Origin of the sequence: Superficieibacter sp., from assembly GCF_032071645.1 — a bacterium.
GTDB lineage: Bacteria > Pseudomonadota > Gammaproteobacteria > Enterobacterales > Enterobacteriaceae > Superficieibacter.
The window spans coordinates 113,017-225,902 of record NZ_DAMAPU010000001.1; the positions used below are offsets into that span (position 1 = coordinate 113,017).

Consider the following 112,886-nt stretch of genomic DNA (forward strand, 5'->3'; position numbering starts at 1 on the left):
ATTTCGTTGAATTGCCGGCCAGCGTTGCGGCGAAGGTACTGATGCTCAATGCCTTCGTAGACTCCGGGATTACTCAGGTTGAACTCGCCACACGCATGGCAGTGAAAAAGCAGGAAGTGACCCGGCTTTTTGATCTGAAGCATTCGACCAAAATCGATACTGTTCAGAAAGCTCTGGCTGCGCTGGGCCATCAACTCGAAGTGACTATCTGATAGCCCAAGATAAATAACACAGGCTCGCTTCGGCGGGCTTGTGTTATTGGCTCCTGATCACAATTTCTAAAAAGTACCAGCTGATTCATTGATCGAACAGCGTTTGTGAACCTTACTCAGTATGTGGTGAATACCCCTCTGCTGGGTGGTCCAGTCTGTGTCATCAGGCGACCACCCACGCAATCCATCACCACCAGCGATAATACTGAATGAATATTGCTCCCTGTAGCCTGCTTCTCTGAGCAGGCTTTTTTTTATCCTTTTTCCCCATAACCACTTCCCTGAAGCGGAGGTGAGAGACATGTCCCATATGAGCAAACTCGTAACCGGTGTCGCGCTCGGCACTTCCGGCGGCACCATCCTGAACGGTGTTCTGACAAAACTAAGTCCTGATGAATGGAGTGCCGTCGGCGTGCTGGCTGGTATCGCGGGTATTGTCGTCACCGGACTTATTAACTGGTACTTCAAACGAAAGGTTGCCAATGCCCAGGTAAGGGCGCTGGAGAAATACGGCCCGACGATAAAAGTTGGAGATGAATGATATGCCGATGACCAGCAGTCTGCGTAAAAAACTCATCGCTGCTGCGGGCGGCGGCGCGATGCTCATCGCCACGGCTTTTCTTGGCGGCCACGACGGGGTTGAAGGGCGGAAGTACGAAGCCTATAAAGATGTGGCTGGCGTCTGGACGGTCTGCGACGGGCACACCGGGCGCGATATCGTCCGGCACAAAACCTATACCGACCGGGAATGTGATGCCCTGCTGTGGAAAGACCTGCAGCCGGCAAAGCGCACCGTTGACCAGTTGGTGAAGGTGCCGGTGGGCGAGTATCAGCGCGCGGCGCTCTACAGCTTCGTCTTTAACGTCGGCTCTGATGCGTTCTCTAAATCCACTCTGCTGCGGAAACTCAATAAGGGCGACCATGCCGGTGCGTGCGAAGAGATGCGCCGCTGGGTTTACGCTGGTGGCATGAAGTGGAAGGGGCTGCAGAACCGGCGCGAGATGGAGCGTTCCATGTGCCTGGCGGAAGGTAAAAATGACCTTTAAAGCAAAGCTTATCGGTGCGCTGGTTATCGCTGGCCTGCTGGTGGCCCTCGGCTGGGCGGTTAATCATTACCGCGATAATGCCATCGCCTATAAAGAGCAGCGCGATAAAGCCAAAGGCGACCTGCAGCTGGCAAACGACACCATTAATGATATGAAGGTGCGCCAGCGCGACGTCGCCGCACTCGATGCGAAATACTACGGAGAACTGACAGATGCCAAAGCGACTATTACCCAGCTTGAACGTGATGTTGCTGCTGGTCGTAAGCGGCTGCAACTCAACGCCACCTGCAGAGCGAACGGAGCGCCCGGTACCACCAGCATGGATGATGGCACCGGCCCAAGACTTACTGACGCCGCTGAACGGGATTATTTCACCCTCAGAGAGCGAATTGAAACCGTCACAAAGCAGCTGACTGGGTTACAGCAGTATGTTCGCCAACAATGTATGAGGTGATCCCATGAAGCACTAAAGCGGTGAGACCGTCCATGCAAGCCGCAGTCATGATGCGGCCCCGAGTCTCCGATTAGAGAGCCAGATGCAAGTCCAAACTGCAACATACCGCTGGTGAGGGTTAATGAAGAAATGGGTGTGCCGGTAAAGCAGCGCGAAAGCCAGACGCGCACCGGTTTTGAGCGGCGATTGAGCGACAGCGACTTAAGGGCATGAGCGCGGCCACTGCGACATGGTTAACCACGTTGGGAAGCGTCGTAACGTCGGTACTACTTATGAGTCATACCAGCTGAATTTACTCAACCGATAATTGTGCCGCTTCCACTAGTCCAATGAAGTATTGCTAAGCCGTTCTTTAGACTAGATCGTTGCTGGCCGTAATTGAGAAATGTAACAATGACTTTGCTAGTGTCGGTGAAGTTGAACTCCAACATCGGCTTTCACCTAAAAACTAAGCCTATAGCTCTCTGTGCAATTCTGCTCATGTCAATAGATTTATTTCTTAAAAGGGAGTAATTTATCTGACATGGGGTCGAGTGTAAGAGAGCTGAAATGGAATCTAGAGGGAATTATCGTGTAAGGCCAATTTCAGAAATTGGAAGTGGAACATTTGGACGTGTAGAGAAAATTGAACTCTACAATTCTGATGATCTTTTTTGTGGTCATTACGCTCGCAAAATTCTCTCAGTCAACAAAGACATAGTAGGATCTATCTTCAGTCCCGATGACTGGAGAAGAAGATTTGAGCGAGAAGTAACCTACCAATCTCGGTGCCAGCACTCAAATGTTGTACCCGTCTTAATACATAACCTCTATGCTGAGAATCCGTGGTTTGTAATGCCTTTAGCTGATACGGACCTCATGAATGAGATTGAGGGGAACATATTAGGCGATGATGAGAAACTGGCTGCTATTAGAATGATGCTGCTTGGTATCGAATTTATTCATAGTCGCGGATATCTTCATCGAGACCTCAAACCTGAAAACATTCTTAAATTTTCTGATGGACAATACAAAGTGTCTGATTTTGGTTTAGTAAGGCACGATGACCCTAGCGCAGCATCAGCAGTATTAACTAATATAGCTGTTACTATGGGTACTGATGGTTATAAAGCTCCAGAAGTGAATAGAGGTCTGTATAGCCCTAAAACTGACATCTATGCTGCAGGTGCTATAGTGAATATCTTAAATTTAAGCCATGTTGATGGCATTGATGCCATCATTGGCAAGGCTACAGCTTACAAACCTAATGCAAGATATGATTCAGTCAGCGCAATGTGTGCCGATCTCAACACCATAATTGAAGGGAGGCAGGCATGATCAATCTTCTGAATTGCGGGTTTTTCTCATGCCCTAAGGATTACGAGCGGGGCAATCAGGACTCATATGTACTACCAACTCAAATAGGTGACGGATTTGTTTTTGCTGTCGCTGATGGCGTTGGTTCATACGAGGGCGCTAAAGAGATAGCAGATACGGCCACCTCTGCGCTTAGATCTACCATTAACGAAAGCATTACGGACATACAAAAAACATTTCTTGATCTGAAAGAAAAGGTTGACGCTGTTGTAGATACTAGGACTGATTGGATCAATGCAGCAACTACGCTTTCCTACTGTTACATCGACCATAAAGCTTTGTACGTTGGACATATCGGTGATACTCGAGTCTATGTGAAAAAAGGCACTAAGCTTCAGTTGATAACCAAAGATCATACGCAACACCAAGAGCTTTTTGATGATGGTATTTACACCAAGAAAGAGTTGCGTGATCTGCCCGGTAAAAACACTCTTACAGCAGCGATATCTAGAAATATTGCTTTACGCTATCAAAGCGTTGAGTTGCCCTTATCAGAGCTGATTGATGAAAAAAGACTCATCACTATCTACATCATGTCCGATGGAGCACATCATTTCTGGGAAAAGAGACCAAGACTTTCGTTTGAGACTATATCGAAAGCACCAAAGTTTGCTGCTAGTTTGTTAAGGAGGATAGAACGGTCCGGTCCTATAGATGATTACACTCTGATTGCTGTATCCTTCCAAGTATGACAATAGCAACAAATAAGCCGCCCTGATGAAGTGAACCCCTAATCGTTGGAGGTCCAACTTTCGGGGTTCACTTCATCAGGGCGGTTTTTTATTGCCTCGCTCATGCGGGGCTTTTTTATGCGCATCGCACGCGCATCAACGAGAAACTTTCAGCAGCGAGCCTGGGCAATCCGTTAACTTTCGGCTCGAATACGCTTACCGTTTACGTGCCAAGCACCATGCACACCGCTTCCGGCAGACCTGACGCAGCCGATGATAGTACCGCTGCCACCAGCTCAATGACGTAATACCAGGTTTTTTGTGGAGTAAGCCAATTTTGTTTATTATTGAGAGGGTAATAATATTTTTAAAGGTATAAGAGAAATTGAAGGGGAACGAAAACTGAATTCTATCCCCTAGTTGAATAATCGTTTAGTTATCCCCATGCGGGGATAAAACTATTGCGATTGTTAGAGCGCTAATGGAGCGTGAGACAATATTTCGCTTACTTCCTCCGCTCCCAATTCCCATTCCCGGTTCACAGCATTAGCTTTCTTACAAGCCTCAATAAGTGCGTTGTAGTGATGCTCTGTCTGGGAGTGCGTATTGTTGATAGGGGATTTTTGTTCAGGGAAACGCTCAATTTTTTGGAAGGCTTCGATTATGCTTATGTAGGTATACTCATTGTTCCCATCGAATCCAGGCAGTTGGATGTAACCATCATGAATCCTCAGTCGGTGCGTCTTCTTTAATTCTTGCTGCTCAGTTGAGCCGAGAAGACGGTAAGATTTAGATAATCCTCTGTATGCATTCAGCAATTCAACTACAAAATCGCGCTGTGCTTTCGATGAGCCTTCCGAGAAATATCCTGCATATTTTGCGTCAAGAACCCAGTCTTGCCCGGAGGTGAGCGCATACTTGACGATTTCAGGATCAAAGTCGGTATCGATACCGAGATGCATGGCAATATCACAAAGTAATACAGTACTGATTTTATCTTTAGTATCCATGATTTACCTCTCTGAGTGAGTTTTATTCTTACTCGCATTTTACCGCTGAGTCCACAGGGCTTCTTCACAAAAAACAAATAGTTTGGCATTGGAGAGATTATGCAGGTCACTATTGATGGTGTCCCGTATGCACCTGCTAGCGAGTCATCCGCCCGAATTGGTATAGCGATAACGACGCATAATCGTGCTGACGTACTAAGTCGGACGCTGGACCAACATCTGCGGCATTTACCCGTCGGTGCGCTGGTGGTGGTGATCGATGATGGCTCAGCCCCGGCTGCTACTGTTACCGATGGCGTAAAACTGATAAGGCACGACACATCACTGGGCATCGTTGCATCGAAGAACGCCAGCCTTACCGCGCTGATTGATGCCGGGTGCGAGCATCTCTTCCTGTGGGATGATGATGCCTGGCCGATCGCCGATAACTGGCATCTGCCCTATATCGAATCACCTGAGCCGCATCTCTCTTATCAGTTTCTCGATTTGGCCGGGCCGCGCAAGCTGAACGATCTGGCGGTGCTCTACCGTGACGATCAGCATGTGGCCTATACCGGGCAGCGTGGCGTGATGCTCTATTACCACCGCAGCGCCATTGAGACCGTAGGGGGCTTTGATCCGGTTTACGGTCGCGGCATGTACGAGCATTCTGATCTGGCGCTGCGCATCCACAATGCCGGGCTTACAACGTGGGCTTATGCTGATGTTACTGGCTCGGAAAAGGTGATTCACTCGATGGATGAGCACGAAGAGGTCACGCGCTCTGTTTCCCGTCCTGATCGCGAAACGCTGGTGGCACGCAACGTGAAAATCCACAACGAGCGCCGGGATGCCGGTTATACCGGTTATGTCGAATACCGCCCGCGTCGCAACGTGGTGATCACCACCCAGTTAACCAGCCAGTCTGATCCGCAGCGTGGCGTGAAGATGCGGCCTGACCCAGACCTTCTGCGCGCCTGGGCAACGTCAATCAGTGGTGCTGATGCGGTTGTGCTTGCTGACGAACTGACTGAAGCGCCACCCGGCGCACAGCTGGTGAGTGTTCCTGCTGTTGCGATGAATGTTTACTTCCGGCGCTGGCTGCACATCTACCAGTATCTGCGCGATCACCCTGAATACCAGTTCGCCTGGTGTACCGATGGTACTGACGTTGAGATGCTGCACGCGCCGTGGGACGAGATGAAAGCCGGTCAGGTTTACGTCGGATCCGAGCCTAAGACTTACGCTGACGCATGGGCCCGGCAGAACCATCCCGAGAAACCTTATCAGGACTTTCTTGATGAGCATCGTCACGACGTAATGCTTAATGCCGGGCTGCTGGGCGGCACGCGTGAGGATGTGATGGCGTTCGCTCATGCCATCGTACGTCTGTATTACCGCATCGAGAGTAACCGCTTCTGGCAGACAGAGCGTGCTGGCGCAGCGGTAGGCGATATGCTTGCGTTTGGGATCGTGGCTAAATCATTTGCTGACAGCCTTGTTACCGGTCCTCAGGTTCACACTGTCTTTAAAACTGATGGTATCGGTAAGGAGGTTGCGTGGTTTCGCCACAAGTGAAGTTTATAGTGGTCGGCCATCACTCACGGCACAAGCAGGCACTATTTCTGGCTGAAACTCTCGGTGCTGTCCTGCTAATTGATAGCGGGGACCACGGCGCAAACTGGAATCATCGTCGCGCGCTTGGCTGGGCCGCCTGCCAATCCAGCCGTGTAGTGGTGCTGGAAGACGACGCACAACCGGTGAGTGGTTTTGTCGAGCTTGTTGCTGACTGGCTGGCCCGCTTTCCTGATGACATGCTGAGCTTTTATCTCGGTACCGGACGCCCACCCCAGTATCAGATGCAGATAGCGGAGCAACTGATTAAGGCTGACCGGATACGCTGCGACTACATCACACTGCCTCGCCTGATACACGGCGTCTGCTACAGCGTACCGCCGCAGCATATCGGCAGGGTGTTTGCACGATGGGACAGCAACAAGTCCGCAGACTTTGCTGTGGGTGATGCGTATGGCGGTTCAATTATATACCCCTGCTGGTCGCTGGTGGACCATGCCGATGGTGAACCGGTCGAGCATCATCCTGACGCGGCACCACGTACTGAGCGCCGTCGGGCCTGGAGGCTGTTATGAAAGCAGAGCCACGCATCTATGGCAGTAAATGGGATAAGGAGCGCATAGCCTTTCTGCGCCTTCATCCGCTCTGCGTCATGTGCCAGGAGCAGGGCAGGGTGACGGCCGCAACAGTGGTTGATCACATCACCCCTCACCGGCTGAAAGAAGCACTGAACGACGGAGACTCTGCCACGATCGCAAAGGCCCAGAAGCTTTTCTGGAGCCGCAGAAACTGGCAGGGGCTCTGTAAGCAGCACCATGACTCAACCAAACAGCGGATGGAGAAACGCGGCATCATTATTGGATGTAATGAAAACGGCATCCCCCTCGATCCGGCATCACACTGGCTCAAATGATAATTAATATCACCTGATTAGTATCATTATGAAACTATTTGAAAGAAAATGATATCTATTCTCATCATCAGGGGAGGGCGGGTCGAAACTTCAGAACCCTGAGCCCGCATGACCGCCGCCTGTCCTTTTTACGCACAACCGCGAAATGAAAAGTTTTTTTCCGGGAGGTTCCGATGGCAGGACGACGCCCGAAACCGACCCACCTCAAAGTGGTTACCGGCAATCCGGGCAAACGAAAACTCAACGATAAAGAACCCGCCCCCGTCAGAGAAATACCCAGTCCGCCCGCTCATCTCACTGACTGGGGGAAAGTGGCGTGGGGAAAACTGACCGTGCTGCTTGATGGCATGGGTGTTCTTACCGTTGCAGACACGCTGGCGCTTGAGCGCCTTTGCGATATTTACGCCGACATTCTGCAGTTACGTCTGACCATCGCTGATGAGGGGCGGACCTACACCGTTCAGACCGACGGCGGTTTTTTGATTAAAGCCAATCCGGCAGTAGCCATGCTGGCCGATGCGGATCGCCGTTTTAAAAGTTACCTGGTTGAATTCGGCCTTACCCCTGCCGCCAGGACGAAGGTGAAAGTTGATGGTGGAGAAAAAGAAGAAGACCCGCTCAACCAGTTCTTCGGTTGACCCGGCCACGCAGTACGCGATGGACGTCACGTCCGGAAAAGAAATTGCCGGTCCGGATATTCGTAATGCCTGTAAGCGTCATCTGGCCGATCTGAAATCCTGCCACGCGCGCGGGCTGCAATGGGACACAGAGGCTGCGCAGCGGGCGATCGATTTTTTTGCAAAAGTCCTGAAGCTCAACGGCGGGGACTATGAAGGGAAACCTTTTAACCTGCTGCCGTGGCAATGTTTTATCGTTGGCTCGATATTTGGCTGGAAAAACAGTGAAAGCTACCGCCGGTTCCGGATGGTTTATGTGGAATCAGGAAAAGGTTCAGGCAAGTCCCCGCTGGCGGGCGGCGTCGGACTTTACTGTCTTGTAGCCGATAAAGAGCCCCGCGCCGAAGTGTATGCAGCGGCGACGAAGAAAGACCAGGCAATGATCCTTTTCCGTGATGCGGTGGCAATGGTTGACCAGTCTCCGGCGCTGGCGCAGCGGATCAATAAATCCGGTGGTGCTGGTAAGGAGTGGAATCTGGCTTTCTTGCAGGCAGGTTCCTTTTTTCGCCCCATAAGTTCAGACGACGGCCAGTCGGGACCACGCCCGCACTGTGCGCTGATTGACGAGATTCACGAGCATAAAAATAACCAGGTCGTTGAAATGATGCGAGCCGGGACCAAGGGGCGGCGTCAGGCACTGATTTTCATGATCACCAACAGCGGACATGATAAAACCAGTGTCTGCTATGACTACCACGAATATGGTCGCAAGGTTGCAGAAGGGTCAGTTGAGGATGACAGCTTCTTTTCCTTTATCTGCTCGCTTGATGAGGGTGAAGATCCCCTCAAAGATGAATCCTGCTGGAAGAAAGCCAACCCGTCGCTGGGACACACCTTTACGGAGCGCTATCTGCGTGAGCAGGTCACCCAGGCACGCGGTATGCCGGCGAAAGAGAGCATCGTCAGGCGGCTTAATTTTTGTCAGTGGGTGGATGCTGATAATCCCTGGATGAGCAGCGATGTCTGGATGGGCTGTGAAGAGGATTTCGATCCTGCCGAACTGCAGGGGGAAGAGTGTTATGGCGGCCTCGATCTTTCCGGCAGTCGCGACCTGACCGCGCTGGCGCTTTTCTTTCCGAAGCAGCGGAAACTGCTGGTGGAATTCTGGACGCCAAAAGACACCCTTGCCGATCGCGCCAAAACAGACCGTGTTCCCTATGATGCCTGGGAGCGAAATGGTTTTATTCATACCACCCCGGGCAAGGCAGTGAAATACGGTTTCGTTGCGGAGCGCATCGCTGACCTTTCCCAGCAGTTTTTTATAAAGGCCATCGCGTTTGACCAGTACCGGATTAAATATCTGGAGCCGGAACTGGAACAGGCCGCCGTTGCGGTTCCGCTTATCCCGCACGGACAGGGATATTACAAGGCACAGGAGTCAGGGCTGTGGATGCCGCATTCAATCGAGCTGTTTGAAGGCATGCTCGACGAGTCATCTGTTGCGATTAAAACCAACCCCTGCCTGCGCTGGAATGCCGCTTCAGCGGTGACAGAGGCAGATCAGAAAGAAAACCGTATCTTCGCCAAAAAGAAAAGCACCGGCCGTATAGACGGCGTGGTGTCGTCAGCCATGGCTATCGGTGCCGCCGAAGGTTATGAAGATGACAGCGGCGATATCGATGACTTCTTCAGTAATCCCATCATAGTGTGAGTCACCATGAATAAAGAGAAAAAGCCGGGCCGGATGAAAAGTGCGCTTCGCCGGTGGCTTGGCATACCTGTTTCCCTGACCGACAGTGAATTCTGGTCGGCGTACGCCGGGGGTGAAACCGCCTCCGGGAAATCCGTCACCGTGGACAAAGCACTCCAGCTGTCAGCGGTCTGGTCCTGTGTGCGGCTGCTTTCCGAAACCATTGCCACACTGCCGGTCGGCTTTTATGAAAAAACCGATGACGGGCGGGAAGCGGCCAGTTCTCACCCTCTCTATGAACTGCTGCATAACCAGCCCAATGCCGATATGACTGCCGTGGAGTTCTGGGAAGTGATTATGGCCAGCCTGCTGCTCTGGGGGAATGCTTACGCAGAGATTGACCGCACCGGCAAGCGGATCACCGCGCTGGTGCCGCTGCGACCGGAACGAATGAAAGTTGAACTCAATAACAGCGGCGCGCCTGTTTATACCTACCGGGACTGGCCTGGCGGAAAAATACGGAACATTAACGAGCGGGATGTGATGCATATCCGCGCCTTCAGCACGAACGGCATCATGGGTCTTTCGCCGGTGAGCTACGCCCGGCAGACGCTGGGGCTGGCGATGGCGACCGACGAGGCCAGTGCGAAGGTATTCAAAAACGGCATGCGGCCCAGCGGGGTGCTGTCGATGGAGCAGATCCTGAAGAAAGATCAGCGCGCCGAGGTCCGTGACAGCCTCGCAGAGCAGTTCGGCGGCTCGATGAATACCGGGAAAATGATGGTGCTCGAGGCTGGCATGAAATTTCAGCCTGTGACCATGAACCCCGAAGATGCGCAGATGCTCCAGACCCGGGCCTTTAATATCGAGGAGATATGCCGGTGGTTCAGGGTGTGGCCGGGACTGATTGGTCACAATGCGCAGGGACAGACCATGTGGGGCAGTGGGGTGGAGCAGATGTTGATCGGTTTTCTGACATTTTCCCTGCGCCCCTGGCTGACCCGCATTGAACAGGCCATTCGCAGAAACCTGCTGGCACCCGGCGAGCGGAACCGCTATTTCGCTGAGTTCTCTATTGAAGGACTTCTTCGGGCAGACAGCGCGGCGCGGGCGGCTTTCTATTCGACAATGACACAGAATGGCATTATGACGCGCAATGAAGCCAGGAAGAAAGAGAATCTGGCTCCCCACTCCGGGGGCGATCAACTTACGGTGCAGTCCAACCTGATGCCGCTTAACCAGCTCGGTGCCGGCGCGGAGAGTGAGTCTGCAAAAAACGCGTTACGGGAATGGCTGGGAATTAAATCAGAGGAGACGCCGGAATGTACCGGAAAAACACAGCAATGAAAGTAAAAGCTTTCGATTTCGACATAAAGGCCGTCAGTGATGATGGCCTTTTTTCCGGATACGGATCCGTATTCGATGTGGTGGACAGCTACAACGAGGTGGTGGCACCCGGCGCATTTCTTGAAAGTATCGAAGAAACGCGGAGCAAGGGCCGCACTTTTCCGGTGCTGTGGCAACACCGGACCGGTGAGCCGATCGGTAACTGGGACATCAGCGCCTTAAAAGAAGACGATCATGGCCTGTTTGGTGAGGGAGCACTCTGGCTTGATGACGCCGCTTACGCTAAAACCGCCTGGCGGGGAATGAAGACCCGTGCCATTACCGGCCTCTCTATCGGCTATTACGTCCGCGAGTCTAATTACGACGAGAAGACCCGCATCAGAACCCTGACGAAACTCGATCTTGTCGAAATCTCGATCGTTACCGTGCCTGCGAATGATGATGCCCGGGTGGATATTATCAAGTCGAAGTTATCGCACGGCGATCTTCCTTCATTACCTGAGTTTGAGAAGTTCCTGCGCGAGGCAGGTTTCTCGAAAACACAGTCTGCGGCGATCGCCTGCCGTGGTCTGACACATCTGCGTGGCCGGAGCGAGTCCGGGGACGAAGACGGCGAAACCAAATCGGCTATTGCGGCAATGAGCCAGCAACTTAGCCAGTTCTCTCTCCCCAAAATCCAGTAAGGAATCAATATGTACCAGAAAAAATCCGCCGACGATCAGCCCCAGAGCATCAGTGAAGTCTCGGCCAAGCTCTCCGAGGTCATGAATCAGGTCAAAACCTTCGGCGAAGACGTTCAGAAGAAAATGCAGTCAGGTGAAAATGTCACGCTTGAACTTAAACAAATGACGGATCAAAGCCTGACCGAAATGAACGAGCTCAAGGAGCGTCTGACCGAGCTGGAGCAGAAAGGTGCACGCCGGCCGGGTGAAGAACCGGCGCAGCGAAAATCGCTGGGTAGCCTGGTTATTGAAAGCGAAGCGTATAAAGGGATGGACAGCTCCGCACGCAAGAGCATTCGCGTCCGGCTTGAGCGCAAGGACATTATGAACGTTCCTGCCACCACTGGTACCGGGGCCAGCGCGACAAACAGTCTGGTTATTGCGGATCGCATTCAGGGCATTGTTGCGCCGCCTGAGCGCACCATGACCATCCGCGATCTGCTCATCCCGGGCAATACTGCATCGAACGGCGTTGAATTCGTTCAGGAAACGGGTTTTACCAACAATGCCGCGACGGTGCCGGAAGGCGGGCTGAAACCTAAATCCGATATTCAGTTTGAACTGAAAAACGCACCGGTGCGCACTATCGCCCATCACTTCAAGGCTTCGCGCCAGATCCTCGACGATGCGCCGGGGCTGGCCAGCTATATTGACGGTCGCGCCCAGTATGGACTGCGCTTTAAGGAAGAGCAGCAGTTGCTTAACGGTGACGGCACAGGGGCGAATATCCTGGGTATTCTTCCGCAGGCGGCAGAGTTTGCGCCCGCCATCAGCGTGGCAGGTGCCACTCCCATTGATCGCCTGCGCCTGGCAGTTCTTCAGGCGGTGCTGGCGGAATATCCGTCCTCGGGCTTTGTGCTTAATCCAATCGACTGGGCGGGCATTGAGCTGACCAAAGACAGCGAGGGCCGCTATATCATCGCGCAACCGGTTAACGGTGGTGTGCCGCGCATCTGGGGGCTTCCGGTTGTCGAAACCCAGGCGATGGCGCAGAACAACTTCCTTACCGGCGCGTTTAACATGGCGGCGCAAATCTTTGACCGCACTGAAATTGAAGTACTCCTGTCAACGGAGAACGAAGACGATTTCATCCGCAACATGGTGACTATTCTTGCAGAAGAACGGCTGGCGATGGCGGTTTACCGCCCTGAAGCGTTTGTCACCGGCGCTGTTATGGCTGCTGGTTCCTGAGACAGGGGGCCGCTACGGCGGCCCTTTTTTAGATAAGGAGTGAGCCATGAGAACGAGTAAAAAAACCGATGTCGGCAGGGCTGCTGACGATCAGGATCACCTGAATGAAAAAGCAGTTAAGCCAGGCTTTGTTTCCGTCCAGCCTTTACGCCGTTTTATGGACGGTACCACTTTTCGCTCACCCACGGATGATGCGTTTACAGTAACGCGGCAACGTGCGGCAGAGCTTGCGGCAAACGGTCTGGTGGTCATAGTGACTGACGTTACGGAAAACAAAATGAATCCTCAGCCGGACTCAAAGGGGTAAATGTTATGACTGTTGTCCGGATTGAAACCGCGCTGGAGCATCTCAGACTGGATGAGGATACAGACAAAGCTATGGTCGAAATCTATCTTTGTGCAGCTGAAGATGCAGCGATGCAGTTTCTCAACCGACAGTTTTATGCGGACGAAACAGCGCTGGCCAGTGCAGTGTTGTCCGGAAAAGCGGGTGAAAAGCCAATGATCATCATGCCGTCTGTTGAGAGTGCCGTGCTTCTTATTCTGGGCTGGCTGTATGAAAACCGCGGTGATGATCCTGGCGGCGACTTTCCCAAATCTGCGCGCTGGCTGCTGAATCCCTGGCGTGTTGATATGGGTATCTGAAAGGAGACGGGTATGAAAATTGGCCCAATGCGACACCGTGTCACAGTCAGTAATTTTTCCACGACGAGATCGCCTTCAGGTCAGCCTGTAGAAAACTGGACTGACGGTGCGACCGTATGGGCAGATGTTAAGGGGATCAGCGGGCGCGAAATCATGACCTCCGGTGCAGAACATGCTGAAGCCACTGTCCGCGTCTGGATCCGTTATTGCCGGGATATCAGTGCCTCATCACGTCTTAAGGTTCGTACCGGACCTTTTAAGGGGGCGGTGCTGATGGTGACCGGCCCTCCGCTGCCCGACAGCAAAGGAGCGCGGCTTGAAATACTCTGCAAACTTGGGAGCGAAAAGTGATTGATGTTAACCTCGACTTCTCCGGGCTGGAGGATATTGCCCGCGACCTCGAAACCCTGAGCCGGGCCGAAAATAACAAGGTGCTTCGCGATGCCACGCGCGCGGGTGCTGACGTGCTGAAAACTGAAGTCATTAACCGGGCTCCGGTCCGCACCGGGAAAACTAAAAAGAATGTGGTGGTGGTCACGCAGCGATCGCGTCGGCGGGGTGAAATTTCGTCCGGCGTTCATATTCGTGGCGTTAACCCCCGGACCGGCAACAGCGATAACACCATGAAAGCCAGCAATCCGCGTAATGCGTTCTACTGGCGCTTCGTTGAACTGGGTACGGTGAACATGCCTGCGCATCCGTTTGTGCGACCGGCGTTTGATACCCGGCAGGAAGAGGCCGCCGAAGCCGCTATTGCCAGGATGAACAGCGCCATTGATAAGGTGCTGAGCAAATGACAGAAGCCGATCTTTACCCGTTGTTATCGCACCTGGCTGACGGGCAGGTTTATCCCTATGTCGCACCGTTAAGCGACGATGGCCAGCCGTCCATTTCACCGCCGTGGGTGATCTTCTCCCTGGTCTCTGATGTTTCGACTGATGTGCTGTGCGGTCAGGCGGAATCCCGCGCATCAGTGCAGATTGATGTTTACTCACTGACCATTGAGGAAGCCAGATCCATTCGTGATCAGGCGCTGGAGGCGGCTAAGCCCCTGACTCCGACTGAAATAACGAATATCCCCGGCTATGAACCTGATTTCCGCCTTTACCGTGCCACGCTCGAATTTCAGGTTACGTCCTGAAACATTAATCAACCCTGAACGACCCGCTCCGGCGGGTTTTTGCTTTTATGGAGACAGCTATGTCCTCTTTGTATGAAAAATCGCAAAACACCAAAATCCTGATCACTGAGGTTCCCGCAACCAAAGACACGCTGAAAACCGCCAAATTCCTCGATCTGAGCTGCACGCTGAAAGAGGTGCAGTTTACCGGCGGTCAGAAACAGGATATCGACACCACCACTTTTTGTTCGGAAGAGCAGGAAAATACCAACGGCCTGCCGGCACCGTCTGAAATTTCCATGTCGGGAAACTTCTACCGCAACCCGGCGCAGGATGCACTGCGGACAGCCTATGACAATGACACGACCTATGGCTTTCAGGTCATCTTCCCGTCCGGCAAAGGGTATAAGTTCCTGGCAGACGTGCGCCAGCATACCTGGTCGTCCGGTACCAATGGCGTGGTGGCCGCCACGTTCTCCCTGCGCCTGAAAGGCAAACCCGAAAACATTGAGTCCGGCTCGTAAGGAAAAAAAATGACTTCGCTTAAAGAACTGGCCCTGGCTAAAAACTCGGGCTTTCGCTTTAAAGAAACCACCGTGCCTGAGTGGGATAACGCTAAAGTCGTGCTGCGTGAGCCCTCCGGTGAAGGCTGGTTACGCTGGCAGGAGATCGTCAGAGCAGACAGTGACGACGAGGGTATTTCAGTGTCGGAACGGGCGCACCGTAACCTGCGCGCGGATGTAGTACTGTTTATTGATGTCCTCTGCGATACGGACAAGCAACCGGTATTCGGACCAGAAGATGTAGAGCAGGTGCGGGAGATTTACGGCCCAATCCATGCGCGCCTGCTCAAGCAAGGCCTTGATCTCATCAGCACTGCGGACGATGCGCGGGAAAAGTCGCAACCCCCGGCGTAAAATTCCTGATGTCGCTGGCGCTCCGGCTGGGGCGCACCCTGTCAGAACTGCGTCAGAGTATGACTGCCAGCGAGCTGATGATGTGGATTGAGTTCGACCGAAACAATCCAATTGGTGATGTTCGAGGCGACATCCAGGCGGCGCAGATAACATCTGCTGTTTACGGTTCACAGGGGGTTAAAACCACGCTGAATGATGTTCTGCTGCAATGGACTGGGGATGAAAACGCAGAGGCGGAAGATCCTTTTGCCAGCCTTGAGGCTGCGTTAGACGCAGCAACACAGTGACTTTTTTTTAACAAGGTATTAGGATTCCTCCCATAAAATTTAATGGGGGCTTTATGGAAATACTACTTATCTCGATTGTCATTGGCATCATCCCGGCTCTGATCGCTCATAGCAAGGGACGCTCCTTCTTTGCGTGGTGGATCTATGGTGCATTGCTTTTCATCATTGCTTTCGTTCATTCATTAGTAATACGCAAAGATGTTAAAGCTGAAGAAAAGGACATGATCGCCTTCGATGGAATGAAAAAATGCCCTTTTTGCGCAGAAATGATTAAATCTGAAGCAATAAAATGTAAGCATTGTGGGAGTGATTTGACAGGGAATAATCCGAATTTGGATTTAAAAAAGTCTGATGAAGATTATTTAAAAGAGGCCAGGCGAAAGGCTGGAATAAATGAATGATAAAGAAAACCGCTTCGGCGGTTTTTTTGTTTCTGGAGCTTGTTATGGCTACGCTGCGCGAACTAATAATCAAAATCTCTGCCAACTCTCAATCTTTTCAGTCAGAAATTTCTCGTGCTTCTCGTATGGGGCAGGACTATCACCGCACTATGCAGAATGGTGGAAGACAAGCGGCGTCAGCGCAGCGTGAAACCCAGCGGGCTTTAGCTTCTGTTACGTCACAATTAAATACTACTCGCACCGCTGCATTAAATCTAACCGGCGCATTTGCTGGTGCATTTGCCACTGCAAATCTTATTCGACTGGCGGATTCATACAATTCTCTCTCAGCGAGGGTAAAACTCGCAACAACTGATGCGAGTGATTTTTCCGCCGCGCAAAAGGGTTTAATGGATATTAGCCAGCGCACCGGCTCAGCTTTTGCTGATAACGCTGCACTTTTTAGCCGTGCTTCAACATCATTACGCGAATGGGGGTTTGGGACACAGGATATCCTTAAACTCACTGATGCCCTGGCTAACGGGCTTCAGGTTTCGGGCGCGTCCGCCGAAGAGACATCTTCTCTTATTGTACAGCTTTCGCAGGCATTAGGCCGTGGCGTGCTGCGTGGACAAGACTTTAACTCAGTGGCGCAGTCTGGGCAGCGAATTATGAAGGCTCTGGCTGATGGTATGGGTGTTGCTCAGAAAGACCTTAAGGGCATGGCTGACGCGGGGCAGTTAACCACGGATAAAATTGTACCTGCGCTAATCAGTCAGCTCGGCAAACTAAAGTCTGAGTTTGACTCGATGCCAAACAGCGTCAGCGCAGCATCCACACGTATTCAGAATGCATTCATGGAATGGGTAGGTGGTGCCAATAAAGCGAGTGGCGCGACGGCAACAATTTCTGGTGTGATGGATGACGTTTCAAAAAATATTGACAGCGTTGCCACTGCCGCAGGTGTTTTGGTTTCAATTGGTCTAGCAAGATATTTAGGTGGTATGGCTTCTGGGGCAATTTCAGCCAGTACAGGTCTCATTGGAGCAGCCAAAAGGGAAATTGCACTCGCAGACGCTCAGGTTAGAGGTACCCAGATCTCCACAGCCAGAGCAAGGGCGGCAGTATACAGAGCTCAACAAGCTTTAGTTGCAGCCAGAGGAACAGATGCTCAGGCGGCCGCAGAGAAAAGACTGAGTGCAGCTCAACAATCATTAACAAGAAATATTGCAGCGAGAAGCTCAGCTCAAACCGCTTTAAATAATGTGACGTCGATTGGTTCTCGCATGATGGGTGGCGCGCTGAGTTTAGTTGGGGGATTTCCTGGTCTAATTCTCCTGGGTGCCGGGGCTTGGTATACATGGTATAAAAATCAAGAGCAGGTCAGAAAGTCAGCGCTCGACTATGCCAATACGCTGGATGATATACGCGAAAAAACTAAATCGATGAGCCTCACTGAGGCATCAGATAATGAATCTCAAACGCGTAAGGCTCTGGATGAACAAAATCGACTGGTAGATGAACAAGCAAAAAAAGTCAGGGGGTTAAAGGAAGAAATTTCCGGATATCAATATATGTTGGCTAATCCTGGGCCAACAGTGGGTGGGTATATGATTAACCATCTCAAAAGCCTTGATGATGCAACTCTCGACCTGTCAAATGCAACTCAAGCTTTAGCCGTAGAGCAGGAACGCCTATGGCAAATGCAGGCTAAATCCCAATCGATTCAAGATGTTCTTGAAGGTATTGAGCATCAGCGAGTGGCATTAATCCGCCAACAGGCGGCTGAACAAAATGCTGCTTACCAATCTCTTTTATTAATGAACGGGGAACATACTGAATTTAATCGCCTACTTGGGTTAGGTAATAATTTATTAATGGCCCGACAGGGTTTAGTTAATACGCCAATGCGCCTCCCTCAGGTTGACCTCGATCAAAAGCAAAGCGATGCCCTTGAAAAAAGCCGTCGCGATTTAGCTTTATCTAAATTAAAAGGCGAGGAAAAAGAAAGGGCAAGGCTTGGATATACTGCTGATGATCTTGGTCTTAAAAATGAACCTCAGTTCCAGACATGGCGACAAGAGCTCATCGACAATGGTCTCACTGAATGGAGAAATATCGAGGCCAATAAGCCCAAGAAGAAAGGGCCGAAATCTGATGCTGAAAAAGCGGTTGATACCTATGACCGACTGATTAAGCAGCAAAAAGAGCAGATCGCGCTCGAAGGGCAAAATACCGAACTGGCGAAAGTGAAATATCAGGTCAGTCAGGGAGAGCTGGCAACCTTAAGCCAGGCACAGAAAGCTGATCTGATGCGCAATGCCGCGCTTATCGATCAGGTTAAATTACGCGAGCAGCTCCGCAACTACGAAGCGCAACTGGCCGACAGTAACGCCAGCGCGCGCGCCGCGAATGAGGCCCAGCTTACCGGCTACGGGCAGGGAACCCGGTTCCGTGAACGTATGCAGGAGCAGTTCAATATCCGTAAGGAATTTGAGCAGAAGAATACCGATTTGCTCCGGCAGCGGCAGGCAGGCGACATTGAAGAAGAGACGTATCAGCAGGAACTGGCGCTCAATAAACGCTACCTGGATGAACGCCTGCGCGACCAGCAGGGCTTTTACAGCGCCTCAGACGCGCAGCGTGACGACTGGTTCAGCGGACTGAGCGAAGGTTATGCCAACTGGGCAGATGAAGCGACGAACTATTCCGCTCTGGCGGCCGATGGCATGAGGCAGGCGATGGATGGTGCCGTTTCCAGCGTGACCGATATGCTCAACGGCAACGTGTCAAGCTGGAAGGACTGGGGCGTCAGCGTGCTGAAGATTGTCCAGAACGTGCTGGTGAATATGGCGATGGCAAATACCGCCAGCTCCATCGGCTCATTGTTCAGCTTCGGCGCATCCTCTGCGGCAGGCAGCGGCGGGACCGCCATTCAGAGCGCAGCGGCTAATTTCAGATTTAACGCGAAAGGCGATGTGTATGACTCCCCGTCGCTCAGCGCCTACACCAACGGGGTGTACAGCACGCCGCAGTATTTTGCCTTTGCCAAAGGTGCCGGGGTGTTCGGCGAAGCCGGGCCGGAGGCGATTATGCCGCTTACGCGCGCGGCGGATGGCTCGCTGGGTGTGCGGGCGACGGGCGGGGTACAGACCGAACGCAGCGCGCCCTTCGTCATCATCGGCGATATTCATATTAACTCACAGTCACAGCAGCCGGTCAGCCAGGGCGCGGCCAGTGCTGCCGGTCGTCAGCTGACCGATGCCATCGTGCGCACGGTGAATGAAGAGGTCAGCCGACCGGGTACGCCGCTGTGGCGGGCCATTAAAGGAGTGTAAGCGTGGCGACAGAAACATTTGAATGGTGTCCGCGCATCACGTCGCAGGTCGATATCACCCTGCGCACGCGAAAGGCGCAGTTCGGGGATGCCTACGCGCAGGTGGCCGGGGACGGCATTAATCCTAAGCTGCCGCAGTGGAGCGTGAGCTTTACCGGTGATGAAGACTATATCCTTGCGATAAAGGCATTCATCGAGCGGCACGGCGGGTGGAAATCTTTCCGCTGGAAACCGCCGCTCGAGCCGGAAGGGCTGTACCGCGCAGAAACCCTCCAGCTTTCGTCCCACGGCAATAATATCCACACCCTCAGCAGTACCTTCATACAGGCATATCACCCATGAGTATTTCATCTGACGTCCAGAAACTTGAACCAGGCAGCCGTATCCGGCTTATTGAAGTGGACGGCTCCGCCTTCGGCGCGGGCATCCTGCGCTTTCATAACGAGAACATCCCGCACACGGAAGCTGAACTGGCGGCATCAGGCGGCGATGAGTCAAAGCTGGAGCCGAAGTCCGTCTGGTGGCAGGGCGAGGAATACGGGGCCTGGCCGTTTGAGCTGGAGGGACTCTCCGTCAGCAGCGACGGGCAAAGCGCCCGGCCAAAGCTGACCGTTGCCAACATTAAAGGCACGATCGGCGCTCTGTGCCGCCGTTTTCAGGGTATGGCGCGGGCGAAGATGATTATTCACGACACCTTTGTGCATTATCTCGATGCGCGTAATTTCCCTGAAGGTAACGCGGATGCAAATCCGCTGGAAGAGCGTAAGCAGGTGTTTTATGTGGATCGCAAATCCGGCGGTGATGATGAAACCGTGGAGTTCGAACTTTCCAGCCCCGCCGACCTGCGCGGCCAGCAAATCCCGACGCGCCAGATCCAGCCGCTCTGCACCTGGTGTATGCGGGGGTGGTACAAAACCGGGAACGGCTGCGCCTACGCCGGGCAAAATGGCTGGTTCGATAAGGACGGTAACAAGGTTGACGATCCGTCACAGGATGTCTGCTCCGGCCTGCTGTCCACGGGCTGCAAACCGCGCTTTGGCGAGAATGAACCGCTGGACTTCGGCGGCTTCCCCGGCGCTTCCCTGCTCAGGAGCTGATGATGAAAGATAAAACGATCTGCGCCATCCTGGCGCACGCTGAGGCGATTTTCCCTGATGAATGCTGCGGGCTGGTCATTCAGAAGGGCCGGGTCGAGAAGTACATTCCCTGTGAAAACCGCGCCACATCGCCTGATGAACAGTTTGAGATTGCCCCGGAGGATTACGCCGGTGCTGAGGATCAGGGTACCGTTGTGGCGGTGGTGCACAGCCACCCCGGCGACGGCGCAACCACCCAGCCGAGCGAGCTGGATATGCTGATGTGCGATGCCACGGAAATACCCTGGGTCATTGTTTCCTGGCCGGAAGGCGATATCAGAACGGTCATGCCGCGCGGCGATCGCGCGCTGACGGGCCGTCAGTTCGTGCTGGGTCACGCCGACTGCTGGTCGCTGCTGATGGACTATTTCCGCACCGAGCACGGCATCACCCTGCCTAACTACAGTGTGGAGCGCCACTGGTGGGAGCAGGGCGAAAATCTCTATATGGATAACTGGCATGACTGCGGCTTTCGCGAGTTCGACGGCCCGCCGCAGCCCGGCGATGTGGTCATTATGCAGATCCAGTCACCTGTACCCAATCATGCCGGTGTACTGCTGGAGGGAAACATGCTGCTGCACCACATGTACGGCCAGCTGAGTCAGCGGGTGCCGTACGGCGGCTATTACCTCGATCGCACCATCAAGACCGTGCGACATAAGGAGCTGATGTAATGAACAAGACCGTGATTAAACTCAGCGGCTCAATGGCGCAGCGCTTTGGCCGCACGCATTACCGCGTACTCGATACCTCGAAAGAAGTTTTTCGCGCGCTGTCGGCCACCCTGGACGGTTTTGATGCCTGGCTGCGGGAGGCGCGGGCGAAAGGTCTGGACTTTGTCATCTTCCGCGATCGCCGGAACATCGGACAGGACGAGTTTGAAATGGTCAGTGCCGGGAGTGAACTGCGGATCATTCCGGTGATACGTGGTAGCAAGCGGGCCGGTATATTCCAGACCATACTCGGTGCAGTGATGGTGGTTGGCGGGATTGTGGCTTCTCCGTTTACGGGAGGATCTTCACTTTCAATCGCCTGGGCAGGTGGCGCGATGATGGTGGGAGGCGTTATTCAGATGCTTTCTCCACAACCCGCTGGTCTGCGTATGCGGCAGGATCCCGATAATAAACCGTCCTATGCGTTTGGTGGCCCGGTAAACACCACGGCGGCCGGGAATCCGGTTCCGCTTCTCTACGGTCAGCGCGATATCGGCGGTGCGATTATTTCAGCGGGCATTTACGCCGAGGATCAACAGTGAAATAATATGGAGTAAACAAAATGAAAAATATCTACAAACTTGTAATTAAAAACATAATCCCAACTGAAGGTAATTATGATGTGACTGTGGCTGTCGCTTACTCTGAATTTCCGGTTATCCCGTTATTTCAAATTAGTGTTGACGTGCCCCGAAAAAATGAAGCGCCTTTAGAGTATTATGAAGAAATTGCGCTTATGAAAGCATCCAGATTAATCAGTGATGTTAATGACAGCCTTATCAAAGCGGCCTGATGGCCGCCTATATTTATGATTTAGAGTGAAGCCTTTCTTTAGCTTTTCGGAAAAAAGTTTCAATCGGCTTTTTACCGGACCATGTTTTTAGTCGCTCATCTATTTTTTTATCAATATCCTGTTTTTGCTCATCAGAAAGGTTTTCACAAATTAAAGAAAGTAAAACCTCCAGTGATCCTACACGGGTCTGTAGTATTTCGAGGTCAGATTTTGATTCTTTTTCCATTACAACTCCTTGAACGAGGTTATCAGCTATTCCTCTTTTTTTACCGTTAATGTTAGTGAACCGTCACCGACAAGCTGAAACCTCACCATAACCAGGACTATGTTTTTATAACATCCTGATATTCGATCAGTTGTTCACTCAAGGCCGCCTCTATGGCGGCTTTTTTTATGGATGCGATATGGCAAATATTATCAAAGGCCGGAAGAGTGGCAGTAAGCAGGGGCATACGCCGGTTGAATCCCCGGACAGCATTCAGTCCATCGCCCGCGCAAAAATGCTTATCGCCCTGGGCGAAGGGGAATATGCGGGCGGGCTTGACGGCACAAAAATCTTTCTCGGTGACGGTACCTCCTACACGCCGCTGCTGAATGCCGACGGGTCAGAAAATTTTCCCGGTGTGGTGTGGGAGTTTCGTTCCGGCACGCAGGACCAGACCTATATCCAGGGTTTTCCGGGCATTGAAAACGAGCTGCAGGTCTCCCAGGTACTGAAGCAGAATGTGCCTTATGTGCGCGCCATCTCCAACACGCAGCTGTCCGCTGTGCGCGTTCGTGTCGGCTGGGAAACCCTGCTCTGGCAGAAAGACAACGGCGATAAGGTTGGTACCCGCGTTGAATACGCCATCGATCTGTCTGTTGATGGCGGCGCGTACCAGACTGTGCTGAATGGTATTGTGGACGACAAGTCCACGACGCTTTACGAGCGCAGCCACCGCATTAACCTGCCCAAAGCCACGACCGGCTGGCAGCTGCGAGTCCGCCGCGTCACGCCTGATGCCTCGTCCGTGAACATCGTGGACACGATGAAGGTTCAGGCCATCACCGAAATCATCGATGCAAAACTGCGTTACCCGCATACCGCGCTGCTGTATATCGAGTTTGATGCAAAACAGTTTCCGAACGGTATTCCGCAGGTGGTGTGCTGCCCTAAAGGCCGCATTATTCGCGTGCCGGACACCTACGATCCGGAAACACGCGGTTATACCGGCACCTGGACCGGGGCATTTAAGTGGGCATGGACCGATAACCCGGCATGGGTTTTTTACGATCTCATCCTCAACGAGCGCTTTGGGCTCGGCCAGCGCATCACCGCCGATCAGGTTGACCGCTGGGAGCTGTATCGCATCGCCCAGTATTGCGACCAGCTGGTGCCGGATGGCAAGGGCGGCACAGGCACGGAGCCGCGCTTCCGCTGCAACGTTTATATTCAGGATCGTGCTGAAGCCTGGACGGTTTTGCGCGACCTTGCCGGTATTTTCCGGGGGATGACCTACTGGGGAGACAACCGCCTGTATGTGCTGGCGGACATGCCGCGCGACATCTGGCACGTCTATAACCATGCCAGCGTGGTCGACGGTAAGTTTACCTTCTCCGATCCGAGTGAAACCACCCGCTATACCTCGGCCATGGTCAACTGGTCCGATCCGAAAAATCATTACAAAGACACGCCGGAAGTGGTGTACGACAACGATCTGGCGATGCGATATGACTTTCGCCAGATGGAAATGACGGCGATTGGCTGTGACCGCCAGTCCGAGGCGAACCGTCGCGGGCGCTGGGTGCTGCTGACGAATGGGGCCGGGGAAGTTGTGTCCTTTGCCACGGGGCTGGACGTGCCGCCGGTGGAGGAAGTTATCGGCATCGCGGCCAATGAACTGGCCGGGCGGATCATCGGCGGGCGCGTCAGCGCAGTAAACGGGAGGAATATTACCCTCGATCGCATCGCTGACATCAAACCAGGCGATCGGCTGTTCGTGAACCTGCCGTCCGGTCCGGCGCAGGCGCGCACGGTTCAGGCGGTGAACGGTAAAACCGTGACCGTGACTACCGGCTGGAGCGAGACGCCGGAAGCGGAAACCAACTGGGCGGTTGAGGCCGACGATCTGTATATTGCCCTGTTTCGCGTGACGGGCGTCAGCGATAAAAATGACGGCACCTATGCCATCACCGGTACCACTTACAATCCTGACACGTATCCCGCCGTCGATCACGGCACCCGTCTGGATGAGCGCCCGATCAGTGTCATTCCGCCGGGCGTGCAGGGTCCGCCGGTAAATGTGACAGTAGACAGCTATTCCAGCGTCAGCCAGGGCATTGCCATTACCACTCTGCGTGCTGCGTGGGAAGCAGTAACCGGGGCGGTGGCCTATGAAGCTGAATGGCGTAAGGATTCAGGAAACTGGGTCAACGTGCCACGAACGTCTTCGCTGGGCTTTGAGGTGCCAGCCATTTATTCAGGCCGCTATCTGGTCCGGGTGCGGGCAGTGAATGCCAGCGATGTGTCGTCAGTGTGGGCCGTCAGCCCGGAAACCATCCTGACGGGTAAAACCGGGGCACCGCCGAAACCGGAAGGGCTGCGCACTCAGGGGATCGTCTTTGGTGTCGTGCTGAACTGGGATTTTCCTGCCGGTACCGGGGATACACTCAAAACCGAGATCCAGTACAGTGCGGCGGCCACCGGCACAAATCCGCTGCTGCTGGCCGATGTGCCGTACCCGCAGAAAACCTACCAGCAGCTCGGCCTGAAATTTGGCGTGACATTCTGGTACCGTGCGCGGCTGGTGGACAAAACCGGCAACCAGAGTGCGTGGACCGACTGGGTCAGCGGCATGCCGGCTGATAATGTTGCTGACTACATCGACAACATGGACGAGGCGATCCGCGACACCGACACGTACAAAGAGCTGGACAAGTCGATCCAGGACAACCAGACCGCGATCGCGAAAGAAGTTACCGACCGTGCTGCTGCCATTACCAAAGAAGCCAGCGATCGTGCTGCTGCTATTTCGAAGGAAACTACGGCCCGCACGCAGGCACTGACCAAAGAATCCAGCGACCGTACCGCAGCGATCGCGGCGGAGGCAACCACCCGCGCGCAGCAGGATCAGAAGGTGGCCGCTGACGCAGCCAACGCACTGCTTAACGAGCAGCTGACACGCGAAGCGGCAATTTCTGAAACCAACCTGATTATTCAGAACAAAACGGACTCGCTGGCGCAGTCGATCGCGCAGGTCGCGGCGGGCAGCGGCACGCAGTTCGATTCCCTGAAAATCTGGCATTTCAACTCTTCGGGCGTTGAGGGCTGGACAGGCAACGGCACGCCGACGGTGGTTGATAACTGCCTGCGCCCGGCTAACCATGCCAGTAACCCTTATGTTGTTTCTCCGGCATCGCTGGCAGTAGATGCGGCGTCTTATCGCTTCGTTAAAATGCGTATAAGAAAGGCAGGCAAACCCGCCTGGCGTGGTCAGCTGCGCTGGCGCGATACGGCGGCCTTTAACGACACGAATATGGTGACGCTGCCTGAGCCTGTTTTTGATGCCAGCGGCGTGGCGACTATCGATTTCAGCGATATCAAATGGAATATCCTGGCGAACGTGGCACAGATCCGCCTGGATATTGGCGCAACACAGACCGCCAGCGATTATTTCCTGATTGACTGGATAGCGGTCGGTCGCCCGGCACCGGGTGCCAGCACCGCAGCGCTCGAGGATGAAGCGACAGCGCGTATTGCGGCAGACTCTGCCGAAGCCACGGCACGCAGCACGCTGGCGGCGCAAATCCGCGGCGGTACCGACGGCACCGATCCGTCGAAACTGACCAGCGGGCTGATTTATAACGAGCGCCAGGTGCGCATCTCTTCGGAGAAGGCCATCGCTGAAGACGTTGAAGCGCTGGAGACGAACTTCAATAACAACAAAGCGGCAGTGCAGCAGTCTCTGTCCACCCTGACTGATGCCCAGACGTCACAGGGTAAAGCCATTACCAACATCAGCGCATCGCTGAAATATGCCAATATTGATGCGGCCAACATGTTGACGAACGGCTCGTTTGAAACGGATTTTGATTTCTGGGAAAAACGCGATTATCCGCAGGCGCAGAGCATTATCAACGGCGGGGCATACAGTGGTGATAAGGTGCTTCGTTTCACTGCCTACGCTAACGCTTCCCGCATCACGCAGAAAAATATCCTGCTGCTGAAGGGCCGGACCTACCGCCTGGCGGCGGTCTGCAAATTCTCTGCGGATGCCGTGGCCGGGGCCGGCGATAACATCAAGCTGGCGTTTCGTAACAGCGCATCCGACGCACTGATCCGCAGCGTGTCTTTCCTCGCAGCCGGTGAGTCCGCCCCGACGACATGGACGGAGAAAAGCCTGGAATATACCGTCGGCAATGTCGATCTGGTAGTGGCCGTGGCGGTGACGTCATTCCTGACAGCAGGGACGATGGATATTGATTTTATTCGGGTCATGGATATCACCGACGCGAAGGCTATCGAGACCAAAGCTGATGCCGGAGCACTGTCGACACTGGACGGTAAAGTTGATGCGATTGACGGTAAGGTTACTGCGCAGGGCACCGCGCTGACGCAGGTTCAGGCCAGTATCGGTCGGCGCACTGTTTTCCGGGCTGTGTCGGTCGGCAGCGGTGGGACAGGAGGTATCACGGCGGCGGGTGTATTCCGCGAGGACGGCACAAAAGCGGCCACGCCGTCCCGATCTTACATGTTGGTTGTGTTCTCAACCAATGCAGACGGCTCAACGGGTTTAACGCGATCCAATTACGATTTGTACGGTAATGCGGCAGCGGCATCGGCAGCGTTCAACGACGCAGTAGCCGCACTGCCTAACGGGACGTATGTCGCTGTGACAACCTACGACGAGCCAAACGGCAGCAAATCGCGGATCTACGATGCGATTGAAAGCCTGGGCGGCAGTCGGGAGGCGATGGATACGATGGTCTCCCGCAGCGCGTACATCCTGCTGGGCTGTAAAGGCATCGGGAAGGGCAACGGGCAGGAGCTGGTCAGCCCGGTTGGCGGCTCCGCTGATGCACGGGTATCCGCGGCGATTGAGTTCATCAACGGGACGATGGTTGGTCTGGGTGCCGGCGCATCAGCTATTGCCAATGCTAACGCCTCGGCCACGAGTGCGCTCGATGCTAAGGTGACGCAGAATGGGAAGGATATCACCGCGCAGGCCGACGCCATCACGCTGATTAAAACGGATGTGGGAGGGAAGGCCAGCCAGCAGGCATTAAGTCAGCTTAGCCAGCGTGTTACAGATACAGAGGGTGACATTGAAAGCCAGCAGATGGCGATTACCGGGCTGAATAACAACCTTAAAAATAAAGCTGATGCGACCGCATTCAGCGAGCTGGCGACAACGGTTAAAGGCCAGGGCGAGCGGATCGACACCATTGACCTGAAAACGACCCGTATAGACCTGACGGCTCTGGATCAGAATACCTATTATCCGGTAACTATGGTTCTGCCATCGGGAGGCATCGTTAAAGGGCCGTCGCGTATCCGTGTTGCGCGTCCGCTGGATAAGACGTATGGCATTAAGCAGCCTGACGGCACCTATAAGAACCCCGACTGGGCCATTCACGCCAGCGGATTTAACGTGTCGCTGGAATGGACCGCCATCGGCAGCGGCTGGGGTGCGAATGATGTCGAGCGAAATATCTACGAGTACCAGTTCAGACCAAACTGGATCACCGATGGTGTAGCGCCGGTGGTGAACGTTGGTCAGATGACCAACTCCTCTACCGAATACATTTATCTGCGCGGCGGGTCGCAGTATGACGTGTCAACGCCGTTCAGCGTGACGCCGGTGCTACGTACCGGGGCATACACGCTGTCCAGCCAGACCATAAGCCCGATAGCAGTTGGTTCGGCGGCTGTTGTGGTTCCGTCCACGATCCGCCAGGATACCATCGCGAACGCCACAGCAACGACGGCGCTGAAATCAACCCTGAAAGACGCTGCAGCTGACACGGAAAATATGATCGCCAACGGCAGCGGTGAAGGGGGTCTTGAATTCTGGGAAGGCTCACCGCAGCCTGCCGTCGTGCCAACCGCCCCGTATCTGGGCACGAAGTGCTTCGAGTACTCCGGCACGGCAAACATGCTCATGTTTCAGCGCGGTCTTACCATGCTGAAAGGCCGGGCGTACCGCGTTTCGCTGATGGTGAAATTCTCATCTGATGCCAGCGTCGATGCGACTAACGGGTGGGGTAATACCAAAGCGTCAATTCGCCAGAGTGAATCGAATGCATACATCGCGGAAGTCAACTTCAAAGGGTCTGGCTCAGCGCTGGTGACGGCGTGGACGGAGTTTTCTTTCGATTACACGCCGACCGCTGATTTACTGGTGCGTCTGGCTATCTCCTCACTGCTGAAAGCCGGGAAGATGTGGATCGATAACATCCGGGTTGAGGACGTTACTGACGCAAAAGCGAACGCGACCACGGCAAGCGCTGTCACCCGGCTTGAGACGGCTGTTAAACAGACGGGTGACACGCTGACGTTACAGGCCCAGAGTATTCAGGGACTGACCAGCAGCCTGGGCAACAAAGCGGATGCCAGCGTTCTTGCGCAGACCAACGCGACGGTGACGCAGCAGGGCAAAGATATTAAAGCCAATACTGAGTCCGTCAGTTCTCTGAAAACGCGAGTGGAGGGCGCGGAATCGGGGCTGCAACAGACGTTTGAATCCGTCGCCCAGGCCGGACTCGCGCAGTTCAGAGGATTTTACGAGCAGCGTGCTGAAATTGTCAGTAATGATACGAAAATCAGCGCCTCAATTGACGAAGTGAATGTCACTATCGCTAACGAGACGGGCGCGCTGGCGCAGCAGATGACGACGTTGCAGGCCAGTGTCGGGGAGAATGTTGCCGCTATCCAGGTGACGTCCTCCGTGCTGGCGGATGTGTCCAACAAACTCTCGGCGCAGTGGGGCGTGAAAGTCCAGGTTGATGCGCAGGGGCGTTCGTATGCCGCCGGTATCCAGCTCGGCATTGACGGCGCAGGTGGCACGTCCTCTTTCCTCATTGATGCGGATCAGTTTGGGATTTATAACCCGAATGCCGCAGGCGGGCGCGTGCTGGCGTTTGCCGTCAGCGGCGCAACCGCCTATCTGCGCACGGCGATGATCCAGGATGCGGCCATCGACAGCGCCAAGATAAAGGCGGGTGCCATCGGACGCCTGCAAATTGCCGACACCATTTCGTCTGACAATTTCAGCTCCGGCATCAGTGGTCTGCAAATTGATTTTCGCAACGGCAACATCCAGCTTAACGGCAACATTCCGGGGCAGGGACGTCTTACGCTGGAGAACAACCGTATTGTCTTTTACGACAGCCAGGGCAGGCCCGTGGCAGTTTTTGGGGGACCCCTGTAATGGCAGGCTTTCAGACGTTCATTAACGGGACATCGTTTGATGTCCTGAATGCAATGTCCTTCAACTATGTCATCGATGTGATAGATACCTCCGGTGCAGGCAGCCGGAGTTATTCCTCACAGAGCATGGATTACAGTGCGTTCATCCTGAATAACTTCTCCGCCACCACCTATGAGCCGCGAAATTACAGCGTGAGCGTTTCCGGGAATACGGTCTCCTGGAGCGTGCCGAACGCGGTGAAAATCGTGGTTTTCGCGGTACCGAAACAGGGGGCCGATACCGGCTACGGAGGATTCGCGTATTACGACTATCCCGGTGGTCAGCGTACCGTGAAACTGGCCCCGGACTTTGTGCCTTTTAACCTGGTTCAGGTTATCGATATCGGCGCGGGGCAGGGCGACCTTGTAACAGTGGTCCCGCTCGAAAAGGGTATGGTGGTCTTTCACCGGGCGCTGAACATGAGCATTAATCAGTACGACCAGATTGTCTGGGAGCAGGTGTCAGGTAACGGGCGGCATGTTCTCCGGGTGACGAATAACCCCTACGGCGGACGCCTCTACGTTTTCTCAGACATGCTGCTGAATATTCCTGCCGGGGGGTTTTACATGTACCGCGACGGGCGGATGGTATGGCACAGCAACTGCCTGCCGCTGAACGTCCGGCAGATGCCCGGCGGCGATATCGACAGCGACCGCCCGCTGGCGGTGGTATCGAACGTCAGCGCCAGTCTTTTTCTCCGGCAGGACCCGCAGTTCCCTACCGGGTATGAGAACAGACAGTGCGCGGCAGCGGGTTACGTTAACGGCCGCTGGCGCGCCACCATCGCCGCCACCTTCTCCAGCCGTTTCATCAGTGACCCGCGCGAGGGCGAGAGCATCCGCCCCTGGGCGGTCGGGGGCTATCCCGGCTACATCGAAACGACGCTATACGACGACTATTACCGGGCTGCGCTCGGACAATAAATTAGGGAAATACAATGGCAAACATTTCAGACGACCTGGCTGCAGCGCTGACGAAAATACTCAGTCAGGCCCAGCTAGATATCCAGAACCAGGACAAACTTTTCAACGGTAACGGCGACGTAACCATCACCCGCGCCGACGGCTCGACGTTTAATGCAGCGACGTGGGCCAAAATGATGGCGGCCACCACAGGAACGCTTAAGCAAAACGGAAGCCTGGGCACACTGGACCTGGACTCAGTGAACGGCAGTCAGGAGGGATTCTGGTATCAGGTCGCATCGGCTAACGCCACCGCTGCCAGACACTACCCTGAAACCCAGTATGGCGCTGGCGCGTTAATTGTTATCTCTGACAGAGCGAACCATGCGAATTCATGCTCGCAAATGTACTTCATGTATTCAGGTAATAACATTTATGTCAGAAACGGGGCGACGGCATCCAGTGGCACCGTAACATGGTCTGCATGGCAGAAGCTGGCATACACCAGTGACCCGGAGTTTACCGGGAAAGTGGTGATGCCTAGTGCAATGCACCTGAAAAAAGACAAGGTTATTCTGAAGGCCGGTGATGACAATACTTGCATCTTTACTATCGGGGGATCTACTGACATTTGCTTATTTAATGGCGACGGCATTTACAATAACGGGCGGAATGATGCGGTGCGCGGATATGCCTCACGACGTGGCACAGGTAACAGCAGCACGCTCACTGGTAACCTGTGGGCGCTGGGGTGGGCAACGCAGACAGGGATGACACTTTACGTTGACGGATCAACCATCGGGAGTATCCAGACCGCCTCGAATTCTGACAGGGAGATGAAAAAAAATATTAAATACCTTGCACGGAAAGAACGCGAGGCGGCCCTTGCCGAAGTCATGAAGTGGATGATTGCCACCTTCCGGTATAAAGCCAGGGGCGACGGTCTGATCCCTGAGTCCGGCGATAAACTGGGGTGGATAGCAAACGACCTGATTGAGGTCAGTCCTGAGTGTGTTGAGGGTGAAGGACTGAAAGAAGGGGAGGAACTGGATCCGCTGAAAGCCTACAGCCTGGATACCGTTGCGATGATGGCAAAAATGACGCTGGCGATGCAGGCACAGCAGGAGATAATCAATGACCTGCAAACCACAGTTAATCAGCTGAAAGAAAAGCTGATTTCGGAATAATTCCCCCAAGCTCCTGTATGAAGTTTTATTATTAATTAATGGTCATACTACTGAAACTTGCTACTTTTGGCACAAAAAAACCGGCGCGGTGGCCGGGTTGGATTGCTAATTTGGCTTTTTGGCATCAGATGCGTCAATCAACTCTTCAATAGTTATTTTTGGTTTAAATCGTTCTAAAGTTGACAAAAATTGATCTTTTGCGCCGTCTGGTGTTACTCGTAACAACATCGTAAGCTCACCGAGGTGTCGTGTTAAATCGTTGTATCCAGCGTTCCCAGTAAGCCACTGGTGCATTTTTCCTCCTCGCTTCTTTTTTAGATCTTGTAATTGCGCTCTAACTCCTGGAGCTAGTCTGTCATATACAATATCTCTAATGACATGAGCAAAGACTGGCGGATAAGCTCCTGGTTTTTCAGGCATGGAGTAACCCCAAACCCTGCACAACTCCTCAAAAAAATCTAGTTGAAAAGTTTTAAGCCAAGGACGCATTTCCTTGGAGACGAATTTTTCAAGAATCGCTGCAAGAGCATCACGCTTTCTGTCTCTCTGATACCCTGTTACTTCATCTATTAAAGCAATTATCCCAACGCGAGCAAAACCTCGCATTAGAATTTCTGCCTGTGCCGCAATATGCTGCTGCTGGGCTTGAAGCCGATTCTCTTTTCTTGCAGCCAATATGGCGTCACAAATATCCGCAAGAATTGTTGCTGGATAGGCATATCCAATAATGCTATTTGAAGGATATTTAAAGCGAATTGGACTGTCGAGTCTTTCGCTTAACTCGCTGTTAATATAGGGCTTTATTCGATCTCCACCCATCAAATTGACAAGTCGCGCCGACGCCTTGTCTGGGTGGAAACCCAATCCAATACCAATAGCAGAGGTAGTGATTACTCGCGTTTTATCTTCATCGTCGAGAACATAACATTCAAGGCTTACACCATTGATAACCAGAGGTGTATCAACGGAACCATAGGAAATCTCAGGAAGGCTACTCAATTCTTTTTTTGCAGCAGCGGCTTTAGCGGATGCCGCCTTGCGCTCCTCTGGAGTTCTTTTTGCTGCTAAAGCCTTGCCACCACGCGCCTTTCCGACAACTTCTTTCTTTTCATTCTCATGCATGATCTAACTCTCGTGTTGTGAAATTGCCAGCATTAAATCATATGCACGTTATAACGTGCAATATTTATTTTGTGCATAAAAAAGGCCGCATCTTTGCGACCTCTACCAACACTTTGCAAAATATTCTTACGCTACATCTCTACCCGAACCACGTACAGGCAATAACTTGTTTAATCAAAAGATTAGCTATGATGTGATACGTTCATTATTAATAGCCGTCGCAATACTGATCTCTTCTGTTTAAAAACACTGCATTTATACACAGTGATGGAAAAGAGGATAGCGGGACTCAAAGGCAGGTATGATTAGAATTAGTAGGTTGAAGACGTAAGCGATACTAATCTAAGCTATCCTCATACGATAATTTACTTAGGGATTTTGTTATGTCATTGACTAGACAACTTAAATGGTGCGGGGCTGTCACGCTTATTGTTACGCTATTGGGTGGGTGTATTCCTTATTCCAGGGAAAGGCCTGGCTATGTCGATCTTTGCGAAAGCGAACATACATTCAGCGTTGATAGCCCTGGTGGGAAGCAAGAAATCTTTCTTGAAACCTATCTCTACGATCATGCGATCCCGGGTAGATATATGCCTGAAAAGCGTGGACACTTTACTATTCCCCATGTTCAAGGACCCGAAGCGGAACCAGAGTTCTATGTTCAATTAATTGCCTATAACAAAGGTCGCCAGCGACTTTCGCACCCAGGAAGCAAGGGGCTGCCACCTCTTCCTGTCATACTTGATACTCGCCAGGCTTATATCGATCTGGGTGATGGGAAACACCGTAGCGCCCGGCCAGAAGTTTTTCTTGGAACCCGATCATTCCCTTATGATTTTCCAGAGGATAATATGGAGTTTGCCAGACCTTCACCTTATGACATCAATAGTGATGAGGTGCACCGCAATGTACCCAGAATTACTAATAATGACGACTATGGTTCAGCGTATGTTGTTTTTAAAATTTATAACAAATACGCAAACACACGTTGGTTAATTCACCTCGGCGAGCTAGAGATAGCAGGGCAAAAAGTCAATATACCCCCGCTTAAACTTTGCTATCAACCAACATTGAAGTGGATCGGTATTGAACCGCTAATGCGCCCATAAACAACAATAACATACGCATACTGGCATATCGCAGGCAAGATTTTATAACTTACCGGCTGAGTAGCCTGCGACAGACTGAAGGCTTTGGTTGGTACGCTAAACAAATAAGTAAGGGGAACGCTGTATTTCGCCGGGCAGGGCATCCAGCAGACCAGGAAGATTAAGCGGGAAATGCTGTCACCGTGTTATACGACGCGATGTTCAGACTTACCTTTCGTACGAGCTAAATGATCAATTCTACATGAGAACATTATATATCCGATAAATCAACATGGCCCTGCGCAAGCAGGGCTTTTGTCTGCAGCGAGGAGCGGACGTTACGCATCCCTGCTAACATTAGCGTTGAGCAGTCGGAATTGAACTTAGCGATTCATTGTGAATTCCTGACCGCCTTTGCAGCCAGTCTGATTCAGCGTAACTTTTGAATTACTGATCCTAATTAATCTGTCCATTGTTGCCATAGTGGTGAAAAACATGAAATTTGAAACCGGATTCATGGCCATGAATCACGAACTTGTTCCCCACACAATAATCGTATGAGGTCTTAATGCTGATAGCGCAGGTTTCAGACATTCACGCCTCACCCGAAAATGATCTTCTGTTTCGGTTCGACAAGATATTAAAGTGGCTTACGCATCTGCAACCGGATGTACTGGTAATTACCGGTGATCTAACGGATGGGCATTGGCAGGAAGGTTATAAACAGATAGCCGACCGCCTGAATCAGCAAAATTACCCTTCGTTGATCCTGCCAGGTAACTCAGACGACCGCAGTATGATGCGTTCTGTTTGGGATAAGAACAGATGGGCGCACGATGCCCAACGAGAGGCTCTGCACTTTGTCCATGACACAGTAGGCATTCGCCTGATTGGGCTGGATTCGACGATTGATTATAAGGATTACGGCAGTGTGGCTGACCATCTAGAATGGTTGAATAATCAACTTAACGACGCAGGCAGCCCTCAGTCATTGCTGTTTCTGCACCATCACGTATTTGCATCTGGCATACCAACGCTAGACGAAACGATGTGCAGAGGTCTACCTGAGATGGAAGATTTGATTAGACGCGCCCCGGCCAGACTACTAGCCATTTCTACAGGCCATGTCCACAGACCAATAGCTGGTACGTTTGCGGGCATACCTGCTTACATTTGTGGATCCGTCTGCCCGGCTAATCCTGTCTGGTTTGGAACAGTAAACGTTCCTCCTGCGAATGACCCGCCAGCGTTGATGATTCACCGCTACGTTAGTAACTCTCTTACCAGTCATCACGTTTGCATTTAATTAGTATTCAGAAAACGCATAGACCTTGTAGAAAACGACCTGCTCTCCAGTGATTAACAAATAATGTTGCGAGAGAGCAATGTCCGCTCTTGGCACTCAGCGGACATTATTGTATCGATATTTTCGGCACATGGTTAATAAATCGTTAAAACGAAAGCTGCGTAAGGCGATATGAGATATGGAGAATTTTAAGTTGTGGGGCAGTTATGCTTTCGCTGGAACACCGAAAAAACGGTTTCCCGCAGCCAACGGTGTTCCGGACTGTCATGTTGGCGGGGATGCCAGATGGCCGAGATTTTAATGATCGGTGTGACTACCGGCAGTTCAAAATGCGTCAGTCCTGACTGTTCTGTATCGATGAGTGAACAGCCTAATGAAGATAATGTTACCAGGCCGATAAGATCCGAATGACGTACGATATTTATGGCATTGGCAAAACCGGGAACAACCATACTTATCTGACGTTTTAAACCCTGCCGTGCCAGTGCTGTATCCACGGGGCCATATAAATTGTTTTTGCGGGAAACCACCACATGCTGATAACTGGCGTAGCGCTCTGCCGTTATGCCAGGCTCCTGTAACAATGGATGGTTATTGCCGCAAATACCAACGAAACGATCGTGAAATAACATTCTGGTCTTCATTTCAGGGGCACGGGTACCGAGTACACCAAGCTCCAGATCAATAATTCCATCACGCAAGGGCTGTGCATCTTTATCATATTTTCCTACAAAACTTAGTCGCACCCGGGGTGCGTGTTTTTGTAGTTCAGCAGCCAGTGCGTTAGCAACCAGGTCAATGAATCGCTCATTAACCCGAAGCGTAAAGGTTCGTTCAAGTGTGGCAAGGTTTAACAGTTTTTGAGCCGGTTGCAGGAGTGCATATGCGTTACGGGTGGTTTCATTGACGCGTTCAGTCAGTTCTAATGCATAAGGTGTTAACGCTAAATGGCGGCCTGCCTGTACCAGCAACGGGTCGTTAGTAACATTACGCAGGCGTGTCAGACTGCGGCTCATAGCCGACACGCTCAGCCCCAGACGATGTGCTGCACGCGTAACACTACGCTCGGCCAGCAAAGCATCCAGTGCCTTAAGTAGATTCAAATCAATATCGTGCATATTTAGAAACTAATCCTGATTGCATACCATGCAATCTATTATTGCATCTAACGCTTCTGGTGCAATTCCTTCATAACCTTTAAGCTCAGAATTCATATATGTCATCCTGAGAGGAAAATATGACTGAATCAAATTTGCATCCTACAGCACCGCACCTATTGCTGATTGGAGCATCACGGGGTATCGGCCTGGCGATGGCCGAAGAGTTTCTCAGACGTCAATGGCTGGTTACCGCTACCGTCCGGGGTACGGGACAGACAGCGCTGCATGACTTGTCTGGTTTGTATCCGCAAAAACTGACTATTGAGCAACTGGACATAACACAAACGACTCAGCTTAATGCTTTACATAAGCGGCTAAAGGGCCGGCGTTTTGATGTCCTGTTCATCAATGCCGGCACCTCCAACCATAATCAGGATGAAACAATTGCTGAGGTCAGTACCGAAGAATTTACCCACCTGATGATTACTAATGCATTGTCGCCAATGCGTGCGACAGAGGCTCTGGAAGACCTAGTACATGCAGATGGTCTTATTGGCATAATGTCTTCCGGTCAGGGAAGCATTGGCAATAATACCAAAGGCGGTAAAGAAGTTTACCGAGGTACCAAAGCTGCGCTAAACCAGTACATGCGCAGCTATGCTGTTCGTGAGGCTCAAATACACCCATCACGCTCTTTATTGCTTCTTGCGCCTGGCTGGATTCGTACTGAGCTGGGAGGAAGCGACGCCGCTTTCAGTCTGGAAGAGACCATTCCTGATATCGTCAGTACCATTGAGGGCAGATGCAGTAAATCAGGACTTGAATATCTGGATCGCTTTGGAGGGGTAATACCATGGTAGATTGCAGCAATGATTTTCCTGTTATTGGAGTTGAAGAGCATTTTTTGACAGAGGAAGTACTACAGGCCTGGCATGCTGCGGGTTTATCCGCTTCAGATCCCAGCCTGGCACACAACACAGGCATAGTAGGTGAACGTCTGCTTGATCTCGCTCAGGGGCGTATTGCATTAATGGATGAGTCAGGAGTAGACGTGCAGGTTCTTTCTTTAACCACTCCGGCTTTACATGAGCTGGGCGCAGCGGGGATGGAAATTGCCAGGCGCTGTAACGATGCAATAGCGGAAGCCATCGTCCGTCATCCAGGTCGTTTTCAGGGATTTGCCACTCTGCCTGTGTCTGACCCGCAGGCGGCCGCTCTGGAACTGGAGCGTTGCATCAAAACACTGGGTTTCAAAGGCACTATGCTGAGTGGACGCGTGGGTGACCATAATCTTGATCATGCTGACTTCACGCCGATATTTGAGTGCGCCAGCAGAATGGAGGCTCCAGTCCTACTACACCCACGCACGCCGCCCGTCGCTGTGCGTAAAGCCTACTATGATGGCCTGAGCCCGGAGTTAGATATCGCAATGGCCACTTATGGTCTTGGCTGGCATTACGACGCAGGCTTACAGTTTGTGCGGCTGATGATGTCAGGTATTTTTGACCGTCTGCCTAACCTGCAGATAATTTTAGGCCACTGGGGCGAAATGGTACTTTTCTACGCAGAACGTTTATCTGCAATGGGGCGTGTTGCGGGCCTGAATAAGCCGGTCAGCGATTATTTAAAGAGTAATTTGTACGTAACGTCCAGTGGCATGTTTTCACCATGCTATTTGAAGCGAGCAGCCAGTATTGTAGGTAAAGAACGGTTACTGTTTTCATCTGACTTTCCTTACCAGTACAGACATGGGCATGATGCCCGACGCTTTTTAAACGAGTGCGGCCTGAGCGGTGAAGATTTGTCAGGCTTTGCTCATGCGAACTGGGAGCGTCTGACATACAACTGCGGCAAACAGGCAACGCAGTGATGGAGCTTTTATGAGCAGAATGCTATGAGGTGAAAGGCTTTGATGGGTGCACGGCACAAAGAGGGAAGGGGAACGCTGTATTTTGCCAGGCAGTATATCCAGCGGCCTGGAAGATGAAGCGGGAGATGCTGTCACCATACTATATAACTCGCATAGGCGTTTTAGTCGTTATCAGAGCTGTTTAAACGTTACCTTTTGTTACAAATAGAAGCGCTCGGGAAGGTAATTCACGGCGGTTTCTAAATGCACGTGCATTTCACGTGCACATTTTTGTCTTTTATCGGTCTGCCTGCCGTCTGGTCAATGTCCGTAATCTCCTGTTTTTATAGTGACTGTCCTGGTGCAATCCTATCAAAAGTGGTGGTCTGGCGGGAGTTGAAAACGCAGTTTTCAGATACAAAACATGTGAAAATGTCATAACGAAGTCGCCGGAAATGATCGGCTTAATAGTAAACTATTTGAAAGATGTCAGCTTGAGGGCCGTATTGGGGCAGGGGCTACTGAAGGTACGTTCTCGCTCCGCTGAAAACCTAAAATCTGGACACCGTGCGGTGATGGTCAAAATGGTGCTGACGCAGAAGACGATAATCAGTGAACTGCAACAGACTGTTAACCAACTGAAAGCAAAAAGAGTTTCTCTGTAATATCTCCTCCTGTATCCTTTGCACGCTATAGCTTTTGTGAAGGATTGGGAGTGTACCGGTAATGTTATCATACCTACAGATCATAAGTCATTTTCAACCTCGGCGCATAAAAGAGGTTACTGTTATAAAATTATATACATATAAGGACGTATAAGTATGATTTAAGGTATGATAAAAGGAAGGTTATCATTTTTATTCAGGAGATTACTATGCAGGGTGTTGAAGCTGTTCACGAGCCTAATAACAAGGCCATCACCAGGAGAATGTTTAGCCTGTTAATCATCACGTGTATACCGTTGCTGATTGCATTAGTTATTAATTTGAACAATCCAGACTCTGAATTATTGCGTTCGATATCGGCTGCGACTAGTGACCTCCCCGCGCTATTGTCATCTCAAAATCTTTTCCTGAGTTCAGTGCTGAATGCGTGGTGCAAGACAGCACCTTTATGGGCGTTAGTTTTAGTCTTATTGTCGATTAACGAATTCCAGATAAAGAAAGATCAGGATAAGGGAATGATGATAAAAGCACTGATAGCATTTTCTGTGTTTTACTTCGTAATAATTTATATGCTGCTACTTCATTCTGCAGAAATTACTGAGTCTGGACGACTGGTTCGGGCCATGTCGCAAAATGACTACCTTTTAACATTTCTCTTTGTAGCCGTCTATGCAGCCTGCTTTATTTTGACAACATACTATCTGCTGTTTATTGCTGCAGTGTGCAAAACATTTGGTGCAAAGTAAAAAATTTAACTAGCTTTAATAAAGCACCTTCTGAAACATATGAAGCAGGCGGTTCCCCGCCTGCTTTTTTATTAATGCAAGACGTTGATGATATTGTTGTTGATTTTCTCAACTAGTGCGCCGTCGATGAGCGACGCAACCACACTAATACTAATAACTCCCAGAATAGTTACTGCCATTAATGGCATGCCGATAGTTGCAGCTATAAACGGGGCGTAATAAGCGAGGATACTAAGCGCCAGACCTGTCGCCATACCACTTACGATCCAAGATTCAACTTCTACTACTAAAGGTCTCCAGTTGCCGGTATTGAGACCTTCGATAGTTTTTTCTCTCCCTTTCTCAATCTTTGATAGTACATCTGCATACTTAAAAGCCTTTCCGAGAAAGCCGAGCTTATACGCCATATCCGTAGCGTTCATATGTTTCCATGCATTTAAAAGAGCATCCCGGTCATCTGCATGGATATGCGTGTTGGCGTTATTTAAAAGCCGGTTAAGAGCCTCTGTCGCCTCATCAAGGGTTCTGACATTTTTACCCTGAAAGTTACGAATATCTGAGGCAATTTCATTGGCTACACTTCGATAATGTTCACCAATGGTATTACTGAGCGGTTCACCAACAGAAATGAGAAGATCACTGGCCTGAATCAGTAACTCACGCTCTTCAGTCAATTTAAAGTTGACGAAGTCTTTGACAATGTTATTCGAATTCTTGTCATAGTTGCCTACTGGCCCTTTCCAGTTATTATATACCTTAGTGATGTTGTTTGGATCGCCGTTATGGACGGTAGCATCAATAGGTTTATTTTTTGCAAGCGCAAAATTCAAACGGAAAGTATCAGGACCTATAATAGTAAGGTTAGTAAAACTAAGGCCCATATCTTTTAGCATAAAGTACGAGTCAGTTTTCGGATCATACGACCATCCAATCTTCCCGGAGATGATGTTATCAACAGACGCTGGGACGGGGGTATGGTCAAAATTCTCGTTTTTGCCAATGCGAGCGATACCCGTTGGCAAATTACCGATCGCTAGTTTAGCCCCTTCGGTGTCAACGCCCATGATTAGCCCACTCAGCCCAATTTGGCCAGCTTGTTCAGCGTTTAATTCGGTGACTGAAATGCTTAAGATCCCAGCAGGTGAAACGCTTTCAATAGTAACTTTAGAGTATGGGTTAATACCGCGTGCAGCCTGAATAATATTACTTAATTTCTGTCGGACAGTAGCATTATTTCGGATCGCATCAATCTGAGTCTGCTCTGGCGTAGAAGTACCATTGTTGCCGCTGCTGCCATTATTATCACGGTCGCCACCGTGGCCGTTGGAACCGCCGCCAGGAGCTGTACCGCCCCCACTTTCTGAACTCCATCCAGAACCGTCACCAAAACCACCATAGTTAAATCCGGGCATAGTATTATCCTTTTATTTTATGTTAAAAAACAATGCATTAAAAACTAATACTGTATATATATACATGTTTAATTAAACAATACGCCCTTAAGTTTGTAAGGTCAACTTAGGAGCCTTAGCCAATTTTGGTAGGTCTGAAAAGAACTCAAGTGGATAAAACCAGGATGGATGCACTACAGGGACTTCTATAGAAAAGATAATCAACACGCATAATTAACAGTGGCAATCAAATTTAATGTAATGGGGAAACAACTTCTGCCAGGGTTAAAAGATGTGAATTAAGTGGCATGAATATAATGCTTCATGAGAAATGGTCGCGTTTTTATCATGGCACTTAAGCTGAAGATTGCCTGTTAACAAAATGAATAGGAAATATAAAATTATTCTACATTGCCAAAATTAATGTCTTTAAGGGCGAGAAAAAATGTTATCAGCTCAACATAACCTCATGATTTTTAAGAGGCTAAAATATGCGCTTTTTTCTCAATATTGACGCTAAGTTGATGTAATTAAAGCAGCGAAGACCGGTCTCGAAAACCGGAGTAGGGGCAACTCTACCGGGGGTTCAAATCCCCCTCTCTCCGCCATTATTCAATCAGTTACTCGCTTCGCTTTCAACGACTCCCGTCACAGTTACTTTTTTTACCCGCGAATGACCATCATATAACCGCGACAAGATCCTTGCGATAAGAATGCTCTTTTTTTGAGCATAAAAAAGCCCGCACGTTGGCGGGCTTCGGTAAGTTGGCAGACTTAGAACTGATAGGTCAGGCCAACACCTACGACGTCATCGGTCGCAATGCCGTTGTCATCGTAGAATTTAGCATCTTCGTTCAACAGGTTGATTTTGTAATCAGCGTAGGTGGAGAAGTTTTTGTTGAAGTAGTAGGTTGCTGCGACAGAAACGTAGTTGACCAGGTCTTTATCGGTGTATTCGTTATTAACACCGGCACGATGGCCGTCGTAACCGCCCATATCTTCACCTTTGGAATAGACCCAGGCTAAAGACGGACGCAGGCCGAAGTCGAACTGATACTGTGCAACGGCTTCAAAGTTCTGCGTTTTGTTGGCAATGCCATCATCACCATAAGGCGTCATGTTACGGGTTTCTGCATACATCATCGCCAGGTAGAGCGAATCACCGTTACCTATACCCGCGTCGTATTTCGCACCCAGTGTCCAGGCTTCAGCGGTGTCGCCACCCGCATATTTGCTATAGCGGTTGTTGATGCCACCGAGGGCAACTTGTTCATTGCTGCGGTCAGATTTTGCATAGGCGGCACTGAAGCTCAGGCCAATGTCAGTGTCAAAAGAGGTGGAAATGCCGTAGCCGTCGCCGTTCTGGAAGCGGACATCTTCATGACCGTTTTTGGTGCCTTCCTGATCTTCATTTTTGTTTGAATCTTCATTCGCGCCCTGATACTGCAACGCAAAATTCCAGCCTTCAACCAGACCAAAGAAATCAGAGTTACGATAAGTTGCCACGCCGTTTGCACGACCTGTCATGAAGTTATCGGTCCAGGTATAGGAGTCGCCGCCAAACACGGGCAGCATATCCGTGTAAGCTTCGACGTCATAAATCACGCCATAGTTACGGCCATAGTCAAAGGAGCCAGCCTGATCGAATTTCAGGCCCGCAAACGCCAGTTTTACGTAGGTGTTGTCGCTACCTTCGGTATCGTTAGCCATCGTTTTGGTTAACGCCTGACCATAACCCGTCAGTTGTTCACTGATCTGAGTTTCGCCTTTGAAGCCCAGTTCGATGATGGTTTCGTCGCCATCATCACCTGGGTTATCAGAGAAGGTATGACGCGCATCTACTTTGCCATACAGATCGAGTTTATTTCCGTCTTTATTATAAATTTCGGCCGCGTTTGCAGCGCCTGCCAGTAACATGGCAGGCACGAGAATTGCCAGAGCTGTTCTTTTCATTATATATTCCCTTTTAGAAATAACTTCTGTGAATATGTGTAATTTCATCCGAATTACATTTCCGATACTATTCTATAAAGTTCATTAAATCTTAAAGGAAAGATGTAAGTAAATTATATCTAATATTTCAAAATGTTTCATTTTGTCTCCGTATTGATTTGACAAATGCATTCCATTTTATGTATGTAATTTACTGATATTTATTGATTTTTTAGGTGAATGTAACTTGGCTTGGTATATATAATGTAAATAGAATTTACAGTATGAATGTAAGTTGCTTAAATACTCTTTATTTTTTATGATTTTATTTACAGTAAAAAAAGGCCTGATAAAAATATCAGGCCAGCAAATAGCGAAACACATTGAAAGAATAAGTGCAGTAGTAACGATCAAAAGGCTAATAACGCAGAGATAATTGCACAAACCGTAGCGGGAATACAAATTTTTTTTGCAGCCTTTTTAAATTCACACGCTTAATGAATTGGTTTTTATTATAAATAAATTAAATATAACTGGGTCTGGTTAATGAGCCAACAGGATGTCGCACTCGACTCTGGCGGTCTCTCCGGACGCGAAAAATGACGTCGCCGCGACGGTATGGCATGGTATATGCGTCTGGTAAACCTTCTCATCCGGCAGGAAAATGATGCATCTTACGCACTGGCAGCAACGCTTTGAACACTGGTTCCGGCAGCATTACCGTCATGATGACGCGGCGCACGATCTCGCGCATTTTCGTCGGGTCTGGAACACCGCCCGGCGGCTGGCGGAGGACGAAAAGGTTGATGAGCTGGCGATCCTGACCGCCTGCTATTTTCATGACATTATCAGCCTGGCGAAAAATCATCCGCAGCGTCATCAGTCATCGCGGCTGGCAGCCGCAAAAACCCAACATATATTAGCAACGGATTTCGCTGATTTCCCGGCGGAACGCTATGCCACGGTCATGCACGCTATCGAAGCGCACAGCTACAGCGGCGGAATAACGCCGCAAACGTCGGAAGCGCGGATTGTTCAGGATGCCGATCGTCTCGAAGCGCTGGGGGCTATCGGCCTGGCACGGGTCTTTGCCGTCGCCGGTGCGCTTAGCATCCCGCTGTTTGATGCCGACGATCCTTTTGCCGATCGCCGCACGCTGGATGACCGGGCTTTCGCGCTGGATCACTTTCAGAGCAAGCTGCTGCGCCTGCCGCAAACCATGCAGACCGCAAAAGGGAAAGCGCTGGCGCAGGAAAATGCCCGTTTCCTGGTGCAGTTTATGGCAAAGCTCAGCGCGGAATTGCAGGGAGATGGCCTGGCGCTGGATGAGTGCGTGCTGGCCCGCTTTGCGCCAAAGGACTCACCCCTTTAGCGCCAGATTTATGATACTCTGGATGATATTTGTCTTATCTGGTTAATTCTATGCAGGAAAATCTCTCACCGCCGACAGCGGCGCAGTCTGCTCAGGTGCATACGTTATTACGTCAGGTGATGGCGATTTATGACGTTAAACGGTTGGTGGCAGAGTTAAGCTCGCTGGGGGAGAATCACTGGAGTCCGGCTATTCTCAAGCGCGTGGCGATCAGCGAACGCGGCTGGCTGCGCCTGACCGATAACGAACAGGCGCATCTGCAAACGCTGTTGCCGCGCCCCCCCGCGCACCATCCCCATTATGCTTTTCGTTTTATCGATCTCTTCGCTGGTATCGGCGGCATCCGCAATGGCTTCGAAGCTATCGGCGGACAGTGCGTATTCACCAGCGAGTGGAATAAGCACGCGGTTCGCACCTATAAAGCAAACTGGTACTGCGATCCCGACCAGCATCATTTTAATGAAGATATCCGCGATGTGACCTTAAGCCACCAGCCGCAGGTGACGGATGCCGACGCAGCGGAGCATATCCGCCGCACAATCCCGCAGCATGACGTGCTGCTGGCGGGCTTTCCCTGCCAGCCTTTTTCGCTGGCGGGCGTGTCCAAGAAAAATGCGCTGGGACGCGCGCACGGGTTTGCCTGCGATACGCAGGGAACGCTGTTTTTTGACGTGGCGCGGGTCATCGACGCCTGCCGCCCGGCCATCTTCGTGCTGGAGAACGTTAAAAACCTGAAGAGCCATGATGGCGGAAAAACGTTCCGCATTATTATGCAGACGCTGGATGATTTGGGTTATGAAGTCTCTGACGCCGCTGAAATGGGCGCGGACGATCCGAAAATCATCGATGGTCAGCATTTTCTGCCGCAGCATCGTGAGCGCATTGTACTGGTCGGTTTTCGTCGCGATCTGGCGCTGCATCATGGCTTTACGCTGCGCGATCTGCCCGCGCTTTATCCGCCGCAGCGCCTGAGCTTTGGCGAACTGCTTGAGCCGGACGTTGAAGCAAAATTCATTCTGACGCCGGTGCTGTGGAAATATCTGTATCGCTATGCCAAAAAGCATCAGGCGCGCGGGAACGGTTTTGGCTTTGGGCTGGTCGATCCGACGAATCCGCACAGCGTCGCCCGCACGCTGTCGGCACGCTATTATAAAGATGGTGCCGAAATCCTCGTCGATCGCGGCTGGGATCGGGCGCTGGGAGAGGTCAATTTTGACGATCCGCGCAATCAGCAGCATCGTCCGCGTCGGTTAACCCCGCGCGAATGCGCCCGGCTGATGGGATTTGAAGCGCCACGGGGCTATCAGTTCCGCATTCCGGTTTCGGATACCCAGGCCTATCGCCAGTTTGGTAATTCTGTGGTGGTTCCGGCTTTTGCGGCGGTGGCGAAACTGCTTCAGCCGCGTATTCTTCAGGCGGTGGCGCGGCGCAAAGATGAGGTGTTCGCGGGTGGACGTTCATAATAAAGCGACACGCAGCAAAAATATGCGGGCGATAGGCACCCGCGATACGGCGATTGAAAAACGGCTGGCGCTGCTGCTGGAGGAGGCCGGGTTTGTTTTCACCGTTCAGGATGCCGCGTTGCCGGGGCGTCCTGATTTTGTCCTTGCCGACTACCACTGCGTAATCTTTACCCACGGCTGTTTCTGGCATCATCACGACTGCTATCTTTTTAAAGTGCCCGCCACCCGTACCGATTTCTGGCTGGAGAAGATCGGTAAAAACGTGGAACGCGATCGGCGCGACGTCCAGCGGCTGCGCGAGCTGGGCTGGCGGGTGCTGATTGTCTGGGAGTGTGCGTTAAAAGGCAGGGAAAAGCTAAGCGATGACGAATTACGGGAGCGGCTGGAGGAGTGGATCTGCGGCGGCGGGGACCACGCGCAGATCGACACCCTGGGAATACGCTGAATTTTACTTCTTCACCTGACAGGGCACCGCCACGCCCCGCGTCGGTAACAGATATTTACCGAGCGTCACCAGCACTACGGCAAAAATAATCACCGCCAGCGCCAGCCACTCTACCGACGACAGACTCTCTCCGCCAAATCCGGTTCCCAGCAGTACCGCCACCACCGGGTTAACGTAGGCGTAGCTGGTGGCAATCGCCGGTGAGACGTTGCGAATTAAATACATATAGGCGTTGATGGCGATCACCGAGCCGAAAATGGCCAGATACCCCACCGCCAGAAAGCCGGAAAGAGACGGCATCGCGGTCAGCTTTTCGCCGGTGAGGAAAGAGGCGGCCAGCAGCACAATCCCCGCCGCCAGCATTTCAATCGCTCCCGCCATCATGCCGACCGGCAGTTCGATGCGCGAACCGTACACCGATCCAAACGCCCAGCTTACCGAGCCGATAAGAATTAAAATCGCTCCCCACGGATTGCCGCTTAAATTTCCGCCGCTGTTAAGCAGAATAATGCCCGCCAGACCGATGGCGATCCCCAGCCATTCCAGTTTGCGGGTCGCTATGCCAAAAAAGCGGCTGAAGCACAGAGTGAACAGCGGCACCGTCGCCACCATCACCGCTGCAATACCGGATGGCACGTGCTGATGCTCGGCAATGGTCACAAACCCGTTGCCGACGGCGAGCAAAAGCACGCCGATCAGCGCGGCATTAAGAATGGGCCGCAGGGCAGGGAGCTTATGCCCGCTCACCAGCAGCCAGGCCATCAGCAGCACGCCCGCAGACATAAAACGCACGCCTGCCATCAACAGCGGCGGCCAGCTCTGTACGCCAATGCTGATGGCGAAATAGGTGGAACCCCAAATAATATAAAGTGCGAATAACGCGCTAATGAGCGGTAAAAGTTGCCTGAAACGCATACAGCCTCGCAGCCAGAAAGAAAGGACGCATATAGTAAACGTCAAAACTACTCGCCTGGCGAGCGCTTAATTTTGCTTTGAATGTTAATTAAATGTTGACTTTATTCAGGCATACCCAGGTTGCCACTTTTGCTCCATACTATTGACTTCAGTAGTTTTAAACACGGGAAGAATATTTTGGCTGGATCAAGTCTGTTAACGCTTTTGGATGATATTGCCACACTACTGGATGATATCTCGATGATGGGGAAACTGGCGGCGAAAAAGACCGCTGGCGTACTGGGCGACGATCTCTCGCTCAATGCTCAACAGGTCTCCGGGGTGCGCGCCAATCGCGAGTTGCCGGTGGTGTGGTCAGTGGCAAAAGGGTCACTGCTCAATAAAGTGATCCTTGTGCCGCTGGCGCTGCTGATCAGCGCTTTTCTGCCATGGGCGATCACCCCGCTGCTCATGGTCGGCGGCGCATTCCTCTGCTTTGAGGGCGCGGAGAAAATTCTGCACAGCCTGCACGCGCGTAAGCATAAAGAAAGCCCGGAAGCCCGGCAGGCGCGCCTCGCGGCGATTGCCACCCAGGATCCGAAAACGTTTGAGCGCGATAAAGTCAAAGGCGCGATCCGCACCGATTTTATCCTTTCGGCTGAAATCGTGGCTATTACGCTGGGGATAGTGGCTGAAGCGCCGCTGCTCAGCCAGGTGCTGATCCTCTCCGGCATCGCGCTGGTTGTAACCATTGGCGTGTACGGCATTGTGGGGATCATCGTCAAGCTGGACGACATGGGCTACTGGCTGGTGGAAAAAACCAGCGTGCTGGCGAAGGCGGTGGGTAAAACGCTGCTGTTTATTGCGCCGTGGCTGATGAAAATTTTGTCGGTCGTTGGCACGCTGGCGATGTTCCTCGTGGGCGGCGGCATTGTGGTACACGGCATCGCCGCGCTGCATCACGGCATTGAGCATTTTGCCGCGCAGCAGAGTGCGGCGATCCAGTGGCTGATCCCCTCGCTTGCCAATCTGGTGCTGGGATTTATTCTTGGTCTGGCCGTCGTCGCAGTAGTGAAGCTGATATCACGTCTGCGTAAGCCTGCACATTAATTATCCATGGCGGGTACGCAAAACGGCCGAATTTCGTCTAATGTGAAAAAGTTTCACTCTGATACCGGAGGCAAAAATGGTCTTTATGGTCAGCGATGAAGTTATGACGAAAAACGGTGAACGGCGCATGGTGGTGACAGGCTATGCCAGCGGCATGGTCGAGTGCCGCTGGTACGATGGTTTTGGCGTCAAGCGTGAAGCCTTTCGTGAAGAGGATCTGATCCCTGGCGACAAACGCATGTCCTGTCAGCCTGGCGCTTAGTTCTTCCCCGTCACCCGTATATAGCCCGGCCAGCCCGGTCGGGCATTTATTTACCTCAGGCAACATCCCGGTCCGAGAAAGTGACGCTGGAGTTTGCACGCAGCGCGAGAGATGAGTGGAAAAAAAACATTGGCTGAACAGATCGGGTCTTCGCATTCACCCTGGTCATGTGGTTAGCCTGTGCTTTGTTGTGGTACTGCTTTTCTCGTCACTGTTAACCTGGCGGGAAGTGGCGGTGCTGGAAGACAGCTATGTCTCAACCCAGCGTAACCGGCTTGAAAGCGTTTCCCACACCATGGATATGCAGCTCCAGTTTAATATGGATCGCCTGATGTTCCTGCGTAACGGCGTGCAGGCGGCGCTGCAAATTCCTCTTGAGCTGGAATCGATGCGCCATGCCCGACAGCAGTTTCAACGCCAGCGGCAGCAGGAAATCTGGTCGATTCAGCCCGGCAACCGCCACTCGCTGAACCTCAACGGCGTCTCGGATGATTTTGTGGCCCATGCGGCGGATCTCAACCGGGACGATGCATTCTTAAATAACGAACTGACCGCCGCGCTGGAGCTGGGCTATCTGCTGCATCTTTCTTCCAGCGCCAGCAGCATTGAACGGCGCACGCAGTACGTCTCTCGCGCCGGATTTTTTGTCTCTACCGACAGCGCCGATAGCCAGGATATTCTTTCACACTATGCCGCGCTGATTGCCGAGCCGTGGTTTTATACCCAGTCCGCCAGAGATAACCGGGGGCGTGGCATCCGCTGGTATACCGAACAGGGGAAAGAGAGCCGCATTCAGGTGATCACCGCCAGCATCCCGCTGGATCTTCAGGAGCGCTGGTATGGCGTGCTGGCAATGGACGTGGACGTCAGCGCGTTACAGCGCCTGCTGGTAGAAGCGGTGGGAGGGCAGCGCGAGGGAATGTATCAGCTCTATGACAGCCAGCTTAGATGGCTGGCGTCTTCCGTGGGCAAAGCGATCCTCAGCGATGAGGAGCGTCAGCAGATCCTCCAGGCTGCCGCCCGGGAGAATCGCGGCGGTTTGCTGGCGGAGGGGCGCTATATTAGCTGGCAGAAATTAAAAAACTTTGATGGCCTGGTGCTGCATATTCACACCCTGCGCGAAGGAATACGGGGCGATTTTGGCAGCATTATTATCGCCCTGGCGATACTGTGGCTGGTGTTCACCAGCATCCTGATCCTGTCGTGGATAGTGATCCGCCGGATGGTCAGTAATATGATTGCCATGCAGCAGTCGCTGGAATGGCGCGCCTGGTACGATACCCTGACTCGCCTGCCCAATCGCGGGGCGCTGTTCGACCGCGCCGCAGAAGCGGTGGCGGAGTGTGAACAGCGTCAGCTACCGCTGTGCGTCATTCAGCTCGATCTCGACCACTTTAAGGGCATCAACGACCGTTATGGCCATCAGGCCGGAGACCGGGTGCTTTCGCACGTCGGAAGCCTGATCGGCAGCGTCCTGCGGGAAACCGACGTTGCCGGGCGGGTAGGCGGCGAGGAGTTTTGTATTGTTCTGCCCAATACCACCCGCGCCAAAGCGTATCAGGTTGCCGAGCGCATTCGCAGTCGTATTTACCACAAAGAGTTGCTGGTGCGGAAAAACACCACCCTGCGCGTCAGTGCCTCTTTAGGCGTGAGCTGCACTGACGAGAGCGGGCGTTATGATTTCGAATATCTGCAATCCGTTGCCGATGGTCGGCTGTACCTTGCCAAGCAGAATGGCCGCAACCGTACTTATGCCGAAGGCTGAGACTGCGGGAAAAAATGCGTCAGTCCTTCGCTCCAGCCTGCTGGACCTTCCCCGGTGGTGTGATAAACGCGCTGCGGATCGTCGCGCTTCAGCGCCACGCCTTCGCGATTTAATCCTTTCACCACCACGGCATAATCGACCGCGTCCAGCAGCGGCGCGTCATTGGGGCCGTCACCCAGCCCCAGCGTCACCCGGCGTTTACCTTCGCGCTGCTGATACTTATTTTGCAGAAACAGCACCGCCTGCGCTTTATCGCCGTGCCGATCCAGAACGTGCCAGAAGCGCGCGCCCTGCATAAAGTTCAGCTCCAGCGAGTTGAGCATGGCGGTGAATTCCGCCATCCGCGCATCGCTGTCGCGCCAAATCAGCGTTTCAGAGGCCTCCTGCAGGCGGGCGAGGGCGGCGTGGGTGGCATTTAATCCGGTTGTCTCGCTGATAATGCGTTCGTCAACATCAGAGAAGGTGGTGAACTTAAAGCCGTGAGCGTCACGCAGCTTACTGAGGATCTGCATAATTTCCTGCTGCGGCGTTCCGGCGATCAGCCGGGGGAAGTGCTCGTCGTCCTGCCAGTCGGCGTCAAGCTGGATCACCGCGCCGTTTTCCGCAATAAAAGGCAATCCTTCCAGCCCCATCTCTTTCTGAAATTGCGCCATTTCAGCCGCCGTTTTACTGCTCGACAAAATCACCGGTACGCCACTTTCCTTCAGTCGCGCCAGCCAGGCTTCAGCGGGCTGCCAGTCCCAGCTATGACTGTGAAGCAACGTTCCTTCCAGATCGGTAAAAACCAGCAGTGATTCATGCAGGTCAGGCATAGATTTCTCCTTGTCATGTCCGGGATGGAGCCTGAGATAAATCTTAATTTAGCGCGCCCGCCGCGTGAATGTTTTTGGGAACGAACCCGAAAAGCATGATGTGGCGCGATTCGGCGGACCAGCAGTGAAAAAAAACGTCAGGAATTAATTATTCACATAATGAATATTTCTTGTGATCCAAAAAAATTGCAGATATGTTGTATATCGCATCAGATTTCCTGGTGTAACGAATTTTAAAGTGCTTCTTGCATTCGCAAGCTTCAACCCGACCCCACAAAGGGCCGGGTTTTTTTTGCCTGCCGTCATCGGTTAACCTCGGTGATGCGAAAATCCTGGATATCCAGTTCGAACGCTTCAGCCAGCTCACGCCACGTATGGTAATCATGACCGTTGACGCTGGCATGATGAGGGTCACCGTTTTCAGGCCGGGTGACTTCGCTTTCGCTTATCTCATTGATCGCCGCCAGTAACGCATCGACGTCAATACTGAGATCGCGTTTTGCGCGAGCATCCTCTTCTTCTGCATCGGTCATCGTCGCCTCCTCGTTTGGCTACTGCCAGGTTAAGTATAGACCGTGCAGAAAATCAGCATTCACCCGGTCAGGCGCTGCCAGCCAGCACTTTTTGTTCTACACTGGCACAAAAACATGATGAGGTGAGACTATGCAGATTAACGATCGGGTGACGGTTAAAACGGATGGCGGGCCGCGCCGACCGGGCGTGGTACTGGCAATTGAAGAGTTCAGCGAAGGCACCATGTATCTGGTATCGCTGGAAGACTACCCGCTGGGCATCTGGTTTTTTAACGAACTGGGGCATCAGGACGGGGTTTTTGTTGAGAAAATCAGCGAGTAATCGCCTTTAAAAAAACCGGCGGGCGTACCCGCCGGGGTTCAGGCTTAACGCATATTGACGAAGATCCCGGTAGTGACATTGTCTGTCAATCGGACAACGTGATAAATAACCTGCTTATTGTGCGTTTTAATCTTTCTTTTAATATTACCTTTATGTGACGATACCGTTTTGGCTTTAATATTCATTTGGTCTGAAATCTGGATCGTTCCCTGCCCGGACATCCACATTTTCAGCATAAATGATTCAGTCCTGCTTAACGACAACGTCGGCATATTATTCGCGCTAAAATGACTTTTATCTTTTTTCAGACAATTACCTAAAATATCATCCAGAGATTCCGGTTTAATTGACTTCGAACTGATTAACAGATTTTTCCTGACCAGCAAATACTCATCAAAATGGAGATTCGCAATCGCCATAAATACAATAAACAGTGTGTCGGGGTGTTGATTAATGATCTGCCTGATTTGCTGGCTACTCTCAGGGTCGTGTATGAAACAGTCTTCATTAATAAACACCACGTCAGGCTGGCTTTCCTCGCAGGCCGCCGCCAGTGCGTTTGCATCCTTTGCATCACCTATCTCGCGTCGTTTAACCCCCCGACTTGCCAGATATCCGATTAATCCTAATCGGGTGTAACTGCACAAGTCCATAATAATCGTTGACATGGCATACCCTCACTCAATGCATAACGATAATTAACCCATTGCCTTTACGATTTCACTAAGTCGTGTGGTAGTAATTTTTTAGATTAATAAGACACGCACAGTTTCTCGGGCCAGAGCACTATCCCGTAAAGTAACGTATAAGTTGCCAGGAATCATCTTAAATTAAATTGCAGATAAGTTTATGTGATGGGAATTAAAACACCGATTAGCCATTTGGTATATGTTGGCGAACCATTGCCGTTTTTTATTTTAGGATTATCCTCATGAACAACAATTAAATTACGGCGGGGTTATTTTAGGTAACTCACTGATAATGTCGGCGAGTAAGTTAAAAATTTCGCTAAATAAATGTTCGCAGAAAGGGGCAATCAGCGGCATGAGAACCGACATCAGCAGGATGCCGACGCTTAAGGTCAGAGGAAAACCGATAACGAACACCGAAAGCTGAGGGGCCATGCGGTTGAGCATTCCGAGGGCGAGGTTGAGCGTCAGCAGCAGGGTCATTACCGGCAGGGCCAGCATCACGCCGTTGAGGAAGATCAGACCGCCCGCTCTGGCGAGCGCCAGAAACGCATTGCTGTTAATCGGCTCCCCGCCAATGGGCAGGGTATGGAAGGTATCGACCAGCATTGAAATCAGCCACAGGTGGCCGTTGAAGGTCAAAAACAGCAGCATAGCGAGCATATCCATCAGCCGCGCCAGCACCGGCATATTCAGATTACTGCCAGGATCGAGAAACGTGGCAAACGACAGGCCCATCTGTAAGCCGATAAGCTCGCCTGCGGTACGCACGGCGGCAAAGGCAAACTGCATGGTAAACCCGAGGGCGATGCCGATCAGGATTTGCTCCAGCGCTAACCACAGCGCGGCAATGGAAAACAGGGGCGTGTCATTGGTCGGCAATGTCGGCGCGATAATCAGCGTGATGACGATACCCAGCCCCAGTTTGACCCGCTTTGGCACCGTTCTCTCGCTCAGGATAGGCGCGGTGGAAATCAACGCCAGTACGCGCAGCAACGGCCAGAAATAGAGGCTTAGCCAGTGAAGCCATTGGTCGCTCGTCACCTGCACCATACGCGTGTTATCCGATGATATACGGAATGTTGTTGAACAACGTGCGCATGTAATCGAGCAGCAGGTTCAGCATCCACGGTCCGGCCACAATAATGGCAATAAACACCGCCACAATTTTCGGGATGAAAGACAGGGTCATCTCGTTAATCTGCGTGGCGGCCTGCAAAATACTAATGATAAGCCCGGTGACCAGCGCTACCAGCAGCAAGGGGGCGGCCAGCGCGAGGGCAACTTTCATCGCCTCGGTGCCCATCATCATGACCGATTCGGGTGTCATTTCGCGCTCCCTAACTGTAGAAACTCTGCGCCAGCGAGCCGACCAGCAGTTGCCAGCCATCCACCAGCACAAACAGCATCAGCTTAAAGGGCAGGGCGATGGTTGCCGGAGGCACCATCATCATCCCCAGCGCCATCAGCACGCTGGCGATCACCAGGTCGATGATCAGGAAAGGAATAAAAATGGTAAAACCAATCTGGAAAGCGGTTTTCAGTTCGCTGGTAACGTAGGCAGGCAGCAGAATGCGCAGCGGCACCGCTTCCGGTCCCTGAATTGGCCCGGCGTTGGCAAGACGGGCGAACAGGGCGAGATCGGCTTCGCGCGTCTGGCGCAGCATAAACTCGCGCAGCGGTTGCGCGCCGCGCTCCATCGCCACATCCATGGAGATTTTATTTTCGCTAAACGGCTGATAAGCGTCGGTATAAATTTTATCGATAACCGGCGACATAATAAAAAAGGTCAGAAACAGCGCCAGGCCGAGCATCACCTGATTCGGCGGCGCGGAGGGCGTACCCAGCGCGTTACGCAGCAGGCCAAACACGATGATGATACGGGTGAAGCTGGTAGTCATCAGCAGCAGCGCGGGCAGAAACGTCAGCGAAGTAATAAAGACCAGCGTCTGCACCGGCAATGACCAGCTTTGTCCGCCGCTGGCGGTAGGCTGACTGATAAGGCCGGGCAGTTGTGCCAGGGCCGCAGGCGCGACCAGCCATAATCCGGTCAGTAAAAAAGGAAAAACGCGGCGCATCAGGATCTCCCGGAACGCTTAAGGAGGGTTTTCATCATCGACGAAAAATCGTTATGGGTAGCGGTGGCGGGCAGAGGCTCTTGTGGCGCGGGCGGCAGAGTATGCAGCAGCGAAATCTGCCCGGCGGTCACGCCCAGTACCAGACGCGCGTCTTCCACATCGACAATCACCACCCGCTCGCGGGGGCCGAGCGTCGCGCCAGCGGTCACTTTCAGCCCGCGCGTGGCGGCTCCCCGCCCGGCAAAGCCCGCCCGCTTCACCAGCCAGGCGGCAATCAAAATCAGAAAAATAATGCCGAGCAGCGCGCCGCTAACCTGAATCAGCGGCGACGCGGGAGAAGCGGTCGGCTGGGAGACCGTAGCCTGGGTTTTCATCTTATTTGCTCAGACGACGCATACGCTCTGACGGAGTAATAATGTCGGTAATGCGCACGCCGTATTTATCCGCAACTACCACGACTTCACCCTGGGCAATCAGATAGCCGTTGATCAAAATATCCAGCGGTTCGCCCGCCAGACCGTCCAGCGAAACCACCGATCCCTGGGTCAGGCGCAGCAGCTCTTTGATGGTCATCCGGGTGCGGCCCAGCTCGACGGTGAGTTTCACCGGGATATCCATAATCAAATCGATATCCTGGAGCGTGCCGCTGACATCGCCGCCGCCCAGTTGCTGGAATACCGCGTCAGCCGCGCTTTTGCTGGAGGTATTTTGTTGTTCACTCAGCGCTTCAGCCCACAGATCGTCCATTGCTCCGCTGTTGTCATCGGACGGATTATTCATATCACTCATTAGGGCTGTTCCTCATTCAGCGAATTCAAAATCGGGTTGATCAAATGTTCAACGCGTAGCGCATACTGGCCGTTGACCGTACCATACTGACTGGTCAGCACCGGGACGCCGTCCACATGGGCAATAATGCGGTCGGGCTTTTCAATGGGTAAAACGTCGCCGGGCTTCAGCTTCAGGATTTGCGAAAGCCGCAGCGAAATGTCAGCAAAATTAGCGACCAGCTCCAGTTCGGAGTGCTGGACCTGGCGCACCAGGTTTTCCCGCCAGTTCTGATCTTCCGAACGCGAGTTTTCCAGCGGCGGGTTAACCAGTACTTCGCGCAGCGGCTCAATCATGCTGAACGGCAGGCAGATATTAAACTCGCCGGTCAGGTTGCCAATCTCGACATGAAACGGTGTGTTGACCACGATATCGTTCGGCGAGGTGGTGATATTGGTAAATTTAACCTGCATCTCGGAACGCACGTACTCGACGTCCAGCGGATGAATGGCCTTCCACGCGTCGCTGTAGGATTCCAGCGCCAGCTTCAGCATCCGGTTGATAACGCGCTGCTCGGTATGGGTAAACTCGCGTCCTTCCACTTTCGTTGGAAAACGTCCGTCGCCGCCAAACAGGTTGTCCACCGCAATAAACACCAGCCCCGGCGAGAACACAAAAAGCCCGGTTCCGCGCAGCGGTTTCAGGTGGATCAGGTTCAGGTTGGTCGGCACCGGCAGGTTACGCGCAAATTCGTGATACGGCTGGATGCGGATCGCGCCGACGGTAATATCCGGGCTACGGCGCAGCAGGTTAAACAGCCCCATACGGAACTGGCGCGCAAAACGTTCATTAATGATTTCCAGCGCCTGCAACCGCTCGCGGACCACGCGGCGCTGGGTATTAGGATCGTAGGGACGAATGTCGCTGTCGCCAGCTTTACCCGGCTGGGGTTCGTCCGCTTTATCGCTGTCGCCGTTCAGCAGCGCATCAATTTCGGCCTGAGAAAGAATACTGTCGCCCATGCCGTTACCGCAAAATGAAAGCTGTGTAGAGCACGTCGGTGACTTCCTGACCCGGTTGTCCGGCGATCAGCGGTCGGCTCAGCGTTTCTTTAATGGCGGCGACCAGCTTCTGCTTGCCGTCATCGCTGGAAAGCTGGCTGGCGTCCTGACGGGAGAAAAGCAGCAGCAGACGGCTGCGTACTTCCGGCAGGTATTCGTTCAGGCGCGCGCGAGTGGCTTCATCCTTCAGGCGCAGGGTAATACCGATGTACAGAACGCGATCCGCATCGCCGAGATTCACGGTAAACGTATCCAGCGCAAAAAAGACCGGGGCCGCAGGCGGCGGGGCTTCGGCTTTGACGTGAGCGTCCGGCTGTTGCTGCATACGCCAGTAGCTATAGCCAGCGGTGGCGCAGGCGGCGAGGGTGATCAACACCAGCAGCGGGATCCAAATGGCGCGTTTGCTTTTTTTTGTGGTGATGGCGGAGTCGGTCATCTGATACGTGCTTCCTGTTTCGGTACTGCTTATGGGGTGATTATCCCGTGTCCCCGGCGCGTCAAAGCGTGGAACAGACGGGAATAATCACGCTACCTCTGGCGTTTAAGCGAAGATGTCTACGGCGCGGTTGCCGCTCACCCGCGATTGCAGGCTGGCAGGCACCGGTAGCAGTTCCTCGTCCTGAGCAGCAAACCGCTCGCCGGATGACGACTGACGGGCGGACTGCTCCTGCGATGACGACTGCTGCTGCCCGGCAAAACTTTCGCTGCTGATGCTGCTTTGTCCAAGCTGAATCCCGCTTTCCGCAAGCTGGGTACGCAGCGTGGGCAGGGCGGCTTCCAGTGCGGCCCGCACGTGACTGTGCGGGGACACCATCTGCAACTGTGCCTGGTTATCATCCATTTTGAGGGTGATCTGTACCTGACCCAAATCTTCCGGGTGCAGACGCAGCTCCGCCGTTTGCTGTCCCTGACGGGTAAACAGCGTAATGTGCTGGCTGACATTTTGCTGCCAGTCCTGGCTTCCCAGCGGCGAGCTGACGGTGGCGATGGCCGCCGCGTGGGCAGGCGCAGGCGTGAAGCTGGTGCTGATAATCGGCGACGCGACGGCGGAAGGCGCGGCGGGGGAAGGGGTACTTTCTGTCTCAACGCGCACGGCGGCAGGTGTATCCGCAGCGATCGCTGGTGCAGGAAACGCGACGTCGTTAGCCCTGCCATGAAGCTGTTCCGCCGCTGCGCCTTTTGTCGCTACGGGCAGTTCATTCGTCACTGCGCTGTTTTTCAACGGGATGCCGGAGGCCAGCGACGACACGGAGGCCGTGTCCTCAGCGGTAGTCCGGGCGGGGGTCGCCGCCTGCGGAGCCTGTTGAACCGGCAGCATCGCCATCAGGGCGCTCAGGTCAGCGAGATCGTCTTCCTTCAGATCGCTCTCAGGGGGAGTGACAGCGGGCAGATCGCTTTTGCGTGACGCAATCATGCCCTGAAGCAGATTTTGCACATCGCTAACATCGGTCAGATCAATCTGCGTTTTTGACGTCTCTTTTTCCAGCAGCGCGGTCAATGCCGTGGCTTTCTCCCCGGTCGTCTGATGACCGGCCTGGAGATCCTGCAAGCGGGCAAGCAGCGTCGGATTTTCATCCTCGCCGAGGGCGCCCGCCAGCAGGGCGAGAAAGTCCTGCGCGCCGTCGCTACTTTTGGCAGACAGCCCGCTGGTCGCGGTATCCGTGTCGCTGATGCTAATTTTAGGCAAAGCAATCATTCATACTTCCTCTGCGTTGCGCGCTGCGCAAACTCATCCATTCTTTTTTGATCGAGACGGTTTTCCGCCAGCAGAGCGGCAGAAGCCTGTCTGTCCTGAAGCGTTTGCCACGCCTGCAAACGCTGTTTTTTCTCGCGCCAGAAACTCAGCGCCTTATCGACCTTATTATTCCACTGCAATAACTGCTGGCGATGCTGATCGATCGCTTTCTCCAGCGTCTGAATAAATTGCTGATAGTTCTGCCAGCGCTGGCTGCCGATGCCCTGGGTCATGTCGCTGTTCAGGCTGGACTGGTATTCATCCTGATAATTCATCAGCATTTGCAACTGTTCCTGCGCCTGCTGACAACCCCGGCGCATCTCGCCGAGCTGAAGCGCGGCGTTTTCCACCTCTTTTTCCGCCAGATCTTTCAGGGTGGCTAATGCGTTATTCTGCGTCACACACGTTCTCCCGCTTCATTACGCCGTTGGGAAAATCAGTTCCAGCGCCTGGAGTGAATCTTCCCAGCCTGCTTTTTCAAAAATACCCTGCTGAAGAAACGCCTCCAGCTGCGGCCACAGCACGATGGCCCGGTCCAGCAGCGGATCGCTGCCGCGAGCATACGCTCCGACGCTCACCAGATCGCGGTTGCGCTGGAAGCTGGAAAGCAGCTGCTTGAAATTGCGCACGCGGGCGTAATGCTGTTCGTTAATCAGCGACGTCATCGCGCGGCTGATAGAGGCTTCGATATCGATCGCCGGGTAGTGTCCGGCCTCCGCCAGACGGCGGGACAGCACGATATGCCCGTCGAGAATGGCGCGCGCCGAGTCGGCAATCGGGTCCTGCTGATCGTCACCTTCGGTCAGGACCGTATAAAAGGCGGTGATTGAACCGCCGCCGCTGATGCCGTTACCGGCGCGTTCGACCAGCGCGGGCAGTTTGGCGAAAACAGAAGGCGGATAGCCTTTGGTGGCAGGCGGTTCGCCAATCGCCAGCGCAATTTCACGCTGGGCCATCGCGTAGCGGGTGAGGGAGTCCATAATCAGCAGCACATGCTGCCCGCGATCGCGAAAATCTTCGGCAATGCGCGTGGCGTAAGCGGCACCCTGCATACGCAGCAGCGGAGAAACGTCCGCCGGGGCGGCAATCACTACCGAACGGGCGCGACCGTCGGCACCGAGGATATTTTCAATAAAATCTTTAACTTCCCGACCACGCTCACCGATCAGCCCGACGACGATCACATCGGCTTTGGTGTAGCGCGCCATCATTCCCAGCAGCACGCTTTTGCCGACGCCAGACCCGGCAAACAGCCCCATGCGCTGGCCGCGTCCAACGGTCAGCAGGGCGTTGATCGGGCGCACGCCGGTATCCAGCACGTGCTCAATGGCGGTACGCTGAAGCGGGTTAAAGGGCTGGGTGATCAGCGCTCCGGTTTCAGTGGTGTCCGGGGAAGGCAGTCCGTCAAGCGGTTTACCGCCGCCGTCAAGCACCCGACCCAGCAGCGCCGGGCCGAGTGGAAGCTGCTTGCCGCTGTGCAGGCCATCGCCGTTACTGTTACGCGCATAGACGCGCGCACCGGGCAGAATGCCTTCCACCTCTTCAAGCGGCATTAAGAACAGGCGCTGACCGTTAAAACCCACCACTTCACTTTCGACTTCCTGGGTTTCGCCGCCGTCCTGACGCTCAATAATACAGGTCGCGCCCAGCGGAAGCTGAAGCCCGGTAGCCTCCAGCACCAGCCCGGTGGCGCGGGTCAGCCGACCGTAGCGTCGCACTGACGGAAGCTGCACCATGCGGGCTTCGAAATTGTCGAGGGTGGTCAGCCAGCGGCTCAGGCGGGTGGTCATTAACAGGCTCCCGGCGCGGCAAGGCGGCAGAGTTCCTGCCAGCGAGTGGCGACGCTGGCGTCAAGATCGCCTTCATCAGCGGAGACTTTACAGCCGCCGGGATGCAGCGTCGGATCGCCGCGTAGCCGCCAGCCGTGCAGGCTGAGCGTGGCTCCCAGTGCATCTTCCACCCGCTGCAAATCGTCCGGGTGAACGCGCAGTTGCGGCTTGCCGCTGAACAGCGGCTCCTGCTGGAGCAGATGCTGGATCTGTTTAATTAACGCGCTGTTATCCACGCCGGGCGTGTAACCGATAACCTGACGCGCCGCCTCCAGCGCCATCTGCATCAGGCGCGAGGCGATGACACTGTCCAGCGCATCGAGGGTGTTCTGAAATTCACTGACCAGTTGCTGCATCCGCGCGTGAAGCGGCTCCAGCTGCTGGCGCGCCTGAAGTTGTCCCTGCTCAAGCCCCTTCGCCAGCCCTTCCTGATAGCCCTGGTCGTGGCCCGCCTTGCGGCCTTCATTCAGCCCGGCGTTATACCCCTGCTCGTGGGCCTGGATTTGTAACTGCGCCAGTTGCTGCTGGAGCTGCTGTTCCGGGGAGATGTCCTCCTGCGGCTCCGGCGGCTGCTCATCCTGTTCAACCGGGCTTGCCTCCGTCAGCGGAGCAAAGAGGCTGTCAGGCTGCCAGATTTTCCACGGCAGTTGATCAGACATAGGTATCCTCGCCGCTGCCAATCACCATCTCGCCGGTTTCCGCCAGACGACGCACAATCAGCAGGATAGCTTTCTGCTCGTTTTCCACCTGCGACAGGCGGACCGGGCCACGGTTGGCCAGATCGTCGCGCAGAATATCGGCGGCGCGCTGGGACATATTGCGCAGGAACTTCTCGCGCAGCGGCTGCTCGGCACCTTTGAGCGCCACCAGCAGGGATTCGGAATCCACTTCCTGCAACAGGCGCTGGATGCTGCGGTCGTCCACTTCGACCAGATTTTCGAACAGGAACATCTCGTCGATGATTTTCTGCGCCAGTTCGCCGTCGAATTCGCGCACGGCGGAAATAACCGCTTCTTCCTGCTGCGTTTTCATCAGGTTGATGATTTCCGCCGCCGTTCTCACGCCGCCCATTTTGCTGCGCTTGAGATTCTGGCCGTCGAGCAGGTTGTTCAGCACTTCGGTCAGTTCCGCCAGCGCGGCAGGCTGGACGCCGCCGAAGGTGGCGATACGCAGCATCACGTCATGGCGCAGACGCTCGTCGAACAGCGCCAGAATATCAGCGGCCTGCCCACGTTTAAGGTGCACCAGAATGGTGGCGATAATCTGCGGATGCTCGTCGCGAATGAGATCGGCCGCGCTCTGCGGTTCCATAAAGTTGAGCGTTTCGATGCCGCTTGAGGTTTCGCGGGTTTCGAGAATATCTTCCAGCAGGCTGGCGGCGCGCTCTTCGCCCAGCGCCTTGACCAGCACCGAACGCAGGTATTCGTTGGCATTAACGTTAAGCGCGGCAAACTGTTCCGCTTCCTGCTCAAACTCGCCCAGCACTTCGGTAAGCTGCTTATTGGAGATCTGCCGCACGTTCGCCATCGCCGCGCTCAGATGCTGAACTTCGCGATTGGAGAGGTGCTTGAACACCTCCGCCGCACGATCTTCGCCGATGGTCATCAGCAGAATGACGCTTTTTTCCGTTCCGGTAAGATTACTCATGTTCGTTACTCATCCACTGGCGAATGACCAGCGCCACGACGCGCGGATCGTTATCTGACATCTCACGAATACGCTGGCTCATGACTTCTGCGCCCATCCGCTGGTTGGCGCGGCGCTGCTGGGTCAGTTCGTCTTTGCTCAGGCGAACTTCCACGCCGTCGGCGGTGCTGCTGGTTTCCTGACGCGCCTGCGATTCCTGCTGTACCGCTTCGATAGCCTGCTGACGGCGCACCAGCTGCGGACGAACCGCTTTACGCCACAGCAGCCACGCGACCAGCAGTACCAGCAGCCAGCGTCCGGCGATCAGCAACTGATCGATAAACGATTGCTGTTGCCAGAACGGCAATTCACCACCGGTTTCATCCACGGCGCTGAACGGCGAGTTCACCACGTTAAGGGTATCGCCACGGTTGGTGGAGAAACCCATGGCTTCGCGGGTGAGATCCTCAATCTGTTTCATTTGATCGGCGGTGAGCGGGAGAGGCTTACCGTCCGGCAGATTGCGGTAGTTGACCACCACGGCGACCGAGAGACGCTGCACGTCGCCGACGTTCATTTTGGTATGGCGAATGGTGCGATCAACTTCGTAGTTGGTCGTTTCGTTATGCTGGCTGCTACGCGGCCCGGTGTTGTTGCTGGCACTGGTAGACGTGGTTTGTGCGTTTTGCTGACCGTTTTGCTGACCATTCTGCGCATTGGTGGCAGGCGGATTAGCAATCGGCGCGCTGTTCGCCGGTGCTGGCTGATTCGACAACGCGCCCGGCACGCCACCGGAATTGGGGCCGCCGTTCTGCTCGCTGACGTTCAACTGACGGGAGCGCATCGCGGCCTGGGTACTGTCGCTGTTCGGATGATATTGCTCTTCGGTCTGCTCTTTATCAGCAAAATCAATCTGTGCAGTGACCTGCGCGTGGACGTTACCGTTGCCGACGATTGGCGAGAGGATCGACTCAATACGGCGCTGCACGCGGCCTTCAACATCGGAGGCGTATTTCAGTTGCGCATCATTAAGCGCGCGGTCGCTGGTGTTTGACTGGGTCAGCAGATGCCCGCCCTGATCGACCAGCGTCACGTTGCCCGGCGGCAGCCCGGCGACAGCGCTGGAAACCAGATGCACCACGGCACTGATTTGCCCTTCATCCAGCGCACGTCCCGGCTCCAGATTCAGCGTTACCGACGCGGAAGGGGATTTTTGCTCGCGCACGAACAGCGACGGCTTGGGCATCGCCAGATGGACGCGCGCCGTTTTTACCGGTCCCAGCGTTTCGATCGTGCGGGCCAGTTCACCTTCCAGCGCCCGCTGGTAATTGACCTGCTCGCTGAACTGGCTGATGCCAAACTTTTCCTGATCCAACAATTCAAAACCGACCGCGCCGCCTTTTGGCAGCCCCTGCTGTGCCAGACGCAGGCGCAGTTCATGCACTTTGTCTGCCGGGACTTCCAGCGCGCCGCCGTTGTCAGAGAAGCGGTAGGGTATGTTCATCTGCGTCAGTTGGCTGACGATTGCGCCGCCATCCTGATCGGATAAATTGCTGTACAGCGTGCGGTAATCGGGAGTTTTTGCCCACAGCACCATCGCGACAACAATGGCCACGGCAGCGGCGCTTATGACCATCAAAGGGATTTTGGGATTGGCGCGCAGGCGATTTATCCACTCAACGGATCGATTCTGTGGCGTGGTCGTTGCAGCCGCACTCATTGCGCACCTCGTGAATCCTGGTGAATGGCGGTAAACGTGTAGTGAAACAAAACTGACTCCCGGATCGGCAAACGCATAGTGTTAGCCCCGCCATTATTTGACGAATCGCGATTTTCTATGGCTGAAATAACCTGTTTTTTCTACGTTATTTAGCGCCTTTATCCCATTGACAAGCTGGTAATCTCACCGCGTTAACTTTCTGTGGGGTGAAAATGGCTATCCAGGGTATCGAAGGCGTCCTTAGCGCATTACAGGCGACCGCAAGCGTAGCGCGCAATCAGAGCGTGCAGAATGAGCCGACAACGGGCTTCGCCGGGCAGCTTCACGCCGCCATAGACCGTATCAGCGACACGCAAAACGCGGCGCGGGTGCAGGCGGAAAAGTTTGCCATTGGCGAACCGGGCGTGGCGCTTAATGACGTGATGACCGATCTGCAAAAATCTTCGGTGTCGCTGCAAATGGGCATTCAGGTGCGTAACAAGTTGATTGCCGCCTATCAGGACATTATGTCGATGCAGGTGTAGGTTTTTTAACGCAGAGCAGAGCTTGTTGATATCGAACCTGAAATGCAGAACAGGGCAAGCTCGATAATCTGTGCGTTATGCTAAGGAAGGGTGATTCAGGAAAGATAGACGTTTGCGGCGCATGGCCCCCGCAGACCGTTGACTCGACAAAACTCAACGCGTAAGCCTGGACTTAGAATTTCCGATTCACGAAGTGATAATGCGGAAATATGGACCTGAACATCTTTGCGACCATCCGATGGGGTAATGAAGCCTTTACCGCTTTTGGCATCAAACGTTTTGACGATGCCTGTCATTTTTCGGGACAAATAGAAACCTTAATATTTAAAATTCAGCGCCACTATACACGGCACTGTATTAATAGCCAGCATTATATTTTCCTGCCACCCGTATTCAGACCCGCCAAAATAAACATTGCTTAATTATAATATATGTGCATTAATGAGAATGTCGGTTTGAATACAGACCTCATCTGAACATTTTACTATAGCCGTTCTCATCACCAGGCGCTATCGCTGATATCCCCTTTTTTTGAGTTTACTCGTTCAATGCTAAGTGTTTTCTGTAAAACAAACCCTGCCTGCCGAAAGGCGTAAAAACAGGAAATTCAGATGTCCGCTAAAATAATTGGCTTAGTAAAGTGGTTTAACGGTGATAAAGGTTTTGGTTTTATTTCTCCGCTTGATGGCAGTAAAGATGTATTCGTACATTTTTCTGCATTGCAGGGAGAAGACTTCAATACCTTATTTGAAGGTCAGAAGGTTGAGTTTTCTATTGAAAGTGGTAATAAAGGCCCGGCCGCAGCTAACGTCGTGCTGCGCGATTAATGATTTTTAATTTCCCGTGGCTGCTAATACCAGGACGGTGAAAGCCAGCGTCGTCAGCCAGCAATGATAGTTTAAACGCACTCCCGGATAGCCACGCGATCCCCGACTATCCGCGCTTCAACGCTCCGCATGATATAAAGAACCCGCTAACAGGCGGGTCTTCTGCTGCATTACACGTCATAACATCGCCCCGGAAAGCCACAAGCCAGCTAAAACGTGGTGTTTGCGCGCTACATTGTTTGCGAAGGAAGGAATAATTTATTGCAGTGCGGGCACATAAGCTGTGCGCCTTTTTGCACGCGTGTAAAACTGTGTTCTGACAGCTGAGCGCAGTCAGGGCAAGAACATTTTACGAGATGATTGCGACGGGCTTTAGAATCTTTACGTCCTGGCATAGATATTTTTTCCTGATAAATGGCCGACAACCATACGTGGTTTGCCGCCAAATAGCTCGCATTGATTTAATAATCTTGTCGTTAATTGTTAATCGCGTTGACGCTTCATGACCGTGGGGAGGAATGAACAAGACCGGATAACGGTCTGGTTTGGGCAGGGTTTGCGGGCTGTCACGCGTGGAACGCGCCCGGCAGACTCTGATTTCAGTTGAGTAAATTACAGGGGAAATTTCCGCGCAGGGCGGCAAGAGATTCGGCTTGTTTCAGCGCCGCTTCGTTTAATTTTCATCCGGGTTGTTAGAGATGGCAACACCTAACCGTGCCAACGCGACTAAGACTGTAATAAATATTAATATTCCGCCCAGCGGAAATAAAATCAGTAACATATTCATGCGTTATCCTTCTGTCATTTTTAATTCTGTATCACGCTATATAAGCGATGCCCGATAAATTGTACAAAAGTGGGCCAGGTTGTAGCATGACAGGTACACATCGTAAGGACATTAAAAACGACTTATTTGTGGCAGCGAAGCGAAAACATTTTCACTTCTGCTATGACTGTGCGCCTTTACTGAACAGAAAGAAACAAGAATATTTTTGAATTTATTAAATTATGCGCGATTCAGACTGAACTTTCTGTAGTGCGTTGTTTTATACCCGGTTTAATTGCGCCATGAATGTGAAAAGATTTGTCAGCGGTTTTCTGTCTCCGGCACCACCAGCAGCATCGCTGCCGCACAACCAGCGAAGGCCAGCAGGGCGACTACTGCCCCGGCCTGGGCACAGAGCAGGCCGAAAATTACCGATCCGATTACCTGTCCGGCGGCGAGCATAAAAAACACCACGCCAACGCCGCCCGCCGGGGAACGTTTCACCGCCTGCGCGCCGCAGACCAGCAGCACCCCGGAAAGCGTAATATAACCCAGTCCTCCCAGTCCGACCGCGGGGTAAAGCCATCCGCTGACGTGCTGACTCACGGCAAGAAGCAGTAACGGAACAGCCATACCCAGCAGGGAAAGACGGTAAACCTGCCTCAACCCGATGACCGAGGCGGCAGGCCCGGCTAACACGCCGAGGATCCCCGCGCCGCCGCTAATCAGCCACAGCGTACTGACGGTGCTGTTAGCGGCATGAAGCTGCTGGTGCAGTATCTGCGGGCCGAAACTCCACCATGCCGCGCTGGCCGCGCCGCTGATAAGTCCGATCAGCGTCAGGCGTAGCATGGGCCGGTTGAGAAAATCGCCGCATCCGGGTTGTTCTTCATGGTGGGTGGATGCGCCTGCGGGCAGGCAGCGCAGCGTCGGGAACAGGCAGGCGAGCGCCAGAACGGCAAATACGCCACACGCCGCGCGCCAGCCACCCGGCAGATAAAACAGCACCGGCACCGAGAGAATAATTCCCGCGCCCGTCCCGGCATTAATCAGCGTATTCATCTGTGACTGGCGGCGTTCAGCAATCAGTCGGCTTACCGCATCGGCGAGAGAGGGCGACGCCAGACCGGGGCTGAGTCCGGCGATGAACAGCCCGACGCCAAGCATCAGTGGCGACACGGCCAGCGCAAGGATCGCCAGACCTGCCGCCGCACACAGCGCCGCCGCTGCCGCAGGCAAACGGGAACCCAAACGGCGGGCCAGCAGCGGGGCGGCGAGAATCGACAGGCAGTAGGCGGCAAAACTACAGGCCGAGAGCACGCCCGCCAGCCGCGAGCTAAAAGGGATCGCCTGCGCCACGTCCGGCAGCATCAGACCCCAGGCAAATCGCGCCATGCCATAGGTAACGGCAATCAGGGAAAATCCGGCGATCCCCAGCGCGAGGGAGGTTTTCATGATGGATCTCCGCCGCCTGCCAGTAATTGCCGCGCCGCCGCGCCAGCATGTTGCGCAGCCTCGGGGCCGATAATCAGGGCGGAGGTGATCGCCCCCTCGAACAGCATCCAGACCGCATCGGCAACGGCCTGCTGATGTTCGCCCCGCGCGTGGCCTGTGCAGGCGCTGATATAGCCGCGCAGGGTATAGCGAAAATCCAGCGCCAGCGCCGCAAGATGCGCCTCTTCACCGGCATACTCGCCCCAGGCCTTGAGAAAAAAACAGCCCGACGCGCCGTATTCCCGCATCCACTGCGCGAGAACGGCAAAGAGCTGGCTTATCGCCTGGGGATCGTCCGCCGCGAGCAGGTCCGCAAAAAAACGCTGCTGACGATGGTGCATCACGGCTTCGGTGAGCGCCTCGCGTGAGGGAAAATGGCGGTACAGGGTGCGGGTTGAGACGCCCGCTTCCTCGCAGATGCGATCGGTGCTGGTGGCGTGAAAGCCGTTGGCATAAAACAGCCGCTCGGCGGCCTGAAGGATATCGTTTCTCTTTTGCATCTTTTAAAAGTAAACCGATCGTTTTACTTTTGCAAAAAACTATTTAGTGGATGCCACGATAAAAAAAGCCGGAGATTGCTCTCCGGCCTTGATGCTTACTTTTGAATTAAGTAGCGGATTGTGGGGCCGTCCTGCTGGATATCCAGCACCGTGTAGCCGTGATTGCGGGCGTCGAGCGGGATGTTGTTGATCGACTGTGGGCAGTCGCTGACCACTTCGAGGATCTCGCCTTTTTTCAGCTGCGGCAGGGCTTCCAGGGTAGCGACGGCCGGGTAGGGACAGGGTTCGCCGACCATATCCAGACGGTAGTCAGGTATCCAGCTTTTCATGCGGTCTCCTTAATGGACGTCACGGTCAGATTGCGGCGGCGGAAAAAGCGTTTCTCCCAGCCGATAATCAGCATCAGCGCGATAAACAGCATCGCGTAGGTCATCAGCAGGCCGCCGAGCGGGCCGAAGGTGTTCAGTAAGTTGACCTTATCCCATTGGGTGGCAAGCGTGGGCGCGAGATCGTCCCAGTAGTACGCCAGCAGGGTAGAGCCGATAACGTTGCCGAGGCCCACCCACCAGTAATGCACCTGGCCTTCTACCGCGCGGTACATCCAGCCGGTTTCACAGCCGCCCGCCAGCACGATGCCAAAACCAAACAGCAGCCCGCCAAGCACCGCGTTGGGGCCAGCCCACATGATTTTCGGTTCTACGCCAAGCTGCACGTAGCTGAAAATGCCGATGGCGCTGACCGCCATACCGAAAATGATGGCCTTCGCCATATGGGTGCGCCCGGTGATCCACATATCCCGAAACGCCGAGGTAAAGCAGATTTGCGCGCGCTCAATCAGTAAACCAAAGCCCACGCCAAACAGCATCGCCAGGCCGAGCTTCGGCTGATTCATCGCCGTCAGCAGCCCCCAGCCGAGCATACCGACAAAGACCAGCATTCCCAGACGGAAGCGGCGACGCGCCTGTTCCGGCTTCTGGGTCAACGGCGAGGCGGCGGACACTTTCTGCATTTTCACCGGAATGCGGAACACCGGCAGCAGGGTAAAGCGTGCGCCGAACCATGAGCCGAGCGCTGTCGCCAGGGCGAAGAACCACGCGTGCAGCGAGAACTGCGGAATACCGGTAAAAAACGCCGCCAGGTTACAGCCCATCGCCAGACGCGCGCCAAACCCGGCAATAATCCCACCGGCCACCGCCTGAAGGATGCGAATGCGGCTGCGCGGAAAACGCAGTTTGACGTTATTGGCCCACAGCGCGGCGGCGAAACAGCCACCAAACATGCCGATGATCATCATGCCGTCGATGCGGGTCAGGGGAGTGCCTTCCAGATGAATGAGTTTAAAATATCCCCACTGCTCGGTATGAACGCCCGCCAGCTGGAGAAGCTGTCCGCCCCAGCGGGTAAATTCGCCGGTGACGGCCCAGAAAGTGCCGGTAATGCCAAAATAATAGGTGGAGAGGATCCCCGCTGCGATAACGGCGGGGGCAGGTGCCCAGAATTTGATCAGGTAAGCCTGTTTGAAGTGTTGCCAGGTCATGGTTAAGTGCCTCTGAACTCAGAAGGAGGTATCCAGCGCCGCGAAGAGGGCGGAAGAGAGGCGATATTACGTGAAATGATAAATTACACGAATAAAAAAGCGGGAAAACCTCGACCGGATCAATTTATACTGCGACCGTGATTGGCTGGCAGGCTTAACGCTTTAATGCCACAATGTTTTTTTGTTCGTTGCAGGATAGATGATGAAAAAAATAGCGTTTGCCAGCCTGATGCTGGCGCTAACGGGTTGTGCGCAGGTCGAGAATTATGACGAAGTGGTAAAAACGCCTGCTCCCGCTGAACTTACCGGATACTGGCAGTCAACCGGTCCACAAAGCAAGCTGGTCAGCCCCGAAGCGATTGCCAGCCTGATTGTCACCCCGCAGGGCGACACGCTGGACTGCCGCCAGTGGCAGCGGGTGATTGCGCTGCCGGGTAAGCTGATGAAGCGCTCGGATGACTATTATAACGTCACCCAAAAACTTGAGGTTTACGGCCTTGAGCGTGATGGCGCAGCGCTGGAATATGCCGGTATGACGCTGCACCGCGTGGATAAACCGACCGCCGAGTGCGCGGATTATCTGGCGAAAAATCCGCTGGCGGTGAGTAATGCGGCAACCAAACCGGTCGTCAAAAAAGCAGCCCCTGCGAAGAGCAAACCTAAAAAAGAAAAACGCATTATCTGACGTTAAACGGCCCGGTGGTGACGTCGCGCACCGGGCCTGTCCTTGACGTTACAGCTCCAGATCGATATCGACCTCAGGCATCATGTCCAGCACGTCCTCCAGCACCCATACGCTGACGCTGCCGCCGTTGCACAAGAAGGTGGCCGTACCGTTTTCGTCGGTTTCAACAATTTCTTCCCGATTCGCCAGGAAATCACGCCAGCGTTTATTGCCGTAGTTTTCGCCAAGCTCAATGGTTTTTTCGCCGTCGTCGCCGTTCGACATCACCACCACGCAGCCCGCATCCTCATCGGTGCCGCTGCGGCTGAAGGCGATGCAGTTGGGGTGATCGAAATACAGGGTCTGAATCCCATGAGCAAAGCGCTGGCGCGCCAGAATCAGCTCGCCCAACTGGTGGATCACCGGCATTTCAATCTGGTAAGTATTGCCATCACCGCCGGTGTCTTCATAGCTGGCCCCGAACAGATCCGGGTAAAACACCGAGGGTACGCCGTTTTCACGCAGTAAAATCAGCGCGTAGGCCAGTGGCTTAAACCAGGCTTCCACAGGTGCTTCCAGCGCCTGGAGCGGCTGGGTATCGTGGTTAGCGACCAGCGTCACCGCATGGAACGGATCGGCTTCCACCAGCGTGCCGGTGAAGATTTGCGTCATGTCATAATCACGGCCCTGCAATGAGGCTTCGTGAAATTTCATATGCAGCGGGGCGTCGAAAAGCATGGTTTTGCCTTCCACCTGATCGATGTAGTGCTGCAATTTCTCCACTTCGTGCGACCAGTATTCCGCTACGATAAACAGCGGCTTCGGCGCGACTTCCTGCACATGGTCGATCCATTCTTTGTAGAACCAGGCCGGAATATGCTTCACCGCGTCGAGACGAAAACCGTCGCACTGCGTCTGCTCCATTACCCAGCGCGCCCAGTATTTGATCTCCTCCGTCACCGCCCGGTTACGAAAATCGATATTTTCGCCCATCAGGTAATCGAAGTTACCCATTTCGTTATCGACCTGATCGTTCCAGCCATCGCCGGTGTAGTCGTTAACAATTTTAAAGATGCCGTCTTCATTCGGGTTTTCGATATGATCGACCCCGCTGAAGCATTTGTAGTCCCAGACGAACTGTGAATATTTTCCTTCACGTGCCGGGAAGGTGTAGCGTGTCCAGGCTTCGCATTCGATGATTTCATCATCAATCTGCGTGCGATCCTGTTCGTTAACCCGCTGCACCTGCACAGGCTCCTTTTCGTCGGCCCCCATTTTGTGATTCACCACCACATCCAGCAAAACCGCGATGTCGTTTTGTCGCAATGCGTCAATGGCTTCCAGCAACTGCTGTTTATCACCATATTTGGTCGCCACCGCGCCTTTTTGATCGAACTCGCCCAGGTCGAACAGATCGTAGCTATCGTAACCCACCGAATAGCCGCCCGATGCCGCTTTGTACGCCGGGGGGAGCCAAATCATATTAATGCCAATATCATTGAGCGTAGACGCGCGCTCTTTTATTTCCGGCCAAAGCTTGCCGCCGTCAGGGTAATACCAGTGAAAACATTGCAACAACGTGGGGTTTTTCATCTTCCGTGCTCCAGAAGTCATGTAGCTGACATCTGGAGTATGGATGATGAATGTGAATTCTGTGGATCATGCTTCTGAATTATTAGGAAAAAGAATATTCCCTGACATATTTCCGTAGGTTGTTGTTACTGACAGTTGGTTTCCCGACTGATGGATGAGATGGCGAAGATCGGCCATTCTTTCCTGCAAAAGCTGTTTCAATTGTGCTTCATTTGAAAGGATTTGTTCAAGGATGAAGCGCCCCTGTTCAAATTGCGATTTATTACTCGCCGAGATCGGGTTATTGGCAATTTCTTCAACTAACTGAACATAGCTAACTTCATGTTCAATTAATTCATCCCACTGGCCAGCCTCAGCAAGCTGTAACATCGTGAGACTCAGCGTATGCAAAACATGCCAATTTTTAAGCGATGGAGTGAGATTATTGTTCATCAGACCGGCACCTGGGCAATCTGCGCTGTCGGATTGATCTGTTTCCATGCATCAGCAATATTGGCTAATAAACCTTCGACTTCTGCGATGGCATCCGCGTCATTGTGCAGATTTGCCATGAGCAATCTGCGTATCATGTAGTCATAAAGGGAAGCAAGATTGGCGGGGAGATCGCTGTCGACGTTCATATCCAGCCCTGCTTTTAAACCGTTATCAATGATATTAATCGCTTTTGATAAGGCTTCGCCCTTTGCAACCATTTGACCTTGCTCCAGAAATAATCTGGCCCGGATTAGGGCACTGTGTGCCCCATCAAATAGCATAACAATTAGCTGATGCGGATTCGCGCTCATAACGGCGGTTTCCAGACCTACCTGTTGGTAGGCATTTACAGCATTGTTTGTATACATAGAATTTCCTTAACTACTTGATGTACTAAATTGTTGAGTCAAATAGCTGGCCGTGTTGTTAAGTTTATTAATCAACGTATCCAGAGAGGTAAATTGCGCCTTGTAACGCGCCATGGTCGTTTCAATGGACGTTTCCATAGCATCATAGCGTTTACTCAACGTTTTCAGCGTGCTGTTGATACCGTCTTTCGCGTTTTGAATTGCGCCGCTTTTGCCAGTATCGGTGCTCAGCATGTTCGTTAATGTGGTATTCATTTTTGTGGCCAGACCGGTGGTTTTACCGTCTCCCACAAAGTAAGCCTGAACCGCATCCGGGTTTTCTGTTAATACTTTGGTGAGTTTATCACTGTCGATTTTCAGCGTACCGGTTGCGCCATCCGTTCCGATGACCGGGTTCTGACTCACGCCCACCTGCGCTAAAATACCGTAGGTGCCGGACTGAACGTCGGTCAATAAGCCACGTAGCTGCGACTGAATACTGCGAACGGTACTGTCACCCACCAGCGCGCCATTATTGGTCGACTGGCTATCGGCACCTTTATCAACGGCAACATATTTCGTCACCGAGGCAATGGTGGACTGAAGCGAGTTATAGGCAGTCACCCAGTTATTAATGGCCGTTTTATTGGTGTCCGTGGCGCGGGTAACATCCAGCGTTTCGCTCGCGCCGCCCGCTGTTTTTAGCGTGAAGGTGACGCCCGAAAGCGCATCTGAAACCGTGTTGCTGCTTCTTTCTACCGCAATATCATTGACCACAAACTTCGCATTTTGCGCGGTAGTCTGTACCGTCATCGCCCCGGTTTTGGTGGTTGAATCGTAACCAATCAGTGCCTGTAGCGTATCATCGCCACTTACGTCGACCGTCATGCTGGCGTCCGTACCGGACGATTTCGAGCTCAGCATCAGGCGATAATCACCGTCCTTCGCTTTGACGACGCTTGCCGTGACGTTACCGTTCGCTTTGTTTATCGCGCTGACAATCCCATCAAGCGTCGTTTCAGAATCTTTTAAGGTGATGGTTAACGGCTCTTTGGTATCAGGCTGCGTGATACTTATCGTGCGCGTACCATTTTCTGTTTCTCCACCCAGTTTTTTGCTGTTGCTATCAATGGCACCAGCCGCTGAGGTTAATACCTGCGGTTTAGCGAGTTGTTCAACCTTAACCGTAAAAGATCCTACTGCGGCGGCGCTGGTGGTCGTGGCGGTGAACGCGTCATTTTTACTGGTGACGGACGTCGAGTTCCAGCTTGTTGATTTTGATAATGCCGCCGTGGCCGTTTGCAAACTTTGCAGCGAGCTTTGCAATTTTCCATAAGCGCTAAGCTGTGCCTGATAAGTGCTTTGCTGCGTGGTAATCGTTGTTAGTTTGGTTTGCTCGGCCGACTCCAGTGAATTATAAAGAGTTGTCAGATCCAGATTCGAGCCTACACCGAGATTACTGATTGTTGCCATTAAGCTATTCCTTCGATTCGATAGTAGTTCTGGTCTGTTATCGGCACTACGGGCAAAAAGTTTACGCAAAATTGGCTAAAACGATCGTCAGAATAGCTAACAGGATTTAAAGCTAATATAGGCATTGAGTTTTAGATAAAGGAAAGATCGGCATTCATTGCAGGGGAGATCAATTTTTTTGTTTTTTTTCTAAAGTTGGCAAAACAGGTGCCGATATCTGTAGGGACGGTGAGAGACGCCGTGTGTGTTAGGCACCGAACCTAAACCCAATTTTTGAAGGAAAATATCATGGCAGTTATCAATACTAACCTGTTGTCCTTGACTACTCAGAACAACCTGAATAAATCTCAATCTTCACTGGGCACAGCTATCGAGCGTCTGTCATCAGGTCTGCGTATCAATAGCGCGAAAGACGATGCAGCGGGTCAAGCGATCTCCAACCGTTTTACCTCTAACATCAAAGGTCTGACTCAGGCTTCCCGTAACGCCAACGACGGTATTTCTCTGGCGCAGACCGCTGAAGGTTCCCTGAACGAAATCAACAACAACTTACAGCGTATTCGTGAGCTGTCTGTTCAGGCGCAGAACGGTACTAACTCTGCTTCTGACATCGACTCCATCCAGTCTGAAGTTAACCAGCGTCTGCTGGAAATCAACCGTGTTGCACAGCAGACCCAGTTCAACGGCAGCAAAATCCTGTCCCAGAACTCAACGGGTTCTGATATCAAAATCCAGGTCGGTGCCAACGATAACGAAAGCATCAGCATCAGCATCAACGCTAACTCCGGCTGGAACAAACTGGGCGCAAACGGTGTGGGTTCCGATACCGGTACTCAGGCATTCGCAACGGCTGCAGGCGTAACGTCTTCTTTCGAGACTGCAACGTCTACCCAACTGGGCGCAGGTACTGCCTCTACCGCAACTCTGACGCTGACCAACACCACCGGTACTCTGACCGGCGCTGGCACCCTGACCCTGAGCAACGTGGGTACTGATTCCCGTTCTGTAAACGTCCTGGACGGTGGTTTTGACGTGCTGTCTTCTGACGTCCTGAGCGATGTTGATGCCGCGATTAAAGCAGTAGATAACCAGCGTTCAGATCTGGGTGCGATTCAGAACCGTTTTGAATCCACTATCTCTAACCTGAACAACACCGTGACTAACCTGTCCGCTGCACAGTCTCGTATTCAGGATGCGGATTACGCAACTGAAGTTTCTAACATGAGCCGTGCGCAGATCCTTCAGCAGGCGGGCACTTCCGTTCTGTCTCAGGCAAACCAGGTTCCGCAGACTGTTTTGTCTCTGCTGCGTTAATCTCTCTTGCTTTACACAAGCCAGCCTTCGGGCTGGCTTTTTTATGGCTTACATAAACCGAATAGCGATAAAAATGCCCGGTTTCTCGCCGAATTAACAGAGACAAACTTTGATAATTTGGCAACATGGTACATGAACAGGTTCGACATATGGCAGTTAATGATAAAAACGATGAGCAGGACAATTCCAGCATCAAAAAGCAAAGAATATACAGTTCGGTTGAGCATATTCGTGCCGTGGCATGGCTTTATGGTCTGGAGACTGCAAAGGTTCAGCACGCCTCTGTTCTTGTACTGGGTTGTGGCGATGGAACAGAGCTACTCACCACTTCTTGCGCGTTTCCCTATGCCTCATTCACCGGGATTGAACTTGCCACGGAAGTTAATGCCGTTGACCTGCAGAATGTTTTAGCCCAGGGGCCCGATAATCTTCATTTATATTCTGCCTCGCTTGATAGCCTGTTCGAAAGCAACCTGGGTAAGTTTGATTATATTGTTATCCAGAATTCATTTTCTATGCTGGCAAATGATGTCACTGACGCTGTACTCCTGCTATGCAAACAAATGCTCACCCCGCAGGGCGTTATGGCGATCGACTGGTCCTGCCAGCCTGGGGCGAAACTGATGGATATGCTGCGCGATGCCGTGCAAATCCACAGCGGGATGGCGAATAGCTGGCAGGAACAAATACATCGCTCACGTGAAATGCTGTCATGGGTCAATCAGATTACCCACAATGAAAGCATCTTTAAAAGCTACATCGATAACACGGATAAGAATGCCCGGCAGATTTCAGATGACATGCTGAGTCATTATTTTCTGGAGGGTAAAAACGAAGCCAGTTATCTCGTTGAGTTCAATACCCGGCTGGAAAATATGGGGCTTAGCTACGTGGGCGATTTACAGCCAGCCAGCGAACATGCAGATTTTTATGATGAGAAAATCACGGAACAGTGGCAGGCCATCTCCGCAGGCAGCGGTAAGGTGCTGGCTCAGCAGTACCTGGACATTGCCATAAATCGTAATCGTCGCTTTAGCCTTGTTAAATTGCAGGCCGATACGCCGGTCGTTGAAGATAATGTTAATTATCAGCGCCTGCGCGAATTACGTTTTTCAGGCAGTTTCAGACGGCTTTCTCATCATATTCGCTCCGTGCCGAATGTCGTTGCTTCGCAGGATGGAACACCGGTTGCCACCGAAGATATCACCACGCTTAATATCCTCGATCTTCTCGGTGAAGCATGGCCATACAGTTTGAGTTTTGAACAGCTCGTTTTCCATACCCGTCTGCCAGATGACGATCCTGAATTTATTTCAGACGCGCTGCATGAAGATCGGGTTATGGCATCGCTCAAGGCGCTGTTTAAAAAGAATATTGCGGGATTACATTATCAGCGCGAGGCTGACATTTATTCCCGTAGCGAACAGCACGAGATTGTCACCGCGCCTGCTATTATCGCCCAGCTTAATGCCCGAGCCGCTACCACGACGTTAGTGAACCCCTGGCACGAAGTTGTGACGATTAATGACGAAGAGCGCCAGCAATTGCTTAGTGGTGTACACACTGTGTCGGCGAATAACTTTGAGTTGCTCGATAATTTGCACCGCAAAGGACTTCTTACCGGCTCAGTGCTGGCATGGAAACATTACTATCAAAAAACTATCGCTGAAGCGGAATTGATCCACAGCGCACGTTTAGCCTGCTCGCTGCTGCTTTTCTCCAGCGACCGTTCGGCTGGCGGCTTTTATACCCATGCGTATGAAACGCTGGCCAAAAAAATGCGTCGCGATGGCAACGATGATGTTTCTGAATCTGTTGATAAAGCCCTGGTCATTTCTACCAATAAAATCCTGATTAAAGGCGATAATACCGATGCGATTGAACACGTTGCTAAGCATTATGAAGAACTAAGCCGTACCTTTAGCGGTAATTATTATCTCTACCGTTTTTATAAGCGCGTGGTGCTTAATGAATCGGCGATTCTTGCGCTATGCAAAATGCTCTCATTCCAGTCAACCAGCCTGTTTATTTATTCCGAACTGGCTATGGCGCTATATGAGAACCGGATGTCCTGGGCCGCCGGAAGACTCGCCAGAGCCATTTTACGCTGCGATCGCAAAAGTTCTCCCGACTGGTATTTGCTCGGCGTTCTGCATAAAGAAAGTAAAACCTTTGAGCGTGCCGAATACTGCGCCCGCACCGGCGTGGAACTGGCACCCGAAAGCCGTCAAATGGTCGGCCTGCTGGGGAGTTGCCTTTGTGAACAGGCCAAAACGGATGAAGGCATTGCGTTTTTGAAAAAGTCGATCAGAAACCAGTATGCTGATTTTGGTAACCTCGGTGGGCTGGCTTTTACCCTTACGCACAGCGCTAAATCTACGGCTAAAGAAATTCTGGATTGCCATTTGAGTTTTGGTGAAGGCGCGATGAACTGGGCCGGGCAACAAAAATTCAGTGGTTATCATCCGCTAAATAAAGATGCCAACCGTAAGCTACGTCTTGGTTTCGTCTCCGGTGACTTCCGGGATAATCACCCGGTAAGCTTTTTCTTTACGCCAATCTGGGATGCGCTCGATCGTTCGAAATTCGAACTTTATGCCTACAATAGTGCGCCATCCTATGCCCGTAATGAAGGTACGGATCGTTTCGAAAAGTCAGCCGATAAATGGCGAGAAATTCTGCACACCAGTGCGACAGAACTCGCTGAAATTATCAAGCAAGATGAAATTGACATCCTGATCGACCTCGCCGGGCATACGGGCTATAACCGATTGACGACTTTTGCGTTAAAACCGTCTCCGGTACAAATTTCCTGGGTGGGTTATCATGCGACGACGGGCCTGTCGACGATGGATTATTACGCCACCATTTTCCCGGTTCCGGCAGATCCGGTGCTGGAAGCGCAGTTTACGGAGAAATTAATTTATCTTTCGCTGCCGCGTAATTTCAGCAGTAAAGAAGAGAATCAATCCATTAATTCTCTCCCGGCGCTTGAGAAAGGTTATTTCACCTTTGCCAGTTTTAACCGACCAAACAAAGTGAACGATGAGGTTCTCGATGTGTGGGCGAGAGTGCTGCTTGAAGTGCCTTCGGCACATTTTATTATCGCCAATATGGCGACAGTAATGTGGCCTGAAATCACCCATAAAATGGAAACCCGTGGCATCCCGAAAGAGCGTATTACGCTGCGGGAAGCGACGCATATGCAGGGCTATTTGCAATCGCACAACGACGTCGATTTAATCCTTGATACGTTCCCGTTTACCGGCGGCACGGTCACCAGTCACGCTGCCTGGATGGGGGTGCCTACGGTGTCGCTGGCAGGTGAGACACTGGTCTCCCGTCAGGGGGCATCAATTATGTACTCATTAGGATTACCTGATTTTGTTGCGTACAGTAAAGAGGAATATATTGCGAAAGCCGTTAGCTGGACCTCAAAATTAGAAGAGCTTAATGCGATACGTCTGAGTCTGCGTAGCCGGATGCAAATAGAGCATAATCAAAAGGATCTGATCGCCCAGTATGTTGAGCAAATGCTTCGTCAATGCTGGCAGCGTTATTGTGATGGCCAGGAGCCAGAAAGTTTTTCCGTCGGTGATATTTACCAGTTTGGAAAACAGAACCCGAGTGCTTAAAGCGTAAAAGGCGCAGAGTGAAAATTTTCACTCTGCGTTTATCCTTCATTCAGTCTAACAACCTAAATAACCCCCCATTTCACCCACTATTCATCCGATTAAAAGCCCTCCAGAAACGGATAATCATGCCGATAACTCAATTAACGCAGGGCTGTTTATCGTGAATTCACTCTATACCGCTGAAGGTGTAATGGATAAACACTCGCTATGGCAGCGTTATGTACCTCTGGTGCGTCATGAAGCATTGCGCCTTCAGGTGCGCTTGCCAGCGAGCGTGGAACTGGACGATCTGCTTCAGGCGGGTGGCATTGGGTTATTAAATGCCGTTGAACGATATGATGCTCTGCAAGGAACGGCATTTACAACTTACGCAGTGCAACGCATTCGCGGGGCGATGCTGGACGAATTGCGCAGTCGCGACTGGGTGCCGCGCAGCGTTCGGCGCAACGCGCGTGAAGTGGCGCAGGCAATGGGTCAACTGGAACAGGCGCTGGGACGTAACGCAACGGAAACCGAAGTTGCGCAGCATCTCGGCATTGCGGTTGAAGATTATCGTCAGATGCTGCTGGATACCAATAACAGCCAGCTCTTCTCCTGGGATGAATGGCATGAAGAGCACGGTGATGGTATCGAGCTGGTGTCTGATGAACATCAACGCGAAAACCCGCTCCAGCAACTGCTGGACAGCAATCTGCGCCAGCGCGTGATGGAGGCTATCGAAGCCCTCCCGGAACGCGAGCAGCTGGTGCTGACGCTGTACTACCAGGAAGAGCTGAATCTCAAAGAGATCGGCGCGGTCCTTGAAGTCGGCGAGTCGCGGGTCAGCCAGTTGCACAGTCAGGCCATTAAACGTCTGAGGAGCCGCCTGGGTAAGTTATAGGCTTGCGGTGAATTCACCGCGCCTGAAAAAGTGCCGCACAATGCAATGACAACCAGGAGTTATCATGACGGTGCAGCAGGTTAAAAGACGGCCTTTAAGCCGCTATTTGAAGGATTTTAAACACAGCCAGACGCATTGCGCCCACTGCCAAAAATTGCTCGACCGCATCACGCTGGTCCGGGCGGGCGAAATCGTCAACAAAATTGCCATCTCGCGTCTCGATACGTTAATTGATGACGAGACCTGGCAGCGTGAACAGCAAAACTGGGTCGCGTTATGCCGCTTTTGTGGCGATCTCCACTGCAAAACGCAGAGCGATTATTTTGACATCCTCGGTTTCAAGCAATATCTCTTCGATCATACCGACATGAGCCACGGCACCGTGCGCGAATACGTGGTACGTCTGCGTCGTCTCGGCGCGCATCTGAACGAACAGCATATCTCCCGGTCGCTGCTGAAAGAGGGCTATCTTGATGAAAATCTCGAGCCCTGGCTGCCGACCACCAGCACCAATAACTATCGCATCGCCCTGCGTAAATATGTGCAGTTCCAGTCCTGGCAGCCGCTGGCTGATACGCAGGCGCTCGCGCAACCTGAAGTTTGTGATATATATTAAAAGTGAATAAGTTGTAGCGGACAGGTATTTGCGATTAAACGCTAACGCCTTACATTACAATCAGTTTTTTCTACTTTTGGGGCAAATATGAAACTAGCACTTCTGGGTCGTCAGGCGCTGATGGGCGCGATGGCTGTAGCATTGATGGCAGGCGTTAGCGCGAAAACCTTCGCCGATGAGGGTTTGCTGAATAAAGTCAAAGAACGCGGCACCCTGCTGGTAGGGCTGGAAGGCACCTATCCGCCGTTCAGCTTTCAGGGGGATGACGGCAAACTGACCGGTTTTGAAGTGGAATTTGCCGAACAGCTGGCGCAGCATCTGGGCGTGAAAGCGTCCCTCAAGCCGACCAAATGGGACGGTATGCTGGCCTCGCTGGACTCCAAACGTATTGATGTGGTGATTAACCAGGTCACCATCTCCGACGAGCGCAAAAAGAAATACGATTTCTCCACGCCGTACACCATTTCCGGTATTCAGGCGCTGGTGAAGAAGGGCGCTGAAGCGCAGATCAAAAGCGCGGCAGACCTGAAAGGCAAAAAAGTGGGCGTGGGCCTCGGCAGTAACTATGAAGAGTGGCTGCGTCAGAACGTACAGGGCGTGGATATCCGCACCTACGATGACGATCCGACAAAATACCAGGATCTGCGCGTAGGCCGTATTGACGCCATTCTGGTCGACCGTCTGGCAGCGCTGGACCTGGTGAAGAAAACCAACAACACGCTGGCGGTGACCGGCGAAGCCTTCTCCCGTCAGGAAGCGGGCGTGGCGTTGCGTAAAGGCAACGACGACCTGCTGAAAGCGGTGGATGGTGCGATTGCCGATATGCAGAAAGACGGCAGCCTGAAAGCGCTCTCCGAAAAATGGTTCGGCGCTGACGTGACTCAATAAGCCTGCACCGATCCACAATGAGGCGCTGATACCAGCGCCTTTTTTTTATTTCTCGCCCGCAGCGTGCATAATAAAAAGAAATTCGTCAGGAGGTTACATGTCTCTGCATAACTTAACCCGCTTTCCCCGTCTGGAACTGATCGGCGCGCCCACGCCGCTGGAATACCTGCCGCGTCTGTCCGATCACCTGGGACGCGAAATTTTCATCAAGCGCGATGACGTCACCCCGATGGCGATGGGCGGTAATAAACTGCGCAAGCTGGAGTTCCTGGCGGCAGATGCGCTGCGCGAAGGGGCTGATACCCTCATCACCGCAGGCGCGATCCAGTCAAACCACGTTCGTCAGACGGCGGCGGTGGCGGCAAAATTAGGTCTGCACTGCGTGGCGCTGCTGGAAAATCCGATTGGCACCCGCGCGGAAAATTATCTGACAAACGGCAACCGGCTGCTGCTGGATCTGTTTAACGTACAGGTGGAAATGTGCGATGCCCTGGATAACCCTGACCAGCAGCTTAGCGAACTGGCGACCCGCCTCGAAGCGCAGGGTTTTCGTCCTTATAGTGTTCCGGTTGGCGGCTCGAATGCGTTGGGTGCGCTGGGGTATGTGGAGAGCGCGCTGGAAATCGCCCAGCAGTGCGAAGGCGCGGTCAATATCTCGTCGGTGGTGGTGGCTTCCGGCAGCGCAGGAACCCACGCCGGGCTGGCGGTGGGGCTGGAGCAATTAATGCCGGAAGCCGAACTGATTGGAGTGACGGTGTCACGTAAAGTCGCCGATCAATTGCCTAAGGTGGTTACGCTGCAACAGGCCATCGCGCAAAGTCTGGAACTGACCGCCTCGGCGCAAATTACGCTCTGGGATGATTATTTTGCTCCCGGCTACGGCACGCCGAATGAAGAAGGTCAGGAAGCGGTCAAACTGCTGGCGCAGCTGGAAGGGATTTTACTGGACCCGGTTTATACCGGCAAAGCGATGGCGGGCCTGATTGACGGCATCAGCCAGAACCGCTTCAGGGATGATGGCCCGATCTTATTTGTTCATACCGGCGGCGCGCCTGCGCTGTTCGCCTATCATCCGCACGTCTAACCATCAGGCTACTGACCATAATGCAAGAGAGTCTACAACTGATCGTCGATTCCGCCCCTTTCCTGCTGCGAGGGGCGGTCTTTACCCTGCAACTGAGTATTGGCGGAATGTTTTTCGGCCTGCTGCTGGGCTTTATCCTCGCGTTAATGCGCATGTCGCCGCTGCGAGTGGTGCGCTGGCTGGCCCGCTTTTATATCTCCATTTTTCGCGGCACGCCGCTGATTGCCCAGCTGTTTATGATTTATTACGGGCTGCCGCAGTTTGGCATTGAGCTGGATCCGATCCCGGCGGCGATGATTGGTTTATCCCTGAATACCGCAGCGTATACGTCTGAAACGCTGCGTGCGGCTATCTCGTCTATCGACAAAGGGCAGTGGGAAGCAGCCGCCAGTATCGGCATGACGCCTTACCAGACCCTGCGGCGGGCGATTTTACCGCAGGCGGCGCGGGTGGCGCTGCCGCCGCTGGGCAACAGCTTTATCAGCCTGGTGAAAGACACCTCTCTGGCCGCGACGATCCAGGTGCCGGAACTGTTCCGTCAGGCACAGCTGATTACCTCGCGCACGCTGGAGGTGTTCACCATGTATCTGGCGGCATCGCTGATTTACTGGGTGATGGCGACGGTGCTGTCCAGCCTGCAAAACCACTTCGAGCATCGGTTAAACCGTCAGGAGCGAGATCCAAAATGAGCGCCATTGAAGTCAAAAATTTGCTGAAAAAATTTCACGGGCAAACGGTGCTGCACGGTATCGACCTTGAGGTGGAAGAGGGGGAAGTAGTGGCGATTATCGGTCCCAGCGGCTCCGGTAAAACCACTCTGCTGCGCAGTATCAACCTGCTGGAGCAGCCAGAGGGCGGCACCATCCGGGTGGGCGATATTACCGTTGACACCGCGCGTGCGCTCGGCAAGCAAAAGGATAATATTCGCCGTCTGCGTCAGCATGTGGGCTTTGTCTTCCAGAGCTTTAATCTGTTTCCGCATCGCACCGTGCTGGAAAATATCATCGAAGGCCCGGTGATCGTCAAAGGTGAAAACAAACAGGAAGCCACCGCTCGCGCCCGGCAGCTGCTGGCGAAGGTCGGACTGGTGGGTAAAGAAAACAGCTACCCGAAACGGCTTTCCGGTGGGCAACAGCAAAGGGTAGCGATTGCCCGCGCGCTGGCGATGCGCCCGGATGTGATCCTCTTTGACGAGCCTACGTCGGCGCTCGATCCTGAACTGGTGGGAGAAGTACTGAACACCATCCGCCAGCTGGCGCTGGAGAAGCGCACCATGGTGATTGTGACCCACGAAATGAGCTTCGCCCGCGACGTGGCGGACCGGGCGATCTTTATGGATCAGGGACGCATCGTTGAGCAGGGCGATGCAAAAACGCTGTTTACTGCCCCGCAACAGCCGCGCACCCGGCAGTTCCTCGAAAAATTCCTCAGCCGTTAGGCTCTCTCCCGCGCATCCACAGGGCAGCGGATGCGCGAGGCTTATTTAGCGATGTAAATTAACGATCTTTACTTTTATATACAACGGGTTGGCTTGCAGATTGCCTGAAGACGATTGCAAAGGATGGCCTTTGGGTTATCACCCTTCGAATGGAAATTTAACTTAAGTCTGACTGATGGATTAACATTAAGCGCATAACCCCTCTGCGTATAAGATTATCCTTTCACCCGTTTGGCATTTACGCTGAAATATCAATCATCCCGCGCATTTTGCTTTCATTAACCACGATGGACTTCGTTTGCCGCTCCGTTTATTGAGACGGAACTGATATTTTATATTTATAAATAAGATTTATGTGTTAGGTTAGATTATTCATAATAATTATTGATGTGCAGGGGAATTATTAGCAGTTATGAGGGAGAATGACTTTTTTGCGTGGCGGCGGGAAATGCTGCATCGTTTTCAGACGGTGACAGCGGCAGAAGAGGTTTATAACCTTCTGCAACAACAAACACAGTGGCTGCAATTCGATTACTTTGCGCTGTGTGTAAGGCATCCTGTGCCTTTTACCCGACCTAAAATAACACTCCACGGGAGTTATCCGGCGTCCTGGCTGAAGCATTACCAGGCAGAGAACTATTTCGCCATCGATCCGGTACTCAAAACCCACAATTATCAGCACGGGTGTCTGAGCTGGAACGATGACCTGTTCAGCGACGCCATGAACCTGTGGGATGCCGCGCGCGATCACGGTCTGCGTAAAGGCATTACCCAGTGCGCGATGATGCCTAATCATGCGACCGGTTTTCTGTCTGTCTCCAGCCAGTATCCGAACGATAAAGTGGTGAGCGACGATGAGATTGAACTGCGGCTGCGGATTTTAATTGAGCTGAGCACCGAAGCGCTGCTGCGTCTTAACGACGATATGGTGATGTCGCCGGAGATGAAGTTCAGCAAGCGTGAGCTGGAGATCCTGAAGTGGACAGCGGAGGGGAAAACCTCCGCAGAAATCGCCATGATTTTGTCTATTTCCGAAAATACGGTCAACTTCCATCAGAAGAACATGCAGCGCAAATTCAACGCGCCGAATAAAACGCAAATTGCCTGTTATGCCGTGGCGATTGGAGTGATCTGAACAAACACCTGCGTTCTGCGTGCCAGACGTCAAACCGGCTTTGAGCCAGGCTCTCAGCCGGTTAACCTGCTACTGACGGTAACCCTGTTTAATCTGCTTAACCGTACTGGTGAAAATAGCGGCCAGATTCGGGTCTTCAATTTCGGCGATTTGCCGTTCCATCTTCAGGACCACACGGCCTGCATCGGCCTGTCCCATCGCCTGTAGCATTAGCGTAAGCATCGCCTTCAGACAGGAGACTTCCAAAGCCAGTTGCTGAGTATTCTCAGAAGTGGAAAAATCGGGTGCGCTCATTTATTTTCCTCGTGTGATTCCTGCGCGCTGGCGCGACGTTAAAAGCAAAGGCGGCGGAGTATATCACAAGCCGGGGCGAAAAATGGAGTGGTTGTTTTTTGATCGCCAACCGGACGGCAGTGACGAATAAGTACACCGTCGGCAAGTTTAAACAGGGTATCTAATAATTGTTTTTTTGTTCTCATTGCGTTAATTAATGTTACATGTCTGCTTCACTATTTTTCATCTTATTAAACCGAAGATGAAAAAAACTCAGCTGCCTACCGTCATCCCAGGCTTGCGCCGTGCCTGAAGCGCTCTTTAATTAACAAAAACGCGAGCAAAATCTTATCTCCGCCATTTTTGCGTTTCAATGTTAGTCTGAAAACCGTTAATATATGGGTAATTTGTTGTTTGTCGCGTTATCCCTTTTCAGGAGATTATTCCTTTGATCAACGTTTTTCTTGTTGATGACCACGAGCTGGTGCGCGCAGGGATACGACGCATTCTTGAAGATATTAAGGGTATAAAAGTAGTCGGCGAAGCCTGTTGCGGTGAGGATGCCGTAAAATGGTGTCGGACTAACGCCGTCGACGTGGTGCTCATGGATATGAACATGCCCGGCATCGGTGGGCTGGAGGCGACGCGCAAAATCGCCCGCGCCTGCGTAGATACCAAAGTCATCATGCTCACCGTGCATACTGAAAACCCACTGCCCGCCAAAGTCATGCAGGCGGGTGCGGCGGGATATCTGACTAAAGGAGCGGCTCCACAGGAAGTGGTCAGCGCCATTCGTTCAGTCTTTTCAGGTCAGCGTTATATCGCTTCAGACATTGCTCAACAAATGGCGCTAAGTCAGATTGAGCCTGAAACCACCGATTCTCCCTTTGCCAGTTTGTCTGAACGCGAATTGCAGATTATGCTGATGATTACCAAAGGTCAGAAGGTCAATGAGATCTCAGAGCAACTGAATCTCAGTCCTAAAACGGTGAACAGCTATCGCTACCGGATGTTTAGCAAATTAAACATTCACGGCGATGTCGAGCTGACTCATCTGGCAATCCGCCATGGCCTGTGTAATGCGGAGTCGTTAGCAAATCTGTGAGTGATGTGTTTGATTCAAAAGCTTTTCTGAAAACGGTTACCAGCCAGCCCGGCGTTTATCGCATGTATGATGCTGGCGGTACCGTTATCTATGTGGGTAAAGCCAAAGACCTGAAAAAACGCCTGTCCAGCTACTTCCGTGGCAATCTTTCCTCGCGTAAAACGGAAGCCCTGGTCGCCCTTATTGCGCAGATAGACGTGACGGTAACCCATACGGAAACCGAGGCGCTGCTGCTCGAACACAACTACATCAAGCTTTATCAGCCACGCTATAACGTTTTACTGCGTGATGATAAGTCTTACCCGTTTATTTTTCTTAGCGGCGATACCCATCCGCGACTGGCGATTCACCGTGGCGCAAAACATGCCAAAGGCGAATATTTTGGCCCGTTTCCCAACGGCTATGCCGTGCGTGAAACCCTGGCGCTGCTGCAAAAGATTTTCCCCGTTCGCCAGTGCGAGAACAGCGTGTATCGCAACCGTTCGCGCCCGTGCCTGCAATATCAAATCGGGCGTTGCCTGGGGCCGTGCGTTGAAGGCCTGGTGAGTGAAGAAGAATACGCGCAGCAGGTCGGATACGTGCGCCTGTTTCTTGCCGGGAAAGACGATCAGGTTCTGACCCAACTCATCGGGCGGATGGAGCAGGCCAGCCAGAATCTCAATTTTGAAGAGGCGGCACGCATCCGCGATCAAATTCAGGCGGTGCGCAGGGTGACGGAGAAACAGTTCGTCTCCAACAACGGCGACGATCTCGATGTGATCGGCGTTGCTTTTGACGCGGGCATGGCTTGCGTACACGTCCTGTTCATCCGTCAAGGGAAAGTGCTGGGTAGCCGCAGCTACTATCCTAAAATTCCAGGCGGGACGGAACTGGGCGAAGTGGTGGAAACCTTTGTCGGCCAGTTTTACCTGCAGGGTAGTCAGATGCGCACGCTGCCGGGCGAGATCCTGCTCGACTTTAATCTGAGCGATAAAACCCTGCTGGAAGAGTCGCTGACGACGCTTGCCGGGCGGCGCGTGAACGTTCAGACTAAACCGCGCGGCGACCGCGCGCGCTATCTGAAGCTGGCGCGGACCAATGCGGCCACGGCGCTGTCCACCAGGCTGTCGCAGCAGTCCACCATCCATCAGCGGCTGGCGGCGCTGGCAGAGGTACTCAAACTGCCTGAAGTCAGAAGGATGGAGTGTTTCGACATCAGCCATACGATGGGCGAGCAGACCGTTGCCTCCTGCGTGGTATTTGACAGCAATGGCCCCCTGCGCGCGGAATACCGGCGCTACAACATCACCGGCATTACGCCGGGCGATGACTATGCGGCCATGAACCAGGTTTTACGCCGCCGCTACGGTAAGGCGATTGAAGAAAGTAAAATCCCGGACGTGATCCTGATTGATGGCGGTAAAGGCCAGCTTGGTCAGGCTAAAGCGGTATTTGCTGAGCTTGACGTGACCTGGGATAAGCATCATCCGATTCTGCTGGGCGTTGCGAAAGGCACTGACCGTAAAGCCGGGCTGGAAACGCTGTTCTTTGAGCCGGAAGGGGAGGGATTCAACCTGCCGCCGGATTCCCCGGCGCTGCATGTGATCCAGCATATCCGCGATGACTCGCACGATCATGCGATTAGCGGCCACCGGAAAAAACGCGCTAAAGTCAAAAACACCAGCTCGCTGGAAACAATTGAAGGCGTGGGACCGAAGCGTCGACAGATGCTGCTAAAATACATGGGCGGATTGCAGGGGTTGCAGAATGCAAGCGTCGAAGAGATCGCAAAAGTACCGGGTATATCGCAAGGTCTGGCAGAAAAGATCTTCTACTCGTTGAAACATTAGGTGCTCTGTAGCAACATAGGGCTAATTTTTACTAACAACAAACAGTTACCTGTCACTATGCAATTTAATATCCCTACGTTGCTTACATTGTTTCGCGTGATCCTGATTCCTTTTTTCGTGCTCGCGTTTTATCTTCCGTTCGTCTGGGCACCGTTTGCCTGTGCGCTGATTTTTCTCGTTGCGGCGGTGACCGACTGGTTCGACGGTTTTCTCGCCCGCCGCTGGAATCAAAGCACGCGATTTGGCGCGTTTCTCGACCCGGTTGCCGATAAAGTGCTGGTCGCCATTGCGATGGTGCTGGTGGCGGAGCACTATCATAGCTGGTGGGTCACGCTGCCTGCGGCAACCATGATCGCCCGTGAGATTATCATTTCTGCGCTGCGTGAGTGGATGGCGGAGCTGGGTAAACGCAGCAACGTCGCGGTCTCATGGATCGGTAAAGTCAAAACCACCGCCCAGATGGTGGCACTGGTATGGCTGCTGTGGCGTCCGAACGAGTGGGTGACCTGGGCAGGCATCGCGCTGTTCTTCGTGGCGGCGGTCCTGACGTTATGGTCAATGCTGCAATACCTGAATGCCGCGCGCAGCGATTTGCTTGAACCGTGATCGTTTCGCCGTAAATTTCAGCAAACGATCTACGGTTGCGAAAAATATCGTTGACTCAGTGCGTCAGGTAAGTAGAATGCAACGCATCGAACGGCAGCTAAGAATGCCGGACGGTAATAAAATCAAGTGATTAAAAGCTTGATACTGCGGGAATAGCTCAGTTGGTAGAGCACGACCTTGCCAAGGTCGGGGTCGCGAGTTCGAGTCTCGTTTCCCGCTCCAGTTAAAAACATCGGCAGTTGCGGGTGTTAAGCAGTTTTGGCGCGTTAGCAAAGCGGTTATGTAGCGGATTGCAAATCCGTCTAGTCCGGTTCGACTCCGGAACGCGCCTCCAATTTTTTCCCGCGCCCGGGTGGTGAAATCGGTAGACACAAGGGATTTAAAATCCCTCGGCGTTCGCGCTGTGCGGGTTCAAGTCCCGCCCCGGGCACCATGGGAAACAAGTAGAATAATCAAAGCAATAAGCAGTGTCGTGAAACCACCTTCGGGTGGTTTTTTTGTGGCATTTTTTTCGTTTCACCATATTTTCGCCATTCAGCTTCGCCATATGAAGAGGGCATTACTGCCCTCCGATCACCGGTACGATCGAAACTTTCCTGTTATAGCGAGCCGTTTGTGACACGTTTTTATGCCCTGATATTTCTCTTTATCGTTCAGTGAACCTTTTAGATCTGAAATCCCTTGTGCTTTGGGGTCATGAAAAGTGAACTGAAAATCGAAGGCCGGAAACTTTTCAGCAGCAGCCTTTTTGGCTTTCATCCACTGAGCATTGAACGCATCGCGCGTATAGCGAGATCCCGATTGTTGGTGAGGGTGAGGTGTTGGACGAAGTTAACGTCGTCGGCGTCGTGACGTTTTTTATCCATCGCACGAAAGAGAATGCCCGCCCGGTTATGGAAAGGGACATGAATGGGGCAAAACAGATGACTTAGCGTGGCCCTACACAAGCAGGGCTTTTGTCTGCAAAGAGCGAAAAGCGGACAGCCAATGAAACAACTACAGGGCGGGATCGCCCACCGGTTCGGGGTCATTCTACTATGAATGTTGACGCTGGATTATAAACTTCTATTGATGCATTGAATGCAACAATAAGTCGTTAGCTACCGGAACAATCTTTCTTTGCTTGTAAAGTTGTAAAGATACCCGGTAAGCAGAATTTACCGGGCATCATGACATTACATCTTCAATTCCATTCGGCTGATTTTGCCCACCACCAGTAGATAGCAGAGCATGGCGGCAATCGCCGACGCGCCAACGAAAATCAGGGCGCTGTTGAACGAATGCATCTCTTTGACCATATAGCCAATCACCAGCGGCGTCACTATGGAGGCCACGTTGCCGAACGCGTTAAAGAGACCGCCACACATGCCTGCCGCTTCTTTCGGGGCCACATCGGAGATCACCGTCCAGCCCAGCGCGCCGAAGCCCTTGCCAAAAAAGGCCAGCGCCATCAGAGACACTACCACCACGTGGCTTTCAATGTAGTTACACAGGATTAATGAGGTTGCCAGCAGCATCCCGAAAACGATAGGAATTTTGCGCGCGGCGGTGAGACTCATCCCTCTTTTCAGCAGCCAGTCTGAACATACGCCACCCAGAATACCCCCCACGAAGCCACAAATAGCCGGAACAGAGGCGATAAACCCGACGTTCAGAATCGACATCCCACGCTGCTGAACCAGATAAATCGGGAACCAGGTCAGGAAGAACCAGGTAATGGAGTTAATAAAATACTGCCCAAGGAATACGCCCATTAACATGCGGTTGGTCAGCATCTGTTTCACGGAGGTCCAGCCGCCGGAGGTTTTCTTCGCTGCCGATTTGGTGTCCATATCGATAATGGCACCACCGTCGGTAATGTATTTCAGCTCCTGCTGGGAAATCATCGGGTGCTCGCTCGGGTTATGCACGTAGCGAACCCATATAAAGGTGAGAATAAAGCCGATAATACCCATCACGGTGAAGACATGCTGCCAGCCCCAGGCAAAGGTCAGCCAACCCAGCAGCGGGGAAAAGAGCGCGAGGGCGAAATACTGCCCGGCGTTAAAACAGGCCGTGGCGGTGGCGCGTTCATTGGTCGGGAACCAGGCGGCAACAATGCGGGCGTTCGCCGGGAAAGATGGAGCTTCGGAGAAACCCAGCATAAAGCGCAGGAAAAACAGGCTGATAACGGTCCAGGCGAGTGGCATTAACTCAACAAAGCCTTGCAGGAAGGTGAAAAACGACCAGAAGAACAGGCTCCAGGTGTAGACCCTTTTCGAGCCGTATTTATCCAGTAGCCAACCGCCGGGGATTTGCATGATCAAGTATGCCCAACCAAAGGCTGAGAAAATCAGTCCCATGTCGCCAGGATCAAGTCCTAACTCTTTGGCAACGGAACTTCCGGCAATGGATAAGGTTGCGCGATCGGCATAGTTGACGCTGGTTATGATAAAGACGATGACTAATATAATGTAACGCACATGGCTTTTTTGTTTTCGTAATGATGATGTATTGCTGGTCATTGAAAACCTCTTTACAGGGTACAGTGTTCTATCTATTTATTTTCAAAACAACCCACGCCAATACAGATAAAGAATAAAGAAAAGAAAAATACAGAGCGCGTTTTCAGGCGTGCCCTGCCGAAGGAATATTCCCGGGGTGCTCAATAAGTTGCCAGTCTGTATAACAGCTTCGGGTTATCACACAGATTTGTTATTAATGACGTTTGCCAGTTTCAAAGCTTGCCACCGTCCAGGCGGTGGTTTGGTCGTGCAGCGACAGGCCAAGACCCGGACGTGTCGGCACTATCATCTGGCCATGGCGAATTTCCAGACGTTCGTTAAAGACCGGCTCCAGCCACTCGAAATGTTCCACCCAGGTTTCGTGGGCGTAGGCGGCAGCCAGATGTATGTGAATTTCCATAACGAAGTGCGGTGCCATCATCAGACCGTGGTCTTCTGCCATCTGTTGCACTTTCAGGAACGGAGTGATACCGCCAACGCGCGGGGCGTCGTGCATCACCAAATCTACCGCACCCTGATGAATATATTCGGCCACTTCGCTCGCGCTGGTGAGCATCTCGCCGGTGCCGACTGGCGTCACCAGATTGGAAGAGAGCATACAGTGGCCTTCCACATCGTAGGCATCCAGCGGCTCTTCAATCCATTGCAGGTTGTACTGTTCCATCGCCATGCCCATCCGCAGGGCGGTGGTGCGATCCCACTGCTGGTTGACGTCGACCATAAGCGGCGTGTCGTCGCCCAGCGCTTTGCGAATGGCGTCAACGCGTTGCAGATCCTGACGACGATCCGGGTGGCCGACTTTCATTTTGATGCCGCCGATACCGCATGCCAGAGAGGCCTGGGATTTGTCGATAATTTCGTCTACCGATGCCTGCAGATACCCGCCGGAGGTGTTGTAGCAACGCACTTCGTTACGCTGAGCGCCCAGTAATTTTGCCAACGACAAGTTGGCGCGTTTGGCTTTCAGATCCCACAGGGCGGTATCAAACGCGGCAATGGCTTGTGTCGCCAGGCCGCTACGGCCGACGGATGCGCCTGCCCAAACCAGTTTGCTCCACAGGCGGGAAATGTCGTTCGGATCTTCGCCAATCAGCAGTGGGGCCATCTCTTTGGCGTGGCTGAATTGTGCCGGGCCGCCGTTACGCAGTGTGTAGGTAAAACCCAGGCCGCGATAACCCTGTTCGGTTTCGATTTCCGCAATCAGCAGCGCCACATCCTTCAGCGCATTCTGGCGGCCGGTCAGGACTTTTGCATCACTCACCGCCGTGTTCAGCGGGACATTAACAGAAGAGAGTTTAATCCAGCTGATACGGTCAAAAGCGTTAGTCTGGGCAAGGGTATTCTGTGTAGACATAGACGAACCTTATATTTCATGTTGTTGAGGGCTTTACCAGATTGCGCCTGTGGACTCATACTGTCTAATCCAATCAAAGAATTGATTTATGCCGGATTTGTATAAATGTTTGAGTTAAGCCAACTGAGATTTTTCCTCGCCGTTGCTACCGAACTGAATTTTTCGCGCGCAGCAAAACGGTTAAATATGACGCAACCTCCACTCAGCAGGCAGATCCAGCTGCTGGAACATCAACTGGGTGTTGAACTTTTTGAGCGCACAACTCGAACAGTGGTGCTTACGGCCGCTGGCAGGAGATTTTTTATCGAGGCGCAGGATTTATTGCAACGCTCGCATGTGGCGATGCTGAACGTGCAGAAGATGTCGCAGGGCGATATCGGCTCGGTAGAAATCAGCTTTGTGGCGAGCGCAGTTTATGCATTTTTGCCGATGGTAGTGGCCAGGGGCAAAGAGCGTTATCCGCACATTGATATCTCGCTCAAGGAGATGACCACCGGTGAGCAATTCGAAGCTCTGCGCCTGCGTCAAAGCGATATTGGCCTTGTGCGTGCCCCTTCGGCTTTGACCGGTGTGAGCAGTGAAATTCTGGTGAGTGAGCCGTTTGTGCTGGCGGTACCACGTCAGCATGAACTGGCGAAACTGTCGGATATTACAATTACCCATCTCGATAAGCAGCCGTTTATTATGTATGCGTTATCCACCTGGCAGCCATTTTATGAACTGCTGACCGGGATGTTCCGTTCGAATAACATTCAACCGGATTATGTGCAATATATTGGCTCAACGCTGACAATTCTCTCACTTGTAAACGCCGGTATGGGTATGGCATTCGTCCCGGAAAGTGCTTCGCGTATTTTGTTTAATGATATCGTCTATCGCCGTATTACCTTGCCCGCCGGGATTGAGAGCCTGCTGTATCTGGCCTGGCGCGAGGACAATGATAATCCTGCCTTTAAAGTGATGCTTGAATTGATAAAATTATCAATGGTTCCAAAGATGGAATGATATTCTCCCCATAAATAAACATAAAACGATGCTATCATGTCCACTTTGGCACGGAGCGGACGAGCTAATTGATCTGAAGGTCCGCTGTGAGCGAAAAGCGGAAGTTGGGTTAGCCGGAGTACAGGAACTCCCACAAGAGTCAGGGCCAGTTAAGCGGGATACAGCTTAACCTTCAGAACTATATGCATATGACCGCCGGTAAAGAATCACTTCCCATCGTACAGACATCTCAACGCAATAAGTGAAGGCGGTTTCCTGGCGAATAATTAAATAAAGCAATTTATTTGCAAAATTCTGATAACGTTCCTGCAAGAGCCCCAGGATTTTCCCATGACATACAGTGTCCACATGTCGGTAAAATAACCGTTGATATACCAGAGGCAGTTAGGTAGGTGAAATCATCATCAGGCAGAGAATACTCACCGAATATCAGCTGTTTCTCAATAGGAAGTTGAATAAATAAATCCTTCCAGTTATTGCCTGATATAAGGCTCGCAGCTCCACGCCATACCGCCCACGGTGCATCGACATCAAGGCTGGCTGACCAGGGAGTGGAGTCCTGTGCCACCATTTGTTGCCACCCGCTGTCGATAAATTCATCCTCGCCGTAGCTACAAATCTTTTTACTGAAAAAACCACCACCGGGATGAAAATTAGGTTCGGATACGACTATCCCCAACAGGTACTCTTTGAGTAAACCTGCCGCTTCGATACTGATACAGCCTCCCATACTGTGCCCATAGAGGTAGCAATGCTTGATACCCAGATGCACAACAAACTCGGCAACCACGCTAGCCTGATCAGAAATTGAGTAACTATAATCCCTGGGCTTTTGGCTATATCCGCAGCCAGGTAAATCAATGAGAATGGCCCTTCTGCCACCAAAAAGAGGGTCTGTTACAACGCGTGGATATTCGTAGGAGGAGGCACAACCTAATCCATGAACAAAGAGCACCGGCGCTCCCGTACCGGGGAAGTCGTGCCAACGCACAAGGCAATTAGCAGTGGATGATAAAAAAGAGTTCATTTTTTTATCCTTTAGATAAACAGTGATGAGCAGCTTGCCGTTATTTTTTTAAGTTGACCTGAAACCACCAGAACAAGCTGTACATAACAAGGGGGATAATTTTTACCTGTTTTTTTATACAGCTAAATGGATCATGAGTCAATCTGACATAGCAGTCCGCTCATGGCACGGAGCGGATAATCGCAGGGTGCTGAACGTACGCTCTGAGCGAAAAGCGAATTGAAGAAATATCGAATTCGGACTGTGAGTCACTTTCAGTCTTGCATCCGTATCCTATTTTGAAGATAGCTGTGGCAGATTTTTTGTAGTCGACTCTTGTGTGAGAGCATCATTTTTAACTGCGCCCAACAGGGCATCAAGGAGGCCGGGAAAACGCGCATCGAGATCTTCCCGACGCAGCGACAATAAGTTTTCTCGCCCGAAGGGGCGCTGCCAGATCACACCACTGTCGCGCAATACACGCCAGTGGTGAGTCAGCGTCGATTTGGGAATGCCACTCAGCACCGCGCTACAGGCATGTTCGCCTCCGCCAGCAAGCACACGTACCACTGTCAGGCGTAATGGATTTCCCAAAGCGGCCAGCACATTCTCAATACGAATTAGTTCTCTGTCAGGGTGGTTAGCAAGCATCAGCTTTTCCATAGAGTAGTTAACATACCTCCATCCTACGTTAAATTTTATCAGTTGACTAATGTACGAGTACATACATACATTAAATGTACGTATGTACTCGTACATTAGTGTTTATAAATTAAGACGGAGATTGTTCTATGTCCACATCCACAATGGATTCAGGTGCCCGACGTTTACAAAACTGGAGCCTTGCGCTGCTGGCGTTCGCCCAGCTCATTTACTCACTGGATATAAATATTGTATTTGTAGCACTGCCGGAAATTGGTGCCGGGCTGGGGTTTTCTGAGCAGACTCTCCAGTGGGTTGTCAGTGCCTATACGGTATGTTGCGGAGGTTTTTTACTTTTCGGTGGTCGGGCTGCCGATCTGCTGGGGCAACGTCGCGTATTTATTTGCGCATTATGGCTATATGCATTTTCTTCGCTTGCAGGCGGTTTAGCGTGGGAGCCTGTAGTTATCGTTATAGCGCGTGCCCTACAAGGCATAGGCGCCGCATTACTTTTTCCGTCCACGCTGTCACTTATAAACAGACTTTTTGAGGAAGGACCTTCACGGAACCGGGCACTGGCTGTCTGGGGCGGCGCAGGCGCAAGCGGTCTCACTCTGGGATCGCTTGCCGGAGGAGTACTCACCAGTGCGTATGGCTGGCCGTCGGTATTTTTCGTCAACGTTATACTGGCAGCCATCGCGATTTGTGCTGCTTTTTATGTGTTACCGAAAGACAGCCTCAGGAATAAGCGCCACAGTTTTGATTTTCCAGGCGCTGTAACGGTGACAGTGGGCGCCACCCTGCTGGTATACGCTCTGGTTCAGGGACCTGAAGACGGCTGGCTCTCAGGACATATTCTTTTCTCTCTGAGTCTGGCCGCTATGTCTCTGCTGCTGTTTGTGACTACTGAGGCCCGTAGCCAGGATCCACTGATGCCGTTACGGTTATTCAGAAACCGCAGTCTGGTTACAGGCATGGCGATGACATTTATTTATATGGGAACCTTTGGCGCACTGCCTTATTTCCTGACGATTCTGTTTCAGAGTGTTATGGGTTACAGCGCTTTACAAACGGGTCTGGCATTTATTATTCCTTCGCTGGCAATCTTTGCCGGAACGCAGCTCGGCGCTCGGCTCGCAAATCGTCTGCCGGTGCGCACAGCATTACTTATTGGTTTTTTAATGGGTATTACGGGTACGCTGGCCCTGGCACCGGCAGCATTTTCTGGTGCATCTTATTTGAACATAATGCCGGGACTGGTCATTTCAGGAGCAGGGCAGGGTATTGTATGGACGGCAATGTGGATAGCTTCGGGCTCAGGCGTACCGCATAACGAGCAGGGGATCGCTTCAGGTATGGCTTCTACAACGCTGAATGTGGGTAATGCGATTGGTATTGCTGTGCTGATAGCACTATCCGGGATCGGGAGTGAGAGCCTGCAACGGGAAACCTCTGTGAGCAGTCTTGAAAATGCCTTACAGCTGGCTTTTTATCTTGCTGCGGCCGGACAGGTTGCGGGGCTTTTTGTTTCCCGTCTGTTGCCTCGTAACGCGGCCAATGGTTTATCAACAGCATCTGCGTAATTGGCAATCAAACCTCTTCTGTACCTGCTTATGCACATAAAACAAGCGCCTCACAGACCCGCTATCAGGCGGGTTTTCTGAAAATAATCTTCAGCATCGCTGACTTAAGCAGTCAGGTGCGTGAGAAATTTAACGGCTGCTTTAACAGCCTGTACGTGAATGTTCGCTTCTGGCACGGAACGGACAGAAAGCAAGGTCCGCTATGAGCGAACAGCAGGCATTATACCTGCTAAGGTATTTCAGGACTCCCCCACTTCATATTGGCTTCGGATATTCAGCGTTAACATATTCTAATAGAGTTTTAAAATAGGGACGCACTGCCTCTATCGATGGGCTTTCGAGTATAAGTACAAATAGGAGCTTAATTGCATCATCCTTTCTGCCGAGAGAGGACAAGCACAAAGCATAGAAAGGAATGACTTCTAATGCCTCAGGGTATTTCCTGTGTAACTGACTAAAAATATTTTCTGCTTTCTGTAAATCACCGAGACATCTATAAGTACAGGCCAAACCAAAAGTAGCGTCAAATATTTGATCATCAGGCATTTTTTCTTTCAAAGACAACGCGTAATAGTTAAGCGCGTCCTTCTCCATTCCCTGATTGTCATATGACCAAGCTATATTCAGATAAATTGATCCTTTATCTTCAAATGAATCAACTAGCGAGAATAAAAGACTCCTGCTTTCTTCAAATTTCCCCTGTTTCCTCAATTCAATTGCATGGCTTACCAAATCAGAATTCATGATTATCTCCATAAATGATCCACTATAAGTAAACTACGCTAAAAAATCATGTTTGCAACGCGCACTTCTGGCACAAAGCTGCCTGTTATGCTGTAACTGTGTGCCAGACATCGACAGGCTGTTTTGAGCGAAAAGCGGGCCTGGTGACAGGCGGCAGAAATTAGACAGGGTCTGTCAGATAATCATTCATGTCGGACTAAAGTAAGGTGCGGCATTGAACGTGAAGCCACCCGGGGTAGTCTGCTCTAACACATCAGGTGCATGATGTGGACTCAGATGACTTTCACATTAAACAGCCGAAACATTGCACTCCTTCCACTGTCGGTCACATTTACTTCACGATATCCCGGCGTGCGCGTTATCCATTCTTTTTGCAGGAAAAGCGTCATCAGTGCTGAGCCGGCGTCACCTCCAGGATGGAAACGTCTTTCGCTCCAGTCGAGGCAGGGACATGAAGGTTTACGACGCGGGCGTGAATTAAGCACTGCGCCAAGTTTTTCAAAATGGGCTTTGCCGACTGACGTCAGCGCCACGCCATCAGCCTCAAGCCATTTTTCCCGCAGCATAAAGTCATAAATATTAACAGCAAGCTCGCCTGCCAGGTGGTCATAGCAGGTACGTGCGTAACGAAGATATACCGGCGTACTGGATGGGGGCGTCGGATGTGTATGCATGGAAACCCCCATCAGGTTTTCCAGCAGTCCGGCAATATGATGGCCCGCAAGACTGTAATAACGGTGACGCCCCTGCGTCAGGCATATAACCAGCCCGTTGCTGAGAAGTCGGCTGAGATGTCCGCTGGTTGTGGATGCGGCAACGCCGGCGACAGCGCTGAGCTCAGTGGCTGTCCACGCGCGCCCGTCCATCAGTGCGCACAGGATACTGACCCTTGACGGATCAGACAGGGCAGAAGCAATCATTGCCATGGATGTTTCAAGAGCATCCGGCTCACTGTCGCGCTGTGTTTTCAGGAGAGTCATTCAGAAGGTATTTCCCACTTTTGGGTTATTTCAACTGCCCGGGAGTCATCATCCGTAATGAGAATGAGCCGGTTACTGTGGTCGCTGTACTGTACCAGAATATTAATACCGTTCTGGGCAAGTGTGTCAGCTATTTCTCCCAGTTCCCCCGGTCGCTTCTGGGGTAATTTTCTTACCAGAGGTCGCCGCACATTGCTGACCTCGAAACCAGCATCAGTCAGAATCTTGCGGGCTTTTTCACCGTCTTCAACAAGGAAATGCGCGTGTCCAGCTTCAGGTGTTGAGAACACACCGCCGCCTTCAAGTCCCACGCCGTTTTTGCCCAGCAAACTGCCCAGCGAGCCAAGCGAGCCCGGGGTATTTTTGAGAATAACGTGAAGGTCATACATGTTGAGTTGTTCCCTTATCAGAAGAGTAATCACGGAATACGCTGGCAATGCGTATTCTGTAGAATGAAAAAATTGACTGCTTTCCTTCCTTCTGGGCAGCCTGATGCATAACATTTCGCTTCCATCCGGCCACTGACTCCTCATCTTTCCACCATGACAAAGAAAGAATTTTTCCGGGCGTATTCAGACTCTGGAATCGCTCGATTGATATAAAGCCTGGTGTCTCTGACAATAATGGCTTCAGCTCGGCAGCAAGCTGAAGATATCTTTCCTGAGCCTCTGGCAGGGCGTCAGCCTCAAAAAGTACAGCAATCATTAGTCTGCTCCGTCGTTAATTTCCATTCAGTCTATTGACAACGAAAGTATAATGCTTCGGCCAGTAACGAAGTATGCATGCCGCGTTAAAAGGCTGTCAGAACGGAAAAGAGCTAATCGGGAGATGAACAGGAGGTTCAATGAGGGAAATGCGGGGCGGTACTAATTTAGAATGATTCATTCGCAACGTCCCCTTGATTAAGGATAGCGTTGCATCGACCCATTTAACTCACAGCACGGAGCGGACAGAGAATGGTAGCGAAGCTATTTATTTTTTTCACCATTGAATGTTTTCGAAATAAGTAATTACTTTTTTTTGTTAGATCAAGATTTACTGATTAATGGCGAAAAAATGGTGTTATTTATTGAAATATAAAATAATACGACTAATTTAAAATCCCTCGGCGTTCGCGCTGTGCGGGTTCAAGTGCCGCCCCGGGCACCACAGGAAATAAGCAGAATAATCAAAGCAATAAGCAGTGTCTTGAAACCACCTTCGGGTGGTTTTTTTGTGGCATTTTTTCGGCTTCGTTATTTTTTCGCCATTTGACCTCGTAATATGAAGAGGGCATTACTTTCCTCAACCACCGGATCGACTGATATCTTTCTGATATTGCCTGTTTTTCGTTCAGTGAGTTTATGAGAGCAGAGATACCTTTAAAAGAGGCTGATGTGATATAAAAAACATTGTGCTCAAAATTTATTCTGGTTTGAGTGCCGTTTTCCCGTTACCGGCTCTCCAGTTTTTCACAATTTCTACGATTTTTTCAGGTGTACTGTCCTGTACGGATTCGGGGTAATAAAAAAGATCGGATCCTGAAGGGTGTTCGGTTATCCTTTCGAATTCAAAAACAGCGGCGGTATGCTGTTGTTCTGATTGATAATCTGCCCGGCAAATCCTTTTTACAAAATCTAGAAATTCTCTTTCTGTATAGTCGGAAAAATTTCTTAAAGGCATTTATTTCCCCTTATGGCTATTTATGTGACGTTTTTAGTATTGATGCATCAGGTTTATCCATATTATAGACATCTTCCCCTGTAGAAAGACTAATCTGCTGATGTAGCTCTGTTTCACGTTCTGCCTTCCAAACCAGAGAGCTAAGCAGTGATGAAAGAAGCCTGCAAGGCGCTGGGCATTGAGGCGCAAATCAGGGCGACCTCGGCAAACAACTTTGTTGAATACGCCAAAAACACGGACATTCTGCTGCTGGCCCCGCAAATCTCATTCCTGGAGAACGATTTTCAGAAGAACTGGCCGCAGATCAGGCAAATGGTTATCATCGGCCTCAACTATGGCACGATGAACGGGCAAAACGTTGTTAAGCAGGCGCTGGCGCTGTAGTTTGCGCCGCCGTCAGGAGTTATCACACCACTGAAAGGCATAGTTAATGATATCAGGAATATCATCCCCGTTAGCATAGGCAAGCATATTTTCCTGCATACTGGCTAACAGACCCGGACGTAAAATAGAGGCGTTAATCACGCTCTGGTGAATGCCAATCGCAAAAAACAGACTGCCGACGGTGTAAATAAACAAAAAGCCCGTCAGGTCGGTGGTGATATTTTTCAGCGGCGTCTGGATAGTTAGCGCAATCAGGGCGTTAATGCCTTTTCCCAGCCAGTATTTTGCCGCAAAAGAAATCAAAGAAAAAATCAGCAGGGTAATGCATACCGGAATTAAGGCGTTGAAAGAGTCGATCACCGCAGGCGGCACCGAGCCGTTATTAGCGATAGTGATTTTCAGCCGATCGGACTTTAACAAGCGAATAAACACGCGGGTGACCAGCAGCCCGGTGATCATCCCCAGGAACATTCCCGACGTGCCGGTAGAAGAGTGAGACAGCCCCCCGTCACCAGCGCATTTTCTTTACCCGCCGACAGTGAGGCGCTGATGGTGTCCGGCATAAAACGATAACGGTAGCGACCGATAACAGTTTCGGCGCGATGGGATTCGCATGATTTTTATTCAGGCACAGATGCCAGGAAACGGCGGCAGCAATTAATACGCCGATAAAGTTCAGCGAGCCGTTAATTATCATCTCGCCCACGGTGCGCCAGTCGGAGAGTGCCGTTGGTGAGTGTACCGGTAGCCATTGCTGTTCCTCGTAAAAAGATAGTTACAGAGGAATAGCAAAGCGCGTGCCAGCTCAGTTTAAGCTTTTTTTACAATGAGTTGAGTCTGAGTGAGGCAAGTGTTTTAGGGTGTTTAGCCGCCGTGTCCGTAAACTCCGCCTGCGCCGCTAATAATGTAAACTTCTTCATACTCTGGCGCGCAGAAGGTATGCTGCGGGGTATATCTGTAATGACAGCGGAAATCGAAACGCTCTCTTCTTCAGCCGAACTTTCAATTTTAATAGCACACGCCAGCGAGGAAATCTTTATGAATACCGGGCCACTGAATGAAAAAGAGCTGGAATGGCTTGATGATGTCTTTATGAAGTATGGCAATGACGACAGCGTACTGGATGCCGCCGAACTGGACGGGCTGCTCACCGCCGTCCTCTCCGCGCCGCATGAAATCGAGCCGACCGACTGGCTGCTGGCTATCTGGGGCGGGGCGCACAACGTCCCGGAATGGGCCTCAGAGCGCGAAATGGAGCGTTTTATGGCGCTGTGCTTTCAGCATATGGGCGACATCGCCGACAGGCTGGAACTGTATCCTGAACAGTTTGAGCCGTTGTTCGGCACCCGCGAAGTGGAAGGGCAAGAATTCACCATCGTCGAAGAGTGGTGCTTTGGCTACATGCGCGGCGTTGCCCTGGCCGACTGGTCATCCTTACCGGAGTCATTGCAGCCCGCGCTGGATGCCATCGCTCTGCACGGGCTGGAAGCCAATTTTGACAAGCTCGATCTGCTGAGTCCTGAAGAGCACAGTGAAAGCATTGATCTCATCGCCCCCGCCGCCCTGAGCCTGTATACCTACTGGTCGGAAAACCCGGTCGCCGCGCCGCTTAAGCCCGTTGCGCAGCCGTTACGGGTTGAGAAAACCGTGGGGCGCAACGATCCTTGTCCGTGCGGCAGCGGCAAAAAGTTCAAACAGTGCTGCCTGCACTAAAAGCGCGATTAACTGATCGCAGGCAGCAGGCCTGCGGTTATCGAAAACTGGATGACGATCACCGCCACGCCACAGCCAAACACCAGCCACAGTACCGGCTGTCCGCCCGCCACACGATACCCCTTCGGATGATGCTTACGGCTTTGTCGCGCCAGCAGCGCCGGAACGATTAACGCCAGCACCGCCAGCGCCACGCCCGCATAGCCGAGCGCCAGCACGAAACCACGCGGGTAAAACAGCGCAAAGGCCAGCGGCGGCAGGAAGGTCAGCAGGCCGGTCTGCAAACGTCCGCTGGCGCTATTTTTACGCGCAAACAGATCGGCGAGATAGTCAAACAGCCCCAGCGTCACGCCAAGAAACGACGTGGCCAGCGCGAAATCTGCAAACAGATGCACCGCCAGCTCGACGTGCGGCGAGGCAACCACTTCGCGGATCGCCTGTAACAATCCGTTCAGCCCGGCATGGTTTGCCAGCAGGGCGGCGAAGGCGGGAGAGCCGATACTGCCGAGCGTCGCCAGTTGCCAGAACACGTAGGCCACCAGCGGAATAAAGCTGCCGACCATAAAAATCCGCCGCAGCTTTTTAATATCACCATGCATATAGCTGACGATGCTCGGCACGCTACCGTGAAAGCCGAATGAAGTAAAAATGACCGGGATCGCCGAAAGTGCCAGCCCTTTCTCCAGCGGCAGGGTCAACAGATTGACCTGATGAATATGCGGTAGCAGCAGCGCCAGCATCACCAGCAGCAGGATCGTTTTGGCGGTAAACAGAAAGCGGTTAAAGAGATCCACCAGCGACGTCCCGATGCATACCACCGCGCCGCCCACCAGGGTAAACAGCAGTACACCCGCCGCAGGCGGCAGGGGCATTCCCAGCCAGTCGGTCAGGCTGGATGAGAGCAGCTCGCCCGCGCCGCTGATATAGGCAGCGGTCAGGGCGTACATCAGAAACATCATGCTGAAGCCGGTAAGCCACTTACCGTATCGGCCCAGATAGCGCTGCGCCAGTGACCCCAGCCCGGTATCGGCGGGAACGTGCTGGTACACCTCCAGCAGCAGCAGGGCGGTATAACACATCAATGCCCATAAGCCGAAGAGTAAGCCCAGCGTTACACCAAACCCGGTGCCCGCTGCCGCCAGCGGCATTGCCAACATTCCTGCACCAATGGTGGTGCCCGCAACGATTAAAATACTTCCCAGAGCGCGGTTTCTCACGGATTCCTCTACATCCCATAGCCTTTACAGGCGAATAATGCGGCGCAGAGTATGCTAAATCGCTATTTTCGTCAAACGGATGTTACAGGCACTGTATTGTATTCTTTACAGTATTTATTGCGTCACTGTGAGCAAATCTGTCATAGCGCAAAATACGGCGATTCGTTCACCGCTATGCTGGGATTTTTCAGGAGGCGTTATGACATCCATTCACGGCCATGAAGTATTAACCATGATGATTAATTCCGGCGAGCGCTACAGCGCGGCGAGTCTGGAAGCGGCAATTATTATGCGTTTTGGCGAAGAGGCGCGGTTTCATACCTGTTCAGCACAGAATATGAGCGCAGGGGAACTGGTTTTATTTTTACAGCAGAAAGGCAAATTTATTGCACAAGAGGAAGGGTTCACCACTCACCAAAGTAAAATTTGCCAGCATTAATTTGGGCCAGCGCGAAGGCTGGCCACCGACATTAATTTTGTGCGTCGAGCGTGGAGAGTTCTTTATCAATGAAATAAAGACCTTCACCGCTTTTGCCCGCCAGGGAAAGTTTATCAAGCACCGATTTAAACAGCTTTTCTTCTTCATGCTGTTCAGCCACATACCATTGCAGGAAATTAAAGGTCGGATAATCCTGGCCGATCATTGCCGCATGGGCCAGTTCATTAATCTTCCGACTAATCAGTTGCTCATGCTCGTAGGTGGCATGGAACAGGTGATCCAGCGATTCATACTCTGCAAACGGCGAGGCGACGGCGAGGATCTGCGGCAGGCTGCCGGTGTCAGTCAGATAATCAAACAGACGCTGCATATGGCCCATTTCTTCCTGCGCATGACGGCGCAGAAAAGCGGCGGCACCCTCAAAACTGTTAAAACTGCACCAGGCGCTCATCTGCTGATAAAGCAGAGAGGAATACAGCTCCAGATTCATTTGATCGTTTAATTTTTCAATCATGTCAGCTTTAAGCATTACAGGCTCCGCAATATCGCTAAGGTTTATTCTGCCGGCACTATAAATTGTTATTTAAATATTTGCAAAAGGTTAAATTAAAAAGTTAATTATTAAAAATGCGACCAGGAATTAGACGCATTTAGATTATGTAAATTAAAAATGAGAATGCTTATGGTTCAGATAAAAACGTCGCCAGCGAAATAGCCTGGCGACACAAATTACCAGTAGCTGACGCTGGCGTTCTGGCTGACCGCCACGCCCCGGCACTGATATTGCAGCGTCACTTTTTCATTAAGACACAGCGAGCCGCTGGAAACCGTACAGGTGGTAATCGGCTGACCGTAGGCGACGGCGGTGGCGTAGCCGGACTGCTGGCACTGTTTGGTTGCCGTCCCCTGAGCGATGTAGGCATCGGTACTGGCAGACTGCAACATCGCCTGGCCGTAGGTCAGACGGACAATACCGCTGGTAGTATCAACTTCGCTGACGTTTGCCTGTCGGTTAACCGAGCAGCCTGCAAGCGCCAGCAGGGAAAGGATCATGACCGCTTTATTCATTACGCTGTTCTGTTGTAGTGGGGATCAGCCGATCCTACCGTTTGCGCCGGGCGGCAATCCGCGGAATAGCCTACCGATCTGCCTCCAGTTATCACATTAATCCGCCTGGGCATCGAAAATTGCCTGAAATTTCAGGTGCTGCTGGCGGAACAGCGCCACCAGTTGCGGATCGAAATGCTGTCCCGCGCCCTGAAAAATCATCTCGCAGGCGCGTTCATGGGAGTAGCCGGGTTTATAGACCCGCTTCTGGCGCAGCGCATCGTACACATCCGCCAGCGCGAGGATCCGCGCTTCAATCGGGATTTGTTCTCCGCGCAGCCCTTCCGGGTAGCCGCTGCCGTCCCATTTTTCATGGTGAAAGTGAATGATGTTTTCCGCCACCGGTCCCAGACCCAGCCCCTGAATAATGCGCCAGCCCTTCAGGGTATGCAGTTTCATCTCGTTAAACTCTTCCGGGGAGAGCGGTCCCTGCTTGCGCAAAATACGTTCCGGGACGGCGATTTTGCCGACGTCGTGCAGGGAGGCGAAATGCTCAATCTCGTGAACCATCCGGCGGGGCAGTTTTAACTCGCGGGCCATGAAACCGCAGTATTGCGCCACCCGGTGAATGTGGCTGCCCGTTTCGTCATCGTGTGCGCGGTTGACCTTCTCCATCGCCTCAACAATGCTGCGGTTAACCGCCCGGTTTTGCTTCATTTGCCGCCACATTATCGCCAGCAGGCACAGGCTGAACAGGGCGGTGATCAGCAGAACCAGACTAATCATGCGGAAGGTATTTTTGGTCAGCTCCGGGATCGCTTTTGGCTCGACGTGGCGTTCTATTTGCGTGCGATAGCTGGAGATACGGTGGATCTGCGCCAGCAAATGCTGCAACGGATGCGCAGGATCGACCCACGGACCTATTTCGTAATCAACCCGGGTCATGCCCGCCACTTTCAGCACGCCGCGAAACAGTTCATTGCCGCGCAGGGAAAGCTCCAGCGAACTGAGATCGCCAAGAATATAATCGATGCGGTGATTTTCAATGGCGTCCAGCAATTCTTCAATGGACGAACCGCTGACCACGAAAATCTCATTGCCGAAGCGCTGGCGTAAATAGAGCCCGGCGAACGAACCGCGTAGCACCCCGACGCGCTGATGGCGGATCTGTTCTTCATCCCACAGGAACGGCTGATCGATGCGATTGTAATACACATTATGCCAGGCCACCGTCGGCCCGATCATGCCGTCGGATTGCGAATAATCACTGGTATTGATGACGTTAACCAGTCGTATCGGCCATTTCTGCTCGCGCATCTGCGCCACGTAATTATCCACGTACTGAACATCCACCTCGACGTGCAGCAGGTCGCGGATATCGTTAATCATATCCACCACAGAACCGTGGTAGCCCTGCTTGTCCTTCCAGACAAGCGGCGCAAAGTTTTCATTTTTAGGTAGCCAGACGGTGAGCTTATTGTTGCTCAGCCACTGTTTTTCTCCGGCGCTCAGCGCGATGCGGCTGAGTAAGAAATTGCGCCGGGTCTCATCCTCCAGCTTTTGCAGTTTCCCGCTGCGCTGCCAGTCATTGATAAACTGATTGATATTGGCTCGCAGCCCGTGCAACTCCGGGCTAAACGCCATGACTATTGCGATATGCAGATCGGGGAACGGACGTGAGAGGGTGTAATAACGCAGCGTATCTTCCATTTCCCCGGCGTCGTTGATGTAAAAATCCGCTTTGTTTTCCCGCAGCAGGTTAAACGCCTCTTCGCTGGTGGCCACAAACTGAATGTCGCGGAAGCGTAAATCGGGGTAGCGCAGGTGGATTTGATCCCAGGTGGCGTCGTTGCGGCGGAAGATCACCCGCGTCTGGTTGAGTTCTTCCGCCGCGGAAAGCGTGCGCGTCAGGCTGGCGGCAAGCACTTCGTTGGTAAAAATGCGCGCGGAGAGGATTTTTTTCCGCGCGCGCTCTTCAGTGCGGATCACGTCGGCATAAATGCCGTAGCGATCCTGCGTAAAACGCTGGCTGATTTCATTCCCGCTGATCGGACGTATTTGCAGATGATAGCCGTACTTTTCATTAATGGCGCGGATCAACTCCGGGTAAAAGCCCTGATAGTGCCCCTGCGGATCGCGCCAGAAGCTGTAGCTTTGCGCATCGTAAATCCACACCGGGACGGACTGCGGCGGCGGGGCAGGCTCGGCTGGCGCAGCAAACAGAGAAAATGACCACAACAGCGTGAGGAGCGACCAGCCACACAAAAACAAGATTGTCCGGGAACACAGGCTGCGCTGATCCACTTGAGAAATTCCTGTTGTTATCGTTTTGTTTAATTTCAGTCTAACCAACCCGTCACGCGGCGAATAGAAATTTCTTTTTAATATGTCAGGAAAATGATTCGCCGCGCAAAACGACAAAAATGTGAGCCGCGCTGTTATTTTTAAAACCATTTTTCACTAAATTTGAAAGTGTGTTTGTGAAGTAGTAAGGTTTAGCCATGTTTACTTCACCGTGGAACACGCCACGAAGCCAGCAGGAGAGTAAAGAATGAAAATTGCACTGATGATGGAAAACAGCCAGGCCGCAAAAAATGCCATCATCCTCAAAGAATTAAACGCCGTCGCAGGGGAAAAAGATTTCCCGGTCTATAACGTCGGCATGAGCGATGAAAACGATCATCATCTCACGTATATCCACCTGGGAATTATGGCCAGCATTTTGCTGAACTCAAAAGCGGTCGATTTCGTGGTAACGGGCTGCGGGACCGGGCAGGGCGCGCTGATGTCGCTCAACATCCATCCGGGGGTGATCTGCGGTTATTGTATCGATCCGGCCGACGCTTTCCTGTTCGCCCAGATCAACAACGGTAACGCGCTGGCGCTGCCTTTCGCCAAAGGCTTCGGCTGGGGCGCGGAACTGAACGTGCGCTTTATCTTTGAAAAAGCCTTTACCGGGCGTACCGGCGAAGGCTATCCGCCAGAGCGTAAAGAGCCGCAGGTACGTAACGCGGGCATTCTGAACCAGGTGAAAGCCGCCGTGGTGAAAGAGAATTATCTTGACACCCTGCGCGCCATTGACCCGGAACTGGTGAAAACCGCCGTTTCCGGCGAGCGCTTCCAGAAGTGCTTCTTTGAAAACAGCCAGAATAAAGAGATTGAAGCGTTTGTGCGCGAAATTCTCGGCTGATTAATTTTGACGGAAGGGTAGTGCCAGCGTGATAGCAGCGCGGTTAGTACATAACCTCAACCGAGGCACTGACCACACCCTCTCCCTATGGAAGAGGGTGAGCCGGCGCGCTAGCTACCCTTTTTTTGTGATACCGAACTGCCCGCCTCTCGGGTCAGCCGGAAAGTATCAAACATCCCCACCAGACAAATCAGCGCGATAAACACAAACGCCAGCCGAAAACTGACGCCGGGAATGGCGGATAACGCCAGCCAGTCGCTGACTTTTTCCCCGATGCGAATGCCAATCGCGCCCAGAGTGATCCCCAGACCAATCGCCAGCTGTGTAGCGGTGCTGAACAGCGTATTTGCATAGCTCATCTGGCTCGATGGCACATCGGCAAAGGCCAGCGTGCTGATCCCCGTAAACTGCACCGAGCGAAATACGCCGCCCAGATAAAGGATCAGCAGCGTCACCCACACCGGCGTTTGCGGCGTCAGCAGGGCGCAGGCCAGCAGCGCCAGCACGTTCAGCGCCCCGTTAATTAACAGCAGGCGACGAAAGCCCAGCCAGCGGATCAGCGGCGTGGTGGCCGGTTTGATCGTCAGGTTGCCGACAAAAACCGCCAGCACCAGCGAACCGGCGTGAAAGGGGTCCATGCCAAAGCCCACCTGAAACAGCAGCGGCAGCAGAAAAGGCACGGAGCTGATAGACGAACGAAACAGCGAACCGCCGTACATCGTCACGCGAAAGGTGGGAACTGCCAGCGCATCAAGGCGGATCATCGGCCAGCGCGCACGGCGAAAATGGCGCAGGGCGTAGAACAGGGTCAGCCCGCCGACCACCAGCAGCGCCAGCGTCAGTCCGCTCTGCACCCTTTCGCCGCCCAGCGCTTCCATGGCACAAACCAGACTGACCATCGCAACGGCGGTGGCGAGAAAACCCGTCAGGTCAAAGGGCCGTCGCTCCGGCTCGCGAATATCCGGGATAATGCGCAGCGAAAGCAGGATTGCAATCAGCCCAATCGGCAGGTTAATAAAGAAGATCCAGCGCCAGTCGGCGTAGCTGGTGATGAAGCCCCCCAGCGGCGGGCCGATGATCGGCGCAACCAGCGCGGGCCAGGTGAGGGTGGCGATGGCGGAGATCAGCTTATGCTTCGGCGTGGTGCGCAATACCGCCAGCCGCCCGACCGGCACCATCAGCGCGCCGCCCATGCCCTGGAAAATACGCATCGCTACAAAGGTCTCGACGCTGGTCGCCAGCCCACAAAGCACCGAGGCGAGGGTGAAAATGGCGAGGGCGAGAGTAAACACCCGGCGCGCGCCGAAGCGGTCGGCAATCCAGCCGCTGGCAGGGATCAGCACGGCGAGGGTGATCAAATAGGCGCTGATACCGATGTTAAGATCCACCGCCTCCACGCCAAAGGTTTTTCCCATATCCGGCAGAGCGGTGGCGATCACCGTCCCGTCGAGAAACTCCATAAAGAACGCGCCTGCAACCAGCAATGCGGCGGGTGACAGCCCGCGCGCCTCCTTCTTCGAAATGCTTTCACTCATTTACGCTTGCCATAGTAAAGAAAAAAATATCCGCAGCCTGCCCGGGATAAGCTGCGGATTTCGCATAACTTTTGTTTAATGTTTTACCAATACGTGTAAAATTTATGTGATTTTTATCACGTTGTGGTTGATTTTTGTGACGCAGGTCATATTATAGAGCTGTAGACAGTAACACCTGCATAACAAATCTGGAGCACAACGATGAAATTCCGCAAAATCCTGAAAAGCATGTTTGAAAACTACTGCAAAACCTTCAAAGACGTACCGCCTGGCGCTATGTTCTGATAAAAAAACCTGCTGCGGCAGGTTTTTTTATGCCTGCCATTTGGCAATGCATGAGGTACTATTACGCCCCTTTAATCAGGAGCGCAACATGTCCAATACTCTCAGTGCCGACCAGGAACTGGTCTCCGATATCGTCGCCTGCCAGCTGGTGATCAAACAACTTCTTGATGTGATTGATATTATCGCGCCTGCCGAAGTGCGCGATAAAATGTCAGCGCAGCTTCGCGCGATTGACTTTACCTCTCACCCGGCGGCGGCTGACCCGGTCACCCTGCGCGGCATTCAGAAAGCGATTGCGCTGATTGAAATGAAGTTTACGCCGCAGGAAGAAACGCATTAAGCCCGTCCCGGCAAGCGCCGGGCCGGATGGTGAAGGACATCAAAAGAAGGTTTGAACCAGCAGATAGCTGGCGGCGCAGGCGCAGCTCACGCCGATTAATCCCGGCAGAATAAAGCTGTGGTTAATAATGAATTTGCCAATGCGGGTGGTGCCGGAGCGGTCAAAACCGATACAGGCCAGATCGCTCGGGTAGGTTGGCAGCACGAAATAACCATATGAAGCCGGGAAAAACGCCACCAGCATTTTCGGCTCCACGCCCAGCATCAACCCCATCGGCGCGACGGCGGTCAGCGCGGCCGCCTGGCTGTTCACCAGTTTGGAAACCAGAAACAGCACGATGGCATAGGTCCACGGATGGGTTTTCACCACCCCTTCCAGCGCCATTTTCAGTTCGGTAAGGTGCGCCTGAAAGAAGGTGTCGCTCATCCACGCTACGCCGAAGACAGAGAAAATCGCCACCATCCCGGCCTTGAATACCGCGCCGTTGGAAATCGTCGTGGCACTGACCTTGCACACCATCAGGATGATCGCCCCGGCAATCAGCATCATCATCTGAATCGTCAGGTTCATCGACAGCGGCGTCAGTTTCCCTTTTAACTCAAAAGAGGGACGCAGTTCAGGGATCGCCCCCAGCAGTACCACTACCAGAATCCCGGCGAAGAAAATCCACGTTGACCAGTAGGCGTACTTCGGAAAACGCTGATCCATCAGGGTTTCACTGCTACCGTAAATAAACTCACGCTGTTTGGGATCTTTCAGCTTCTGCTGGAACTCTTCATCATCGGCTAAATCCTTGCCGCGACGCAGGCTCCACAGGGCGGCAATCGCCACGCCGAACAGCGACGCCGGTACTGAGACAGCGAGAATTTCCAGAATCCCCCACGCCTGACCCACGCCGTGATTCGCGCCGATAATCGACACCAGCGAAACCACCGCGACCGACACCGGCGAGGCGGTGATCGCCATTTGTGAGGCAATCGACGCCACCGCCATCGGACGCTCAGGACGGATGCCTTTTTTCAGCGCGATATCGGCGATAATTGGAAACATGGTGTAAACCACGTGCCCGGTGCCGCACAGAAAGGTGAGGGACCAGGTGGTGAACGGGGCCAGCAGGGTAATGTGCTGCGGATGTTTACGCAGCAGGCGCTCGGCAAACTGCATCATCACGTTAAGCCCGCCAGCCGTTTGCAGCGTGGCGGCACAGCCGATCACTGCGAGGATGGTCAGCATCACGTCTACCGGCGGTTTGCCCGGCTCCAGCCCGAAAATAAACGTCAGAATGAACAGCCCGATGCCGCTGATTAACCCCAGCCCCATGCCGCCAAACCGCGTACCCACTAACAGACAGAGAATAATGACCACAAACTCAAGGGTTATCATAAAGCACCTTTTGCAAAAACATAAGATTACTGAATCATTGCATTTTGTAAGGCTACTCAATGAGAGGTAGATCTAATTTATAAAATGTTAATAAAAACATCGTCTTATATACATTCTGTTAACATTTTATTGATGGGGCAGCGGCGCAGTAAGAGAGAAAAGTGGACGACAAGGTAGATGCCTTCCCGGCTGAACTCACCGGGAAGGCGAAAGGAGAGGAATTAATGCTTACGGAAATTAACGACGTTTAATAAATGACGATCGGTTTGCTCCATGCCCAGCCCTGACTGATCGGCGCTGCGCACCTCTTCAAGAATGGTTTGCAGCAGCAGACCGTGCTCCTCGCGGTCCGATTTCATCTGGGTCAGAAAGGCCAGCGTCGTTTCATCCTGCAACTCGCGCGCTTCCTCCGTGAGCTTCGTCAGCGTTTCCGTGCGTCGGTGATAATCCTGCATCGTCTGGGAAAAGAGATCTTCAAGCGTGGCACACGGCTCCTCAATGGGTAAGGCCCTCTCTACCACCGGATTACCTCCGGCATTTTTCATAAAATCAAACATCCGCATCATCTGGGTAATATTGATTTGCGCCTGGGAACGCAGAAAAATCGCGGTGCCGTTAAGTCTGCGTCTGGCGCACCATTCGCTTAAGCGCAGATAACGATTCGAGGCGTTGAATTCCAGGTTCATTTGGGCATTGAGTTTTTGAACCATTCCTGAAGTAGTCATACCAATATATCCTTATTACCTTGGGAGACGATTTCTGCAAAAGCGCATAATTCATGAAAACGATAAAACGTGCGTTATTCATGTGTCGCCGATACTGAATACAGAATAGTTAAACTGTGCTGTAGCTGTATGTGATCGGGCGTTACTTTTCCGTAAATTCCTGCGCAGGATAAAACCCTTCCGGCTTTAAGAAAAGCCTTAAACCTTCGCTTTTACAACTGGTTACAAGTTATGTAGCAGTATGATTCATCACAAAAAAATGTCATTCGTAAAACTTTAATACGATGATATATATAGAGAAAACAATATTTCATTCAAGTTGAAATGAGGTTTCATAAAGCGTAGGATGGCAGGCGGAAATGCGATCTGCTGCTATTAATGGCGCTGATAACGGGCAACGCGGTTGCTATTTTTTACCGCCATAAAATTCATTAAAAATTGAGCCAGATCATATTTACTCATTTGCCATCATCGTCTTCAGCGCGCCTGCGCGGGTACGTCTGATGAGCGCTTAAAAACATTCACCGATGAACGTAAGGACGTGACTGATGAAGAAAGTTGCCGTACTGCTGGCCCCCGGTTTTGAAGAATCAGAAGCAATTGTCACTATCGATATTTTGCGTCGCCTCAACATTGAGGTCGACACCCTGGCCTGTGCCGAATCACGGGCGGTGGTCAGCTACCATGATATCCCGATGGTGGCGGACGCGACCCTGACTGAACGTGCTGATGACCTTTACGACGCCATCGTGTTGCCGGGGGGACCGCAGGGCAGTGTGAACCTCGCGGCCAGCCAGGAGGTGGTGCGTTTTATC

At 52.5% G+C, this 112,886-nt stretch carries 120 protein-coding genes, 3 tRNA genes and 3 pseudogenes (2 of these 126 only partly in view); 73 read left to right on the top strand and 53 right to left on the bottom strand.

The features are described from left to right. The 6 genes from RT197_RS00610 to RT197_RS00635 all read left to right on the top strand — a co-directional run. On the top strand, positions 1-212 hold the 3' portion of the coding sequence (locus tag RT197_RS00610; RefSeq protein ID WP_312946242.1) for a type II toxin-antitoxin system HicB family antitoxin. Its footprint begins 193 nt before the window's first position; only the last 212 of its 405 coding nucleotides appear in the window; its start codon lies off the left edge, out of view; its stop codon occupies positions 210-212. A gap of 301 nt (positions 213-513) precedes the next feature. Further along, entirely contained in the window at positions 514-753 is a 240-nt protein-coding gene (locus tag RT197_RS00615) for a class II holin family protein (RefSeq protein ID WP_312946244.1), read from the top strand. A gap of 1 nt (position 754) precedes the next feature. Next, a complete protein-coding gene (locus RT197_RS00620; protein ID WP_312946246.1) occupies positions 755-1,258 on the top strand; it encodes a lysozyme in 504 nt (167 codons plus the stop codon). Continuing rightward, positions 1,248-1,712 carry a lysis protein gene (locus RT197_RS00625; protein ID WP_312946248.1) on the top strand — a complete coding sequence of 155 codons (465 nt, stop codon included), beginning with the start codon at positions 1,248-1,250 and terminating at the stop codon, positions 1,710-1,712. Before RT197_RS00620 ends, RT197_RS00625 begins: the two co-directional genes overlap by 11 nt. Before the next feature lie 549 nt (positions 1,713-2,261). Continuing rightward, the gene (locus RT197_RS00630) at positions 2,262-3,029 is read left to right on the top strand and encodes a serine/threonine-protein kinase (protein ID WP_312946250.1); all 768 of its coding nucleotides are present in this window, start codon (positions 2,262-2,264) and stop codon (positions 3,027-3,029) included. Beyond that, the gene (locus RT197_RS00635; protein ID WP_312946253.1) at positions 3,026-3,760 is read left to right on the top strand and encodes a protein phosphatase 2C domain-containing protein; all 735 of its coding nucleotides are present in this window, start codon (positions 3,026-3,028) and stop codon (positions 3,758-3,760) included. The genes RT197_RS00630 and RT197_RS00635 overlap by 4 nt, the downstream gene beginning before the upstream one ends. Before the next feature lie 449 nt (positions 3,761-4,209). On the opposite strand, the gene RT197_RS00640 is transcribed toward RT197_RS00635, so the two are convergent. Next, positions 4,210-4,749 (bottom strand): YfbU family protein, encoded by a 540-nt coding sequence (locus tag RT197_RS00640; protein ID WP_312946256.1) that lies wholly within the window; start codon positions 4,747-4,749, stop codon positions 4,210-4,212. A 99-nt stretch (positions 4,750-4,848) separates the two neighbouring features. Between RT197_RS00640 and RT197_RS00645 the strand changes: the two genes are divergently transcribed. The 23 genes and pseudogenes from RT197_RS00645 to RT197_RS00755 all read left to right on the top strand — a co-directional run bounded on the left by RT197_RS00645 (position 4,849) and on the right by RT197_RS00755 (position 22,111). Next, positions 4,849-6,306, top strand: coding sequence for a glycosyltransferase family 2 protein (locus RT197_RS00645; RefSeq protein ID WP_312946259.1), 1,458 nt, complete (start codon positions 4,849-4,851; stop codon positions 6,304-6,306). Next, positions 6,288-6,878 (top strand): hypothetical protein, encoded by a 591-nt coding sequence (locus RT197_RS00650; RefSeq protein WP_312946261.1) that lies wholly within the window; start codon positions 6,288-6,290, stop codon positions 6,876-6,878. Before RT197_RS00645 ends, RT197_RS00650 begins: the two co-directional genes overlap by 19 nt. Continuing rightward, positions 6,875-7,216, top strand: a complete 342-nt coding sequence (locus tag RT197_RS00655; RefSeq protein ID WP_312946264.1) for an HNH endonuclease signature motif containing protein — start codon at positions 6,875-6,877, stop codon at positions 7,214-7,216. Before RT197_RS00650 ends, RT197_RS00655 begins: the two co-directional genes overlap by 4 nt. A gap of 173 nt (positions 7,217-7,389) precedes the next feature. After that, entirely contained in the window at positions 7,390-7,854 is a 465-nt protein-coding gene (locus RT197_RS00660) for a phage terminase small subunit P27 family (RefSeq protein WP_194205804.1), read from the top strand. Beyond that, positions 7,808-9,544 (top strand): terminase large subunit, encoded by a 1,737-nt coding sequence (locus RT197_RS00665; protein ID WP_312946268.1) that lies wholly within the window; start codon positions 7,808-7,810, stop codon positions 9,542-9,544. Before RT197_RS00660 ends, RT197_RS00665 begins: the two co-directional genes overlap by 47 nt. 33 nt (positions 9,545-9,577) lie before the next feature. After that, positions 9,578-10,870, top strand: coding sequence for a phage portal protein (locus RT197_RS00670; RefSeq protein WP_312946270.1), 1,293 nt, complete (start codon positions 9,578-9,580; stop codon positions 10,868-10,870). Next, the gene (locus RT197_RS00675; protein ID WP_312946272.1) at positions 10,867-11,553 is read left to right on the top strand and encodes an HK97 family phage prohead protease; all 687 of its coding nucleotides are present in this window, start codon (positions 10,867-10,869) and stop codon (positions 11,551-11,553) included. The genes RT197_RS00670 and RT197_RS00675 overlap by 4 nt, the downstream gene beginning before the upstream one ends. A 9-nt stretch (positions 11,554-11,562) precedes the next feature. Next, positions 11,563-12,783, top strand: coding sequence for a phage major capsid protein (locus tag RT197_RS00680; protein ID WP_312946274.1), 1,221 nt, complete (start codon positions 11,563-11,565; stop codon positions 12,781-12,783). Positions 12,784-12,829: 46 nt separating this feature from the next. Further along, positions 12,830-13,090, top strand: coding sequence for a hypothetical protein (locus RT197_RS00685; RefSeq protein WP_312946276.1), 261 nt, complete (start codon positions 12,830-12,832; stop codon positions 13,088-13,090). 5 nt (positions 13,091-13,095) lie between these two features. Further along, positions 13,096-13,428, top strand: coding sequence for a head-tail connector protein (locus RT197_RS00690; RefSeq protein ID WP_312946278.1), 333 nt, complete (start codon positions 13,096-13,098; stop codon positions 13,426-13,428). 12 nt (positions 13,429-13,440) lie between these two features. After that, complete coding sequence (locus tag RT197_RS00695; protein ID WP_312946280.1) at positions 13,441-13,779, top strand: phage head closure protein; 339 nt, start codon at positions 13,441-13,443, stop codon at positions 13,777-13,779. Then, complete coding sequence (locus RT197_RS00700) at positions 13,776-14,225, top strand: HK97-gp10 family putative phage morphogenesis protein (protein ID WP_312946282.1); 450 nt, start codon at positions 13,776-13,778, stop codon at positions 14,223-14,225. The genes RT197_RS00695 and RT197_RS00700 overlap by 4 nt, the downstream gene beginning before the upstream one ends. Next, complete coding sequence (locus tag RT197_RS00705; RefSeq protein ID WP_312946285.1) at positions 14,222-14,569, top strand: DUF3168 domain-containing protein; 348 nt, start codon at positions 14,222-14,224, stop codon at positions 14,567-14,569. Before RT197_RS00700 ends, RT197_RS00705 begins: the two co-directional genes overlap by 4 nt. A 59-nt stretch (positions 14,570-14,628) precedes the next feature. Beyond that, positions 14,629-15,048 (top strand): annotated as a pseudogene (locus RT197_RS00710) (hypothetical protein); the annotation flags it as partial. Between the two features lie 33 nt (positions 15,049-15,081). Continuing rightward, a complete protein-coding gene (locus RT197_RS00715; RefSeq protein WP_312946288.1) occupies positions 15,082-15,465 on the top strand; it encodes a phage tail assembly chaperone in 384 nt (127 codons plus the stop codon). Positions 15,466-15,473: 8 nt separating this feature from the next. Then, complete coding sequence (locus RT197_RS00720; RefSeq protein ID WP_312946290.1) at positions 15,474-15,752, top strand: DUF4035 domain-containing protein; 279 nt, start codon at positions 15,474-15,476, stop codon at positions 15,750-15,752. Positions 15,753-15,805: 53 nt separating this feature from the next. Further along, positions 15,806-16,153, top strand: coding sequence for a zinc ribbon domain-containing protein (locus RT197_RS00725; protein ID WP_312946291.1), 348 nt, complete (start codon positions 15,806-15,808; stop codon positions 16,151-16,153). A 44-nt stretch (positions 16,154-16,197) separates the two neighbouring features. Further along, entirely contained in the window at positions 16,198-19,470 is a 3,273-nt protein-coding gene (locus tag RT197_RS00730; protein ID WP_312947539.1) for a phage tail tape measure protein, read from the top strand. Between the two features lie 2 nt (positions 19,471-19,472). Continuing rightward, the gene (locus tag RT197_RS00735) at positions 19,473-19,811 is read left to right on the top strand and encodes a phage tail protein (RefSeq protein WP_103676069.1); all 339 of its coding nucleotides are present in this window, start codon (positions 19,473-19,475) and stop codon (positions 19,809-19,811) included. Further along, complete coding sequence (locus RT197_RS00740; RefSeq protein ID WP_312946297.1) at positions 19,808-20,566, top strand: phage minor tail protein L; 759 nt, start codon at positions 19,808-19,810, stop codon at positions 20,564-20,566. Before RT197_RS00735 ends, RT197_RS00740 begins: the two co-directional genes overlap by 4 nt. A 2-nt stretch (positions 20,567-20,568) precedes the next feature. Then, positions 20,569-21,279: a C40 family peptidase gene (locus tag RT197_RS00745; RefSeq protein ID WP_312946299.1), complete on the top strand. Its 711-nt coding sequence runs from the start codon at positions 20,569-20,571 to the stop codon at positions 21,277-21,279. Further along, positions 21,279-21,860 (top strand): tail assembly protein, encoded by a 582-nt coding sequence (locus RT197_RS00750; RefSeq protein ID WP_312946302.1) that lies wholly within the window; start codon positions 21,279-21,281, stop codon positions 21,858-21,860. Before RT197_RS00745 ends, RT197_RS00750 begins: the two co-directional genes overlap by 1 nt. 20 nt (positions 21,861-21,880) lie before the next feature. Then, positions 21,881-22,111 carry a DUF1327 domain-containing protein gene (locus RT197_RS00755; RefSeq protein WP_312946304.1) on the top strand — a complete coding sequence of 77 codons (231 nt, stop codon included), beginning with the start codon at positions 21,881-21,883 and terminating at the stop codon, positions 22,109-22,111. A gap of 13 nt (positions 22,112-22,124) precedes the next feature. On the opposite strand, the gene RT197_RS00760 is transcribed toward RT197_RS00755, so the two are convergent. Continuing rightward, positions 22,125-22,337 (bottom strand): hypothetical protein, encoded by a 213-nt coding sequence (locus RT197_RS00760; protein WP_312946305.1) that lies wholly within the window; start codon positions 22,335-22,337, stop codon positions 22,125-22,127. 178 nt (positions 22,338-22,515) lie between these two features. On the opposite strand from RT197_RS00760, the gene RT197_RS00765 reads away from it, so the two are divergent. From RT197_RS00765 to RT197_RS00775, 3 genes are read left to right on the top strand one after another with little or no spacing between them, the layout of a single operon-like run. Further along, a complete protein-coding gene (locus RT197_RS00765) occupies positions 22,516-29,520 on the top strand; it encodes a DUF1983 domain-containing protein (RefSeq protein ID WP_312946306.1) in 7,005 nt (2,334 codons plus the stop codon). Further along, the gene (locus RT197_RS00770; protein ID WP_312946308.1) at positions 29,520-30,482 is read left to right on the top strand and encodes a hypothetical protein; all 963 of its coding nucleotides are present in this window, start codon (positions 29,520-29,522) and stop codon (positions 30,480-30,482) included. Before RT197_RS00765 ends, RT197_RS00770 begins: the two co-directional genes overlap by 1 nt. 14 nt (positions 30,483-30,496) lie before the next feature. Further along, positions 30,497-31,648 carry a pyocin knob domain-containing S74 family peptidase gene (locus tag RT197_RS00775; protein ID WP_312946310.1) on the top strand — a complete coding sequence of 384 codons (1,152 nt, stop codon included), beginning with the start codon at positions 30,497-30,499 and terminating at the stop codon, positions 31,646-31,648. Between the two features lie 105 nt (positions 31,649-31,753). Here the strand turns inward: RT197_RS00775 and RT197_RS00780 are convergent, their stop codons facing one another. Further along, complete coding sequence (locus RT197_RS00780; RefSeq protein ID WP_312946312.1) at positions 31,754-32,770, bottom strand: P63C domain-containing protein; 1,017 nt, start codon at positions 32,768-32,770, stop codon at positions 31,754-31,756. Between the two features lie 383 nt (positions 32,771-33,153). Between RT197_RS00780 and RT197_RS00785 the strand changes: the two genes are divergently transcribed. The 3 genes and pseudogenes from RT197_RS00785 (at position 33,154) to RT197_RS00795 (ending at position 35,164) form a co-directional block, all read left to right on the top strand. After that, entirely contained in the window at positions 33,154-33,879 is a 726-nt protein-coding gene (locus tag RT197_RS00785; RefSeq protein WP_312946315.1) for a hypothetical protein, read from the top strand. Positions 33,880-33,990: 111 nt separating this feature from the next. Further along, positions 33,991-34,110 (top strand): annotated as a pseudogene (locus RT197_RS00790) (DUF4113 domain-containing protein); the annotation flags it as partial. 316 nt (positions 34,111-34,426) lie between these two features. Next, positions 34,427-35,164 carry a metallophosphoesterase gene (locus tag RT197_RS00795; protein WP_312946318.1) on the top strand — a complete coding sequence of 246 codons (738 nt, stop codon included), beginning with the start codon at positions 34,427-34,429 and terminating at the stop codon, positions 35,162-35,164. Between the two features lie 188 nt (positions 35,165-35,352). Here RT197_RS00795 and RT197_RS00800 read toward each other — a convergent pair whose 3' ends face one another. Then, positions 35,353-36,282 carry a LysR family transcriptional regulator gene (locus RT197_RS00800; protein ID WP_312946320.1) on the bottom strand — a complete coding sequence of 310 codons (930 nt, stop codon included), beginning with the start codon at positions 36,280-36,282 and terminating at the stop codon, positions 35,353-35,355. A 119-nt stretch (positions 36,283-36,401) separates the two neighbouring features. Here RT197_RS00800 and RT197_RS00805 point away from each other — a divergent pair, with 119 nt between their 5' ends. The 4 genes from RT197_RS00805 to cui all read left to right on the top strand — a co-directional run bounded on the left by RT197_RS00805 (position 36,402) and on the right by cui (position 39,524). After that, positions 36,402-37,124, top strand: a complete 723-nt coding sequence (locus RT197_RS00805) for an SDR family NAD(P)-dependent oxidoreductase (RefSeq protein ID WP_312946322.1) — start codon at positions 36,402-36,404, stop codon at positions 37,122-37,124. Then, the gene (locus RT197_RS00810) at positions 37,118-38,134 is read left to right on the top strand and encodes an amidohydrolase family protein (protein WP_312946325.1); all 1,017 of its coding nucleotides are present in this window, start codon (positions 37,118-37,120) and stop codon (positions 38,132-38,134) included. Before RT197_RS00805 ends, RT197_RS00810 begins: the two co-directional genes overlap by 7 nt. 113 nt (positions 38,135-38,247) lie before the next feature. Beyond that, positions 38,248-38,319 carry a hypothetical protein gene (locus tag RT197_RS21955; protein WP_409529673.1) on the top strand — a complete coding sequence of 24 codons (72 nt, stop codon included), beginning with the start codon at positions 38,248-38,250 and terminating at the stop codon, positions 38,317-38,319. Between the two features lie 668 nt (positions 38,320-38,987). Then, complete coding sequence (gene cui, locus RT197_RS00820; protein WP_312946329.1) at positions 38,988-39,524, top strand: colicin immunity protein Cui; 537 nt, start codon at positions 38,988-38,990, stop codon at positions 39,522-39,524. A gap of 71 nt (positions 39,525-39,595) precedes the next feature. Here the strand turns inward: cui and RT197_RS00825 are convergent, their stop codons facing one another. Continuing rightward, positions 39,596-40,936 (bottom strand): colicin-like pore-forming protein, encoded by a 1,341-nt coding sequence (locus RT197_RS00825; protein ID WP_312946332.1) that lies wholly within the window; start codon positions 40,934-40,936, stop codon positions 39,596-39,598. Positions 40,937-41,689: 753 nt separating this feature from the next. Continuing rightward, positions 41,690-42,868, bottom strand: coding sequence for a porin (locus tag RT197_RS00830; protein WP_312946334.1), 1,179 nt, complete (start codon positions 42,866-42,868; stop codon positions 41,690-41,692). A gap of 646 nt (positions 42,869-43,514) precedes the next feature. On the opposite strand from RT197_RS00830, the gene RT197_RS00835 reads away from it, so the two are divergent. The 3 genes from RT197_RS00835 to RT197_RS00845 are packed head-to-tail and all read left to right on the top strand — an operon-like array spanning position 43,515 to position 46,127. Beyond that, on the top strand, positions 43,515-44,219 hold the full coding sequence (locus tag RT197_RS00835) for a phosphohydrolase (protein ID WP_312947542.1): 705 nt from the start codon (positions 43,515-43,517) through the stop codon (positions 44,217-44,219). Positions 44,220-44,269: 50 nt separating this feature from the next. Beyond that, positions 44,270-45,682: a DNA cytosine methyltransferase gene (locus RT197_RS00840; RefSeq protein WP_312946336.1), complete on the top strand. Its 1,413-nt coding sequence runs from the start codon at positions 44,270-44,272 to the stop codon at positions 45,680-45,682. A 22-nt stretch (positions 45,683-45,704) separates the two neighbouring features. Then, positions 45,705-46,127, top strand: a complete 423-nt coding sequence (locus tag RT197_RS00845) for a DNA mismatch endonuclease Vsr (protein ID WP_312947544.1) — start codon at positions 45,705-45,707, stop codon at positions 46,125-46,127. Between the two features lie 3 nt (positions 46,128-46,130). On the opposite strand, the gene yedA is transcribed toward RT197_RS00845, so the two are convergent. Further along, positions 46,131-47,042: a drug/metabolite exporter YedA gene (yedA, locus tag RT197_RS00850; protein ID WP_312946339.1), complete on the bottom strand. Its 912-nt coding sequence runs from the start codon at positions 47,040-47,042 to the stop codon at positions 46,131-46,133. A 177-nt stretch (positions 47,043-47,219) separates the two neighbouring features. Here yedA and RT197_RS00855 point away from each other — a divergent pair, with 177 nt between their 5' ends. From RT197_RS00855 to dgcQ, 3 genes are all read left to right on the top strand, one after another. Next, positions 47,220-48,131 (top strand): DUF808 domain-containing protein, encoded by a 912-nt coding sequence (locus RT197_RS00855; protein WP_312946342.1) that lies wholly within the window; start codon positions 47,220-47,222, stop codon positions 48,129-48,131. A gap of 76 nt (positions 48,132-48,207) precedes the next feature. After that, the gene (locus tag RT197_RS00860; protein WP_312946344.1) at positions 48,208-48,393 is read left to right on the top strand and encodes a DUF2158 domain-containing protein; all 186 of its coding nucleotides are present in this window, start codon (positions 48,208-48,210) and stop codon (positions 48,391-48,393) included. A 115-nt stretch (positions 48,394-48,508) separates the two neighbouring features. Beyond that, positions 48,509-50,158, top strand: a complete 1,650-nt coding sequence (gene dgcQ / locus RT197_RS00865) for a cellulose biosynthesis regulator diguanylate cyclase DgcQ (protein ID WP_312946347.1) — start codon at positions 48,509-48,511, stop codon at positions 50,156-50,158. Here dgcQ and RT197_RS00870 read toward each other — a convergent pair. Together RT197_RS00870 and yodD are read right to left on the bottom strand one after the other, a co-directional pair. After that, positions 50,143-50,970: a mannosyl-3-phosphoglycerate phosphatase-related protein gene (locus tag RT197_RS00870; protein WP_312946349.1), complete on the bottom strand. Its 828-nt coding sequence runs from the start codon at positions 50,968-50,970 to the stop codon at positions 50,143-50,145. The genes dgcQ and RT197_RS00870 overlap by 16 nt on opposite strands. Positions 50,971-51,272: 302 nt before the next feature. Continuing rightward, positions 51,273-51,503 carry a YodD family peroxide/acid resistance protein gene (gene yodD / locus RT197_RS00875; RefSeq protein WP_312946351.1) on the bottom strand — a complete coding sequence of 77 codons (231 nt, stop codon included), beginning with the start codon at positions 51,501-51,503 and terminating at the stop codon, positions 51,273-51,275. Between the two features lie 130 nt (positions 51,504-51,633). Here yodD and dsrB point away from each other — a divergent pair, with 130 nt between their 5' ends. Further along, entirely contained in the window at positions 51,634-51,825 is a 192-nt protein-coding gene (gene dsrB / locus RT197_RS00880) for a protein DsrB (protein WP_312946353.1), read from the top strand. Between the two features lie 44 nt (positions 51,826-51,869). On the opposite strand, the gene rcsA is transcribed toward dsrB, so the two are convergent. The 14 genes from rcsA to fliF all read right to left on the bottom strand — a co-directional run bounded on the left by rcsA (position 51,870) and on the right by fliF (position 63,331). Next, positions 51,870-52,493 carry a transcriptional regulator RcsA gene (gene rcsA, locus RT197_RS00885; RefSeq protein ID WP_312946356.1) on the bottom strand — a complete coding sequence of 208 codons (624 nt, stop codon included), beginning with the start codon at positions 52,491-52,493 and terminating at the stop codon, positions 51,870-51,872. Positions 52,494-52,772: 279 nt separating this feature from the next. Further along, entirely contained in the window at positions 52,773-53,567 is a 795-nt protein-coding gene (gene fliR / locus RT197_RS00890; protein ID WP_312946359.1) for a flagellar biosynthetic protein FliR, read from the bottom strand. 7 nt (positions 53,568-53,574) lie between these two features. After that, positions 53,575-53,844, bottom strand: coding sequence for a flagellar biosynthesis protein FliQ (gene fliQ / locus RT197_RS00895; protein ID WP_312946362.1), 270 nt, complete (start codon positions 53,842-53,844; stop codon positions 53,575-53,577). 10 nt (positions 53,845-53,854) lie between these two features. Further along, complete coding sequence (gene fliP / locus RT197_RS00900; RefSeq protein WP_312946364.1) at positions 53,855-54,592, bottom strand: flagellar type III secretion system pore protein FliP; 738 nt, start codon at positions 54,590-54,592, stop codon at positions 53,855-53,857. Then, positions 54,592-54,966, bottom strand: a complete 375-nt coding sequence (gene fliO, locus RT197_RS00905) for a flagellar biosynthetic protein FliO (protein WP_312946366.1) — start codon at positions 54,964-54,966, stop codon at positions 54,592-54,594. Before fliO ends, fliP begins: the two co-directional genes overlap by 1 nt. A 1-nt stretch (position 54,967) precedes the next feature. Continuing rightward, positions 54,968-55,381, bottom strand: a complete 414-nt coding sequence (gene fliN, locus RT197_RS00910; protein WP_312946368.1) for a flagellar motor switch protein FliN — start codon at positions 55,379-55,381, stop codon at positions 54,968-54,970. Beyond that, complete coding sequence (fliM, locus tag RT197_RS00915; protein WP_312946370.1) at positions 55,381-56,382, bottom strand: flagellar motor switch protein FliM; 1,002 nt, start codon at positions 56,380-56,382, stop codon at positions 55,381-55,383. Before fliM ends, fliN begins: the two co-directional genes overlap by 1 nt. Before the next feature lie 4 nt (positions 56,383-56,386). Further along, positions 56,387-56,857 (bottom strand): flagellar basal body-associated protein FliL, encoded by a 471-nt coding sequence (gene fliL, locus RT197_RS00920; RefSeq protein ID WP_312946372.1) that lies wholly within the window; start codon positions 56,855-56,857, stop codon positions 56,387-56,389. A gap of 105 nt (positions 56,858-56,962) precedes the next feature. After that, a complete protein-coding gene (locus tag RT197_RS00925) occupies positions 56,963-58,117 on the bottom strand; it encodes a flagellar hook-length control protein FliK (RefSeq protein ID WP_312946375.1) in 1,155 nt (384 codons plus the stop codon). Next, positions 58,114-58,557, bottom strand: a complete 444-nt coding sequence (gene fliJ / locus RT197_RS00930) for a flagellar export protein FliJ (RefSeq protein WP_312946376.1) — start codon at positions 58,555-58,557, stop codon at positions 58,114-58,116. The genes RT197_RS00925 and fliJ overlap by 4 nt, the downstream gene beginning before the upstream one ends. Positions 58,558-58,575: 18 nt before the next feature. Next, complete coding sequence (gene fliI / locus RT197_RS00935; RefSeq protein WP_312946378.1) at positions 58,576-59,946, bottom strand: flagellar protein export ATPase FliI; 1,371 nt, start codon at positions 59,944-59,946, stop codon at positions 58,576-58,578. Then, on the bottom strand, positions 59,946-60,644 hold the full coding sequence (gene fliH / locus RT197_RS00940; RefSeq protein WP_312946379.1) for a flagellar assembly protein FliH: 699 nt from the start codon (positions 60,642-60,644) through the stop codon (positions 59,946-59,948). The genes fliI and fliH overlap by 1 nt, the downstream gene beginning before the upstream one ends. Then, positions 60,637-61,632 carry a flagellar motor switch protein FliG gene (gene fliG, locus RT197_RS00945; protein ID WP_312946381.1) on the bottom strand — a complete coding sequence of 332 codons (996 nt, stop codon included), beginning with the start codon at positions 61,630-61,632 and terminating at the stop codon, positions 60,637-60,639. The genes fliH and fliG overlap by 8 nt, the downstream gene beginning before the upstream one ends. Continuing rightward, positions 61,625-63,331, bottom strand: a complete 1,707-nt coding sequence (gene fliF, locus RT197_RS00950; RefSeq protein WP_312946383.1) for a flagellar basal-body MS-ring/collar protein FliF — start codon at positions 63,329-63,331, stop codon at positions 61,625-61,627. Before fliF ends, fliG begins: the two co-directional genes overlap by 8 nt. Before the next feature lie 212 nt (positions 63,332-63,543). Between fliF and fliE the strand changes: the two genes are divergently transcribed. Beyond that, the gene (gene fliE, locus RT197_RS00955) at positions 63,544-63,855 is read left to right on the top strand and encodes a flagellar hook-basal body complex protein FliE (protein WP_312946385.1); all 312 of its coding nucleotides are present in this window, start codon (positions 63,544-63,546) and stop codon (positions 63,853-63,855) included. Positions 63,856-63,950: 95 nt separating this feature from the next. Here the strand turns inward: fliE and cspH are convergent, their stop codons facing one another. Beyond that, positions 63,951-64,163, bottom strand: a complete 213-nt coding sequence (cspH, locus tag RT197_RS00960; RefSeq protein WP_312946388.1) for a cold shock-like protein CspH — start codon at positions 64,161-64,163, stop codon at positions 63,951-63,953. A 303-nt stretch (positions 64,164-64,466) separates the two neighbouring features. On the opposite strand from cspH, the gene RT197_RS00965 reads away from it, so the two are divergent. Next, complete coding sequence (locus RT197_RS00965) at positions 64,467-64,682, top strand: cold shock domain-containing protein (RefSeq protein WP_312946389.1); 216 nt, start codon at positions 64,467-64,469, stop codon at positions 64,680-64,682. 230 nt (positions 64,683-64,912) lie between these two features. Here the strand turns inward: RT197_RS00965 and RT197_RS00970 are convergent, their stop codons facing one another. From RT197_RS00970 to yedE, 5 genes are all read right to left on the bottom strand, one after another. Next, the gene (locus tag RT197_RS00970; protein ID WP_312946390.1) at positions 64,913-65,077 is read right to left on the bottom strand and encodes a YnfU family zinc-binding protein; all 165 of its coding nucleotides are present in this window, start codon (positions 65,075-65,077) and stop codon (positions 64,913-64,915) included. Positions 65,078-65,769: 692 nt separating this feature from the next. After that, on the bottom strand, positions 65,770-66,903 hold the full coding sequence (locus RT197_RS00975) for an MFS transporter (protein ID WP_312946392.1): 1,134 nt from the start codon (positions 66,901-66,903) through the stop codon (positions 65,770-65,772). After that, positions 66,900-67,442: a TetR/AcrR family transcriptional regulator gene (locus RT197_RS00980; RefSeq protein WP_312946394.1), complete on the bottom strand. Its 543-nt coding sequence runs from the start codon at positions 67,440-67,442 to the stop codon at positions 66,900-66,902. The genes RT197_RS00975 and RT197_RS00980 overlap by 4 nt, the downstream gene beginning before the upstream one ends. A gap of 95 nt (positions 67,443-67,537) precedes the next feature. Beyond that, complete coding sequence (gene yedF / locus RT197_RS00985; RefSeq protein WP_312946396.1) at positions 67,538-67,771, bottom strand: sulfurtransferase-like selenium metabolism protein YedF; 234 nt, start codon at positions 67,769-67,771, stop codon at positions 67,538-67,540. Then, positions 67,768-68,979 carry a selenium metabolism membrane protein YedE/FdhT gene (yedE, locus tag RT197_RS00990; protein WP_312946398.1) on the bottom strand — a complete coding sequence of 404 codons (1,212 nt, stop codon included), beginning with the start codon at positions 68,977-68,979 and terminating at the stop codon, positions 67,768-67,770. The genes yedF and yedE overlap by 4 nt, the downstream gene beginning before the upstream one ends. Positions 68,980-69,181: 202 nt before the next feature. Between yedE and yedD the strand changes: the two genes are divergently transcribed. After that, positions 69,182-69,664, top strand: a complete 483-nt coding sequence (gene yedD, locus RT197_RS00995) for a lipoprotein YedD (RefSeq protein WP_312946400.1) — start codon at positions 69,182-69,184, stop codon at positions 69,662-69,664. A 48-nt stretch (positions 69,665-69,712) separates the two neighbouring features. Here the strand turns inward: yedD and amyA are convergent, their stop codons facing one another. From amyA to fliD, 4 genes are all read right to left on the bottom strand, one after another. After that, entirely contained in the window at positions 69,713-71,236 is a 1,524-nt protein-coding gene (amyA, locus tag RT197_RS01000; RefSeq protein ID WP_312946402.1) for an alpha-amylase, read from the bottom strand. Positions 71,237-71,302: 66 nt separating this feature from the next. Continuing rightward, positions 71,303-71,668, bottom strand: coding sequence for a flagella biosynthesis regulatory protein FliT (gene fliT / locus RT197_RS01005; RefSeq protein ID WP_312946404.1), 366 nt, complete (start codon positions 71,666-71,668; stop codon positions 71,303-71,305). Beyond that, positions 71,668-72,078, bottom strand: a complete 411-nt coding sequence (gene fliS / locus RT197_RS01010; RefSeq protein WP_312946406.1) for a flagellar export chaperone FliS — start codon at positions 72,076-72,078, stop codon at positions 71,668-71,670. Before fliS ends, fliT begins: the two co-directional genes overlap by 1 nt. A 9-nt stretch (positions 72,079-72,087) precedes the next feature. Continuing rightward, the gene (gene fliD / locus RT197_RS01015) at positions 72,088-73,530 is read right to left on the bottom strand and encodes a flagellar filament capping protein FliD (protein ID WP_312946409.1); all 1,443 of its coding nucleotides are present in this window, start codon (positions 73,528-73,530) and stop codon (positions 72,088-72,090) included. Between the two features lie 288 nt (positions 73,531-73,818). On the opposite strand from fliD, the gene RT197_RS01020 reads away from it, so the two are divergent. The 9 genes from RT197_RS01020 (at position 73,819) to sdiA (ending at position 84,520) form a co-directional block, all read left to right on the top strand. Continuing rightward, positions 73,819-74,844: a flagellin gene (locus tag RT197_RS01020; RefSeq protein ID WP_312946411.1), complete on the top strand. Its 1,026-nt coding sequence runs from the start codon at positions 73,819-73,821 to the stop codon at positions 74,842-74,844. 149 nt (positions 74,845-74,993) lie between these two features. Beyond that, on the top strand, positions 74,994-78,479 hold the full coding sequence (locus RT197_RS01025; RefSeq protein ID WP_312946414.1) for a methyltransferase regulatory domain-containing protein: 3,486 nt from the start codon (positions 74,994-74,996) through the stop codon (positions 78,477-78,479). Between the two features lie 160 nt (positions 78,480-78,639). Next, on the top strand, positions 78,640-79,359 hold the full coding sequence (locus RT197_RS01030; RefSeq protein ID WP_312946415.1) for an RNA polymerase sigma factor FliA: 720 nt from the start codon (positions 78,640-78,642) through the stop codon (positions 79,357-79,359). 64 nt (positions 79,360-79,423) lie between these two features. Next, positions 79,424-79,975, top strand: a complete 552-nt coding sequence (fliZ, locus tag RT197_RS01035) for a flagella biosynthesis regulatory protein FliZ (protein ID WP_312946418.1) — start codon at positions 79,424-79,426, stop codon at positions 79,973-79,975. An 87-nt stretch (positions 79,976-80,062) separates the two neighbouring features. Continuing rightward, the gene (gene tcyJ / locus RT197_RS01040; RefSeq protein ID WP_312946421.1) at positions 80,063-80,863 is read left to right on the top strand and encodes a cystine ABC transporter substrate-binding protein; all 801 of its coding nucleotides are present in this window, start codon (positions 80,063-80,065) and stop codon (positions 80,861-80,863) included. Positions 80,864-80,960: 97 nt separating this feature from the next. Further along, positions 80,961-81,947, top strand: a complete 987-nt coding sequence (gene dcyD / locus RT197_RS01045; protein WP_312946423.1) for a D-cysteine desulfhydrase — start codon at positions 80,961-80,963, stop codon at positions 81,945-81,947. A 20-nt stretch (positions 81,948-81,967) separates the two neighbouring features. Beyond that, positions 81,968-82,636: a cystine ABC transporter permease gene (tcyL, locus tag RT197_RS01050; RefSeq protein WP_312946425.1), complete on the top strand. Its 669-nt coding sequence runs from the start codon at positions 81,968-81,970 to the stop codon at positions 82,634-82,636. After that, positions 82,633-83,385, top strand: a complete 753-nt coding sequence (gene tcyN / locus RT197_RS01055; RefSeq protein WP_312946427.1) for an L-cystine ABC transporter ATP-binding protein TcyN — start codon at positions 82,633-82,635, stop codon at positions 83,383-83,385. The genes tcyL and tcyN overlap by 4 nt, the downstream gene beginning before the upstream one ends. Before the next feature lie 412 nt (positions 83,386-83,797). Next, positions 83,798-84,520, top strand: coding sequence for a transcriptional regulator SdiA (gene sdiA, locus RT197_RS01060; RefSeq protein ID WP_312946428.1), 723 nt, complete (start codon positions 83,798-83,800; stop codon positions 84,518-84,520). 69 nt (positions 84,521-84,589) lie between these two features. Here the strand turns inward: sdiA and RT197_RS01065 are convergent, their stop codons facing one another. Continuing rightward, positions 84,590-84,814: a DUF2594 family protein gene (locus RT197_RS01065; RefSeq protein WP_312946430.1), complete on the bottom strand. Its 225-nt coding sequence runs from the start codon at positions 84,812-84,814 to the stop codon at positions 84,590-84,592. A 427-nt stretch (positions 84,815-85,241) separates the two neighbouring features. Here RT197_RS01065 and uvrY point away from each other — a divergent pair, with 427 nt between their 5' ends. The 6 genes from uvrY (at position 85,242) to RT197_RS01095 (ending at position 88,766) form a co-directional block, all read left to right on the top strand. Then, on the top strand, positions 85,242-85,898 hold the full coding sequence (gene uvrY, locus RT197_RS01070; RefSeq protein ID WP_312946432.1) for a UvrY/SirA/GacA family response regulator transcription factor: 657 nt from the start codon (positions 85,242-85,244) through the stop codon (positions 85,896-85,898). Continuing rightward, positions 85,895-87,727 (top strand): excinuclease ABC subunit UvrC, encoded by a 1,833-nt coding sequence (gene uvrC / locus RT197_RS01075; protein WP_312946433.1) that lies wholly within the window; start codon positions 85,895-85,897, stop codon positions 87,725-87,727. The genes uvrY and uvrC overlap by 4 nt, the downstream gene beginning before the upstream one ends. Positions 87,728-87,784: 57 nt before the next feature. Then, positions 87,785-88,333, top strand: a complete 549-nt coding sequence (gene pgsA / locus RT197_RS01080; RefSeq protein WP_312946434.1) for a CDP-diacylglycerol--glycerol-3-phosphate 3-phosphatidyltransferase — start codon at positions 87,785-87,787, stop codon at positions 88,331-88,333. Between the two features lie 146 nt (positions 88,334-88,479). Then, positions 88,480-88,555 (top strand) — tRNA-Gly (locus tag RT197_RS01085). Between the two features lie 38 nt (positions 88,556-88,593). Further along, a tRNA-Cys gene (locus RT197_RS01090) sits at positions 88,594-88,667 on the top strand. Positions 88,668-88,679: 12 nt separating this feature from the next. Then, a tRNA-Leu gene (locus RT197_RS01095) sits at positions 88,680-88,766 on the top strand. A 126-nt stretch (positions 88,767-88,892) separates the two neighbouring features. On the opposite strand, the pseudogene RT197_RS01100 reads toward RT197_RS01095, so the two are convergent. From RT197_RS01100 to RT197_RS01110, 3 genes and pseudogenes are all read right to left on the bottom strand, one after another. After that, positions 88,893-89,143: pseudogene (locus tag RT197_RS01100) on the bottom strand (integrase); the annotation flags it as partial. Between the two features lie 365 nt (positions 89,144-89,508). Next, entirely contained in the window at positions 89,509-90,837 is a 1,329-nt protein-coding gene (locus RT197_RS01105; protein ID WP_312946436.1) for an MFS transporter, read from the bottom strand. A gap of 193 nt (positions 90,838-91,030) precedes the next feature. Next, on the bottom strand, positions 91,031-92,191 hold the full coding sequence (locus tag RT197_RS01110; protein ID WP_312946438.1) for an L-talarate/galactarate dehydratase: 1,161 nt from the start codon (positions 92,189-92,191) through the stop codon (positions 91,031-91,033). Positions 92,192-92,296: 105 nt separating this feature from the next. On the opposite strand from RT197_RS01110, the gene RT197_RS01115 reads away from it, so the two are divergent. After that, positions 92,297-93,196, top strand: a complete 900-nt coding sequence (locus RT197_RS01115) for a LysR family transcriptional regulator (protein WP_312946439.1) — start codon at positions 92,297-92,299, stop codon at positions 93,194-93,196. Between the two features lie 280 nt (positions 93,197-93,476). On the opposite strand, the gene RT197_RS01120 is transcribed toward RT197_RS01115, so the two are convergent. Together RT197_RS01120 and RT197_RS01125 are read right to left on the bottom strand one after the other, a co-directional pair. Beyond that, positions 93,477-94,223 carry an alpha/beta hydrolase gene (locus RT197_RS01120; RefSeq protein WP_312946441.1) on the bottom strand — a complete coding sequence of 249 codons (747 nt, stop codon included), beginning with the start codon at positions 94,221-94,223 and terminating at the stop codon, positions 93,477-93,479. A gap of 273 nt (positions 94,224-94,496) precedes the next feature. After that, complete coding sequence (locus RT197_RS01125; protein WP_312947547.1) at positions 94,497-94,853, bottom strand: helix-turn-helix domain-containing protein; 357 nt, start codon at positions 94,851-94,853, stop codon at positions 94,497-94,499. A gap of 140 nt (positions 94,854-94,993) precedes the next feature. Between RT197_RS01125 and RT197_RS01130 the strand changes: the two genes are divergently transcribed. Beyond that, the gene (locus RT197_RS01130) at positions 94,994-96,427 is read left to right on the top strand and encodes an MFS transporter (protein ID WP_312946442.1); all 1,434 of its coding nucleotides are present in this window, start codon (positions 94,994-94,996) and stop codon (positions 96,425-96,427) included. A gap of 255 nt (positions 96,428-96,682) precedes the next feature. Here the strand turns inward: RT197_RS01130 and RT197_RS01135 are convergent, their stop codons facing one another. The 5 genes from RT197_RS01135 to RT197_RS01155 form a co-directional block, all read right to left on the bottom strand. Further along, positions 96,683-97,171 (bottom strand): tetratricopeptide repeat protein, encoded by a 489-nt coding sequence (locus tag RT197_RS01135; protein WP_312946444.1) that lies wholly within the window; start codon positions 97,169-97,171, stop codon positions 96,683-96,685. A gap of 272 nt (positions 97,172-97,443) precedes the next feature. After that, positions 97,444-98,151 carry a helix-turn-helix transcriptional regulator gene (locus RT197_RS01140; RefSeq protein ID WP_312946445.1) on the bottom strand — a complete coding sequence of 236 codons (708 nt, stop codon included), beginning with the start codon at positions 98,149-98,151 and terminating at the stop codon, positions 97,444-97,446. Beyond that, a complete protein-coding gene (locus tag RT197_RS01145; protein WP_312946447.1) occupies positions 98,148-98,540 on the bottom strand; it encodes an amino acid-binding protein in 393 nt (130 codons plus the stop codon). The genes RT197_RS01140 and RT197_RS01145 overlap by 4 nt, the downstream gene beginning before the upstream one ends. Beyond that, positions 98,533-98,856, bottom strand: a complete 324-nt coding sequence (locus RT197_RS01150) for an antibiotic biosynthesis monooxygenase (protein WP_312946450.1) — start codon at positions 98,854-98,856, stop codon at positions 98,533-98,535. The genes RT197_RS01145 and RT197_RS01150 overlap by 8 nt, the downstream gene beginning before the upstream one ends. A 699-nt stretch (positions 98,857-99,555) precedes the next feature. Next, positions 99,556-99,813, bottom strand: coding sequence for a bacteriocin immunity protein (locus RT197_RS01155; RefSeq protein WP_312946452.1), 258 nt, complete (start codon positions 99,811-99,813; stop codon positions 99,556-99,558). Between the two features lie 150 nt (positions 99,814-99,963). Here RT197_RS01155 and RT197_RS01160 point away from each other — a divergent pair, with 150 nt between their 5' ends. Continuing rightward, positions 99,964-100,197: a PTS sugar transporter subunit IIB gene (locus tag RT197_RS01160; protein ID WP_312947548.1), complete on the top strand. Its 234-nt coding sequence runs from the start codon at positions 99,964-99,966 to the stop codon at positions 100,195-100,197. 12 nt (positions 100,198-100,209) lie between these two features. Here RT197_RS01160 and RT197_RS01165 read toward each other — a convergent pair whose 3' ends face one another. Next, positions 100,210-100,698: a PTS transporter subunit EIIC gene (locus RT197_RS01165; protein ID WP_312947549.1), complete on the bottom strand. Its 489-nt coding sequence runs from the start codon at positions 100,696-100,698 to the stop codon at positions 100,210-100,212. Positions 100,699-100,705: 7 nt separating this feature from the next. Then, positions 100,706-100,903, bottom strand: coding sequence for a hypothetical protein (locus RT197_RS01170; protein WP_312946454.1), 198 nt, complete (start codon positions 100,901-100,903; stop codon positions 100,706-100,708). Between the two features lie 332 nt (positions 100,904-101,235). On the opposite strand from RT197_RS01170, the gene RT197_RS01175 reads away from it, so the two are divergent. Beyond that, on the top strand, positions 101,236-101,910 hold the full coding sequence (locus RT197_RS01175; protein WP_312946455.1) for a YecA family protein: 675 nt from the start codon (positions 101,236-101,238) through the stop codon (positions 101,908-101,910). An 8-nt stretch (positions 101,911-101,918) separates the two neighbouring features. Here RT197_RS01175 and tyrP read toward each other — a convergent pair whose 3' ends face one another. Then, complete coding sequence (gene tyrP / locus RT197_RS01180; protein WP_409529662.1) at positions 101,919-103,127, bottom strand: tyrosine transporter TyrP; 1,209 nt, start codon at positions 103,125-103,127, stop codon at positions 101,919-101,921. A gap of 199 nt (positions 103,128-103,326) precedes the next feature. On the opposite strand from tyrP, the gene RT197_RS01185 reads away from it, so the two are divergent. Next, entirely contained in the window at positions 103,327-103,566 is a 240-nt protein-coding gene (locus RT197_RS01185) for a YecH family metal-binding protein (RefSeq protein ID WP_312946458.1), read from the top strand. A gap of 31 nt (positions 103,567-103,597) precedes the next feature. On the opposite strand, the gene ftnA is transcribed toward RT197_RS01185, so the two are convergent. The 3 genes from ftnA to RT197_RS01200 form a co-directional block, all read right to left on the bottom strand. After that, the gene (gene ftnA / locus RT197_RS01190; RefSeq protein ID WP_312946460.1) at positions 103,598-104,095 is read right to left on the bottom strand and encodes a non-heme ferritin; all 498 of its coding nucleotides are present in this window, start codon (positions 104,093-104,095) and stop codon (positions 103,598-103,600) included. Between the two features lie 200 nt (positions 104,096-104,295). Next, on the bottom strand, positions 104,296-104,634 hold the full coding sequence (yecR, locus tag RT197_RS01195; protein WP_312946461.1) for a YecR family lipoprotein: 339 nt from the start codon (positions 104,632-104,634) through the stop codon (positions 104,296-104,298). 96 nt (positions 104,635-104,730) lie between these two features. Beyond that, on the bottom strand, positions 104,731-106,917 hold the full coding sequence (locus RT197_RS01200) for an HD domain-containing phosphohydrolase (RefSeq protein WP_312946462.1): 2,187 nt from the start codon (positions 106,915-106,917) through the stop codon (positions 104,731-104,733). Between the two features lie 247 nt (positions 106,918-107,164). Here RT197_RS01200 and RT197_RS01205 point away from each other — a divergent pair, with 247 nt between their 5' ends. Continuing rightward, complete coding sequence (locus RT197_RS01205) at positions 107,165-107,803, top strand: RpiB/LacA/LacB family sugar-phosphate isomerase (protein WP_312946464.1); 639 nt, start codon at positions 107,165-107,167, stop codon at positions 107,801-107,803. Between the two features lie 110 nt (positions 107,804-107,913). Here RT197_RS01205 and RT197_RS01210 read toward each other — a convergent pair whose 3' ends face one another. Further along, entirely contained in the window at positions 107,914-109,338 is a 1,425-nt protein-coding gene (locus RT197_RS01210) for an MFS transporter (RefSeq protein ID WP_312946466.1), read from the bottom strand. Between the two features lie 201 nt (positions 109,339-109,539). Between RT197_RS01210 and azuC the strand changes: the two genes are divergently transcribed. Both azuC and RT197_RS01220 read left to right on the top strand, forming a co-directional pair. Beyond that, entirely contained in the window at positions 109,540-109,623 is an 84-nt protein-coding gene (azuC, locus tag RT197_RS01215; protein ID WP_103676150.1) for a stress response protein AzuC, read from the top strand. 88 nt (positions 109,624-109,711) lie between these two features. After that, positions 109,712-109,963 (top strand): DUF2766 family protein, encoded by a 252-nt coding sequence (locus RT197_RS01220; protein WP_312946468.1) that lies wholly within the window; start codon positions 109,712-109,714, stop codon positions 109,961-109,963. A gap of 39 nt (positions 109,964-110,002) precedes the next feature. On the opposite strand, the gene RT197_RS01225 is transcribed toward RT197_RS01220, so the two are convergent. Both RT197_RS01225 and RT197_RS01230 read right to left on the bottom strand, forming a co-directional pair. After that, on the bottom strand, positions 110,003-111,346 hold the full coding sequence (locus tag RT197_RS01225; protein ID WP_312946470.1) for an anaerobic C4-dicarboxylate transporter: 1,344 nt from the start codon (positions 111,344-111,346) through the stop codon (positions 110,003-110,005). A 221-nt stretch (positions 111,347-111,567) separates the two neighbouring features. Continuing rightward, positions 111,568-112,071 (bottom strand): non-heme ferritin-like protein, encoded by a 504-nt coding sequence (locus RT197_RS01230; RefSeq protein WP_312946472.1) that lies wholly within the window; start codon positions 112,069-112,071, stop codon positions 111,568-111,570. Between the two features lie 548 nt (positions 112,072-112,619). Here RT197_RS01230 and RT197_RS01235 point away from each other — a divergent pair. Next, positions 112,620-112,886 carry the 5' end (the start) of a DJ-1/PfpI family protein gene (locus RT197_RS01235; protein WP_312946473.1) on the top strand. The gene runs 291 nt beyond the window's last position, so 267 of the gene's 558 nt are visible here — the first part of the coding sequence; the start codon lies at positions 112,620-112,622; its stop codon lies beyond the right edge, outside the window.

What these genes read in the sequence shown, in the direction of transcription:
- RT197_RS00615 (WP_312946244.1), top strand. Translation starts at nt 514, where the DNA reads ATGTCCCATATGAGCAAACTCGTAACCGGTGTCGCGCTCGGCACTTCC.
- RT197_RS00620 (WP_312946246.1), top strand. Translation starts at nt 755, where the DNA reads ATGCCGATGACCAGCAGTCTGCGTAAAAAACTCATCGCTGCTGCGGGC.
- RT197_RS00625 (WP_312946248.1), top strand. Translation starts at nt 1,248, where the DNA reads ATGACCTTTAAAGCAAAGCTTATCGGTGCGCTGGTTATCGCTGGCCTG.
- RT197_RS00630 (WP_312946250.1), top strand. Translation starts at nt 2,262, where the DNA reads ATGGAATCTAGAGGGAATTATCGTGTAAGGCCAATTTCAGAAATTGGA.
- RT197_RS00635 (WP_312946253.1), top strand. Translation starts at nt 3,026, where the DNA reads ATGATCAATCTTCTGAATTGCGGGTTTTTCTCATGCCCTAAGGATTAC.
- RT197_RS00640 (WP_312946256.1), bottom strand. Translation starts at nt 4,749, where the DNA reads ATGGATACTAAAGATAAAATCAGTACTGTATTACTTTGTGATATTGCC.
- RT197_RS00645 (WP_312946259.1), top strand. Translation starts at nt 4,849, where the DNA reads ATGCAGGTCACTATTGATGGTGTCCCGTATGCACCTGCTAGCGAGTCA.
- RT197_RS00655 (WP_312946264.1), top strand. Translation starts at nt 6,875, where the DNA reads ATGAAAGCAGAGCCACGCATCTATGGCAGTAAATGGGATAAGGAGCGC.
- RT197_RS00660 (WP_194205804.1), top strand. Translation starts at nt 7,390, where the DNA reads ATGGCAGGACGACGCCCGAAACCGACCCACCTCAAAGTGGTTACCGGC.
- RT197_RS00665 (WP_312946268.1), top strand. Translation starts at nt 7,808, where the DNA reads ATGGTGGAGAAAAAGAAGAAGACCCGCTCAACCAGTTCTTCGGTTGAC.
- RT197_RS00670 (WP_312946270.1), top strand. Translation starts at nt 9,578, where the DNA reads ATGAAAAGTGCGCTTCGCCGGTGGCTTGGCATACCTGTTTCCCTGACC.
- RT197_RS00675 (WP_312946272.1), top strand. Translation starts at nt 10,867, where the DNA reads ATGAAAGTAAAAGCTTTCGATTTCGACATAAAGGCCGTCAGTGATGAT.
- RT197_RS00680 (WP_312946274.1), top strand. Translation starts at nt 11,563, where the DNA reads ATGTACCAGAAAAAATCCGCCGACGATCAGCCCCAGAGCATCAGTGAA.
- RT197_RS00685 (WP_312946276.1), top strand. Translation starts at nt 12,830, where the DNA reads ATGAGAACGAGTAAAAAAACCGATGTCGGCAGGGCTGCTGACGATCAG.
- RT197_RS00690 (WP_312946278.1), top strand. Translation starts at nt 13,096, where the DNA reads ATGACTGTTGTCCGGATTGAAACCGCGCTGGAGCATCTCAGACTGGAT.
- RT197_RS00695 (WP_312946280.1), top strand. Translation starts at nt 13,441, where the DNA reads ATGAAAATTGGCCCAATGCGACACCGTGTCACAGTCAGTAATTTTTCC.
- RT197_RS00705 (WP_312946285.1), top strand. Translation starts at nt 14,222, where the DNA reads ATGACAGAAGCCGATCTTTACCCGTTGTTATCGCACCTGGCTGACGGG.
- RT197_RS00715 (WP_312946288.1), top strand. Translation starts at nt 15,082, where the DNA reads ATGACTTCGCTTAAAGAACTGGCCCTGGCTAAAAACTCGGGCTTTCGC.
- RT197_RS00720 (WP_312946290.1), top strand. Translation starts at nt 15,474, where the DNA reads ATGTCGCTGGCGCTCCGGCTGGGGCGCACCCTGTCAGAACTGCGTCAG.
- RT197_RS00725 (WP_312946291.1), top strand. Translation starts at nt 15,806, where the DNA reads ATGGAAATACTACTTATCTCGATTGTCATTGGCATCATCCCGGCTCTG.
- RT197_RS00730 (WP_312947539.1), top strand. Translation starts at nt 16,198, where the DNA reads ATGGCTACGCTGCGCGAACTAATAATCAAAATCTCTGCCAACTCTCAA.
- RT197_RS00740 (WP_312946297.1), top strand. Translation starts at nt 19,808, where the DNA reads ATGAGTATTTCATCTGACGTCCAGAAACTTGAACCAGGCAGCCGTATC.
- RT197_RS00745 (WP_312946299.1), top strand. Translation starts at nt 20,569, where the DNA reads ATGAAAGATAAAACGATCTGCGCCATCCTGGCGCACGCTGAGGCGATT.
- RT197_RS00750 (WP_312946302.1), top strand. Translation starts at nt 21,279, where the DNA reads ATGAACAAGACCGTGATTAAACTCAGCGGCTCAATGGCGCAGCGCTTT.
- RT197_RS00755 (WP_312946304.1), top strand. Translation starts at nt 21,881, where the DNA reads ATGAAAAATATCTACAAACTTGTAATTAAAAACATAATCCCAACTGAA.
- RT197_RS00760 (WP_312946305.1), bottom strand. Translation starts at nt 22,337, where the DNA reads ATGGAAAAAGAATCAAAATCTGACCTCGAAATACTACAGACCCGTGTA.
- RT197_RS00765 (WP_312946306.1), top strand. Translation starts at nt 22,516, where the DNA reads ATGGCAAATATTATCAAAGGCCGGAAGAGTGGCAGTAAGCAGGGGCAT.
- RT197_RS00770 (WP_312946308.1), top strand. Translation starts at nt 29,520, where the DNA reads ATGGCAGGCTTTCAGACGTTCATTAACGGGACATCGTTTGATGTCCTG.
- RT197_RS00775 (WP_312946310.1), top strand. Translation starts at nt 30,497, where the DNA reads ATGGCAAACATTTCAGACGACCTGGCTGCAGCGCTGACGAAAATACTC.
- RT197_RS00780 (WP_312946312.1), bottom strand. Translation starts at nt 32,770, where the DNA reads ATGCATGAGAATGAAAAGAAAGAAGTTGTCGGAAAGGCGCGTGGTGGC.
- RT197_RS00785 (WP_312946315.1), top strand. Translation starts at nt 33,154, where the DNA reads ATGTCATTGACTAGACAACTTAAATGGTGCGGGGCTGTCACGCTTATT.
- RT197_RS00795 (WP_312946318.1), top strand. Translation starts at nt 34,427, where the DNA reads ATGCTGATAGCGCAGGTTTCAGACATTCACGCCTCACCCGAAAATGAT.
- RT197_RS00800 (WP_312946320.1), bottom strand. Translation starts at nt 36,282, where the DNA reads ATGCACGATATTGATTTGAATCTACTTAAGGCACTGGATGCTTTGCTG.
- RT197_RS00805 (WP_312946322.1), top strand. Translation starts at nt 36,402, where the DNA reads ATGACTGAATCAAATTTGCATCCTACAGCACCGCACCTATTGCTGATT.
- RT197_RS00810 (WP_312946325.1), top strand. Translation starts at nt 37,118, where the DNA reads ATGGTAGATTGCAGCAATGATTTTCCTGTTATTGGAGTTGAAGAGCAT.
- cui (WP_312946329.1), top strand. Translation starts at nt 38,988, where the DNA reads ATGCAGGGTGTTGAAGCTGTTCACGAGCCTAATAACAAGGCCATCACC.
- RT197_RS00825 (WP_312946332.1), bottom strand. Translation starts at nt 40,936, where the DNA reads ATGCCCGGATTTAACTATGGTGGTTTTGGTGACGGTTCTGGATGGAGT.
- RT197_RS00830 (WP_312946334.1), bottom strand. Translation starts at nt 42,868, where the DNA reads ATGAAAAGAACAGCTCTGGCAATTCTCGTGCCTGCCATGTTACTGGCA.
- RT197_RS00835 (WP_312947542.1), top strand. Translation starts at nt 43,515, where the DNA reads ATGCATCTTACGCACTGGCAGCAACGCTTTGAACACTGGTTCCGGCAG.
- RT197_RS00840 (WP_312946336.1), top strand. Translation starts at nt 44,270, where the DNA reads ATGCAGGAAAATCTCTCACCGCCGACAGCGGCGCAGTCTGCTCAGGTG.
- RT197_RS00845 (WP_312947544.1), top strand. Translation starts at nt 45,705, where the DNA reads ATGCGGGCGATAGGCACCCGCGATACGGCGATTGAAAAACGGCTGGCG.
- yedA (WP_312946339.1), bottom strand. Translation starts at nt 47,042, where the DNA reads ATGCGTTTCAGGCAACTTTTACCGCTCATTAGCGCGTTATTCGCACTT.
- RT197_RS00860 (WP_312946344.1), top strand. Translation starts at nt 48,208, where the DNA reads ATGGTCTTTATGGTCAGCGATGAAGTTATGACGAAAAACGGTGAACGG.
- RT197_RS00870 (WP_312946349.1), bottom strand. Translation starts at nt 50,970, where the DNA reads ATGCCTGACCTGCATGAATCACTGCTGGTTTTTACCGATCTGGAAGGA.
- yodD (WP_312946351.1), bottom strand. Translation starts at nt 51,503, where the DNA reads ATGACCGATGCAGAAGAAGAGGATGCTCGCGCAAAACGCGATCTCAGT.
- dsrB (WP_312946353.1), top strand. Translation starts at nt 51,634, where the DNA reads ATGCAGATTAACGATCGGGTGACGGTTAAAACGGATGGCGGGCCGCGC.
- rcsA (WP_312946356.1), bottom strand. Translation starts at nt 52,493, where the DNA reads ATGTCAACGATTATTATGGACTTGTGCAGTTACACCCGATTAGGATTA.
- fliR (WP_312946359.1), bottom strand. Translation starts at nt 53,567, where the DNA reads ATGGTGCAGGTGACGAGCGACCAATGGCTTCACTGGCTAAGCCTCTAT.
- fliQ (WP_312946362.1), bottom strand. Translation starts at nt 53,844, where the DNA reads ATGACACCCGAATCGGTCATGATGATGGGCACCGAGGCGATGAAAGTT.
- fliP (WP_312946364.1), bottom strand. Translation starts at nt 54,592, where the DNA reads ATGCGCCGCGTTTTTCCTTTTTTACTGACCGGATTATGGCTGGTCGCG.
- fliO (WP_312946366.1), bottom strand. Translation starts at nt 54,966, where the DNA reads ATGAAAACCCAGGCTACGGTCTCCCAGCCGACCGCTTCTCCCGCGTCG.
- fliN (WP_312946368.1), bottom strand. Translation starts at nt 55,381, where the DNA reads ATGAGTGATATGAATAATCCGTCCGATGACAACAGCGGAGCAATGGAC.
- fliM (WP_312946370.1), bottom strand. Translation starts at nt 56,382, where the DNA reads ATGGGCGACAGTATTCTTTCTCAGGCCGAAATTGATGCGCTGCTGAAC.
- fliL (WP_312946372.1), bottom strand. Translation starts at nt 56,857, where the DNA reads ATGACCGACTCCGCCATCACCACAAAAAAAAGCAAACGCGCCATTTGG.
- RT197_RS00925 (WP_312946375.1), bottom strand. Translation starts at nt 58,117, where the DNA reads ATGATTGCTTTGCCTAAAATTAGCATCAGCGACACGGATACCGCGACC.
- fliI (WP_312946378.1), bottom strand. Translation starts at nt 59,946, where the DNA reads ATGACCACCCGCCTGAGCCGCTGGCTGACCACCCTCGACAATTTCGAA.
- fliH (WP_312946379.1), bottom strand. Translation starts at nt 60,644, where the DNA reads ATGTCTGATCAACTGCCGTGGAAAATCTGGCAGCCTGACAGCCTCTTT.
- fliG (WP_312946381.1), bottom strand. Translation starts at nt 61,632, where the DNA reads ATGAGTAATCTTACCGGAACGGAAAAAAGCGTCATTCTGCTGATGACC.
- fliF (WP_312946383.1), bottom strand. Translation starts at nt 63,331, where the DNA reads ATGAGTGCGGCTGCAACGACCACGCCACAGAATCGATCCGTTGAGTGG.
- fliE (WP_312946385.1), top strand. Translation starts at nt 63,544, where the DNA reads ATGGCTATCCAGGGTATCGAAGGCGTCCTTAGCGCATTACAGGCGACC.
- RT197_RS00965 (WP_312946389.1), top strand. Translation starts at nt 64,467, where the DNA reads ATGTCCGCTAAAATAATTGGCTTAGTAAAGTGGTTTAACGGTGATAAA.
- RT197_RS00970 (WP_312946390.1), bottom strand. Translation starts at nt 65,077, where the DNA reads ATGCCAGGACGTAAAGATTCTAAAGCCCGTCGCAATCATCTCGTAAAA.
- RT197_RS00975 (WP_312946392.1), bottom strand. Translation starts at nt 66,903, where the DNA reads ATGAAAACCTCCCTCGCGCTGGGGATCGCCGGATTTTCCCTGATTGCC.
- RT197_RS00980 (WP_312946394.1), bottom strand. Translation starts at nt 67,442, where the DNA reads ATGCAAAAGAGAAACGATATCCTTCAGGCCGCCGAGCGGCTGTTTTAT.
- yedF (WP_312946396.1), bottom strand. Translation starts at nt 67,771, where the DNA reads ATGAAAAGCTGGATACCTGACTACCGTCTGGATATGGTCGGCGAACCC.
- yedE (WP_312946398.1), bottom strand. Translation starts at nt 68,979, where the DNA reads ATGACCTGGCAACACTTCAAACAGGCTTACCTGATCAAATTCTGGGCA.
- yedD (WP_312946400.1), top strand. Translation starts at nt 69,182, where the DNA reads ATGAAAAAAATAGCGTTTGCCAGCCTGATGCTGGCGCTAACGGGTTGT.
- amyA (WP_312946402.1), bottom strand. Translation starts at nt 71,236, where the DNA reads ATGAAAAACCCCACGTTGTTGCAATGTTTTCACTGGTATTACCCTGAC.
- fliT (WP_312946404.1), bottom strand. Translation starts at nt 71,668, where the DNA reads ATGAACAATAATCTCACTCCATCGCTTAAAAATTGGCATGTTTTGCAT.
- fliS (WP_312946406.1), bottom strand. Translation starts at nt 72,078, where the DNA reads ATGTATACAAACAATGCTGTAAATGCCTACCAACAGGTAGGTCTGGAA.
- fliD (WP_312946409.1), bottom strand. Translation starts at nt 73,530, where the DNA reads ATGGCAACAATCAGTAATCTCGGTGTAGGCTCGAATCTGGATCTGACA.
- RT197_RS01020 (WP_312946411.1), top strand. Translation starts at nt 73,819, where the DNA reads ATGGCAGTTATCAATACTAACCTGTTGTCCTTGACTACTCAGAACAAC.
- RT197_RS01025 (WP_312946414.1), top strand. Translation starts at nt 74,994, where the DNA reads ATGGCAGTTAATGATAAAAACGATGAGCAGGACAATTCCAGCATCAAA.
- fliZ (WP_312946418.1), top strand. Translation starts at nt 79,424, where the DNA reads ATGACGGTGCAGCAGGTTAAAAGACGGCCTTTAAGCCGCTATTTGAAG.
- tcyJ (WP_312946421.1), top strand. Translation starts at nt 80,063, where the DNA reads ATGAAACTAGCACTTCTGGGTCGTCAGGCGCTGATGGGCGCGATGGCT.
- dcyD (WP_312946423.1), top strand. Translation starts at nt 80,961, where the DNA reads ATGTCTCTGCATAACTTAACCCGCTTTCCCCGTCTGGAACTGATCGGC.
- tcyL (WP_312946425.1), top strand. Translation starts at nt 81,968, where the DNA reads ATGCAAGAGAGTCTACAACTGATCGTCGATTCCGCCCCTTTCCTGCTG.
- tcyN (WP_312946427.1), top strand. Translation starts at nt 82,633, where the DNA reads ATGAGCGCCATTGAAGTCAAAAATTTGCTGAAAAAATTTCACGGGCAA.
- sdiA (WP_312946428.1), top strand. Translation starts at nt 83,798, where the DNA reads ATGAGGGAGAATGACTTTTTTGCGTGGCGGCGGGAAATGCTGCATCGT.
- RT197_RS01065 (WP_312946430.1), bottom strand. Translation starts at nt 84,814, where the DNA reads ATGAGCGCACCCGATTTTTCCACTTCTGAGAATACTCAGCAACTGGCT.
- pgsA (WP_312946434.1), top strand. Translation starts at nt 87,785, where the DNA reads ATGCAATTTAATATCCCTACGTTGCTTACATTGTTTCGCGTGATCCTG.
- RT197_RS01105 (WP_312946436.1), bottom strand. Translation starts at nt 90,837, where the DNA reads ATGACCAGCAATACATCATCATTACGAAAACAAAAAAGCCATGTGCGT.
- RT197_RS01110 (WP_312946438.1), bottom strand. Translation starts at nt 92,191, where the DNA reads ATGTCTACACAGAATACCCTTGCCCAGACTAACGCTTTTGACCGTATC.
- RT197_RS01115 (WP_312946439.1), top strand. Translation starts at nt 92,297, where the DNA reads ATGTTTGAGTTAAGCCAACTGAGATTTTTCCTCGCCGTTGCTACCGAA.
- RT197_RS01120 (WP_312946441.1), bottom strand. Translation starts at nt 94,223, where the DNA reads ATGAACTCTTTTTTATCATCCACTGCTAATTGCCTTGTGCGTTGGCAC.
- RT197_RS01125 (WP_312947547.1), bottom strand. Translation starts at nt 94,853, where the DNA reads ATGCTTGCTAACCACCCTGACAGAGAACTAATTCGTATTGAGAATGTG.
- RT197_RS01130 (WP_312946442.1), top strand. Translation starts at nt 94,994, where the DNA reads ATGTCCACATCCACAATGGATTCAGGTGCCCGACGTTTACAAAACTGG.
- RT197_RS01135 (WP_312946444.1), bottom strand. Translation starts at nt 97,171, where the DNA reads ATGAATTCTGATTTGGTAAGCCATGCAATTGAATTGAGGAAACAGGGG.
- RT197_RS01140 (WP_312946445.1), bottom strand. Translation starts at nt 98,151, where the DNA reads ATGACTCTCCTGAAAACACAGCGCGACAGTGAGCCGGATGCTCTTGAA.
- RT197_RS01145 (WP_312946447.1), bottom strand. Translation starts at nt 98,540, where the DNA reads ATGTATGACCTTCACGTTATTCTCAAAAATACCCCGGGCTCGCTTGGC.
- RT197_RS01150 (WP_312946450.1), bottom strand. Translation starts at nt 98,856, where the DNA reads ATGATTGCTGTACTTTTTGAGGCTGACGCCCTGCCAGAGGCTCAGGAA.
- RT197_RS01155 (WP_312946452.1), bottom strand. Translation starts at nt 99,813, where the DNA reads ATGCCTTTAAGAAATTTTTCCGACTATACAGAAAGAGAATTTCTAGAT.
- RT197_RS01160 (WP_312947548.1), top strand. Translation starts at nt 99,964, where the DNA reads ATGAAAGAAGCCTGCAAGGCGCTGGGCATTGAGGCGCAAATCAGGGCG.
- RT197_RS01175 (WP_312946455.1), top strand. Translation starts at nt 101,236, where the DNA reads ATGAATACCGGGCCACTGAATGAAAAAGAGCTGGAATGGCTTGATGAT.
- RT197_RS01185 (WP_312946458.1), top strand. Translation starts at nt 103,327, where the DNA reads ATGACATCCATTCACGGCCATGAAGTATTAACCATGATGATTAATTCC.
- ftnA (WP_312946460.1), bottom strand. Translation starts at nt 104,095, where the DNA reads ATGCTTAAAGCTGACATGATTGAAAAATTAAACGATCAAATGAATCTG.
- yecR (WP_312946461.1), bottom strand. Translation starts at nt 104,634, where the DNA reads ATGAATAAAGCGGTCATGATCCTTTCCCTGCTGGCGCTTGCAGGCTGC.
- RT197_RS01205 (WP_312946464.1), top strand. Translation starts at nt 107,165, where the DNA reads ATGAAAATTGCACTGATGATGGAAAACAGCCAGGCCGCAAAAAATGCC.
- RT197_RS01210 (WP_312946466.1), bottom strand. Translation starts at nt 109,338, where the DNA reads ATGAGTGAAAGCATTTCGAAGAAGGAGGCGCGCGGGCTGTCACCCGCC.
- azuC (WP_103676150.1), top strand. Translation starts at nt 109,540, where the DNA reads ATGAAATTCCGCAAAATCCTGAAAAGCATGTTTGAAAACTACTGCAAA.
- RT197_RS01220 (WP_312946468.1), top strand. Translation starts at nt 109,712, where the DNA reads ATGTCCAATACTCTCAGTGCCGACCAGGAACTGGTCTCCGATATCGTC.
- RT197_RS01225 (WP_312946470.1), bottom strand. Translation starts at nt 111,346, where the DNA reads ATGATAACCCTTGAGTTTGTGGTCATTATTCTCTGTCTGTTAGTGGGT.
- RT197_RS01230 (WP_312946472.1), bottom strand. Translation starts at nt 112,071, where the DNA reads ATGACTACTTCAGGAATGGTTCAAAAACTCAATGCCCAAATGAACCTG.